This is a genomic window from Thermococcus sp. LS2 (genome assembly GCF_012027375.1).
Lineage (GTDB): Archaea > Methanobacteriota_B > Thermococci > Thermococcales > Thermococcaceae > Thermococcus_B.
Genome location: NZ_SNUI01000003.1, coordinates 1 through 109,417, shown reverse-complemented (window position 1 = coordinate 109,417; position 109,417 = coordinate 1). Strand labels below are relative to the sequence as shown.

General features: G+C 41.3%; 129 protein-coding genes and 7 pseudogenes (1 of these 136 cut by a window edge). 82 read left to right on the top strand and 54 right to left on the bottom strand.

The genetic code is table 11. The features are described 5' to 3' along the window. The 3 genes from E3E24_RS05215 to fba form a co-directional block, all read right to left on the bottom strand. Nucleotides 1-1,654, bottom strand: the 5' portion of a protein-coding gene (locus E3E24_RS05215; RefSeq protein ID WP_167885409.1) for a carbon starvation protein A. The gene continues 83 nt to the left of window position 1, outside the view; the window shows 1,654 of its 1,737 coding nt (coding positions 1-1,654); it begins with the start codon at nt 1,652-1,654; its stop codon lies off the left edge, out of view. A 210-nt stretch (nt 1,655-1,864) separates the two neighbouring features. Then, entirely contained in the window at nt 1,865-3,631 is a 1,767-nt protein-coding gene (gene oadA, locus E3E24_RS05210) for a sodium-extruding oxaloacetate decarboxylase subunit alpha (RefSeq protein WP_167885410.1), read from the bottom strand. A gap of 174 nt (nt 3,632-3,805) precedes the next feature. After that, a complete protein-coding gene (gene fba, locus E3E24_RS05205; RefSeq protein ID WP_167885411.1) occupies nt 3,806-4,651 on the bottom strand; it encodes a class I fructose-bisphosphate aldolase in 846 nt (281 codons plus the stop codon). A 96-nt stretch (nt 4,652-4,747) separates the two neighbouring features. Between fba and E3E24_RS05200 the strand changes: the two genes are divergently transcribed. The 4 genes from E3E24_RS05200 (at nt 4,748) to E3E24_RS05185 (ending at nt 9,183) form a co-directional block, all read left to right on the top strand. Next, nucleotides 4,748-5,494, top strand: coding sequence for a biotin--[acetyl-CoA-carboxylase] ligase (locus tag E3E24_RS05200; RefSeq protein WP_167885412.1), 747 nt, complete (start codon nt 4,748-4,750; stop codon nt 5,492-5,494). Nucleotides 5,495-5,622: 128 nt separating this feature from the next. Further along, nucleotides 5,623-6,909 (top strand): dicarboxylate/amino acid:cation symporter, encoded by a 1,287-nt coding sequence (locus E3E24_RS05195; protein ID WP_167885413.1) that lies wholly within the window; start codon nt 5,623-5,625, stop codon nt 6,907-6,909. A 111-nt stretch (nt 6,910-7,020) separates the two neighbouring features. Beyond that, nucleotides 7,021-8,457 carry an exodeoxyribonuclease VII small subunit gene (locus E3E24_RS05190; RefSeq protein WP_167885414.1) on the top strand — a complete coding sequence of 479 codons (1,437 nt, stop codon included), beginning with the start codon at nt 7,021-7,023 and terminating at the stop codon, nt 8,455-8,457. A gap of 81 nt (nt 8,458-8,538) precedes the next feature. Then, complete coding sequence (locus E3E24_RS05185) at nt 8,539-9,183, top strand: alanyl-tRNA editing protein (protein ID WP_167885415.1); 645 nt, start codon at nt 8,539-8,541, stop codon at nt 9,181-9,183. Here E3E24_RS05185 and E3E24_RS05180 read toward each other — a convergent pair. From E3E24_RS05180 to glyS, 3 genes are all read right to left on the bottom strand, one after another. Beyond that, a complete protein-coding gene (locus E3E24_RS05180; protein WP_167885416.1) occupies nt 9,180-9,458 on the bottom strand; it encodes a DUF167 family protein in 279 nt (92 codons plus the stop codon). The genes E3E24_RS05185 and E3E24_RS05180 overlap by 4 nt on opposite strands. Then, nucleotides 9,455-9,967, bottom strand: coding sequence for a DUF402 domain-containing protein (locus tag E3E24_RS05175; RefSeq protein WP_167885417.1), 513 nt, complete (start codon nt 9,965-9,967; stop codon nt 9,455-9,457). The genes E3E24_RS05180 and E3E24_RS05175 overlap by 4 nt, the downstream gene beginning before the upstream one ends. Before the next feature lie 132 nt (nt 9,968-10,099). Next, nucleotides 10,100-11,812 (bottom strand): glycine--tRNA ligase, encoded by a 1,713-nt coding sequence (gene glyS, locus E3E24_RS05170; RefSeq protein WP_167885418.1) that lies wholly within the window; start codon nt 11,810-11,812, stop codon nt 10,100-10,102. 182 nt (nt 11,813-11,994) lie between these two features. Here glyS and E3E24_RS05165 point away from each other — a divergent pair, with 182 nt between their 5' ends. From E3E24_RS05165 to E3E24_RS05150, 4 genes are all read left to right on the top strand, one after another. Next, the gene (locus E3E24_RS05165) at nt 11,995-12,225 is read left to right on the top strand and encodes an LSm family protein (RefSeq protein WP_167885419.1); all 231 of its coding nucleotides are present in this window, start codon (nt 11,995-11,997) and stop codon (nt 12,223-12,225) included. A gap of 11 nt (nt 12,226-12,236) precedes the next feature. After that, complete coding sequence (locus tag E3E24_RS05160; RefSeq protein WP_167885420.1) at nt 12,237-12,425, top strand: 50S ribosomal protein L37e; 189 nt, start codon at nt 12,237-12,239, stop codon at nt 12,423-12,425. Between the two features lie 80 nt (nt 12,426-12,505). Next, complete coding sequence (locus E3E24_RS05155) at nt 12,506-13,510, top strand: ABC transporter substrate-binding protein (protein WP_167885421.1); 1,005 nt, start codon at nt 12,506-12,508, stop codon at nt 13,508-13,510. A 46-nt stretch (nt 13,511-13,556) separates the two neighbouring features. Beyond that, nucleotides 13,557-14,921, top strand: coding sequence for an MATE family efflux transporter (locus tag E3E24_RS05150; RefSeq protein WP_167885422.1), 1,365 nt, complete (start codon nt 13,557-13,559; stop codon nt 14,919-14,921). A 2-nt stretch (nt 14,922-14,923) separates the two neighbouring features. Here the strand turns inward: E3E24_RS05150 and E3E24_RS05145 are convergent, their stop codons facing one another. From E3E24_RS05145 to E3E24_RS05135, 3 genes are read right to left on the bottom strand one after another with little or no spacing between them, the layout of a single operon-like run. Further along, a complete protein-coding gene (locus E3E24_RS05145; RefSeq protein WP_167885423.1) occupies nt 14,924-16,018 on the bottom strand; it encodes a VIT1/CCC1 transporter family protein in 1,095 nt (364 codons plus the stop codon). A 42-nt stretch (nt 16,019-16,060) separates the two neighbouring features. Continuing rightward, a complete protein-coding gene (locus E3E24_RS05140; protein ID WP_167885424.1) occupies nt 16,061-17,200 on the bottom strand; it encodes a tRNA (guanine(10)-N(2))-dimethyltransferase in 1,140 nt (379 codons plus the stop codon). Nucleotides 17,201-17,249: 49 nt separating this feature from the next. Continuing rightward, nucleotides 17,250-17,507 (bottom strand): 50S ribosomal protein L35ae, encoded by a 258-nt coding sequence (locus tag E3E24_RS05135; protein WP_042679753.1) that lies wholly within the window; start codon nt 17,505-17,507, stop codon nt 17,250-17,252. A 100-nt stretch (nt 17,508-17,607) separates the two neighbouring features. Here E3E24_RS05135 and pepQ point away from each other — a divergent pair, with 100 nt between their 5' ends. Together pepQ and E3E24_RS05125 are read left to right on the top strand one after the other, a co-directional pair. Then, nucleotides 17,608-18,651 carry a Xaa-Pro dipeptidase PepQ gene (gene pepQ, locus E3E24_RS05130; RefSeq protein WP_370520464.1) on the top strand — a complete coding sequence of 348 codons (1,044 nt, stop codon included), beginning with the start codon at nt 17,608-17,610 and terminating at the stop codon, nt 18,649-18,651. Between the two features lie 85 nt (nt 18,652-18,736). Next, a complete protein-coding gene (locus E3E24_RS05125; protein ID WP_167885426.1) occupies nt 18,737-19,807 on the top strand; it encodes an mRNA surveillance protein pelota in 1,071 nt (356 codons plus the stop codon). Here the strand turns inward: E3E24_RS05125 and E3E24_RS05120 are convergent, their stop codons facing one another. Genes E3E24_RS05120 through E3E24_RS05110 form a run of 3 tightly spaced genes read right to left on the bottom strand, consistent with a single transcriptional unit; the run spans nt 19,808 to nt 21,980 of the window. Further along, a complete protein-coding gene (locus tag E3E24_RS05120; RefSeq protein ID WP_167885427.1) occupies nt 19,808-20,794 on the bottom strand; it encodes an AIR synthase family protein in 987 nt (328 codons plus the stop codon). Continuing rightward, nucleotides 20,766-21,575 carry a 7-cyano-7-deazaguanine synthase gene (locus E3E24_RS05115; RefSeq protein WP_167885428.1) on the bottom strand — a complete coding sequence of 270 codons (810 nt, stop codon included), beginning with the start codon at nt 21,573-21,575 and terminating at the stop codon, nt 20,766-20,768. The genes E3E24_RS05120 and E3E24_RS05115 overlap by 29 nt, the downstream gene beginning before the upstream one ends. A gap of 36 nt (nt 21,576-21,611) precedes the next feature. Beyond that, the gene (locus E3E24_RS05110) at nt 21,612-21,980 is read right to left on the bottom strand and encodes a DUF4870 domain-containing protein (RefSeq protein WP_167885429.1); all 369 of its coding nucleotides are present in this window, start codon (nt 21,978-21,980) and stop codon (nt 21,612-21,614) included. A gap of 257 nt (nt 21,981-22,237) precedes the next feature. Here E3E24_RS05110 and E3E24_RS05105 point away from each other — a divergent pair, with 257 nt between their 5' ends. The 4 genes from E3E24_RS05105 to E3E24_RS05090 all read left to right on the top strand — a co-directional run bounded on the left by E3E24_RS05105 (nt 22,238) and on the right by E3E24_RS05090 (nt 26,106). Continuing rightward, nucleotides 22,238-22,480, top strand: coding sequence for a FeoA family protein (locus E3E24_RS05105; protein WP_240912538.1), 243 nt, complete (start codon nt 22,238-22,240; stop codon nt 22,478-22,480). Further along, on the top strand, nt 22,480-24,477 hold the full coding sequence (gene feoB / locus E3E24_RS05100; protein ID WP_167885431.1) for a ferrous iron transport protein B: 1,998 nt from the start codon (nt 22,480-22,482) through the stop codon (nt 24,475-24,477). Before E3E24_RS05105 ends, feoB begins: the two co-directional genes overlap by 1 nt. A gap of 21 nt (nt 24,478-24,498) precedes the next feature. After that, nucleotides 24,499-24,768, top strand: a complete 270-nt coding sequence (locus E3E24_RS05095) for a DNA-binding protein (RefSeq protein WP_167885432.1) — start codon at nt 24,499-24,501, stop codon at nt 24,766-24,768. A 96-nt stretch (nt 24,769-24,864) separates the two neighbouring features. Next, nucleotides 24,865-26,106: a sugar phosphate nucleotidyltransferase gene (locus E3E24_RS05090; protein WP_167885562.1), complete on the top strand. Its 1,242-nt coding sequence runs from the start codon at nt 24,865-24,867 to the stop codon at nt 26,104-26,106. A 22-nt stretch (nt 26,107-26,128) separates the two neighbouring features. Here the strand turns inward: E3E24_RS05090 and E3E24_RS05085 are convergent, their stop codons facing one another. Further along, nucleotides 26,129-26,935, bottom strand: a complete 807-nt coding sequence (locus E3E24_RS05085) for a diadenylate cyclase (protein WP_167885433.1) — start codon at nt 26,933-26,935, stop codon at nt 26,129-26,131. Nucleotides 26,936-27,085: 150 nt separating this feature from the next. On the opposite strand from E3E24_RS05085, the gene E3E24_RS05080 reads away from it, so the two are divergent. The 5 genes from E3E24_RS05080 to E3E24_RS05060 are packed head-to-tail and all read left to right on the top strand — an operon-like array spanning nt 27,086 to nt 30,050. Further along, entirely contained in the window at nt 27,086-27,619 is a 534-nt protein-coding gene (locus E3E24_RS05080; protein WP_167885434.1) for a UbiX family flavin prenyltransferase, read from the top strand. A 1-nt stretch (nt 27,620) separates the two neighbouring features. Beyond that, complete coding sequence (locus E3E24_RS05075; RefSeq protein WP_167885435.1) at nt 27,621-28,103, top strand: Lrp/AsnC family transcriptional regulator; 483 nt, start codon at nt 27,621-27,623, stop codon at nt 28,101-28,103. Further along, nucleotides 28,104-28,625: a class IV adenylate cyclase gene (cyaB, locus tag E3E24_RS05070; RefSeq protein WP_167885436.1), complete on the top strand. Its 522-nt coding sequence runs from the start codon at nt 28,104-28,106 to the stop codon at nt 28,623-28,625. It abuts the gene before it with no gap. A gap of 37 nt (nt 28,626-28,662) precedes the next feature. Continuing rightward, nucleotides 28,663-29,097, top strand: a complete 435-nt coding sequence (locus E3E24_RS05065) for a class III signal peptide-containing protein (protein ID WP_167885437.1) — start codon at nt 28,663-28,665, stop codon at nt 29,095-29,097. Nucleotides 29,098-29,108: 11 nt separating this feature from the next. Beyond that, nucleotides 29,109-30,050 (top strand): endo alpha-1,4 polygalactosaminidase, encoded by a 942-nt coding sequence (locus E3E24_RS05060; protein ID WP_167885438.1) that lies wholly within the window; start codon nt 29,109-29,111, stop codon nt 30,048-30,050. Here E3E24_RS05060 and E3E24_RS05055 read toward each other — a convergent pair. From E3E24_RS05055 to E3E24_RS05050, 3 genes are read right to left on the bottom strand one after another with little or no spacing between them, the layout of a single operon-like run. Then, nucleotides 30,037-31,230 (bottom strand): redox-regulated ATPase YchF, encoded by a 1,194-nt coding sequence (locus E3E24_RS05055; protein WP_167885439.1) that lies wholly within the window; start codon nt 31,228-31,230, stop codon nt 30,037-30,039. The two genes, E3E24_RS05060 and E3E24_RS05055, sit on opposite strands and share 14 nt — an antisense overlap. A gap of 48 nt (nt 31,231-31,278) precedes the next feature. Then, nucleotides 31,279-31,455, bottom strand: coding sequence for a hypothetical protein (locus tag E3E24_RS12855; protein WP_240912111.1), 177 nt, complete (start codon nt 31,453-31,455; stop codon nt 31,279-31,281). Continuing rightward, nucleotides 31,436-32,332 (bottom strand): aminopeptidase, encoded by an 897-nt coding sequence (locus E3E24_RS05050; RefSeq protein WP_240912112.1) that lies wholly within the window; start codon nt 32,330-32,332, stop codon nt 31,436-31,438. The genes E3E24_RS12855 and E3E24_RS05050 overlap by 20 nt, the downstream gene beginning before the upstream one ends. Nucleotides 32,333-32,431: 99 nt before the next feature. Here E3E24_RS05050 and E3E24_RS05045 point away from each other — a divergent pair, with 99 nt between their 5' ends. The 3 genes from E3E24_RS05045 to E3E24_RS12850 are packed head-to-tail and all read left to right on the top strand — an operon-like array spanning nt 32,432 to nt 34,238. Then, a complete protein-coding gene (locus E3E24_RS05045) occupies nt 32,432-33,259 on the top strand; it encodes an MBL fold metallo-hydrolase (RefSeq protein ID WP_167885440.1) in 828 nt (275 codons plus the stop codon). A gap of 9 nt (nt 33,260-33,268) precedes the next feature. Further along, the gene (locus tag E3E24_RS05040; RefSeq protein ID WP_240912537.1) at nt 33,269-33,970 is read left to right on the top strand and encodes a CorA family divalent cation transporter; all 702 of its coding nucleotides are present in this window, start codon (nt 33,269-33,271) and stop codon (nt 33,968-33,970) included. Next, entirely contained in the window at nt 33,945-34,238 is a 294-nt protein-coding gene (locus E3E24_RS12850; protein WP_240912536.1) for a CorA family divalent cation transporter, read from the top strand. Before E3E24_RS05040 ends, E3E24_RS12850 begins: the two co-directional genes overlap by 26 nt. On the opposite strand, the gene E3E24_RS05035 is transcribed toward E3E24_RS12850, so the two are convergent. Further along, a complete protein-coding gene (locus tag E3E24_RS05035; RefSeq protein ID WP_167885441.1) occupies nt 34,235-34,927 on the bottom strand; it encodes an aspartate/glutamate racemase family protein in 693 nt (230 codons plus the stop codon). The two genes, E3E24_RS12850 and E3E24_RS05035, sit on opposite strands and share 4 nt — an antisense overlap. Before the next feature lie 9 nt (nt 34,928-34,936). Next, nucleotides 34,937-35,458 carry a cob(I)yrinic acid a,c-diamide adenosyltransferase gene (locus tag E3E24_RS05030; RefSeq protein ID WP_167885442.1) on the bottom strand — a complete coding sequence of 174 codons (522 nt, stop codon included), beginning with the start codon at nt 35,456-35,458 and terminating at the stop codon, nt 34,937-34,939. Nucleotides 35,459-35,611: 153 nt separating this feature from the next. On the opposite strand from E3E24_RS05030, the gene E3E24_RS05025 reads away from it, so the two are divergent. The 4 genes from E3E24_RS05025 (at nt 35,612) to E3E24_RS05010 (ending at nt 41,102) form a co-directional block, all read left to right on the top strand. Further along, nucleotides 35,612-37,804: a DNRLRE domain-containing protein gene (locus tag E3E24_RS05025; protein WP_167915722.1), complete on the top strand. Its 2,193-nt coding sequence runs from the start codon at nt 35,612-35,614 to the stop codon at nt 37,802-37,804. An 18-nt stretch (nt 37,805-37,822) separates the two neighbouring features. Then, nucleotides 37,823-38,245, top strand: a complete 423-nt coding sequence (locus tag E3E24_RS05020; RefSeq protein ID WP_167915721.1) for a hypothetical protein — start codon at nt 37,823-37,825, stop codon at nt 38,243-38,245. Between the two features lie 108 nt (nt 38,246-38,353). Beyond that, entirely contained in the window at nt 38,354-39,772 is a 1,419-nt protein-coding gene (locus tag E3E24_RS05015; RefSeq protein ID WP_167885444.1) for a TldD/PmbA family protein, read from the top strand. Between the two features lie 4 nt (nt 39,773-39,776). Then, nucleotides 39,777-41,102: a TldD/PmbA family protein gene (locus tag E3E24_RS05010; RefSeq protein ID WP_167885445.1), complete on the top strand. Its 1,326-nt coding sequence runs from the start codon at nt 39,777-39,779 to the stop codon at nt 41,100-41,102. Between the two features lie 17 nt (nt 41,103-41,119). Here E3E24_RS05010 and E3E24_RS05005 read toward each other — a convergent pair whose 3' ends face one another. From E3E24_RS05005 to cobB, 4 genes are read right to left on the bottom strand one after another with little or no spacing between them, the layout of a single operon-like run. After that, nucleotides 41,120-41,662: an ASCH domain-containing protein gene (locus E3E24_RS05005; RefSeq protein ID WP_167885563.1), complete on the bottom strand. Its 543-nt coding sequence runs from the start codon at nt 41,660-41,662 to the stop codon at nt 41,120-41,122. After that, nucleotides 41,649-42,377, bottom strand: coding sequence for a TIGR02253 family HAD-type hydrolase (locus tag E3E24_RS05000; protein WP_167885446.1), 729 nt, complete (start codon nt 42,375-42,377; stop codon nt 41,649-41,651). Before E3E24_RS05000 ends, E3E24_RS05005 begins: the two co-directional genes overlap by 14 nt. Before the next feature lie 34 nt (nt 42,378-42,411). Next, complete coding sequence (locus E3E24_RS04995; RefSeq protein ID WP_167885447.1) at nt 42,412-42,807, bottom strand: DUF3783 domain-containing protein; 396 nt, start codon at nt 42,805-42,807, stop codon at nt 42,412-42,414. Next, entirely contained in the window at nt 42,804-43,559 is a 756-nt protein-coding gene (gene cobB, locus E3E24_RS04990; protein WP_167885448.1) for an NAD-dependent protein deacetylase, read from the bottom strand. Before cobB ends, E3E24_RS04995 begins: the two co-directional genes overlap by 4 nt. A 134-nt stretch (nt 43,560-43,693) precedes the next feature. Between cobB and glyA the strand changes: the two genes are divergently transcribed. The 7 genes from glyA to E3E24_RS04955 all read left to right on the top strand — a co-directional run bounded on the left by glyA (nt 43,694) and on the right by E3E24_RS04955 (nt 49,807). Continuing rightward, nucleotides 43,694-44,971 carry a serine hydroxymethyltransferase gene (glyA, locus tag E3E24_RS04985; protein WP_167885449.1) on the top strand — a complete coding sequence of 426 codons (1,278 nt, stop codon included), beginning with the start codon at nt 43,694-43,696 and terminating at the stop codon, nt 44,969-44,971. A 193-nt stretch (nt 44,972-45,164) separates the two neighbouring features. Further along, nucleotides 45,165-45,494: a transcription factor S gene (locus E3E24_RS04980; protein ID WP_167885450.1), complete on the top strand. Its 330-nt coding sequence runs from the start codon at nt 45,165-45,167 to the stop codon at nt 45,492-45,494. Continuing rightward, complete coding sequence (locus E3E24_RS04975; protein ID WP_167885026.1) at nt 45,491-45,667, top strand: hypothetical protein; 177 nt, start codon at nt 45,491-45,493, stop codon at nt 45,665-45,667. The genes E3E24_RS04980 and E3E24_RS04975 overlap by 4 nt, the downstream gene beginning before the upstream one ends. A gap of 2 nt (nt 45,668-45,669) precedes the next feature. After that, entirely contained in the window at nt 45,670-46,422 is a 753-nt protein-coding gene (locus E3E24_RS04970; protein WP_042679812.1) for a DNA polymerase sliding clamp, read from the top strand. Between the two features lie 33 nt (nt 46,423-46,455). Further along, nucleotides 46,456-47,028: a hypothetical protein gene (locus tag E3E24_RS04965; RefSeq protein ID WP_167885451.1), complete on the top strand. Its 573-nt coding sequence runs from the start codon at nt 46,456-46,458 to the stop codon at nt 47,026-47,028. A gap of 20 nt (nt 47,029-47,048) precedes the next feature. Then, nucleotides 47,049-48,941 carry a molybdopterin-dependent oxidoreductase gene (locus tag E3E24_RS04960; RefSeq protein ID WP_240912113.1) on the top strand — a complete coding sequence of 631 codons (1,893 nt, stop codon included), beginning with the start codon at nt 47,049-47,051 and terminating at the stop codon, nt 48,939-48,941. A gap of 209 nt (nt 48,942-49,150) precedes the next feature. After that, the gene (locus E3E24_RS04955; protein WP_167885564.1) at nt 49,151-49,807 is read left to right on the top strand and encodes a peroxiredoxin; all 657 of its coding nucleotides are present in this window, start codon (nt 49,151-49,153) and stop codon (nt 49,805-49,807) included. 58 nt (nt 49,808-49,865) lie between these two features. On the opposite strand, the gene E3E24_RS04950 is transcribed toward E3E24_RS04955, so the two are convergent. After that, nucleotides 49,866-50,390: a ferritin family protein gene (locus E3E24_RS04950; protein ID WP_167885453.1), complete on the bottom strand. Its 525-nt coding sequence runs from the start codon at nt 50,388-50,390 to the stop codon at nt 49,866-49,868. A gap of 137 nt (nt 50,391-50,527) precedes the next feature. Here E3E24_RS04950 and E3E24_RS04945 point away from each other — a divergent pair, with 137 nt between their 5' ends. From E3E24_RS04945 to E3E24_RS04910, 8 genes are all read left to right on the top strand, one after another. After that, nucleotides 50,528-50,707 (top strand): hypothetical protein, encoded by a 180-nt coding sequence (locus tag E3E24_RS04945; protein WP_167885454.1) that lies wholly within the window; start codon nt 50,528-50,530, stop codon nt 50,705-50,707. Nucleotides 50,708-50,945: 238 nt separating this feature from the next. After that, nucleotides 50,946-52,178, top strand: a complete 1,233-nt coding sequence (locus E3E24_RS04940; RefSeq protein ID WP_167885455.1) for an FprA family A-type flavoprotein — start codon at nt 50,946-50,948, stop codon at nt 52,176-52,178. Then, the gene (locus E3E24_RS04935) at nt 52,175-53,221 is read left to right on the top strand and encodes an NAD(P)/FAD-dependent oxidoreductase (protein WP_167885456.1); all 1,047 of its coding nucleotides are present in this window, start codon (nt 52,175-52,177) and stop codon (nt 53,219-53,221) included. The genes E3E24_RS04940 and E3E24_RS04935 overlap by 4 nt, the downstream gene beginning before the upstream one ends. A gap of 115 nt (nt 53,222-53,336) precedes the next feature. Continuing rightward, complete coding sequence (locus E3E24_RS04930; protein ID WP_167885457.1) at nt 53,337-53,852, top strand: rubrerythrin family protein; 516 nt, start codon at nt 53,337-53,339, stop codon at nt 53,850-53,852. An 82-nt stretch (nt 53,853-53,934) separates the two neighbouring features. Then, on the top strand, nt 53,935-54,096 hold the full coding sequence (gene rd, locus E3E24_RS04925; RefSeq protein ID WP_167885458.1) for a rubredoxin: 162 nt from the start codon (nt 53,935-53,937) through the stop codon (nt 54,094-54,096). Between the two features lie 10 nt (nt 54,097-54,106). Next, nucleotides 54,107-54,454 (top strand): class II SORL domain-containing protein, encoded by a 348-nt coding sequence (locus E3E24_RS04920; RefSeq protein ID WP_167885565.1) that lies wholly within the window; start codon nt 54,107-54,109, stop codon nt 54,452-54,454. Nucleotides 54,455-54,526: 72 nt separating this feature from the next. Next, a complete protein-coding gene (locus E3E24_RS04915) occupies nt 54,527-54,880 on the top strand; it encodes an iron-sulfur cluster assembly protein (protein ID WP_167885566.1) in 354 nt (117 codons plus the stop codon). Between the two features lie 3 nt (nt 54,881-54,883). Then, nucleotides 54,884-55,231, top strand: a complete 348-nt coding sequence (locus tag E3E24_RS04910; protein WP_167885459.1) for an iron-sulfur cluster assembly protein — start codon at nt 54,884-54,886, stop codon at nt 55,229-55,231. Nucleotides 55,232-55,412: 181 nt separating this feature from the next. On the opposite strand, the gene E3E24_RS04900 is transcribed toward E3E24_RS04910, so the two are convergent. Together E3E24_RS04900 and E3E24_RS04895 are read right to left on the bottom strand one after the other, a co-directional pair. Continuing rightward, a complete protein-coding gene (locus tag E3E24_RS04900) occupies nt 55,413-55,712 on the bottom strand; it encodes a ferritin family protein (RefSeq protein WP_167885460.1) in 300 nt (99 codons plus the stop codon). 46 nt (nt 55,713-55,758) lie between these two features. Beyond that, the gene (locus E3E24_RS04895) at nt 55,759-56,235 is read right to left on the bottom strand and encodes a ferritin family protein (protein ID WP_167885461.1); all 477 of its coding nucleotides are present in this window, start codon (nt 56,233-56,235) and stop codon (nt 55,759-55,761) included. Nucleotides 56,236-56,290: 55 nt separating this feature from the next. Here E3E24_RS04895 and E3E24_RS04890 point away from each other — a divergent pair, with 55 nt between their 5' ends. Continuing rightward, a complete protein-coding gene (locus E3E24_RS04890; RefSeq protein WP_167885462.1) occupies nt 56,291-56,815 on the top strand; it encodes a GNAT family N-acetyltransferase in 525 nt (174 codons plus the stop codon). Nucleotides 56,816-56,817: 2 nt separating this feature from the next. Here the strand turns inward: E3E24_RS04890 and E3E24_RS04885 are convergent, their stop codons facing one another. Then, nucleotides 56,818-57,168 (bottom strand): hypothetical protein, encoded by a 351-nt coding sequence (locus tag E3E24_RS04885; protein WP_167885463.1) that lies wholly within the window; start codon nt 57,166-57,168, stop codon nt 56,818-56,820. 112 nt (nt 57,169-57,280) lie between these two features. On the opposite strand from E3E24_RS04885, the gene E3E24_RS04880 reads away from it, so the two are divergent. Genes E3E24_RS04880 through E3E24_RS04865 form a run of 4 tightly spaced genes read left to right on the top strand, consistent with a single transcriptional unit; the run spans nt 57,281 to nt 59,252 of the window. Next, on the top strand, nt 57,281-58,189 hold the full coding sequence (locus E3E24_RS04880) for a cation diffusion facilitator family transporter (RefSeq protein ID WP_240912114.1): 909 nt from the start codon (nt 57,281-57,283) through the stop codon (nt 58,187-58,189). After that, nucleotides 58,186-58,434 (top strand): LysO family transporter, encoded by a 249-nt coding sequence (locus tag E3E24_RS04875; protein ID WP_167885464.1) that lies wholly within the window; start codon nt 58,186-58,188, stop codon nt 58,432-58,434. The genes E3E24_RS04880 and E3E24_RS04875 overlap by 4 nt, the downstream gene beginning before the upstream one ends. Beyond that, entirely contained in the window at nt 58,431-59,012 is a 582-nt protein-coding gene (locus E3E24_RS04870) for a lysine exporter LysO family protein (RefSeq protein ID WP_167885465.1), read from the top strand. The genes E3E24_RS04875 and E3E24_RS04870 overlap by 4 nt, the downstream gene beginning before the upstream one ends. Before the next feature lie 60 nt (nt 59,013-59,072). Next, on the top strand, nt 59,073-59,252 hold the full coding sequence (locus E3E24_RS04865) for a winged helix-turn-helix transcriptional regulator (RefSeq protein ID WP_167885466.1): 180 nt from the start codon (nt 59,073-59,075) through the stop codon (nt 59,250-59,252). Here E3E24_RS04865 and E3E24_RS04860 read toward each other — a convergent pair whose 3' ends face one another. After that, entirely contained in the window at nt 59,253-59,846 is a 594-nt protein-coding gene (locus E3E24_RS04860; protein ID WP_346766005.1) for a ferritin family protein, read from the bottom strand. Nucleotides 59,847-60,236: 390 nt separating this feature from the next. Here E3E24_RS04860 and E3E24_RS04855 point away from each other — a divergent pair, with 390 nt between their 5' ends. The 6 genes from E3E24_RS04855 to E3E24_RS04830 all read left to right on the top strand — a co-directional run bounded on the left by E3E24_RS04855 (nt 60,237) and on the right by E3E24_RS04830 (nt 63,907). Further along, on the top strand, nt 60,237-60,521 hold the full coding sequence (locus E3E24_RS04855; protein ID WP_013466648.1) for a 50S ribosomal protein L44e: 285 nt from the start codon (nt 60,237-60,239) through the stop codon (nt 60,519-60,521). A gap of 2 nt (nt 60,522-60,523) precedes the next feature. Further along, the gene (locus tag E3E24_RS04850; protein ID WP_167885467.1) at nt 60,524-60,721 is read left to right on the top strand and encodes a 30S ribosomal protein S27e; all 198 of its coding nucleotides are present in this window, start codon (nt 60,524-60,526) and stop codon (nt 60,719-60,721) included. 87 nt (nt 60,722-60,808) lie between these two features. Then, nucleotides 60,809-61,636 (top strand): translation initiation factor IF-2 subunit alpha, encoded by an 828-nt coding sequence (locus E3E24_RS04845; protein WP_167885468.1) that lies wholly within the window; start codon nt 60,809-60,811, stop codon nt 61,634-61,636. Beyond that, a complete protein-coding gene (locus E3E24_RS04840) occupies nt 61,633-61,815 on the top strand; it encodes an RNA-protein complex protein Nop10 (RefSeq protein ID WP_167885469.1) in 183 nt (60 codons plus the stop codon). The genes E3E24_RS04845 and E3E24_RS04840 overlap by 4 nt, the downstream gene beginning before the upstream one ends. Further along, nucleotides 61,812-62,603, top strand: coding sequence for a proteasome assembly chaperone family protein (locus E3E24_RS04835; protein ID WP_167885470.1), 792 nt, complete (start codon nt 61,812-61,814; stop codon nt 62,601-62,603). Before E3E24_RS04840 ends, E3E24_RS04835 begins: the two co-directional genes overlap by 4 nt. A 38-nt stretch (nt 62,604-62,641) precedes the next feature. Then, complete coding sequence (locus E3E24_RS04830; protein WP_167885471.1) at nt 62,642-63,907, top strand: TIGR00375 family protein; 1,266 nt, start codon at nt 62,642-62,644, stop codon at nt 63,905-63,907. An 11-nt stretch (nt 63,908-63,918) separates the two neighbouring features. Here E3E24_RS04830 and E3E24_RS04825 read toward each other — a convergent pair whose 3' ends face one another. Beyond that, complete coding sequence (locus E3E24_RS04825; protein ID WP_167885472.1) at nt 63,919-64,527, bottom strand: hypothetical protein; 609 nt, start codon at nt 64,525-64,527, stop codon at nt 63,919-63,921. A gap of 163 nt (nt 64,528-64,690) precedes the next feature. Between E3E24_RS04825 and E3E24_RS04820 the strand changes: the two genes are divergently transcribed. From E3E24_RS04820 to E3E24_RS04775, 10 genes and pseudogenes are all read left to right on the top strand, one after another. Next, nucleotides 64,691-65,629, top strand: a complete 939-nt coding sequence (locus tag E3E24_RS04820) for a thiamine-phosphate kinase (protein WP_167885473.1) — start codon at nt 64,691-64,693, stop codon at nt 65,627-65,629. A 115-nt stretch (nt 65,630-65,744) separates the two neighbouring features. Next, nucleotides 65,745-66,888, top strand: a pseudogene (locus E3E24_RS04815) (RNA-guided endonuclease InsQ/TnpB family protein). A gap of 47 nt (nt 66,889-66,935) precedes the next feature. Then, nucleotides 66,936-67,052, top strand: a pseudogene (locus E3E24_RS04810) (helix-turn-helix domain-containing protein); the annotation flags it as partial. A gap of 62 nt (nt 67,053-67,114) precedes the next feature. Continuing rightward, nucleotides 67,115-67,966: an ABC transporter ATP-binding protein gene (locus tag E3E24_RS04805; RefSeq protein ID WP_167885475.1), complete on the top strand. Its 852-nt coding sequence runs from the start codon at nt 67,115-67,117 to the stop codon at nt 67,964-67,966. Further along, on the top strand, nt 67,963-68,667 hold the full coding sequence (locus tag E3E24_RS04800) for an ABC transporter permease (RefSeq protein ID WP_167885476.1): 705 nt from the start codon (nt 67,963-67,965) through the stop codon (nt 68,665-68,667). Before E3E24_RS04805 ends, E3E24_RS04800 begins: the two co-directional genes overlap by 4 nt. Further along, nucleotides 68,664-69,368 (top strand): ABC transporter permease, encoded by a 705-nt coding sequence (locus E3E24_RS04795; RefSeq protein WP_167885477.1) that lies wholly within the window; start codon nt 68,664-68,666, stop codon nt 69,366-69,368. The genes E3E24_RS04800 and E3E24_RS04795 overlap by 4 nt, the downstream gene beginning before the upstream one ends. 60 nt (nt 69,369-69,428) lie before the next feature. Next, a complete protein-coding gene (gene amrS / locus E3E24_RS04790; protein WP_167885478.1) occupies nt 69,429-70,472 on the top strand; it encodes an AmmeMemoRadiSam system radical SAM enzyme in 1,044 nt (347 codons plus the stop codon). Between the two features lie 226 nt (nt 70,473-70,698). Continuing rightward, a complete protein-coding gene (locus tag E3E24_RS04785; protein ID WP_167885479.1) occupies nt 70,699-71,523 on the top strand; it encodes a hypothetical protein in 825 nt (274 codons plus the stop codon). A gap of 337 nt (nt 71,524-71,860) precedes the next feature. After that, on the top strand, nt 71,861-73,654 hold the full coding sequence (locus E3E24_RS04780) for an S-layer protein (protein WP_167915720.1): 1,794 nt from the start codon (nt 71,861-71,863) through the stop codon (nt 73,652-73,654). Nucleotides 73,655-73,697: 43 nt separating this feature from the next. Next, complete coding sequence (locus E3E24_RS04775; RefSeq protein ID WP_167885481.1) at nt 73,698-74,363, top strand: hypothetical protein; 666 nt, start codon at nt 73,698-73,700, stop codon at nt 74,361-74,363. On the opposite strand, the gene E3E24_RS04770 is transcribed toward E3E24_RS04775, so the two are convergent. From E3E24_RS04770 to E3E24_RS04745, 6 genes are all read right to left on the bottom strand, one after another. After that, nucleotides 74,356-76,101: a radical SAM protein gene (locus tag E3E24_RS04770; protein WP_167885482.1), complete on the bottom strand. Its 1,746-nt coding sequence runs from the start codon at nt 76,099-76,101 to the stop codon at nt 74,356-74,358. The two genes, E3E24_RS04775 and E3E24_RS04770, sit on opposite strands and share 8 nt — an antisense overlap. Nucleotides 76,102-76,171: 70 nt before the next feature. Next, nucleotides 76,172-76,996: a 16S rRNA (adenine(1518)-N(6)/adenine(1519)-N(6))-dimethyltransferase RsmA gene (gene rsmA, locus E3E24_RS04765; RefSeq protein WP_167915719.1), complete on the bottom strand. Its 825-nt coding sequence runs from the start codon at nt 76,994-76,996 to the stop codon at nt 76,172-76,174. A gap of 2 nt (nt 76,997-76,998) precedes the next feature. Next, nucleotides 76,999-77,622 carry a DUF655 domain-containing protein gene (locus tag E3E24_RS04760; RefSeq protein ID WP_167885484.1) on the bottom strand — a complete coding sequence of 208 codons (624 nt, stop codon included), beginning with the start codon at nt 77,620-77,622 and terminating at the stop codon, nt 76,999-77,001. 96 nt (nt 77,623-77,718) lie between these two features. After that, the gene (locus tag E3E24_RS04755; RefSeq protein ID WP_167915718.1) at nt 77,719-78,081 is read right to left on the bottom strand and encodes an RNA polymerase Rpb4 family protein; all 363 of its coding nucleotides are present in this window, start codon (nt 78,079-78,081) and stop codon (nt 77,719-77,721) included. A gap of 6 nt (nt 78,082-78,087) precedes the next feature. After that, the gene (locus E3E24_RS04750) at nt 78,088-78,381 is read right to left on the bottom strand and encodes a 50S ribosomal protein L21e (protein ID WP_042679869.1); all 294 of its coding nucleotides are present in this window, start codon (nt 78,379-78,381) and stop codon (nt 78,088-78,090) included. A 118-nt stretch (nt 78,382-78,499) separates the two neighbouring features. After that, nucleotides 78,500-79,684 carry a tRNA pseudouridine(54/55) synthase Pus10 gene (locus E3E24_RS04745; RefSeq protein ID WP_167915717.1) on the bottom strand — a complete coding sequence of 395 codons (1,185 nt, stop codon included), beginning with the start codon at nt 79,682-79,684 and terminating at the stop codon, nt 78,500-78,502. A gap of 109 nt (nt 79,685-79,793) precedes the next feature. Between E3E24_RS04745 and E3E24_RS04740 the strand changes: the two genes are divergently transcribed. From E3E24_RS04740 to E3E24_RS04710, 7 genes are all read left to right on the top strand, one after another. After that, nucleotides 79,794-80,087, top strand: a complete 294-nt coding sequence (locus tag E3E24_RS04740; RefSeq protein ID WP_167915739.1) for a transcriptional regulator — start codon at nt 79,794-79,796, stop codon at nt 80,085-80,087. Between the two features lie 4 nt (nt 80,088-80,091). Continuing rightward, the gene (gene gatD, locus E3E24_RS04735) at nt 80,092-81,411 is read left to right on the top strand and encodes a Glu-tRNA(Gln) amidotransferase subunit GatD (RefSeq protein WP_167915716.1); all 1,320 of its coding nucleotides are present in this window, start codon (nt 80,092-80,094) and stop codon (nt 81,409-81,411) included. Then, the gene (gatE, locus tag E3E24_RS04730; protein WP_167915715.1) at nt 81,411-83,300 is read left to right on the top strand and encodes a Glu-tRNA(Gln) amidotransferase subunit GatE; all 1,890 of its coding nucleotides are present in this window, start codon (nt 81,411-81,413) and stop codon (nt 83,298-83,300) included. Before gatD ends, gatE begins: the two co-directional genes overlap by 1 nt. A 72-nt stretch (nt 83,301-83,372) precedes the next feature. Further along, nucleotides 83,373-83,747 (top strand): hypothetical protein, encoded by a 375-nt coding sequence (locus E3E24_RS04725; RefSeq protein WP_167915714.1) that lies wholly within the window; start codon nt 83,373-83,375, stop codon nt 83,745-83,747. Beyond that, nucleotides 83,738-83,998, top strand: coding sequence for a hypothetical protein (locus tag E3E24_RS04720; protein WP_167915713.1), 261 nt, complete (start codon nt 83,738-83,740; stop codon nt 83,996-83,998). Before E3E24_RS04725 ends, E3E24_RS04720 begins: the two co-directional genes overlap by 10 nt. A gap of 152 nt (nt 83,999-84,150) precedes the next feature. Further along, nucleotides 84,151-84,381, top strand: coding sequence for a hypothetical protein (locus E3E24_RS04715; protein WP_167885490.1), 231 nt, complete (start codon nt 84,151-84,153; stop codon nt 84,379-84,381). A gap of 63 nt (nt 84,382-84,444) precedes the next feature. Beyond that, nucleotides 84,445-84,804, top strand: coding sequence for a hypothetical protein (locus E3E24_RS04710; RefSeq protein ID WP_167915712.1), 360 nt, complete (start codon nt 84,445-84,447; stop codon nt 84,802-84,804). On the opposite strand, the gene hmgA is transcribed toward E3E24_RS04710, so the two are convergent. From hmgA to E3E24_RS04695, 3 genes are all read right to left on the bottom strand, one after another. Continuing rightward, nucleotides 84,801-86,027, bottom strand: a complete 1,227-nt coding sequence (gene hmgA / locus E3E24_RS04705) for a hydroxymethylglutaryl-CoA reductase (NADPH) (protein ID WP_167885492.1) — start codon at nt 86,025-86,027, stop codon at nt 84,801-84,803. The genes E3E24_RS04710 and hmgA overlap by 4 nt on opposite strands. A gap of 19 nt (nt 86,028-86,046) precedes the next feature. Next, complete coding sequence (locus E3E24_RS04700) at nt 86,047-86,799, bottom strand: MinD/ParA family protein (protein ID WP_167915711.1); 753 nt, start codon at nt 86,797-86,799, stop codon at nt 86,047-86,049. 150 nt (nt 86,800-86,949) lie between these two features. Further along, entirely contained in the window at nt 86,950-87,192 is a 243-nt protein-coding gene (locus tag E3E24_RS04695; protein WP_167885494.1) for a TRAM domain-containing protein, read from the bottom strand. 295 nt (nt 87,193-87,487) lie between these two features. Between E3E24_RS04695 and tdh the strand changes: the two genes are divergently transcribed. The 5 genes from tdh (at nt 87,488) to truA (ending at nt 93,469) form a co-directional block, all read left to right on the top strand. Further along, nucleotides 87,488-88,540: an L-threonine 3-dehydrogenase gene (gene tdh / locus E3E24_RS04690; protein WP_167885495.1), complete on the top strand. Its 1,053-nt coding sequence runs from the start codon at nt 87,488-87,490 to the stop codon at nt 88,538-88,540. 77 nt (nt 88,541-88,617) lie between these two features. Then, nucleotides 88,618-90,129 carry a phenylalanine--tRNA ligase subunit alpha gene (locus E3E24_RS04685; protein ID WP_167885496.1) on the top strand — a complete coding sequence of 504 codons (1,512 nt, stop codon included), beginning with the start codon at nt 88,618-88,620 and terminating at the stop codon, nt 90,127-90,129. 10 nt (nt 90,130-90,139) lie between these two features. Then, nucleotides 90,140-91,819: a phenylalanine--tRNA ligase subunit beta gene (gene pheT, locus E3E24_RS04680; RefSeq protein ID WP_167885497.1), complete on the top strand. Its 1,680-nt coding sequence runs from the start codon at nt 90,140-90,142 to the stop codon at nt 91,817-91,819. Nucleotides 91,820-91,839: 20 nt separating this feature from the next. Continuing rightward, a complete protein-coding gene (locus tag E3E24_RS04675) occupies nt 91,840-92,259 on the top strand; it encodes a hypothetical protein (protein WP_167885498.1) in 420 nt (139 codons plus the stop codon). Nucleotides 92,260-92,668: 409 nt separating this feature from the next. After that, nucleotides 92,669-93,469: a tRNA pseudouridine(38-40) synthase TruA gene (gene truA, locus E3E24_RS04670; RefSeq protein ID WP_167885499.1), complete on the top strand. Its 801-nt coding sequence runs from the start codon at nt 92,669-92,671 to the stop codon at nt 93,467-93,469. Here truA and E3E24_RS04665 read toward each other — a convergent pair. Continuing rightward, nucleotides 93,464-94,828, bottom strand: a complete 1,365-nt coding sequence (locus tag E3E24_RS04665) for a DEAD/DEAH box helicase (RefSeq protein ID WP_167885570.1) — start codon at nt 94,826-94,828, stop codon at nt 93,464-93,466. The two genes, truA and E3E24_RS04665, sit on opposite strands and share 6 nt — an antisense overlap. A 111-nt stretch (nt 94,829-94,939) precedes the next feature. Here E3E24_RS04665 and E3E24_RS04660 point away from each other — a divergent pair, with 111 nt between their 5' ends. Next, nucleotides 94,940-96,208, top strand: a complete 1,269-nt coding sequence (locus E3E24_RS04660; protein ID WP_167885500.1) for a UbiD family decarboxylase — start codon at nt 94,940-94,942, stop codon at nt 96,206-96,208. An 18-nt stretch (nt 96,209-96,226) separates the two neighbouring features. Here E3E24_RS04660 and proC read toward each other — a convergent pair whose 3' ends face one another. Genes proC through E3E24_RS04635 form a run of 5 tightly spaced genes read right to left on the bottom strand, consistent with a single transcriptional unit; the run spans nt 96,227 to nt 101,087 of the window. Continuing rightward, complete coding sequence (proC, locus tag E3E24_RS04655) at nt 96,227-97,009, bottom strand: pyrroline-5-carboxylate reductase (RefSeq protein ID WP_167885501.1); 783 nt, start codon at nt 97,007-97,009, stop codon at nt 96,227-96,229. Beyond that, nucleotides 97,006-97,992, bottom strand: coding sequence for an aspartate-semialdehyde dehydrogenase (gene asd, locus E3E24_RS04650; RefSeq protein ID WP_167885502.1), 987 nt, complete (start codon nt 97,990-97,992; stop codon nt 97,006-97,008). The genes proC and asd overlap by 4 nt, the downstream gene beginning before the upstream one ends. Continuing rightward, the gene (gene thrC / locus E3E24_RS04645; RefSeq protein ID WP_167885503.1) at nt 97,992-99,167 is read right to left on the bottom strand and encodes a threonine synthase; all 1,176 of its coding nucleotides are present in this window, start codon (nt 99,165-99,167) and stop codon (nt 97,992-97,994) included. The genes asd and thrC overlap by 1 nt, the downstream gene beginning before the upstream one ends. After that, nucleotides 99,152-100,039, bottom strand: coding sequence for a homoserine kinase (locus E3E24_RS04640; RefSeq protein ID WP_167885504.1), 888 nt, complete (start codon nt 100,037-100,039; stop codon nt 99,152-99,154). The genes thrC and E3E24_RS04640 overlap by 16 nt, the downstream gene beginning before the upstream one ends. Further along, entirely contained in the window at nt 99,990-101,087 is a 1,098-nt protein-coding gene (locus E3E24_RS04635; RefSeq protein WP_167885505.1) for an aspartate kinase, read from the bottom strand. Before E3E24_RS04635 ends, E3E24_RS04640 begins: the two co-directional genes overlap by 50 nt. Before the next feature lie 257 nt (nt 101,088-101,344). Here E3E24_RS04635 and E3E24_RS04630 point away from each other — a divergent pair. From E3E24_RS04630 to E3E24_RS04615, 7 genes and pseudogenes are all read left to right on the top strand, one after another. Then, a pseudogene (locus E3E24_RS04630) lies at nt 101,345-101,646 on the top strand (hypothetical protein). After that, complete coding sequence (locus E3E24_RS04625; RefSeq protein WP_240912115.1) at nt 101,643-102,263, top strand: 1-deoxy-D-xylulose-5-phosphate synthase N-terminal domain-containing protein; 621 nt, start codon at nt 101,643-101,645, stop codon at nt 102,261-102,263. The pseudogene E3E24_RS04630 and the gene E3E24_RS04625 overlap by 4 nt, the downstream one beginning before the upstream one ends. Before the next feature lie 48 nt (nt 102,264-102,311). Further along, complete coding sequence (locus E3E24_RS12845; RefSeq protein ID WP_240912116.1) at nt 102,312-102,533, top strand: hypothetical protein; 222 nt, start codon at nt 102,312-102,314, stop codon at nt 102,531-102,533. 23 nt (nt 102,534-102,556) lie between these two features. After that, a complete protein-coding gene (locus tag E3E24_RS12840; RefSeq protein WP_240912117.1) occupies nt 102,557-102,691 on the top strand; it encodes a hypothetical protein in 135 nt (44 codons plus the stop codon). Then, complete coding sequence (locus E3E24_RS12835; RefSeq protein WP_240912118.1) at nt 102,688-102,861, top strand: hypothetical protein; 174 nt, start codon at nt 102,688-102,690, stop codon at nt 102,859-102,861. The genes E3E24_RS12840 and E3E24_RS12835 overlap by 4 nt, the downstream gene beginning before the upstream one ends. A 22-nt stretch (nt 102,862-102,883) precedes the next feature. After that, the gene (locus E3E24_RS12830) at nt 102,884-103,063 is read left to right on the top strand and encodes a transketolase C-terminal domain-containing protein (protein WP_240912119.1); all 180 of its coding nucleotides are present in this window, start codon (nt 102,884-102,886) and stop codon (nt 103,061-103,063) included. Nucleotides 103,064-103,241: 178 nt separating this feature from the next. Continuing rightward, a pseudogene (locus E3E24_RS04615) lies at nt 103,242-103,385 on the top strand (chorismate synthase); the annotation flags it as partial. A 170-nt stretch (nt 103,386-103,555) separates the two neighbouring features. Here E3E24_RS04615 and trpA read toward each other — a convergent pair. The 11 genes and pseudogenes from trpA to E3E24_RS04570 form a co-directional block, all read right to left on the bottom strand. After that, nucleotides 103,556-104,298 (bottom strand): annotated as a pseudogene (gene trpA, locus E3E24_RS04610) (tryptophan synthase subunit alpha). Next, nucleotides 104,291-104,722, bottom strand: a pseudogene (locus E3E24_RS04605) (pyridoxal-phosphate dependent enzyme); the annotation flags it as partial. The pseudogenes E3E24_RS04605 and trpA, both read right to left, overlap by 8 nt. Next, entirely contained in the window at nt 104,719-105,222 is a 504-nt protein-coding gene (locus E3E24_RS12825; RefSeq protein ID WP_240912535.1) for a hypothetical protein, read from the bottom strand. The gene E3E24_RS12825 and the pseudogene E3E24_RS04605, both read right to left, overlap by 4 nt. Continuing rightward, nucleotides 105,201-105,422: a hypothetical protein gene (locus E3E24_RS12820; RefSeq protein WP_240912122.1), complete on the bottom strand. Its 222-nt coding sequence runs from the start codon at nt 105,420-105,422 to the stop codon at nt 105,201-105,203. Before E3E24_RS12820 ends, E3E24_RS12825 begins: the two co-directional genes overlap by 22 nt. Before the next feature lie 11 nt (nt 105,423-105,433). Then, nucleotides 105,434-105,793 (bottom strand): hypothetical protein, encoded by a 360-nt coding sequence (locus E3E24_RS12815; protein ID WP_240912123.1) that lies wholly within the window; start codon nt 105,791-105,793, stop codon nt 105,434-105,436. Beyond that, nucleotides 105,754-105,924, bottom strand: a complete 171-nt coding sequence (locus E3E24_RS04595; RefSeq protein ID WP_167885027.1) for a hypothetical protein — start codon at nt 105,922-105,924, stop codon at nt 105,754-105,756. Before E3E24_RS04595 ends, E3E24_RS12815 begins: the two co-directional genes overlap by 40 nt. 237 nt (nt 105,925-106,161) lie before the next feature. Then, nucleotides 106,162-106,909 (bottom strand): annotated as a pseudogene (trpB, locus tag E3E24_RS04590) (tryptophan synthase subunit beta); the annotation flags it as partial. Beyond that, complete coding sequence (locus E3E24_RS04585) at nt 106,896-107,522, bottom strand: phosphoribosylanthranilate isomerase (protein WP_167885506.1); 627 nt, start codon at nt 107,520-107,522, stop codon at nt 106,896-106,898. The pseudogene trpB and the gene E3E24_RS04585, both read right to left, overlap by 14 nt. Beyond that, nucleotides 107,522-108,094, bottom strand: a complete 573-nt coding sequence (locus E3E24_RS04580) for an aminodeoxychorismate/anthranilate synthase component II (RefSeq protein WP_167885507.1) — start codon at nt 108,092-108,094, stop codon at nt 107,522-107,524. Before E3E24_RS04580 ends, E3E24_RS04585 begins: the two co-directional genes overlap by 1 nt. Further along, nucleotides 108,091-109,176: an anthranilate synthase component I gene (locus E3E24_RS04575; protein WP_167885508.1), complete on the bottom strand. Its 1,086-nt coding sequence runs from the start codon at nt 109,174-109,176 to the stop codon at nt 108,091-108,093. The genes E3E24_RS04580 and E3E24_RS04575 overlap by 4 nt, the downstream gene beginning before the upstream one ends. Nucleotides 109,177-109,274: 98 nt before the next feature. Beyond that, nucleotides 109,275-109,417 (bottom strand): NYN domain-containing protein (locus E3E24_RS04570; protein ID WP_167915709.1); only part of this gene is annotated, 143 nt, incomplete at its 5' end.

The window sequence follows — 109,417 nt, the reverse complement described above, 5'->3', positions numbered from 1 at the left end:
AGCCGACTAGTAGTGAACCTTTTGCACCAATTAAAGTTACACCTGACAGTGGAACGTAAATGATGTACCAAATGATACCTGCAGTAACTGTAATCCACAAGAAGAGTGCTGGAATTAGAACGGCATAGCTCCACTTTCCTGCTTTTTGTATTTTGTATGCCCAAAGTGCAGCTGTCATCATAGCAATTGAGGCTAATAACTGGTTCATACCAGCAAATGCTGGCCACAACACTTTATATCCTGCTCCCCATGCTAAGTAAACTCCAAGTGATGCAATTATGAATGAGGCAATCCACTTGTTTGTTATTGTCTTGTAGATTCCTTGGCTTGTATCAACGACCATTCCAAAGACCTCTTGCCATGCAAACCTTCCAAGCCTTGTGGCAGTGTCCAAAGATGTTAGTGCGAAGGCTGAAACCCAAAGTGTTGCGAAAGTTTTTCCTAATGTTACGTCTATTCCATAGAAATCAGCAAGTCCCTGGGCATATCCTGCAATGAATGTTCCTAGACCACCCTTTGTGATATATTGAGTTCCCCATGTTACCTTGTCTGGGCTTAGACCAGTTAGCTTAACACCGTAGACTGCTATAGCTGTAATAACGATTGTTGATAGGAATCCTTCTGTGAACATTCCACCGTATCCAACGAGCAATCCGTGAAGCTCATTGTCCAACTGTTTGGACGAGGTACCAGAGCCTACAATTGAGTGGAATCCGCTCAATGCACCACATGCAATGACCAATGGGATTGTTGGCCAGAATGGTGAGGGCTGCTTTCCAACAACGTTTGCTGACCACATTGTGAATCCTGGAACTTCAAAGGGCTTTGCTAGTGCAATGAAGGCGATACCACCAATCAGGAGTCCAAACCACAGAATGTATGCATTTAGGTAATCTCTTGGTTGCAGGAGTACCCACACTGGAAGTGAGGATGCTGCGATGATGTAAACCCAAAGTATGATGTTCCAGTAGTGGTAAGCTTTCAAGTAAGCTGCGCTTGCTGTATCAGTTTGACCTGGAACGAGGATAAGTGGGTGGTTTAATCCTAACCAAATTGCTATCACTAGTAGGATCAATCCAATCACTGTTGAGACGTAGAAGTTGAGCTTTACCTTGTACATGAGCCATCCGAGAATTACTGCAACGATCAGGAATAGCAACGTGGCGGTAGCTGCTTGTGGAGTAGTTGTAAGGAGTTTTGACACCACAGCAACGAATGCGGCAACGACCAGGAGAAGGGTGAACCATATGTAGACTTCAAATGCAATACCTGTTCTCTTGCTCATTATTTTACCTGCAATCCACTGGATTGACTTTCCATCGTATCTTACAGAAGCCATTAATGCCAGATAGTCGTGAACTGCACCAATGAAGACGTTTCCAAACCAGACCCAGAGCAGTGATGGAAGCCATCCCCAAGCCATTGCGATTGCTGGACCTACAATTGGCCCTGCACCAGCGATACTTGCAAAGTGGTGGCCATAGAGCACTAAGGGGTGTGCTGGAACGTAGTCAACACCATCATAGAGCTTGTGTGCTGGAGTTGGTCTGTTCCGGTCTGCTTTGACAATTTTGCTCTGTAGTGCTTTTCCATATGTAAAATAAAACGCAACATAAATTATAGCAGCCGCTAAGATTACAACTGCAGAGTTCATATTTGCACCCCCTTGAACCAGGCTTTCCATTTGCATACTTGTGAACATACGGTATATATGTTTTTCGAAAATAATATTATTAAATTGGAGAAATTTCGTTTAAATTAAGTTTGAATGCAGTTGCTATTCTTATACAAACAGTTGCCTTGTTCATATTTGTCAAAGTGTTTTGTTAGGAAGTGTTAAAAATAACAAAAGGGCAATAGGAACTCACCCTATTTCTATTAGTGGTTGTCCGGTGTCTACTGTGTCGCCTTCTTTTACGAGGATTTTCTTTACAACACCATCTTTTGGTGCTGGAATTTCATTCTCCATCTTCATTGCTTCTAGAACTAACAACCCTTGACCAACCTTTACCCGATCCCCTTCATTAACAAGAATCCTCAAAATCTTACCAGGCATCGGCGCAGTAACAACACCCTCACCCGCCCCCGGAGCCGCCGCTGGCGAAGGAACAGACGAAACCGGAACCGCTGGAGCCGGAGCCGGTGCTGCTATTGGTTGCATAACTTTTTCTTGTGCTGAGATTACTGGCATTACAAGATTTTCAAGCTTTACTCCCTCAATCCCAATTTCATACTCTCTTCCACCAATGTATATCTTAATAATTTTGCCTTTTGGCTTTTCTTCGACAGGTTTGAGTTCTCCTTTCTTCCTTAGCTCAAAGAACTCAAGAGCAACCTGTGGAAAGAGAGCGTAAGTTAATACGTCTTCTTCCTTCTCTAGGTATCCTTTTTTCTCGAGCTCTTTTCTGCACTTTTCAAGTATAGGTTCAAGTAAATCAGCAGGTCTAACTGTTATTGGTTCCGCATCTCCAAGGATAAGCTTCTTTATTTCCTCCTTTATTGGGATTGGTGGCTTTCCATACAATCCCTTGACATATTTCTTAGTTTCCTCAGTTATCATTTTGTACCGTCCGAATAGAACATTGAAAACTGCTTGAGTCCCAACTATCTGTGAAGTGGGAGTAACTAAAGGAGGATATCCAAGCTCTTCTCTGACTCTCGGCACTTCTTCAAGGACTTCATCTAGTTTGTCCAGCGCTTTGAGCTCGCTTAGTTGTTTTAGTAGGTTGGAATACATTCCTCCCGGAATTTGGTGAAGTAGAACATTTGGATCTCCGTGAAGAGCCCTTTTATTCATTAGGTGCTCATATTTTTCATCGAGAATTTTTCTTAGGTAGCGAGAAATCTGGAAGATAATCTTCATATCAATTTGAGGCTTATCCTTTTCCTTTAATGCATGATAGATTGTTTGGATTGCTGGCTGTGCTGTTCCATTGGCTAACGGATAGATTGCAGTGTCTATAAAATCTGCTCCAGCTTCTACAGCTTTTAGATAGGTAGCTGAAGCTAAACCGCTTGTTGCATGTGTGTGGACATTAACTTTGATGCCATAGCGTTCTTTAATCTCTTTCACGAGTTCATAAGCCATTTGAGGATCCAAAAGGGCGGCCATATCTTTGATTGTTATGTAATCCACATCAAGCTCTATTAGCTCATCAACCTTCTCTAGGTAGTAATCAAGCGTGAAAACTGGACCGGTAGTGTAAACTATAGCTCCCTGAACTTCTGCTCCTACCTCTTTGGCTTTTTTAATTGCTGTTCTCATGTTTCTAACGTCATTTAGAGCATCAAAAACTCTGAAAATGTCGATTCCATTTTTATAAGCTAACTCCACAAACTTTTCTACAACATCGTCGGGATAATGCCTGTATCCAACGACATTTTGACCTCTCAGAAGCATCTGAAGTTTTGTTTTCTTTATATGCTCTCTTAAGAGTCTCAGTCTTTCCCAAGGATCTTCCCTCAGAAATCTCAAGGCAGCATCAAAAGTTGCTCCTCCCCAGACTTCCATTGAGTAAAAACCTATCTTGTCCATCTTTTCAGCTATCGGGAGCATATCTTTTGTGCTCATTCTTGTTGCTATTAATGATTGGTGAGCATCTCTAAAGGTTGTATCTATTATCTCAACCATTTTTAACCACCCTATTTCTTTTATTCAAAAAGAACACAGGTAGGTATAAAACTCCTTTGAACAAAACTTTGTTTAAATTAAATCTGCTCAAAAATTTTCTTATCAGTTAAGAATTGGCCCATAACTTTTTACACTTTTTTGATCAAAATTGGGTAAAAGTAAAGAGAAGTGAAATCAGATTAATCCTTCAGCTTTTGCAGCCTCTTCGGGCTCTTCGTTGCGGTGAATTACTCTAAGCAAAGCTTTAATCATAGGTTCTGGATTTTCACGCTGGAATATGTTTCTGCCAACGACTGCTCCAGCTCCGCCGGCTTCAATGACATCATAAACGATCTTCAAGAATTCAAAAGGATTCTTAGCTTTTGCTCCTCCACTTAGAAGGACGGGAACACCGGCAGCTGCATCAACAACTTTAGCAAACGTCTCTTTTGAACCAGTCCAGTAAGTTTTAATCATATCTGCACCCATTTCTGCTGCTGCTCTTGCTCCATACATTACAACTCTATAGTCTTCTTTTTTGCCATATTTTTCATTGATGTAGGGTCCTCTTGGATAAGCGAACTGAACAACGGGCAGTCCAAAGTCATGAGCAATGCTCGCGATTTCAGCGAACTGCTTCATCATTATGTCCTCATAAGGTGAGCCCCAGTAAACTGTCGCCGCAACTGCATCAGCCCCGAGCTTAATGGCATCTTCAACAAAGCCGAGGGGGCTCTGCAAAAGCTGGTCTTCCTTTGGTCTTAAATTTGTCTTACTCGTGAGCTTGATCATCAAACCGGTATCTGGTTTCAACTCATCAGCAGCAATTCTTGCGATTCCTGGCAGCATCATAACGCCATCGATGCCCGCTCTAACGACCTTTCTTATGATTATCTTCGGCTTTATATGCTCCCAAACTTCTTCAAAATCCGTTGGACCATGCTCAAAGCCGTGATCCATAGCGAATATCAAAGCTCTGCCATCTCTTCTAAAGAACCTTTTGAGTCTTCGTTTAATTCCAACATTCTGAAATGCATCCACACTAATCACCCTGAGTGATATAACAATTTTTGTGAATTTAAGCTTTGCCGTTAAGTTAAATAGTTAAAATTTATGAAAACTTCCTTGGTGGCACTCATGCTAAACCTCAATACAAAAATCATAGGGAAAAAGGTCATATATCTTCAAGAGGTAGATTCCACGAACGAATTTGCCAAAAAGATAGCTCCCCAGGAAAAGGAGGGTACAGTGATTGTTGCGGATGTTCAGACAAGAGGAAAAGGGAGAAAGCTGAGAGCTTGGTCATCTCCAAGAGGCGGCTTGTGGATGAGTGTTATTCTAAAGCCAGATGTTCACCCACAACATATCACAAAGCTCGTGTTTATTTCAGCACTCGCTGTTGTTGAGACTTTAGCTGAATTTGGAATCAAAGGGAAAATAAAATGGCCGAACGATGTTCTTGTTAATGAAAAGAAAATCTGCGGAATTTTAAGTGAAGGAAAATACTTAGAGAGCAGAGTTGAATATGTGATTTTGGGCATTGGATTGAATGTCAACAACGAGCTTCCCAAGGAGCTGAAGAATACTGCAACATCTATGCGAGAAGTCCTCGGACATGATGTTTCTCTTGTTGAGGTCGTTAAAAATCTCTTTAATAAATTGGACAAGTGGTATCTCGAATTTCTAAAGGGAAATCATAACAAAATTTTAGACAGTTGGAGAATGCATAGCACTGTAATCGGCAAAAATGTTAGAATTATTACAGATGAGGGTGAAATAATTGGAGTTGTTGTTGATATTGACGAAGATGGTGCTCTAATCATCAAGCAGAATGGCATCCTAAGAAAGATCTACTACGGTGATGTGTCCCTCAGATTTGCCTGAGTTTGTTCATCATTTTTATAATCAATTGTCGATATGATATTAGACAAATAGAAAATTTAATATACCCAATGAACATAACTGTCAATTGCCGTCCATTGAAGGAGGCACTTAGATAGAGGTGGGCAACCATGGCACAGAAGGGGATTTTGAGGACTTATCTCGACATTCCAGTGCTTCAGAAGATTTTGGCTGGCTTGATTCTCGGTGCAATTTTTGGTTTGATTATGGGGCATCTAGGATATGCAGATGCCGTCAAGACCTACATTAAGCCCTTCGGTGACCTCTTTGTCAGACTGCTGAAGATGTTAGTTATGCCAATAGTCTTTGCATCGCTAGTAGTTGGTGCAGCAAGCATAAGCCCAGCTAGACTCGGAAGGGTTGGAATTAAGATCGTTGTCTATTATCTAATCACCTCAGCGTTTGCCGTTATGCTTGGTATAATAATGGCAAGAATCTTCAAACCAGGTCTTGGCTTGCAGCTTGCAACAGGTGCACAGTTCCAGCCAAAGGAAGCTCCCTCAATGGTTCAGACGCTCCTCAATATAATCCCAACAAATCCCTTCAGTGCTTTAGCAAACGGACAGGTTCTGCCAACTATATTCTTCGCAATTGTCCTCGGAATAGCAATCACATACCTAATGAACAGCAAGGATGAGCTCGTCAGAGACAGTGCTAACACGCTCTTCAAGGCAATAAACGGTCTCGCAGAGGCTATGTACAAGATCGTCGGCGGTGTTATGCAATATGCTCCAATAGGTGTCTTCGCATTGATTGCCTATGTTATGGCTGAGCAGGGAGTCAAAGTTGTTGGCCAATTAGCAAAGGTTGTTGTGGCAGTTTACCTTGGCTTAATCCTCCAGATAGTCCTCGTTTACTTTGTGCTTCTCAAGGTCTTTGGACTCGATCCAATCAAGTTCATCAAGAAGGCTAAAGATGCCATGATTACAGCATTCGTTACAAGAAGCTCAAGCGGTACTTTACCAGTTACAATGAGAGTTGCTGAGGAGGAAATGGGAATAAGCAAGGGCATCTACTCATTCACACTTCCACTCGGTGCAACAATTAACATGGATGGAACAGCTCTGTATCAAGGTGTCTGTACATTCTTCATCGCCCTTGCAATAGGCCAGCACCTCACCATTGGACAGCAGCTCACAATAGTTCTCACAGCAGTTCTTGCTTCAATCGGTACAGCAGGTGTTCCCGGAGCCGGTGCAATAATGCTTGCGATGGTTCTCCAGAGCGTTGGGCTTCCGCTAACAGAGCCAAGCGTTGCCGCAGCATATGCAATGATTCTCGGTATTGACGCTATCTTGGACATGGGTAGAACAATGGTCAACGTTACTGGTGATTTAACTGGTACCACAATCGTTGCAAAGACTGAGGGTGAGCTTGACTTGAGCAAGTGGCAGTGATTTCTTCTCTTCCCTTTTGTTACTTTTTCCGTTTTCTTGGAGTTTGGGGATAACGTTAAATACTCCAACATAACGCTATTCTTAGGACACTAGTAATGGAGGTAATGTGGAATGAGAAAGTTGGGTGTGCTGTTAATAGTCCTCCTTTTGGGCATCTCAATGGCTTATGCTCAAGAGGTTCCGTTCTATAAGGAGGAGTTTGTGTTCACAATTAAAGTTTTGGACAATGGGGATGCTCAAATAACCTTGAGGACTTCATGGCTTGAGCCTAAAGATGAAATACAAAAGCAGATTGAACAGATACTTAATCAAACTAATCTCACGAAGGAAGAGGCAATTAAGAAGTATAAGCAAGAACAACTTGAGAGATACATCGCAAGTCTTGCAAATTATGGAATAAAAACGACTAACCAAAGCTTGGAGATCTTGGGTCTTGATAAGGGTAACAACCTAACAGTGATCTTTACAGCTGTTGCAGAGAAGTTCGCAAAATACTATTCATATGATGGTTACTGGGAAATTATAGTTGACCCGACTAGAGGATATGGAACTGCTCCAATTCCAGACACTGGCTTACCTTATGAAGTTGAGCTTCACAATGTCTTCATAATTGAGCTTCCTCAAGATGCGAAGCTTTTGGAGTATCCGAGGCCCATAACAAGGGAATACAACCAGAGCAAGTTCTATGTTCGCTCAAAGGTTGAAGGTAACAAGATAATTGTAACCTCGGATATATACCTTGAACCGTTTCTCAAACCCGAAGGATTTAGAGCACTCTTTGGTGATTACAATACATTCTATGTTAGATACACAACACCTCAACCAGGAGAAGAGGAGCAGTATCAGAAAGTAGTTTCTGAGCAGTACTTGAGAGCTGAAATTCTACCAAATGGAACAACCAATTTGTTCATAAAAGACACGTACATCGAGCCAAAAGATCAAGTCCAGCTTATGAAACTCCAGATAAATCTGATGGGAGTTCAGAATGTTACTAATTTGATTCTCCAGAATAATATACAAGCGCTTGGAGGTCAAGGAATTAAAGTCAGCAAGGCAAATGTTCAAATTTTGGGACTAAACGAGACAGGACCTTTAATTATTGAAGCAAATTATGTTGTCCAGAACTTCACAAAAAGAGTGAACGGAACATATGAATACTCTTTTGACCCAACTCTGGGATATATGTTCTATAACATCGGATACAGAGCTCAGAATGAAATAAATCAAACTCTAAAGATTGAGTTTATCCTTCCAAAAGACGCTAAAATTGTTGAAGTTCCGCAGAACTTAACAAGGGAGTTTAAGGGCAATAAGTTCACTTTAACAACATTAGTTGATGGGAACAGAATCTTGGTAACCACAAATGTTTTCATTCGCTACGGTGCGCCTCAAGAGGATATCCAAAAACTCTTTGCAAATGTCAGCAGGGCATACATCAAATTCACACTCCCAGAAACTTCTCAAAGGTTCGGCTATAAACAGATAGGAGCTGCAGTTGGTGCAATCGTGCTTATAGGAGCAGCAATCTTCTTGATTATGAGAAGGTGACTCCCTTTCTTCTTTTAATGCTTTTTTAACGTTACGATAAGCATTTATACTCATACGCAAATTTTTCTTCAGGTGATAAACATGACAAGGAAGCTTTACTATGAAGATGCTTATTTGAAAGAAGCAAAAGCCAAAGTCGTTGAAATAAAGAACAATGCTCTGCTTTTGGACCAAACTATTTTCTATCCAACAGGTGGAGGACAACCCCATGATAGAGGAACAATAAACGATGTTCAAGTTTTGGACGTTTACAAAGACGAAGAAGGCAATGTTTGGCATGTCGTAGAAGAGCCAGAGAAGTTTAATGTGGGGGATGATGTTGAGCTTAAGATAGACTGGGACTACCGCTATAAGCTCATGCGCATTCACACAGCAATGCACCTTTTGGATCATGTGTTGAATGAAGTTCTCGGCAAGGGCAAATGGCAGCTTTACGGTAGCGGAATGAGTGTCGAAAAGGGGAGATATGACATTCTTTACCCAGAAAACGTTAACAAATACAAAGAGCAGATTATTGAGCTTTTCAATAAGTATGTGGACGAAGGCGGAGAAGTTAAGATTTGGTGGGAAGGCGAGAAAAGGCTCACACAAATCAGGGACTTTGAAATCCTCCCATGCGGTGGAACCCATGTAAAGGATATTAAGGAGATTGGGCATATTAAAAAGCTAAAGCGCTCAAGCATAGGGAAAGGCAAGCAGAGGCTGGAGATATGGCTTGAGGATTAAATCTCCAGCTTTTTCTTTACCTCCTCCATACTTGCTCCTTTAATCAGCAAGTCTTTTTCCCTTGAAGTTTCTCCACGTATTATAACAACCTCCTTTCCAAGGAGCTTTGAGAGGAACTTTATTAATTCTTTGTTGGCTTTCCCGCCAACTGGAGGAGCACTAACTTTTATTTTAATCCTTCCCTTCCACTTGTCAATTCCCTCAATGCTGTTCTTTTTTGCATTTGGCTGGACATGGACGAGGAGAATAACACCATCTTTTGTTTGCTTTATCATTCTCTCCCCTCCAGACTGTATTCCCAAACAATTTTTGGAGGAAACTTCTTTTCTTTTACAGCCCTCATTATTTCATCTGCAACTTTGTAGGCGAAATCAAAGGTCTCTTTGTCGATTAGACCATAATTGAGAGCCATTTCAAGCTCGTCCTCATCTAAAAGGAAAGCTTCGCCATTTGGGAAGATAAATATATCTAAAAATAGGTCGAGCATCTCTAAAGTGTCTCCATATCTCTTTGTGTAGGCTAAAACATCAACATAGAAACCTTTGAAGTTGCCCTCTTTATCATAGACCTTTAGGATATCATAATTTTGCCCGATAAAGGCGAAGTAAATCATTGTGTATTCATTTTCAATGACCTTAACTCCATTTACATAAAGGGGTGCAAGCATTCCATAAAATTTGGACTTGGCAACAATAATATCTCCTAGGTCATCTATCACTTCATCGTATCTTTCAAGAATTCTGTTCGGAATGCGCTTGTAGATGAGATGGATTTTTTGACTCATTGCATATTTAATTGCATTTTAGGTTTAAAAATCTCAGCTATACTAATGGTACTGAAACTTAATGGAATTATCTCTTTGGCTTCCTGAGTGGTGTTGTTCTTTTCACTGCGGCAAGAATAATTTGGAGAAAAGTCAAGAGGAGCCAAAGATAAGCTCCTTCAGCTTCTTTGGTAATTCATCAATCTTAACCCTAATTTGCTCCCTCGTATCTCTGTCTCTGATTGTTACGGTGTTGTCTTCCGGTGTTTGGTTGTCAATGGTTACACAGTATGGAGTTCCAATCTCATCGTATCTTGCGTATCTCCTTCCGATTGTGTCCTTCTCATCGTAAACTGCTATGAATCCCGCTTTCTGGAGCGTCCTAAAGACGTTGTAAGCTATCGTTGTTAGTGGTTCCTTTGCAACTAATGGCAGAACGGCAACCTCTATTGGAGCCATGTCCTTCTTTATCTTGAGGTAAATTCTTCCGTCCTCATCAATTGTTAGTGAGTTCTCAAGGAGGAGGTAGAACGGTCTGTCAATACCGAAACTTGGCTCTAAGACGTGAGGAACAATTTTTTCACCGGTTATCTTTTCTTCAACTTCTTTGATTATGAAGTCCTCCTTCTCAAGCTCATAACCCTCAATGCTGACTTTACATTTCTCTTCAAGTTCTTCAACAAGCTTTCTGAGCTCCTCCTCGCTCATCTCTTTGAGCTTGTCGTTGATTCTTTTTGCATCTTTCTTGAGCTTTGGACCTACTCTTTTCATATCTAGGCTCACTTTGAGCCTTTTTACAATCTTCGGCTCATCATAGTGGATCATAACTGTCAAATCGGCACCGCTCATCTTCATGTGTCTGCTTAAGTCGTAATCTCCTCTGTAAGCGATACCGACACATTCAATCCATCCGAATCTTTCGCTGTAAATTTCAACGTCCCAAGTATCTTTCGAATAGTGTGCTCTCTCCTCTGGAAGCTGCTGCCTGAATCTTATCGCCTTTTCTGGAATGCCGATATCAAGTAGAATTCTCTTCACCATAGCCATGTAATAAGCAAAGAACGTGTTCATGACATAGCCTTTCTTAACTGCTTCTTCAAGCGTTATTTCAATCTCGCCAAGGTTCTTGAGCTGATGCTCAATTGGATAGAGCCTAACAACCTCATCTTTGACCTCATCGAAGTGCGGATGCTCTGTCTCTTTTGGATTGAAGAATATCTCAGCCTCAGCTTGAGTGAACTCTCTAAGCCTAATCATCCCTTGCCTTGGTGAAATTTCATTTCTGTATGCCTTTCCAATCTGGAACACACCGAATGGGAGCTTGTTTCTCGCAAAAGCGTTGAGTCTCTTAAAGTTCACGAAAATACCTTGAGCGGTTTCCGGTCTTAAATAACCTTTCTTATCCTTGTAAGGACCTATATATGTCTCAAACATCAAGTTGAAATACCATACATCGCTCAATTCTCCACCACACTGGGGACACTTTATGCCGTTTTCCCTTATTATCTTGGTAAGCTCTTCAGCACTCAATCCTTCGACATCAATGTCCAAGTTCTCCTCAATAAGGTGGTCTGCCCTGTATCTTGCATGGCACTTGGTACACTCAACTAGTGGATCCACGAACTTTTCAACGTGTCCTGAGGCTATGAAAACTTCCTCAGGAGTTATGTCTGGAGTTTCAAGTTCAAAAAAGCCCTCTCTCTGGAAAGCCTCTCTGATTTTACGCTCAATCTTTCTCTTTATTGTTGCTCCAAGAGGACCGTAATCGTAGAAACCTCTCGCTCCCCCATAAATCTCAAAGCTCCCCCATGCAAAGCCCCTTCTTCTCATCAAATCTGAGAGGATTTCATACTTATCTATCTTCATGCACTCACCACCTTAAGGTGTGATGGCCCAAAATCCTAAAAACTTTGTGGAAACTCCTTTGGCATTTTATCAAAGTTGATGCTTAATAGAACATTATTAAGGCTGTGATACGAAAGAGTTATAAACCAATTTTCCCGTTATGAATGTGAGCTTTAGCTTTGATTATTTAGGAGGGAAGAGAAATGGCGGAAAGACCACTTGATGTTATACACAGGTCATTGGACAAGGATGTTTTGGTAATCCTTAAGAAGGGATTCGAGTTTAGAGGCAGGCTTATCGGTTATGACATTCACCTGAATGTTGTCCTTGCAGACGCTCAGCTTATTGAGGGCGGCGAGGTAACGAAAAAATATGGCAAGATCGTAATTAGAGGAGACAATGTGTTGGCTATTTCACCAGTAGAAACTGAGTGAGGTGATTCTCGGTGGGAAGCGGAACAGCACCCCATGGAAAGAGGAATAGGACTCCTACTCACATAAAGTGTAGAAGATGTGGAAGAAAAGCCTACAACATTAGAAAAGGCTACTGCGCTGCTTGTGGCTTTGGAAGGAGTAGAAGATTAAGGAAGTACAGCTGGTCAAAGAAGTGGAAGAAAGCTAAGAACGTCCACTGATTTCTTTTTTATTTTGCTTTTCTGCACTAGGTTAATTTGCTAGGGATAACTCTATAAATCTTTGCTTTGAATTCTAAACTATGAGTGCAAAAGATGACATTTTGAGCTATTTAAAATCAAAAGGACATGATGGTGCTTTGCAGAGTGAGCTGTATAATCTAGGCTATTCCCGCTCAACAATTGCTGAAGCCTTAGAAAGTCTTGAAGAAGAGAATCTTATTGTGAAAAAGAACATTGGGAAAAAAGCATACAGAATATGGATCATTGATGAGGCACCTTTTCCCGTTAAAGGCACTCTCCGACTTGGGCTTCTAAGAGCTGTTGAATATCCTCATGCTCTTCTGACAGCTCATGATTTAAAGGAAAAGTATAATGTTCGAGTCTTAATTTACGACTCAGCCCTTGAGCTTACAAATGCCCTGGCGATAGGAAAGGTCGATTTAGCATGTTCACCGCTAATTACTCAAATCCTTTATGCTTTGTTAATGAAAAGCATTAAAATTGTTTCTGGCTGTGGATTTGCTGGCAGTGGACTTGTTATGAGAGGAGAGCTCAAGGAAGGGAGAACCATTGCTTCTTCTGAGCTTTCTACGATGGAAACTATGCTGAAGCAGTTCCTTGAGAGAAAAGGCTTGGAGAATATCAAAGTAACGTATTTTAAGAATCCTGAGACTGCTGTGGAGTCCCTCCTTAGAGGCGAGACTGATGGGTTGAGTATTTGGGAGCCATATCTCAGCCTACTTAAAAAGAAGGGCTTCAATGTCTATCATTACTCTGATTATTTTGGAAAGTATCCCTGCTGCGCGTTGGGAGTTAATTTGAGCTTTTTAAATGTTAACAGGACTCTTTTCGATGAGTTTTTTGAAAAATTTAAGTACAACACTGAAAACTTAGAGAGAAGAAAGGAGGAAGCCATAAAGCTCATTGTTAAGATTATGGGCTTTAAAGAGGAGCTTGTAATGGAGAGCTTTGGAGGATTTATCTATGATTATAAACTCACAAAAAAGCAAGTTGAAGAGATGCTAAACAGATTTGGTCTCAAAGTGTTCAACCTTGAAAAGCTTTTCTTATCGCAAGATTTTTAACTTCTATTCTCTTTTTATCGCTTAGACATTCATCTAAGTGATCACTATGGACGGCGAATTAAGGAAGAAGCTGTGGGAGCTTGCATGGCCAGCAATATTAGCAAACATCTCCCAAACCCTAGTCAACTTAGTTGACATGATAATGGTAGGACAGCTAGGCTCTCTGGCAATTGCAAGTGTTGGCTTAGGTGGGCAGTTCGCATGGTTTATGATGCCTCTGATGTTTGCAGTTTCCGCTGGCGTCTTGGCCTTAGTTGCTCGATTTATCGGTGCCAAAAATTACGAAATGGCAAACTTGACACTGGAGCAGGGAATTTATCTTGCGTTTCTCATGGGAATACCGGTTATGCTGGTCGGCTTATTCTTTGGAGATGATGCACTTAGAATAATGGGAGCTAGTGAAGACGTAGTTAGGCTTGGTTATGAATATATTAGGATATACTTCTTATTTTACCCTATTAATTTCATGGGTTTTGCAGCTTTTTCGGCTTTGAGAGGGGCTGGTGATACAAAAACACCAATGAAGTTAAGCATTTTGATGAATGTGCTGAATGTGATTTTGAACTATCTTCTAATTTTTGGAAAATTCGGCTTTCCGAGATTAGAAGTCAAGGGAGCCGCATTGGCTTCTGGACTTTCAATTGCAGCAGCGTTTATCGTTGGTATGTTCCTCTTCTTAAGCGACAGGCTTGTTTTGAAGCTTAAACCTAGGCTTAGATTTGATATCAGCATGATTAGGAGAATCCTCAAAATTGGAATTCCAGCAACTATTGAGAGAATTATCTTCAGCTTTTACAACTTCATTTACATAAGCATTGTTACAAGATTTGGAACGATCGCTCTAGCTGCTCATCAGGTCGGCTTGAGGGTTGAGAGCATAGCCTATATGCCAGCTTTTGGCTTTAATGTTGCCACATCAGCTTTGGTTGGGCAGAGCTTAGGTGAAGGAAATCCAGAGAAAGCTGAGAAAGTTGTATACGAGTCGTTGAAGATGGTAACCGCTTTCATGAGCGTCATGGCTGTGGTTTTGATTGCTTTTCCAAAATACCTTGTTATGCCTTTCATAACAAAAAGCGACCCCAATTATTGGCAAGTCATTCACTTGGCTGCAATTTACCTCATGATTGTAGGTATAAGTGAAATCCCGTTAGGCTGGCTCTTTGTTCTCAGCGGAGCTTTGAGAGGTGCAGGAGATACGAGGAGTCCCATGTATGTAACTGCAGTTAGCAAATTGCTCTTTAGAATCCTCCCAGCTTATCTTTTGGGATTTGGATTTACAATAGGTTCATTCCGCTTTGAGGGGCTTGGCGTTATTGCCGCTTGGATCGCAATGAGCCTTGAAACGTTTACAAGTGCAGCAATGTTTTGGTGGATATTCAAGAGGGGGAAGTGGAAGTACATAAAAGTTTGAAATCAAAGCGTCGAAACGTGGAACAAGGCTTCCATAAGCCTTCCGAAGAGATAGCTCACAAATGCAGCTCCCAACCCAGTGGTGACCATCTCTGTGATTTTCTTTCTTATTGGAATTCCGGAAAGTATTGAGATGAAAGTTGCAACTACTGCCAGCGCTGTTCCAGCTAGTAGCACCGAGAAAGGCAGAGCAACTAGAGATGAGGACGCAAAGAAATAAGGCGTAACTGGGAACGCCACACCAATGAGGTAGAAAATTCCAGTGTATAGTGCTGCCCTTACCTCATTCTCGTCCTCTTCTTGAACGAGCAGCTTAATTATTGCATCGTGATTTGAGGAGAGCTTTTCAGCAACTTCCTTTGCAACTTCCTCAGGCATTCCGCTTTCTAGGAGCTTGTCTAAAAGTTCATCTTTCGCTCTATCCGGGGAAACTCTGAACAGGACTTCCATTCTCTGCCTAATGCTCTCGTTTACTTGTCTCTGAGAGCGGACTGATATGAAAGTTCCAATTGCCATTGAGAGTGCTCCAGCAACTCCAACGATGAGACCGCTGATTCCAACAAGCTTGGGATTGTAAACGTAAACTGCTGACAATCCAGTGACTGCACCAAGAATCTCTACGAGACCATCATTCATACCGAGAACCAGATCTCGGATGTTTTCAACGTGGAGCCGTCTCTTGCTCTCGTAGAAGAACTTCTCGTGTTCGAGCTCATCTAGGATGACTCCACTTAACTCTTTCCTATCTTCCTCATCGAGCTTCTCTTGATATGCCGTGAGGAATTTGAAGTACTTTTGGATTGCACTGTTCTCTCCCATCTCAAGGAGCGAAGCAACAGCACCAGGCCCTAAAATTTTCCTTAGGAGTTTTGTGCTATAAAGTGAAAGCTTGCTAACCTTTACTTTAGGTATTTTAACACCTCTTCTTGCTAAGAAATCGTGCCAGAACTTTGCATGCTTTGCCTCAATGTTTGAAAGTCTCAGAAATTCCTCCTTTAAAGTCTCGTCTTTCTCAATTTTAGCAAGCTGAGCGTAGAGAACTGAGTCTGAGTATTCATCTCTGTAGAATTGAAGTGCTGACTTTATCATCTCGTCCATCTTCCATCCCTTAAAAAGCTGAACAAAAAGAGTTAATTAAGGTTACTGTAATGATTTTAAAGCCTCAAGCACTTCCTCAAAAGGAGCATTTGTCTTTAGAGCCGTTGGTGAGAAGTGAGTTCTCGTTGCTTTGTAGCCCTCTTCTTCAAGAATCTCGATGATTTTGGCAACTTTTCTAGCCTCAAGATTGTTTCTCCTCGCTAATGCATGAGTGTCGTAGAAAAAGGGAACATCGAGTTCTTCCTTGACAATTCCTAAAAACTTCAGCACTTTCTTTTTCTCTGCAATCTCTTCTTTCTCTGCTAGCTTATGCATCTCTTCAACAATTTCTTGATTCTTAAGCTCCCCAAGCCATAAAGGTCCATAAGCTTTAGGTTTACTCGGCAAAAAGCTTCTCTCAATCTTAAACTTTCCGCTCTTTTCATCAAAATACAGATATCCGAGCTTTTCTAAAGTATCATCCCCTTTCTTTGCTCCATCTTTAAACCTTAAGAATGCCCTAAAGTAGTGGTCTTTGTAATACGCAAAAAGAACCTCAAAGCCCATGTCGTACTTTGCAACATATCTCGCAACGGTTCCTATTAAAATCCTCAGCCCAGCTTCATGGCAGAGCTCACCTCTTATTGGCACTGCGTTGTATTTTCTTAGACATGCCTTTGGATGAGCGCCGCAGAGGGGTGCTGTATCTGTTGCAGTGATTGCCAAAACTCCTTTCCGCTTTACACTCCTTAAAGCTGAGTCAAGGAATTCCATTGGAGAACCAAAGGGGTCTAAATCAATGAAGTCAAAGTACCTGAATTGCTCATTCATCAATCTGTTGGCATCCAAGTTTGTTGCGACTAAAACCTTGTTCCCTTTTAAAATTGCTTTCTTCTCATGTATCTCAATTTTACCGGAGAAGTTAAGCCCTAGATTTTTAATTATCAGCTTAAATGCGTCTGGATTTATGTCGTTCATCCAAACTTCAGTTGCTGGTGTCTCTAAAGCATACCTAATTCCCCTAATACCTGTGGCACTTAAAGCATCTAAAACTCTCTTCACTTCAATAACCTTGAGGAGAAGGACGCTCAAATCCCTATTCAGAGCCATCACTGGGTTGTAAAAAACTGGAGCATCATAAATACGTTCAGCTTTTGGAATAAGAACCCTTGCTTTTCCTTCACTTATTTCTATTAGCTCCATGATATCACCAATCTCTTTTACAAAAAGCTTAGGCTAGGAAGAAAAGAAATCAGAGAATTTCGACGTAATCCCCAAGAGCTTGTCCGGGTAAACCTTTCTCAAACCTTACTTTAACTTCGCCCCTAACTCCATGTGGCTTGACAATTTTGCCAGCAATGATTTTTCCGCTCGGGCTCTTCCAAATGACTTTCTTTCCTATGAGCTTTGCTGCCTCTTCTCTGCTCTCAATTCCGAGAGGCTTGATAATCATGTGGTGGTTGTGCTGATTTTCTTTACTCCTCATGTAGCTTAACACTATCCCCTTCATCGCTCTCACCGTTAATGCCTATTGAAGAGAGCTTTTAAATTTATTGATGGAAAGGGTTTTATTCTCTCTTAGCTATTCAGCTTTGGTGGTGATCATGAAAATGGAAAGAATAAAGAAGCTTCAAAAGTTTATAAACGAGAACTCAATTGATGTAGCGCTCATCTCTAAACGTGAAAACTTGTTCTACTTTTCTGGAGCTTCTCCGTTAGCTGGGGGGTATTTGGTTGTTACCCCTGATGAGGCTATAATTTATGTTCCCGAACTTGAATATGAAGCAACAAAGGAAGAAACTGAACTACCAGTTGAAAAGTTTAGGAGACTGCCAGAACTTTATGAAAAGCTCAAACCTTACAGTGTTTTGGGAATTGAAGGTTCAACAAGCTTTTCCTTCATGAATGGACTTAAAGAAAAAGCTGAGATAAAGGAGTTCAGGAGCATTGATGATGTTATAAAAGACCTTAGAATCGTAAAAACCAAAGAAGAAATCGAGATAATTAAAAGTGCGTGTGAATTAGCTGACATGGCTGTTATGGCAGCTATTGAAGAAATCAGCGAAGGGAAGAGAGAAAGGGAAATAGCAGCAAAAGTTGAGTATGTTATGAAGATGAACGGTGCTGAAAAGCCAGCCTTTGATACAATCATTGCCAGCGGCTATAGGTCAGCTCTCCCTCATGGGATTGCAAGCGATAAGAGGATTGAGAGAGGAGATTTGGTTGTCATAGACTTAGGTGCACTTTATAGGCACTACAATTCTGACATCACCAGAACCATAGTTGTTGGAAAACCCAATGAGAAGCAGAAGGAGATTTATGAGATAGTTCTTGAGGCTCAAAAGACAGCTGTTGAAAAAGCTAAGCCAGGAATGACTGCGAAAGAACTCGACAGCATAGCAAGGGACATCATAGCGGAATATGGTTATGGTGATTACTTTATCCACAGCCTTGGTCACGGAGTTGGGTTAGAAATTCATGAACCTCCGAGAATAAGCCAGTACGATGAGACTGTTCTCAAAGAGGGAATGGTCATAACGATTGAGCCAGGAATTTACATTCCAAAGCTTGGTGGCGTCAGAATTGAGGATACAGTTGTTATAACGAAGGATGAAGCAAAGAGGCTCACAAAGATGGAGAGAGAGCTTATCTGAGTTGGGCATTTCTTTCTCTATTCTTTTGTTACCATCCAACAGTATTTAAAAGCATTTTTCCAAATTCTCAAAGGGAGGTGAGAGAATGAAAATACTTGACCAGAATCCCAAGGAGGGCAAGATTAAAGTTAAAGCTGAAACTCTCGATGACCTCTGGCATCTCTATCACATCATTGAGGAGGGAGATGTAGTTTATGCAAAGACCCTCAGAAAGCAAAGTCAGAGAAGTGATTCCCTTAGACCAGAAAAGGTCCAAGCAATTCCAGTGTTTTTGGGTATTAGAGCTGAAAAAATCAACTTCCACAAGTTTGCAAATGCATTGAGGGTTATTGGTCCAATAGTTTATGCCTCAAGAGAGGAAGTTCCCCTTGGCAAGTATCACACAATAGCAGTTGAAGAGAACAGCGTTATCACTATTCAAAAGCCTAAATGGAAGGCTCACCAGTTGGAAAGGTTAAAGCAGGCCGTTGAAGCTTCTCAGAGAGCGAGAATTATGATTGTTGTTGTGGACGATGGTGAGGCTGATATTGCTCTCGTGAGAGAATATGGCGTTGATATAATTGCCAACATAAGACATAACCTTGGGGGAAAGAGATACACCACAAATAGAGAAGCTGAGGAAATGAAGTTCTTCCACGATTTAGCAAAGACAATGGTTGAAATTATGGAGAGAGAAAAGGTGGATAAAGCTATTGTTGCTGGTCCCGGCTTTGTGAAAGAGAACTTTTACAAGTTCCTTCAGGAGAATTATCCGGAGTTAGCAAAGCGTGTTGTAATTGAGGACACGAGTGTTACAGGAAGAACAGGGATTTATGAGGTCATTAGGAGAGGAACCGTTGACAAAGTTTACCATGAAAACAGAGTCGCAAAGGAAATTCAGCTCGTGGAGAAGGTCATAGAGGAGATTGCAAAGAATGGATTGGTGGCTTATGGTATAAAAGAGGTCGAAGAAGCAGCGAATTATGGAGCAATTGAGACTCTACTCGTTTTAGATGAGCTTTTGAAGGGGGGGATGAGAGAAAAGATTGAGCAGCTTATGGAGTTCGTCAGACAGATGAGGGGGGAGATAGTAATTGTTAGTTCGGAGCATGAGGGCGGTGAAAAGCTGAAAGCTTTGGGAGGAATTGCTGCACTGTTGAGATATAAGGTTAAGTGATTAGTAAATCTCGGCATAGGCATCGCTTTCAAATCTTGGGAACTCCTCCTCTTCGCTGTTCTTCACTAAAACTCTGTCTTTTTCTTCTGTAAATTTGCCAATGATGAAAGCTTTAATTCCATTGTTAGATAGCTCCTTGATTATTCTTGAGGAATTCTCCTTAGGAGAAATTATTATCAGCGTTCCGGTTGATGAGACAGTTAAAGGATTCACATCAAAAGCTTCAAGGACTTTTTTGACGAGAGGCGGGATGTAAATTCTATCATAACAGACTCTAAAGCCAACATCTGAATTGTCGGCTATCTCATGAAGGGCTGTTAAACCTCCTTCGGTTGCATCATGCATCCCTCTCACGAGCTTTCTTACAGCTAGGGCATCAGGGACGACAGTTTCAAGCTTGTACATCTCTCTAAGCTTGGTTATTTCACTAGGAGTTAGAATCCCCTTAATCTTCTCTTTTTTAAAGTAAGCCGCTCCAACGGCAAACTCTATCCCAACGCCCTTCGTTATTATTATATCATCCCCGGGTTTTGCTAACGGTAATCTCAGCTCTTCTTTCTTCACAAATCCAAGTGCCGTTGTGGTAGCAGTTGTTTCTTTAGTCGTGGTGTAAACTCCCGTATGCCCACCGATTACAGCTGTTCTGTATTTTCTGCACTCTTCATTGAGTTCCTCCATTATTTGAGCGAGCTCTTCTTTAGTGGAACCAGGGGGTAACAATAAGTCAACAACCAGCCATCTCGGCTCAGCGCCAAAAACTGCAACATCGCTTGCTGCGAAATGATATGTGAAGAATCCAAAATGTTCCTTTGGAACGCCTAGAACTGGATCAGTTGCTATGACCAGATAACTTTCATTGTCATATTCAAGAACTGCGGCATCAAAGCCCTCTCTCGGACCGATAAAAACTTTCGGATCTTCAATGTTAAGGTTATGCAAAATAATTTCATTTAGAACTTCACTTCTTATTTTCCCGAGCGGCAACATTTTTGAACCTCCTCACGATTTGCCCAGTTTCTTTCAAAATTTCCTCATTACATCCATGACAAAGCAATTCAAAACTCGGCACTCTCACGCTCATCCTAACCTTGTATCTTCTTGCAAGCTTACTTATTTCGTAGTTCACTTCATAAGCCAAATCGAGGTACTCTCGCTTAATGATTTCAAATTTGTCAATATACTGCAGGGGGCAGCCCTCTCTCCATTGCCTCCTTCTTCCATATTCATACATTCTGTAAGGTTTTATCCCCGCTTCTTCCGCAAGCTTTTCAACTTCTTCAGCAGTATACTTTATCAGAGGTCTGAATATCGGAATTCCAATTCTCGGAATTTCACTCAGCCTTATATCTCCCTTCCACTGATCGAGCAGAGCCCCGATTATTTTGTCATTTGCATTGTCTCCTTTTGCCAAAATATCAAAGCCGTTAATTTTTGCGAACCAGTAGGCATTCCTCATCATAACTTTTTTGCAGTGAATGCATATTGGACCCTTCTTTCCAATTGAATTCTTGAGGAGTCCTTCTGTTATGTCGACAAGATAATGCTTAACTCCAAGCTTTTTAGTGAAGTCTATTGCCCACAGCATAGGCTCTCTCCAGCTCCACTTATGGAAGAAAGTTAGGGCAGAAACATCTAAACCAGCTTTTTTCATAATATATAAAGCTAAACTGCTGTCTTTTCCTCCAGAAAACATGAGAAGTATTTTCTTTTCATAAAGTCTAGTGTTTTTTGCAAACTGCTCAATCTCTCTTATCACTTCTGAAAGCATGGTATAAAGTAAAAAGAGAGGCTTTAAAAATTTGCCTCAGCTGCTCATTTTTTTAACTTGGTTCTCTGCTATGCCTCCGACAATTGGGAACTTGTAATATTCTCCTTGGTATGCTTTAACTATGCCTAAGATCCATAGGACAAGGCCGACAAGGCTTAAAAGCATAGCTAGTATTCCACCTAGGAATGGAATAAATCTCAACAGTTGTTGTAGTATGAAAATTCCTAGGAACGTTATCGTTGACTGCATTGCGTGAAATCTGACGAATTCGCTTTCTTTTTCTAACAACAGGAATATTATACCTGTCAAAAACCCAAGCACATATGCTAAAGCTGCTTCAACGTTTTCTTCAAGTCCCAAAGAAGTTTCGCTCTTTTTTATAACACCACTTTCATCTTTTTCCATACTCCCACCTCACATGACAATATATCAAATTATTTTTAACTTTCTTAGTTAAATACTTTTCTAAAATTCCAAGAAAACACTAATTTATTTAAATTTTTTTGCAAGTATTTTTTTTATAATATGCAAGTTACTTTTCAAACCTCCATGGCTGAAAAATAATCCTTATTACTTCAAAGTTCAAACCTAATCCTTTTGTTAGGCTTACCAAAAGTTTTTAATCTTTCCTATAAAGGAAATATTAAAATTAGGTTAACCTAATGGTGATGTTCATGTATGTTCGTTTAAGTCAAATGAGGGAAGGAGAGCGAGGAGTTGTAGTGGATATTCAAGGAGGCGTGGGAGCGAGGCAGAGATTACTAGGCTTGGGGATTACTCCTGGGACTAGGATTTGGGTGATTAAGTCTTCTGCTCCAGGGCCAATAATCATAGCTGTTGGCTCTTCAAGAATAGCACTCGGCAGAGGAATAGCTGACAAAATCATCGTCAGGAGGGAGCGTTGATGCTAAAGGTTGTTGCTCTCGCTGGCAATCCAAATGTTGGCAAGACTACAATATTCAACGCTTTAACTGGATTGAGACAGCATGTTGGCAACTGGCCGGGAGTTACTGTGGAGAAGAAAGAAGGGATCATGAAGTATAAAGATAGGGAGTTTCTGGTTGTTGATCTGCCTGGAACATACTCTTTGACAGCTCATTCTATTGATGAGCTTATAGCGAGGAACTTCATTCTTGAAGGAAATGCCGATGTCATAGTTGACGTTATTGATTCTTCATGTTTGATGAGGAACCTTTTCTTAACAATGGAAATCCTTGAGATGGGCGTTAAAAACGTGATAATTGCTTTAAACAAGATTGATTTAGCGAAAAAGAAAGGTGCTGTCATTGATTTTAAGAAGATGGAGAAAGTTCTTGGCATTCCTGTCGTGCCGACGAATGCAAAGGAAGGTATTGGAATTGAGGAGCTTAAGAGAACGATTGTTGCTATGGCTGATGGAAAAATCACAACTAATCCCGTTGTTCCTGTTTATGATGAAATCATTGAAAGAGAAATCTCCCACATAAGCGAGATTCTGAAAGAAACCCCTCTGGCTGAAAAGTACAACGTAAGGTGGTTATCTATAAAGCTTCTCACGAGAGATGAAGAAGTAATAAAGCTTGTTTTGAAGCAGTTGGGACAAGGAAAGATGGACGAGATTCTGCAGCACATAAGCGAGCTTGAACAATATTACAAGCGCTCCCTTGACATAATCATTGCTAACCAGAAGTATGAGTTCATTGACAACTTAATTCATCAGTTCGTTACTCACTTTGCTGAGCAGAAAGAAACAATAAGTGATCAGCTTGATAAAATCCTAACTCACCCAATTTATGGTATGATCTCCCTCCTTATCATCTTCTACTTCCTCTTTAAGTTTGTTTTTACAATTGGAACACCCATGCAGGAAACTTTGGATTTACTCTTTGCATCTTTAGGGGATTTGGTCGGAAGTCATATAGCAAATGAAACCCTTAGAGGTTTGGTAGTTGATGGGATAATTGGTGGTGTTGGCTCAGTTTTAAGCTTCTTCCCACTAGTATTCTTGCTCTTCGTTGCCATGTCAATCCTTGAGGACTCCGGATACATGGCTAGAGCAGCTGTTGTCATGGAAAGGATAATGAGGAAGTTCGGCTTGCCCGGAAAGAGCTTTATCCCAATGGTTTTAGCCTTTGGGTGCAATGTCCCGGCTGTTATGGCTACCAGAGCTTTAGACGATGAAAGAGATAGGATTTTAACAATGCTAATTAATCCATTGGTTCCATGCAGTGCGAGGATGGTTGTCATAACATTTCTCGCTGGAGTTTTCTTTGAGGAGCACAAAGCATTAGTTGCCGTTAGCATTTATGCAATCTCTCTCGGATTGGCTCTGATTTCAGCGCTGATACTGGGTAGACTTGTTGTTAAGGGAGAAGAGAGTCCGTTCATAATTGAACTCCCTGACTATCTCATTCCTTCCTGGAAGAGTGTTGTAATACATTCGTGGGAGAGAAGTAAGGAGTTTTTAAGAAAAGCTGGAACAGTAATTCTTGCTGGAGCAGTGGCAATATGGTATCTGAGTAGCCATCCTGAGCCAGTTGGTACTTGTTTGAGCTATGTAGAAATGCTTGGCAGAGCATTTGAGCCTTTGGCGAAGCTTATGGGTTTGGATTGGAAGGCTGCAGTTAGCTTAATCTTTGGTATAATCGCTAAAGAAAATGTTATCGCAACATACGGTGTAATTTATGGAGTTGGTGAGAGCGAAGAGGCTCTAGCTGTCTTGATGAGACAGGCAATGACGCCACTGCAGGCATTTGTTTTGAGTCTGGTAACAACGCTCTACCTCCCTTGTATAGCAACTATTGCAGCAATAAGAGCCGAAGGAGGAACAAAGTGGGCACTTGTAGCTGTGATATATAACTTAATCCTTGCGACTGTGATGGGTATTCTGGTTTACAATTTGGGAATCCTGCTTAGTTTTTAATGTTTTTTGGGGGATTATGCAATGGGAAAGCTTGAAAGTGTGTTTGAGCTGATAAAAAAGGGAGTCAGTAATCCTAGAGAGATCGCGGAAAAGCTCAACTTAGATGTTGAGGAAGTTGAAGGGATAATCAAAATCCTTGAAAGTTTGGGATATGTGGAAAAGGTTGAGCTTGGAAGCTCTATATGTGAACGTTGTCCGCTAAAGAAGATATGTCCCGGAAGTTGCATCCGCTTCAAAGGGCAGATTTACCACGTTTCTGAGAAGAGCTTTAGAGTTGATTTAAGGGAATAGCATGCTTAGTTTTGTCTAATAGCTCTCTACTCAACATTCTCACCCGAGGAGCAAAATATATAAGAGGCTTTCTTTTAATTATTATCGGTGGTGTTAATGAAAGCTGTTATTCTTGCTGGAGGATTTGGAACAAGATTAAGGCCAATTTCATCAACGAGACCAAAGCCTATGGTTCCGGTTCTCGGAAAGCCGAACCTGCAGTACCTCTTAGAGAGCTTAGAGAAAGTTAAAGAGATTGACGAAATAATTCTCTCCGTTCATTATATGAGGGGAGAGATTAGAGAGTTTATAGAGGAAAAAATGAGCGATTATCCAAAGGACATAAGATTCGTTAATGATCCAATGCCCCTGGAGACAGGTGGAGCGCTTAAGAACGTTGAGGAATATGTCAGCGACGAGTTCTTAGTGATTTATGGAGATGTGTTCACGAACTTTAACTTTGCAGAGCTCATTGAAGCTCACAAAAAGAACGATGGTCTAATAACAGTAGCTCTGACAAAAGTGTATGACCCAGAGAAGTATGGTGTTGTGATAACTGATGAGGAAGGAAAGGTGATAGAGTTTGAAGAGAAGCCGAAGAGACCAAAGACAAACTTAATTGATGCTGGAATTTATGTTGTAGGTAAAGAGGTTTTGAAGGAAATTCCAAAGGGCAAGGAAGTTTACTTCGAGAGAGAAGTTCTTCCAAAGTTTGTAAGCCAAGGCTTGGTTTATGGCTATAAGATGTCAAAGGATAACTATTGGGTTGATTTAGGATCCCCAGAAGACTTGTTCTATGCCCACCAGATAGCTCTTGATGAAATTGCGAGGGAAGATGGATACTTTACGATAAAAGAGGATGCTGAAGTTCCGGAGGACGTTGAGATTCAAGGGCCAGTTTACATTGACAGCGGAGCAAAAGTAGGACATGGAGTAAAGATTAAGGCTTACACTTACATTGGACCGAACACAATAATCGAGGACAAGGCATACTTGAAGAGGTCAATTCTCATTGGAAGCGACATAATCAAGGAGAAAAGCGAAATTAAGGACTCAATCCTTGGAGAAGGGGTAGTGATAGGAAAGAACGTCATTCTTAAAGAGGGAGCAGTTGTTGGTGACTATGCAAAGATTTATGACAACTTAGTGATCTATGGAGCAAAGATTCTTCCATGGAAGAAGGTTGAAGAGTATGAAGCATACATCAAGATAAAACTCGACCCAACAAAAGTTAGACCAGAGCTTACTCCAGACAGATGTCCTCTCGGCCTGCCAGAGTGTATCTACAAGAAGTTCAAGGCAATTGCCGGCGAAAAGCCACCGTGTGATGAGTGTATTGAGAACCAATGGCTCTTCTGAGGCCTCTCTTCTTTATTTTGATTCAGTATCTCATTCTCGGATTATATTCAAGAATTATTTCGCCATTCTTGAAAACTCTAATCACCCCACTCTCTGAGAGTGTTATGGCCGTTGCTTTTGTTTTCTTTGAGATACTGGCAGCAGCTAGATGCCTGCTTCCTAATCCCGGTGGCAAATGGACATCAAGTTTTTTTGGATTAACATCTAGGTATCTGCCTGCTGCTAAGATTCTCCCAGTGCTGCTTATAATAAAGGCCCCATCGAGCATAGCAAATTCCTTGATTATCCCTTTTACATTTTTGTCCAAAACATTCAGTCTATGTTCTTTAAAAGGATTTGGAATAATCTGATGGGAATGTTTTAGGACATTTTTGGTGTCTCCAACTACAAATATTGTTCCCACCGGGTAGCCTTCTTTTCCTTCTAGGCTAAGCTCTACCGCTATCTCAAGTAGCCTTTGGAGAACTGTTTGGGCTTCCTCAAAGAAGCCTTTTATAGTAGCTATTCCTTTTTTAACTGTTCTTACTCCAAGAGTGTTTGGGGTAACGTAAACAAAGGTTTCTCCATCAGAAATGATGTTGTTTTCAATAAGAAACGCAGAAACAAGGTTTATAACGTTCTTTATTCCTAGAGAAAGGGGTAAAGGGATTTTTTTAATTCTAGGATTAGATACATCGAAATCTTTCCCGACTACTATTACTGGCACATCTAATTCAGGGAGTTCTCCTTCAAAGGAAGGTATTATTATGACCAGTGCTCTAGCATCGACTTCGTTAATAATCTCCAAGGCTTTATTGATGAGAAGTTTGGTATGCCTTCCTTTATCCATCTTTACACCTATTTATAGCATTTCTAGAGGATATTTATAAAGTTGTTTGTTTGAAAAATCATTTTGTGTCCTTATGGAAAACGTTTAATAGTTTGGATAACATACGAATTAGTAGAAGTGTGCTCTAAAAACACTACTCGTGGTGAGAGCATGAAAATCGTAGTTGCAATAACTGGGGCCAGCGGAGTAATTTATGGGCTTCGACTCATAGAAACGCTGAGGGAGTTGGGTCATGATGTTATTACAGTTGCGTCAAAAACGGGTTTGGCAGTAATTCGCCATGAAGTTGGGATTGACTTTAGGCCAGATTATGGGGAAAATGACCTTTTTGCACCAATTGCTTCTGGCTCATATAAGTTTGATGCCGTTGTAATTGCTCCATGTTCAATGAAAACATTAAGTGCTATAGCCAATGGTTACGCTGACAACTTGATAACTAGGGTTGCGGATGTGGCTTTAAAGGAGAGGAGAAAGCTAGTCTTGCTGGTTAGGGAGACTCCTTTGAATCTGATCCATATTGAAAACATGTTGAAAATTACCCAAGCAGGAGGCATTATCATGCCAGCATCTCCAGGATTTTATCATAATCCTAAAAATTTAGACGATATGATAAACTTTATAATTGGTAAAATCTTAGACATTTTGGGTATCAGTCATAACTTATACAAAAGGTGGGGGGGATAAAATGTTACAGCTTGATGATTTGGACAGGGCAATATTGAAACTTCTTAAAGAGGATGCTAGGTTGACTATTTCTGAGATCAGCGAAAGACTAAACAAGCCAGAGTCCACTATACACTTTAGGATTAAAAAACTTCAAGAGAGAGGAATAATAGAGAGATACACGATTATTCTTGGAGAAAGCCTTAGACCTAAACACGTTGCTTTCCTAATCTTAAGAGTTGAGAAGCCCGTTATCGAGGACTTCCTTGAGAGGTATCTCGAATATATAACAAAGACCCTTGCAATGTTGCCAAATGTTCTCATGGTTGCTAAGAGTGAAGAAGACAAGATTGTCGCCCTAGTCGGAGAAGAAACCCAAGAAAAGCTCGATAAGTTCATAGAGGACAACATAAGGAGCATACCGACTCTAAAAGAAGTGTTGGTATTCCCAATTAGGACATTCAAGAAGGGTGAGGAAATCATTGGATTTCTCGCGGGGATTTAAATGGAGATCGAGATAAAATTTAGGGTTAATCTAGATGAAATTAAAAAGAAAATTGAAGCTCTTGGAGCTGAATTTGTAGGAGAAGAGATTCAAGAAGATTTGTATTTCTCCCTCTCTCCAAAACGACTTTTAAGAATCAGACGGATTGTTAATCTAAATGAAGTCATTCTCGGATACAAAGATATTAAGGATGAGAAAAATGAGGAGTTCGATGAAATTGAAGTGAAAGTCGAAGATTTTGAAAAGATGAAGATCATTCTAAAGCGCTTAGGATTTAAGGAAGATGTGTGGGTTAAGAAACATCGGTATGTTTACAAACTCGGTGATGTGACTTTTGAGCTCAATCACGTTGAAGGACTTGGGGATTTTCTTGACATAGAGGTTATGAGCGATGATATTGAAAAAGCCAAGAAAAGGATTTGGGAAGTTGCAAAGCTGTTAGGATTAAGCAAAGAAGATGTAGAGCCAAGACTATATCAAGAGATGCTTAAAGAATTACCCAAATATGTACAGAAAGAGTAAAATATTTCTTCTTTGGAATTTTATATGGTGACAAGGCATGAGAATTAAGAAAGGCCAAGGCTCTCTTGAGTATCTTTTTGTTGTTGCTTTAGTGATTATTATTGTTGCTATTGGAGTTAGGTATCTTAAAGGAGCCGCTAAAGAGGTGCCTCATTATAATGAAATAACTCTAAATCCAGGGCTTTTTAACAACATAACTGCCGATTATGGAGATATAAAAGTTGAGGCTTATTTAGTAGATAATGGCGATGGAACATACAAAGTGGAGTACAAAATCTGGGCAATAACGACACCTATAAGAAAAGCCCAGTTGGCACTAATATGCATGAATAAACCACCTAATGTGGCAGGGTATCAGGTGATAACACATGAAGGTCTACTTACACCGGTAAATTATTGGGCTAATTATTGGACTCCCGTTCCAGAGGAGTATTTTCCTTGTGAGATAAGATTCTATATTTGGAAGGAGTAAAGTGATGCCAAATGAAAGGATACTTAACTTTTATGACCTTTGTTTTTATATCCCTTCAGACTCTTGTTTATGCAAGCTTTGCAGTTTATTATGGTGATGTATCCCCTTCCAATGTAAATGAACTCTCAAAGTTCAATCTCCTTATTCTTTCTCCTTTAGTGGAAGAAAACTATATCAAAGAGCTGAAAGCCAAAAACGTAACCGTTGTGGGTTATTTAAGCCTAGCAACTATCGGCGACTGGGAGCCTTGGGCTGAGGAAGTTCCTGATAGTATAATAATAGGACATTGGGAAACATGGGATGAGAAAGAAGTTGACTTTTCCTCTCCACAGTGGAGAGACATAGTTCTCAATAAAGCTGTCCCGTATATCCTCTCAAAAGGTTTTGATGGTGTCTTTTTGGACAATTTGGACTACGTTGATAAGTATCCCGAAAAGAGAGAAGCAATGGTCGAACTCATTAAAGCAATTCGTGAAAAATATCCTGATATAGTTATTGTAGCAAACAGAGGCTTTTCAATAACCAAAGAAATTGCTCCCTATGTTGATTACATCCTCTTTGAGGATTTCATAACTTATTATGATTTCAATGACAATAAATACAAGATTTATCAAGATGCCGACTTGCAGTGGGTTCTTGCTCAAGCCGAAATGCTGAAGAAGCTGAATGTTAAAGTCTTGGCTTTAAGCTATGTGGATTTAGACAATGAGAAGCAGGTAGAAGAATTTTCCAAAGTCGTTTGCAAATATGCAGATAAATACGGCTTTGAAGTTTATATGGCCGATATAACCCTTCAGAGAATTGGATTTAACCCGTGTGAGAACTTCACAAAAAGCCAAGTTGCTTCAAGTGAGACAAAAATTGAGGGAGAAAATAAAAATATCTGCGGGTCGGGAGCAATTTTGCTAGTAGTACTTCTTCCGCACTCACTTAGAGAACTCATCTTGCGGTAGCTACAATTTTTATAATGTCGTTGAATTGAAGCTCATAGTCTTCCCCTACTCTTCTGTGTGTTCTTGCATTTATTGCATAGAGAAATGTCTTCCCTAGATCGGTGTGCACTTTAAATGCTAAGTCCCTCGGCGTTGAGCCTTTCTTCATTAAGAACACGTGAGGCAAAACGTTTCCAAAGCTGTCAGTCATCTTATTCTCGTCCTCAACGGGATAAACTGGAATCAACTGCAGTAATTCAAAAACAGCTTTGTTGATGACCTCTTGAACTCCCGTTGAGCCAAATCTCTCGAGGACTTTCTCTTTGATAAGCTCCAACGCTTTCTGCTGCTTTGAGCTGAGGGGTTTTAAAATTTTGAAATCGCTTTGACCGGGGAGATAATCTATGTAGCCAGCTTTCGCTGCCTTTCTAAGCGTTAACTCAGCGACAGCTGAAGTTGGTACGACAATATAGCCTCTTTTCTTCCCTTCTTCGATAAGTCTCTTTATTTGTTCATCGCTTGCCGTATCTGCTTTGTTTGCCGCTATTATGATTGGCTTATTTATTCTCCTAAGTTCGCTGACAAAGTTATACAAATCTTCATCGCTCCATTTGGTTGGGTCATTGCTTAAGTTTGTTTTGTGCAAAGCTTCAAGGACATCTTCCTCACTGACCCCAATTCCAGTCAGTTGCTCTGCAATGGCTCTTGCGAGATTTAGATGTTGAAGTTTAACCCTTTTAGCAAATTTATCCCAATTCTTCTTTAAAATTCCATAGATCCAGTAGTTTATCTCTTTCTCCAGAAATTCAATATCTTCAACGGGATCATGGTAATCTGTGGGCTGTCCTTCAGCATCAGTCTTTCCGCTTGCATCAATGATATGAATCAACGCTGAGGCCATTCTTAGGTCATCTAAAAATTTGTTTCCTAGACCCCTTCCCTCATGTGCACCGGGTACAAGTCCAGCTACGTCAATCATCTTTATTGGAATCAAGGCTAACCGGTCTCTATACTCGTAGTTCTGTGGATTTGGAACACAGCCAAGCTCTTTGCATGGATGCTCTGCTATAACATGACTCACTCCAACGTTCGCCTCAATAGTAGTGAATGGATAATTGGCTATCTGAACATCTACTAAAGTTGCTGCAGAGAAAAAGGTTGATTTTCCCACATTTGGCTTTCCGACTACACCGATCTCCATTTTATCACCTACTTACTCTAAGCTGGTTCCAGCTTATAAAGTTGAGGATTAAAAGATAAGGAATTTTCCTTTCTCCATTATCTTCTCCCCGTCAACTTCAACCGTTGGATTAAGAATGAGACAATCAAAGTGGTTCAAAGCTGGAGCATCATTATCATAGTTTGCCCCAATTGCTATATGGACTGTATTTCTGAGCTTCTCATCCTCAAGGAGCTTTCCACTCAATTTTTGCTCTCGGATTTAGTCCTATACCGAGTTCTCCCAAGTGCCATGCATTCTTAGCCAGCTCTTCTTTTCCCATTTTAAGCGCTCTTTCCTCTGCTCTCCTTATGGCCTCTTCAAGCTTTTTAGCTTCTTCTTTACCTTCAATCTTTTGCACAAAACCTTCTTTAACGTATACTTTTACAGGATTTTTGGAGAGTATACTTTTTCCCCCTAAGCCCAGAGTTCCATCAAAAACTATCACTCCCTCACTTTTTCCAACTGCGGGAGAAATGAATACTTCTCCAGCGGGCAAGTTGCCACCTTTTCCAGGTTTTCTAAAATCACCATCGTCTCTGAATGCTTTTCTTCCTTTGATGTTAATCCACAAATCTGTTCCTTTTTCAGTTGCTACATGCACTTCTTTCCCTTTATCAAAAATTTCAGCTAAGACTTGTGCCTCATACCTAAGCCTCTCATAATCAATTGGAACAGCTCTCAGATACATGTCTACAGTGATTCCAGGGCTCCAGAAGGAGCGTATTTTTCTATCTCCCCGGAGGAGCTTTTCAAAAATGTGGGTATACTTTTGGTTGTCTCTTCCTACATATCCGATATTCAATCCAAATGCATCTTTCCCCAATTTTTTCTCAGTTATTGAGATTACTATGTCCGGTTCACTTTTTATGGCCTCAATTACACTTCGCTCTGCAAATTCAAGTGAAGTCTTTGGCTCTTGAATAATGATTGTAGGCTTAGCGTGAAATTCCCTAGCAGCATTGAAAAGGCTCAATGAAATGCCAAGAATCTCTCCGGGATTTGTTATTATCAGCACTTCTTCCCCTTTCTGAACATCTAGAACTTCACGCATGACTATCCTTGAGACCTCCTCGAGCTTCATAGAACCACCTAAAATTGGGATTCGTTTCTTCATTTAATAACAATTATGGAAGAGAAAAGCATAATTACTTTGGATTCTTAATTCCTTGGGTGGTTACTGATGACAAGAATCTACACCCTTGTTGAAGATTATTCTGGTTATGAAAGTCCTTTCTTAGGTCACCATGGCATAAGTTTTCTAATTGAACACAGAGAAAAGCGCATTCTTTTTGACGTCGGACAAAGCGAAAAGCCAATTTTATACAATATGGGCATATTAGGGTTAGAGCCAGAGAGCATTGACTACATATTTTTATCACACTGCCACTATGACCATACTGGTGGCTTATTGGGGATGCTTAAAGCCATCAAAAGGAGAATTCCAGTCATTGCACATCCTTTAATATTCAGAAGACATTTTATAACAGAGCCATATCTGAGGCATGTTGGAATTCCATTTTCAAGAGAAGAGATTGAAGAGTTAGCAGAGTTATACCTAGTGGATGAGCCGTTTCAAATCGTTGAAGATATCTATTCTACTGGGGAAATAAGGAAGAGAGAAGACTTTGAGAAAGCAACTTTGGGGCTTTATACAGTAGAAGATGGCAAACTTGTGAGGGATGAACTTTTAGATGACATGAGCTTGGTTATAAAAACCTCGCAAGGGCTGGTAGTCGTTAGCGGTTGCTCTCATGCTGGAATTGTGAGCATAATTAAGCGTGCCGTTGAAATTACAGGCATCAAGAAAGTGAGGGCAGTTATTGGGGGATTCCATCTCATTGATGCCAGCGGTGAGAGGATAAAGCAAACTGTCAAAGCTTTCCAAGAGCTTGGTGTCGAAGAAGTTTATACGGGACATTGTACTGGACTAAAAGCAGAAGCTGAATTTTTGAAAGCTTACGGAGATAGGTTCCATAAGCTTCATAGTGGCATGGTAATTGAATTTTAGGTGTTGAAAATGGGGAATCCACAGATTACGCTCTTTGCATATTCAAAGGATAAATTTACGGAAAAGAGGCTTGAGAACATTGAGGAAGCCCTTAATTACACGGAATATTCTGTGGTATGGATAAACATTGATGGTATTGCTTATCTGGATGAATTAAAGAAAACTTTTGGTCTTTATGACACCTCGATAAGGTCAATCCTCCGTTCAAAAAGCAGACCAAAAGTTGAAATTTTTGAGGATTATCTTTTTGTACTCCTCTATCAAGTCTATGAATCCTCTGGAGGATTAAAAAGGGAGAAAACTGCAATATTTCTGAAGGATAACTACGTGATAACTCTGCAGGAAGTAAAGGGTGATGTTTTCAACCCTATAAGAGAGAGTATTAGGAAGCGAGAAGGACTTGTTAGGGAGAAAAAAGCGGATTATTTGGTTTTTCTCCTCCTTGATGCGGTAATTAACAACTATATCCCAATTTTGGATAAGATAAATGCAAAAATGGAGGCGATAGAGGATAAGATACTCCGTAACAGCGACAGAGAAATGCTCAGGAAAATTCACACAATACGCAGAAGAATCCTCTTCATGAGGCGTGCAATTTTCCCTCTCCTTGAGGTCTTTAGGGAGCTGCAGCTTGAAGGTACAAGGTTCTTTGAAGAGGACACAAGGCCATATCTTAGAGAGCTTAATGCCCCACGTTCTGGAAGTTCTTGACCTAATAGAAAGCCAGCGTGAGATGGCGAATGGTCTCATAGATATTTACTACTCCACAATCTCAATGAGAATAAATGAGATCATGAGAGTACTAACAGTAATTTCGACAATTTTCATACCTCTGACGTTCATAACTGGACTATACGGTATGAACTTCCGCTACATGCCAGAGCTGACTTGGCGTTATGGATACCCTGCAGTTCTGCTTGTTATGTTGATGACATCACTTAGCATGCTCTATTATTTCAAAAGAAAAGGGTGGCTTTAGAGATTCAGAGCAAGCTTCACAGCTTTTTCAGCTATAATATCCATTGGATCAATTAGCGGAACCTCCAAATCCTCAGGTTTCAGCGCAACACTTACCTCAGTGCAGCCCGCAATGATGCCTTCGCTTTCCTTTTCAAGCTTTTTGGCTATCTCCAACAGGAGTTCTCTCCCAAGCTCGAACTTGTTAGCTTTGATTCCTTCGTAGATGCCTCTCATGACTTTCTCTTGCTCTTCCTCATTTGGTATTATCGCTTTTATCTCTCTCTTTTCCAGAGCTTTCTGATAAATTCCACTAGTTAATGTTCCCGTTGTTGCCAGCAGTCCAACTCGTTTAATCCCCAGCTGTTTAACATATTCGGCAGTTTCCTCAATCATGTTGATTAGTGGAATGTTTATTGCCTTCTGGATCTCATCGGCGAAGAAGTGTGCTGTGTTGCAGGGCATTATTATAAAATCTGCTCCCCAGCTTTCAAGCTTTTTTGCACTGTCAATGAGTTCTGGCAGGGGATTTTCACCTTTACCGAGAATGTAAGCTGTTCTATCGGGAATTTTTGGATTGTTGTAGATTATAATCCTTGGATGGTCCTGGTCTCTTTTTGCTGGGGTTTTCAGAACTATTCTTTTAAATAGCTCAACAGTTGCCATAGGGCCCATACCGCCAAGGATACCTATTATTTTTTCCTTCCCCATTTTAACCACTCAGCTTTTTGCATATTTGAGTTTGCCTTCTTTCCACTCAATATAACGCGCCATAATAAACAGCAAGTCACCTAGGCGGTTGAGATATTTTAGGGCATCTTCGCCAAATCCATATTCCAAAAGGAGCCTTGCAACTTTTCTTTCTGCCCTTCTCACAACAGCTCTGCAGACGTCAAGTTTTGCGCTCGCTATTGTTGAGCCAGGGATTACAAAAGATTTCAGCTGGACTTCCTCTTCGAATTTTTTAATTAACCCTTCTATCTCCTCTATCTCCCTCTCCCTAATCTTCTTGTATTTGCCTTTGCTTGCTATCTCTGCCATGAGAGAATACAGGTCAACTTGAATTTTCTCTACAATGGCTCTAAGCTCCTCATCCCCAATGTAGTGCTTTGCTTCTCCAAGAAAAGAGCTTGCTTCATCAATTGCCCCGTTGGCTTCAATAATCGGTGAGAACTTTGCCAGCCTTTCCCCAGTGAAAATTCCAGTTGTTCCCTTATCACCAGTTTTTGTTGTGATTGGCATATAATCACCAAGTTCAGTTAAAAGTGCTGGCCTTTTTATCCCTTTTGTTGCTTTTTTGTTGTCTAATGTCGATATCTATACATCACAGGTGATACAAAAGCACTAGGAAAAGCTATTTATACTTGAGAGCGTTTTTAGAATTTTGGTGATACTATGAAGAGGTGGGGTCTGTTTTTGATTATTGTAATGATTTTAAGTATGGTTCCAGCGTGGATGATTAAGCCGGTAACAGCTACGGACTCCATTCTAACGGCCATTGACGACGCATACAGCTATTATAAAGATGGGGAGACCTTTAACTGGAAAGACTATTACTATGACAGCTTTTATGGTGACTATGTCCTTTACGTTGGAAATTCGTCTAGTTATCAGAAAGAAAGGGCATATTTGAAATTCGATCTCTCAGAATTGCCCACGAATATACAGATAGAGTCTGCCAGCCTCTGCATTTACGTCACCTACGTGAAGAATGGTCCCTTTGACATCGGTCTTTACACGACCACTAATAATTGGGCTGGCTCAGAAACGCCAGATGCCATTCCGGAGCCTATTGAACTTGTTGCTACTGCAACTGCTAACAGCTACAACACCTGGTACTGCTTTGATGTTTCCGACTTCATGGCTAACCTTGACCTAACTGACAATCATGTTATCAGCTTCATCGTCAAGCTCGTTGATGAGTCACTTACTAATAACTACCTGAAGATATCATCCACAGATGCATCAGACAATAGGCCTTATTTGAACGTGGAGTACACTCTTCCCAAAAACGTTCAAATTACCAATGTTGAAGCTCCAAAAGTAGTTTGGAAAGGGGAAAAGACAAACATTAATGTAACCGTGCAGAACAATGATGAATTTGATTACTCAAACCTTAATCTAACGATATCCGTCAATGGAAAGGTCATTTACGAAAACACAACATTTTCAATTGGGAAGAATGAAGAGAAAACTGTGGGCATTCCATGGACTCCAGAGGGGTTAGGCACTCACGAGATTAGTGTCATACTCAAAGATGAGGACGGATCCCTGTTATCCCAAGAAACTGCTTATGTTGAGGTAGGTGTAGTGACGTCAATCCAAGAAATTCAGAGCAATACCGAGGATGGTGATGCTTCAGTTTATGAAGATATTCTCGTAAAGACCTATGGTGTAGTCACTTTTGTTACAGACTATGGATTCACAATTCAGAATGGTACTGGGCCATGGAGTGGAATCTGGGTCTACACTGGTAGCACTCCGCCAGTCAAGGTTGGTGACTATGTCAGCGTTCAGGCTCTTGTGGAGGAGCACTATCATTTCACTGAGCTCAACTACAAAGATACCCTGACCGACCAGAGAAACATAGAAGTTTTGGGTACTGCTGAAGTTCCTGATCCAGTGATTCTCCCAACGGGCGATGTTGCCCAAGAGCAGTGGGAAGGTGTTCTCGTGGAGGTCAGGGATGTTAAGGTTGTCAATCCTAACCTTAGCTACGGGGAGTGGTCGGTTGATGACGGTAGTGGCCCAGTTAGAATTGACGATAAGTTCTACGACTATACCCCGAGCTATACAAAATATGACTACATAAGAGGAATTGTGTGGTATCCCTATGGTAACTTTAAGATTGAACCAAGGTATGCAGAGGACATAAAGCCGCACATTCCAGATTTCAATGTTATTGCACATACTCTCGTTCTCTATTATGATAAAAAATACATGAAACATAAAGGAGAGCTTGACCAGCTTTATGAGCAGTTTACAGATATGATTGAAGAGCTCCAAGAGTATGGAGTTGACTTAACACCAATTCAGAGGGACATAGAGGCAATACAGGCAAATGTTGAAGAGATAAACAGCCTTCACCAGAAGTACGAGAGCCTTTCAGGCTACAAGGAAAAGGGCTACTACATCCCGCTCATGATACCACTCAGGAAGGCAACAGTCATCACCGAAGAAACCATTAAGATGCTTGAGCACATCAACCCAATACTAAACTCAACACTTGAGCAAGTCAAGGCGATGATTCAACAACAGAATATGACTAGCGAAAATGCAACAATAATTGAGAACATAACAATAAAAGTTCCAAAGCTCGTAAAAGTGCTTATCGATTCAGGTCATAATCAGTACTACAATGCTGACATGATGAGTGGTCTCATCAACAGGATTAAGAACGAACTTAACTGGACAGTTGATGTTAACTATGGAATGCTAACCTACGAGAAGCTCAAAGATTATGACATTCTCATCATTACTAATCCAGGGACGGATATCACAGATGAGGAAGCTCAAGCAATCAAGCAGTGGGTCAAAGAAGGTGGGGGCCTCTTCATTCTCGGAGACTGGCATAAGTACATTTACTAGTACATTTACTACAGAAGCTTGAATAAGATAACTGAAGAGTTTGGCATCAAGTTCAATGACGATGAGCTTATGGATGATGAAATAAACGATGGAAAGCCGTACTATCCGTTCGTTGGTGAATACAACTTTGAGCATCCAGCAATGAAATTCCTCAACGAAACATGGAAGATGTATTATGGCGGTGATACTTTGGATGTATCTGGAGATGCAGTTTGGCTTATCAGAGGTTATGAAAGCTCCTATGCTGTTGATCAGACAGGAAAGATTACAAAAGAGAAGGGATCAAAACCAATTGTCGCAGCAGCAGTTGAGGTTGGAGAAGGAAGAATCGTAGCCTATGGTTCAAGCAAAGCTATAAGCGACAAGTATTACGGAAACTACATAAGCACAAACTGGCCGTTCATTAAGGGAGTTCTCCTCTGGCTTGCAGGGGAAATCTGAACTTTCTCTTTAATTTTATCTTCGCTTCTCATTTCAACATCCATCGAAGCGAAACGATTTTATATTTAAGGATTGCACTCTTCTATGCATAGATGAGAGGTGGGAGTCATGCATGAACTTGTTGAGTTTGCTGTTGAAAAGGCTTTAGAGCTTGGAGCAAAATACGCGGAAGCAAGATTCGAGGAACATAGTGGAGTAAATATTGTCATGAAAAACGGCAATCCAGAAGGGCTAGGCATAAGAGCTGACAGAGGGATTGGAATTAGAGTTCTTGTAAATGGCGGAATGGGGTTTGCATCAACAAACGTTCTGACAAAGGAAAGTGTCAGCGAAGCTGTCAAGAAAGCTGTTAAGCTTGCAAAAGCTGCGGCAAAAGTTAGAAACAGACCAATAGAGTTCAGCGAGGGGAGGTTTCATGAAGTTTACTACGAAGTAAGAATGAAGAAAGACTTCAGAGACTATTCTGGAGAAGAAAAGATGGAGTATCTAAAGCTCATCGAAGAAGAAGTTCTGAACAGTGGAGTCAATGTTCCAATGAGATTTTTAAGCTATCAAGACTGGATTGCTCACAAGTATTTCGTCAACAATGAAGGAGCAAAAGTTGAGAGTGTCATTCCAAGGGTCTCAATAACATACAACTTGGTGGTTTTTGAGGAAGGTCAAGTTGAACAAGCTCCGTTTGTTCAGACAGCTTTCACTGGTGGTCTTGAGTTGATAGAGAAGGCAGAACCCTGGAAGAAAGCATTAAATGATGTTAAAGCCTTGCAGAGATTAATAAAGGAAGGAAAGAAGCCGCCAGAAGGAAAGGTAGATGTTGTTATAAGTCCAGAAGTTGCAGGAATAGCTGTTCACGAGAGCGTTGGACATCCTTATGAAGCTGATAGGATTTTTGGAAGGGAGGCAGCTCAAGCTGGAGAGAGCTTTGTCAAACCAGAGATGCTTGGACAAAAAATTGGGAGTGAAGTTGTTACTGTTATTGAAGACCCAACAATACCAAACAGCTGGGGTTTCTACCTGTATGATGATGAAGGCGTCAAAGCTCGTCCGAGGTACCTAATCAAAGATGGAATCATTACCGAGTTCTTGATGAATAGAGAATACGCCTATTACTTAGGCACTCACTCAAACGCCTCTGCTAGGGCGATAAACTACGACAGAGAGCCCATAGTGAGAATGGCCAACACATACTTGGCTCCGGGCGATTATTCCTTTGAGGAGCTGATTGAAGATGTGAAGCTTGGAGTTTACATGGTCAGCTTTAACGAATGGAACATTGACGATAGGAGGTACCAGCAGAGGTACATTGGTAGAGAGGCGTATTTAATCGAGAATGGTGAAATAAAGCATCCAGTAAGGAGACCTATCCTTGAGATTACAACAAAAGGTCTGTGGAGCAGTGTTGACGCAGTAGGAAAGGAGGTTGAATTTTACCCAGGAACATGTGGAAAAGGTGAACCCGGACAGGGAGTTCCAGTATGGATGGGAGGGGCGAGTGCAAGACTTAGGGACGTTGTATTGAGGAGGTGAGAAAATGTTTGATATTAATGAACTCATTTTAAAGAAGGCCAAAGAGATTGGCTTTGGAGATGTCGTTGTTTTATCATATGAGACACAGAGGAGACAAGTCAGATTTGCAAACAACGAGATTACTGTCGCTAAAAACTGGCACTATCAAAAATCTGTAATTTTTGCTGAATATGAAAAGAGGCTTGTCTCAACAGAGCTTACAGCACTTGATGAAAAAACAATCGAAGAGACATTAAAAATGCTTTTCAAGACAGCAAAGGCGATGGAGCCAAAGAAGGACTATTATGGCATAGCAGAGGGCCCATTTGAATATAGGGACATTCCAGAGACATTTGACAAGGCAATAGTTGAGCTTGATGAGCCGAATGAATACGTTGAGATTGCCATAAACTCAGCATTGGAAGAAGGGGCTAAGAGGGTTGCTGGAGTTCTCTATACGGACTACAACAAGCTCTACTTAACGACAAGCAACAATGTTGAGGCTTTTGACGAGGGAACCGGCATAGAAATCAGTGTTAGGGCTTTCGTTGATGACATAGCAAGCGGACATGGGACGAATTCAGTCAGAGTTTTGAAAAAGTTCGACCCAGAAAGCGCTGGAAGAAAGGCTGGAGAGATAGCGAAGCTTGCCGTTAATCCGGAAGAGGGAGATGCTGGCAAATACGACGTCATCTTTGACCCGTTAGCCTTCGCAAATCTGCTTTCATATATGAGCTTCATGGCATCAGCCTTTGCTGTTGAAGCAGGATTCAGCTTTTTAGTTGGCAAGCTTGGGCAGAAGGTTGCAAGTGAAGACCTCGTTTTGAAGGATGTAGGCAACATGCCAAATGCTTATGGAACGAGGAAATTTGACGATGAAGGTGTTCCAACTCAAGAAACAACGATAATTGAAAATGGAGTTTTGAAGACGTATCTTCTCAACACAAGCCTAGCTAGAAAATACAACACTAAAACAACAGCTAACGCAGGTCTAACAATGCCAAGAGCTTGGAACATCTACCTTGAAGCTGGAGATTACTCAAAAGAAGAGCTCTTCAGCGAGGTCAAGAGGGGAATTTACATAACAAACGTTTGGTACACAAGGTTCCAGAACTATGTTGCTGGTGATTTCTCGACGATTCCAAGGGATGGAGCGTTCTTAATTGAAAACGGTGAGATTGTTAAGCCGATAAGGAACATCCGCGTAAGCGATAACTTCCAGCGCATCTTGGAGAGCATAGCTGCTCTAGGAAAGGAACTCTATCACATCCACTGGTGGGAAGTCAGAACGCCAGTATTTACTCCTTATGTGTTGGTTAAAGATGTTGGCATAACGAAGGCTACAAAGTAACTTCTTTTTCCTTTTCCCTAAATTATTCCTTTAGCATAAAGTTCATGATAAGCCTTTAATAATGCATCTCTAACCCTCTTTGGTCCATATCTTTTCACTGCAGCTTTTAGTCCCTCCTCATGGACTTTTTTCACAATCAAATCAACATCTGGAGCAATTTTTAGGTTGTTTTCGACATAAAGCTTAGCTATCTCATAGGGGTCTCTGTAATTCAAGCCCTTGAGCCATTTTAGGGGTATTCCTTCTTTGAACTGTTTTATAACTTCAAACTCAATGATTGTGATTTCATCATCCCCATAAAGCTCTCCGTAAATTTTGTTCAAGGCTCTCAAAAGCTCTTTAACGTCTTTAAAACCATCTCTCTTTGCATCCTCATTGGTGAGCTCTTTGACCTTCTTTTTTATGACACTCTTTATCCTAGCTTTAGCTATTGCCGTATCGCTTGGAGTTATGACTATGTAAACCTCGCTTCCCGGTTTTGCTTCGTATTTTCCATATCTAATCGTTGTAACTTTCTTTCCCTTCAGAATACGCTCTTTGTATGCGTTATCTATCAGCATGAACTTCCTTATTTGAATCGTCTTTGCCACTGTTCAGCACCTCTATTATCTTCGGAACGTCAAGCAGATCGGTGATTTCATAGTCCGCATACTCCTTATATTCCTTTTCCCTGTTTGCATACTTTCCATAGCGGAACCAAACTGTATGCATACCAACCCTTTTTGCTCCATAAATGTCTGAATAAAGCCTATCTCCAACCATTACAGCTTCTTCAGCTTTAATTCCAAATGTTCTAAGTGCTTTCTGGAAAATTTTTGGATGCGGCTTCTTAACTCCCTCAAAGTCAGATATGACGACATGTTCAAAGAAGTCGTCTAAATCTAAGCGCAGAATTTTCTCCCACTGTTTTATTGGATCCCCATCTGTGATTATACCGAGCCTTAGGCCCATCTCACGAAGCTTAAGGAGAGTCCTCCTCACATGTCTTACCTCTCTCAGATAAGCAAATTTTGTATTATGGTAAGCAATTACTCCAGCAGCAACCCACTTTGGATTATACTTTAAGTCTAAACGTCTGAGAAGATAGTCAAAGTGCCTTGGAAAGTTGCTTCCATACTCATTGATAAGCTCCAAAAGCTCATTATAAGCGGTATCAAAATCAACGGGCATTCCATGGCGGATCATGTTTTCTATTGCGTTCTTTCTTGCCATTTCAGCTAACCTTGTTGTATCAGCTATCGTATCATCCAAATCAAAAAACACAACCTTTATCATACCCCTCCCCATTTTATCTTCGATAAAAACCTATTTAACCTTTCCCAATATCCAAATACAGCTTGCTTTGTTTTGTCCTCATTCTCTTCAATTCTTGGAAGTATTCGTCTTCACGAATCAGCTCTTCAAGCAAATCCTCAAGCTTCCATGTGAGTGAAGTTGGCGTCGTGGTTGCAAAGATTATCTTTCCGAGGTTTAGGGACTTTATTTTAGCTAAAACTTCCTTAATTTGGGAATTTTCAAGGTTGTGCATTAAAATGAACTTTTTGAGATGCCAGTCACATGAACCTTTCAGTTCTTCTGCTTTCTCAACTATGCTTTGCACAGCCCAATCCCTGCAGTATTGGGGAGCCTCATAAACTTTAAACTCACTAAGTGTTTCTCTGATTTTCTTAACTTCATTCTCGTTAAATCCAATTAAAAATATCATTCTCTCAGCTCCATGATTTTCTTCAAAAGCTCATCCATAACTTCCCCAGCTTTTCCCCTTATGAAGATGTCAGCTATCGGCGTGATGCCGCTTTCACTTGGATTGATTTCAATTACATAACCGCCGTTATCTCTGACCATGTAGGGTATGTATGCTGCCGGAAACACTTGTCCACTCGTCCCTATAACCAAACATACATCAGATTTTCTTGCTAAGTTGAATGCTTTGCTTAAAGCTCCCTCGGGCAAGGCTTCTCCAAACCAAACGACGTCTGGCCTTAAAAGAGAGCTGCACTTTGGACATTTAGGCAAATCTTCATCTTCAAGGAACTTTTCAAGTCTTCTGCTTTCTTTGAGATTCTCTCTGTAATCACAACGCGTGCATTTAACCCTAAAGATGTTGCCATGCAGCTCGATGATGTTTTTATTCCCAGCTTCTCTGTGCAGATCATCAACGTTCTGAGTTATTACGGCTTTAAGAATTCCCATTCTTTCAAGTTCAGCCAGAGCTAAGTGTGCTCTGTTTGGCTTGGCTTTTGATATGAGCTTCATTCTCCATTTGTAGAATTCCCACACAAGCTTTGGATTTCTGGCAAAAGCTTCTGGTGTGGCAAGTTCTTCTGGGCGGTACTGCTTCCATAGCCCGTTTTTTCCTCTAAAAGTTGGTATTCCACTCTCGGCACTTATTCCAGCTCCGGTGAAAGCTATTAGAAACTTTGAGCGAGCGATTAATTTCACTGCTTCTTCTATCATCTCACTCCCCAATATTTTTCGTCTTCTTGGCTTTAAAATCTTAACATATGTCATCTTTTTCGCTTAAGTATCTAAGCAACCTTTAAATTACATGGCAATGAAATATTTCATGCATAAATCTTTGGGGTGGTACTATGAGCTATGCAGAGTATAAGGATAAGGTTCTGGAGTTTATTGAGATGCACGAGAAGTGGAGGAGCTCAACAATTAATTTGATTGCAAGCGAAAACGTGACTTCTCCAAGTGTTACAAGAGCTGTTGCCTCTGGCTTTATGCATAAGTATGCTGAGGGGTGGCCAAAGCAGAGGTACTATCAAGGATGTAAATACGTTGATGAGGTTGAACTTATTGGTGTTGATCTCTTCTGCAAGCTCTTCAAGAGTGATTTCGCGGATTTAAGACCAATTTCAGGTACAAACGCGAACCAAGCTGTATTCTTCGGTCTCACACAGCCTGGAGATAACGTTATAGTCCTCCATACCTCTCACGGTGGACACATAAGCCACATGCCTTTTGGTGCAGCTGGTATGAGAGGTCTCAATGTCTTCACATGGCCGTTCGATAACGAAACCTTCAACATTGATGTTGACAAGGCAGCTCAGCTTATTAGAGAGAAGGAGCCAAAGCTCGTTGTCTTCGGTGGTTCACTGTTCCCATTCCCACACCCTGTCAAAGAGCTCGCTCCAGTAGCTAAAGAGGTTGGAGCTTATGTTATGTATGATGCAGCTCACGTTCTCGGATTGATTGCTGGGGGAGAATTCCAAGACCCACTTAGAGAGGGCGCTGACATAATCACATCTTCAACTCACAAGACATTCCCAGGTCCACAAGGCGGTGTAATCCTCTACAAGAACTTTGGTGAGGACGTTGCAAAGCTCCAGTGGGCAATCTTCCCAGGCGTCCTCAGCAACCACCACCTCCACCACATGGCTGGAAAAGTTATCACAGCAGCGGAGATGCTTGAGTACGGTGAAGCTTATGCAAAGCAGATTGTAAAGAACGCTAAGGCTTTAGCTGAGGCTTTAGCTGAAGAAGGATTCAATGTCATCGGCGAAGACCAAGGCTATACCAAGAGCCACCAGGTTATAGTTGATGTCAGCGACCTTCACGAAGCAGCTGGCGGATGGGCAGCACCGCTCCTCGAAGAGGCGGGCATAATCCTCAACAAGAATCTCTTACCTTGGGACCCACTTGAGAAGGTCAACACACCAAGTGGTCTCAGAATCGGTGTCCAAGAGATGACGAGAGTTGGAATGATGGAAGATGATATGAAAGAAATTGCAAGGTTTATGAGAAGAGTCCTCATCGACAAGGAGGATCCAAAGAAGGTCGAGAAGGAAGTCTTCGAGTTCAGAAAGCAGTTCCAGAAGGTCTACTACTCCTTCGACTATGGTCTACCAATGAAGGAGTGATTTCTTTTCTCTTTATCCGTGTAGTTTTCTTGCCTAGCATTGGTACTCTGTGAATTATAATCCCTCTAATTCTTTTTTGAGTTTTTCAATAGGTAGCACGATATAAGTAATGCGATATGAGGCATTTCCCCAGGTGGCAAAACTTTTTATCCTCTTCCAACATACCTAACCCTCAGCTAAAGGGGTGAGAAAAATGGTGAAGTTCTGCCCAAAGTGTGGAAGCATAATGCTCCCCGATAGGAAAAGAGAGGTCTTTGTTTGTAGGAAGTGCGGCTATGAGGAGCCTCTAAACCCAGAGGCTGCTAAGGCTTACCGTCTAACTCAAAAGGTTGAGCATAAAGTTGAGGACATACCAGTTATTGAGCAAGATGTAGCAACACTGCCAAAGGTGAAGATAACATGTCCGAAGTGCGGAAATGACGAAGCCTACTGGTGGGAGCTGCAAACGAGAGCTGGAGATGAACCTTCAACGATATTCTACAGATGTACAAAGTGCGGCTATACATGGAGGAGCTATGAGTGATAGATATGAAAGAGGAGATTGAGGTACTGAGGAGGCTTGCAGAAAAGGCTTTAAAGGAGTTGGATGAAGCTTATAAAAGGATACCCGATGTAAACAATGGAAAGGCTTATTTATGGAGAGGTAAAGAAAGAGTTAAATTGATGCTCAAAATTCTCAATGATATGGAGGTGTGAAGATGCCGTTCGAGATTGTTTTTGATGGAGCAAAGGATTTTGCAACTTTGATAGCAACAGCAAGCAATTTGATTGATGAGGCAGCCTTTAAGGTTACTGAAGATGGGATAAGCATGAGGGCAATGGATCCAAGCAGAGTTGTTCTCATTGACCTCAACCTGCCGGCTGGAATTTTCTCAAAATATGAAGTTGACGGAGAAGAGACAATTGGCGTTAATATGGATCACTTTAAGAAAATCCTCAAAAGAGGAAAGAGCAAAGACATTCTCATCTTGAAAAAAGGTGAAGAGAACTTCCTTGAAGTGACTCTGCAAGGAACAGCAACTAGAACATTCAGACTACCTCTCATCGAGGTCGAAGAGCTTGAACTTGAACTTCCAGAGCTACCTTTCACAGCAAAAGCAGTTGTTCTGGGGGAAGTTCTCAAAGAAGCTGTTAAGGATGCATCACTCGTCAGCGACAGCTTGAAGTTCATCGCAAGGGAGAACGAGTTCATAATGAAGGCTGAAGGAGAAACAAATGAGGTTGAGATAAAGCTCACACTTGAAGACGAAGGCTTGCTTGACCTTGAGGTTCAAGAAGAAACCAAGAGTGCCTATGGAATCAGCTACCTCGCTGATATGGTCAAGGGAATCGGAAAAGCTGATGAGGTAATTATTCAGTTCGGAAACGACATGCCCCTCCAGATGGACTACCCAGTAAGAGACGAAGGAAGATTAACGTTCCTCCTTGCACCAAGAGTAGAGGAGGAGTGATTTCCCCTTATTCTTTCTTTATAGGTGATCCCTTTGGACATTGTAAAACTAAGAGAGCTCCTTGAAAGAGAACTTTCATCTAATGAGCTTGCTCCTCTTGATGATGAGTTTTATAAAGAATTTGATAGCCTAGTTCGGGCGTTAAAGCTCAGAGCAGAAAGTTCAAAGGAAAGAGGAGAGACCGTTGAAGAGAGGCTTTATTTGGCTGAACTCAATATTGCAGAGCACTTGATGAAGGAAATAATCAAAATCAGACTTCACAAGATAGTTGATTTGGCTTTTGATGGAAGGCCTCAAAGTTTAGTAAGTGAGGAAAAGAAGATATTTGCAATTCTCATGGCGTTTATAAACCGCGAACCTCTACCTCTTTCTGGTGAAGTTGAATTTGAAGAAACTGCTGAAGAGGAGAGCGAGATTGAAATACCTGTTGGCAAACGTGCTATTTGGGAAGCTTATCTCATCAAAGTTGATATTCCCAAAGTTCTTGATGAAAAGCTTAGAGAATATGGACCATTTAAAGCTGGTGACCTTGTAACACTTCCAAAGAGCATTGGAAAAATCCTTGTGGAGAGAGATGCTGCGAAGCTCATAGACATAAATCCGTGATGAAAATGTTCTCTGTGTGCATGAGAGATTGCTATGACACTTGTTCAATTATAAGCGAGATTAAAAATGGCAGACTATTTGTTAGAGGAAATCCCAAACACCCGATAACTCGAGGCTTTTTGTGTCCTAAAGGAGCTCTGTTACCAAAGTGGTTCCACAGTGAGGAACGATTAAAGACTCCTCTCATAAGAGAAGGCGAAAGGGGGGCAGGAAAATTCAGAGAAGCAAGCTGGGAGGAGGCTATAAGCCTAGTTGCAGATAAGATTAAAGAAACAATCGAGAAGTATGGAAGCGAAAGCATATTAGTTTACAACTATGCTGGTGATAGGGGTGTTGTTAACTTCTACTTCCCAATGAGGCTCTTCCACTATTTGAATGCAAGCGTTTTGGACTATGGAATATGTGATAGAGCTGGACAAGAAGCTTTGAAAGATGTCTATGGAACAGCTGTGGGCTTAGACCCAGAAGAGCTGAAAAATCAAAAGCTGATTGTTTATTGGGGAATAAATGCTTTTTGGACAAATCTTCATGGCTTCATGCTCGCCAAAAAGTATGGCTTAGAGATTTGGGCAGTTGACGTTGTAAGAACTGAGACCGCAAAAAGAAGCGACAAATTCTTCCAAATAAAGCCCAATACTGATGTCCTCTTCGCGTTGGGAATTGCGAGAATCATAATCGAGAACGAGCTGTATGATGCAGATTTTGTTAGAGAAAATGTTTATGGATTTGATGAATTCAAGAATTATGTAAAAAAGATTGACTTGGACTTTGTTAGCAGGGAAACTGGAGTTGAGAAAGAGCAGATTGAAGAGTTTGCTTTTGAATATGCAGAAAAAAGAGGGGTTATCCACATAGGCTACGGCTTCCAGCGTTCTTTGGCTGGGGGAGAAGCAGTTAGGGCTATCTCCCTTCTGCCAGCTTTAGTTGGTCATGAGTTTGGCTTCATCTATGACATGAAAACTATTGACAAGAGCTATGCTGAAGGAGCTTTTCTGAGAACTAAGCCCGCAAGAAGAATCCCGCAGATAAAGTTGGCAGAATATATTGAAAGAGGAAAAATTAAGTTTCTCTACATTTATAATTCAAACCCCCTAGCTTCCCTCCCAAATCAGAATCGCCTAAGGAAGGCATTAAAAGAGAGTGACATCTTTGTTGTTGTTCATGATATTTTCTTGACTGATACAGCTATCTTTGCTGATGTTGTTTTACCAGCAAATACTTTCTTTGAGCGCTTGGATATGGCAGATTCCTACTATCACCGTTATGTTGCACTAAATGAGCCAGTTGCGAAGCTTTATGGAAAGAGCAATAGGGAAGTAACTGTAATGCTGGCGAAAGCTCTTGGAATTGATAATCCCTATCTTTATGAAACTGAGGAAGATATTATTAGAAAAATCCTTCAGCAAAATGATTTAAGCTGGGAGGAGCTTAGAAAGAAAGGATTTCTAAAAGTGCCTGAAAAGCCAAGAAAATATCTCACCCCAAGCGGAAAGATTGAGTTCTACTCCCAGAGAGCAGTTAAGAGAGGGCTTTCGCCATTCCCACAATACACGCCGCTCAAAGGGGACTATCCATTGCAGCTTCTCAGCCCAACATACAGAATGACAATAACAAGTCAGTACCATAACACCTACGGAATTATAGACCCCTATTTGTACATGAATCCCAGAGATGCCGAGGAAAGAGGAATTAAAAATGGTGATTTAGTGGAGGTTTACAACGAACATGGAAGAATAAAAACGACAGTCAAATTAACTGAAGACGTTCCTAAAGGAGTTGTTATGCTCTACAAAGCTTTTTGGATCTCAAAGCTTGGCTGGAATGTTAATGTATTGACGACTGATGAGACTATTGAAAAATATGGAAATGCATCAGCATATCACTCAACTTGGGTTGAAGTAAGGAAAATTTAGACAATATAAGCATTTTAATTTCTAAATTTCTGACAACATTTTTCAGTTAATCTTCTCAAACTGTCAACAATTTTGGATACTTTTTTAAAATAAAATCCCAAATCTTAAAAATTTGCTTTGGATGTTCGACAACATGAGTAATGTTAGACGAACCAAAAAATTTATATATTCGAACTATTTAGGTTATAATGAAAAAACAAATAAAGGTGATGGAAATGGTCGTGATAGGTGAAAAGTTCCCAGAAGTTGAGGTTAAGACAACCCATGGAGTGATAAAATTGCCCGACTACTTCACAGAAAAGGGCAAGTGGTTTGTTCTCTTCAGCCACCCAGCGGACTTTACACCAGTCTGTACAACTGAGTTCTATGCAATGCAACAGAGAGCTGAGGAGTTCAGAAAGTTAGGTGTTGAGCCCATTGGACTCAGTGTTGACCAAGTGTTTAGCCATATTAAGTGGATAGAGTGGATAAAGGAAAACCTTGGAGTTGAGATTGACTTTCCAATCATAGCCGACGACCGCGGTGAGCTCGCTGACAAGCTTGGTATGATTCCAAGCGGCGCAACAATCACAGCAAGAGCAGTCTTCATCGTTGACGACAAGGGAATCATAAGGGCAATCGTTTACTATCCAGCCGAAGTTGGAAGAGACTGGGACGAGATACTCAGATTAGTTAAGGCACTCAAGATAAGCACTGAGAAAGGCGTTGCGCTTCCACACAAGTGGCCAAACAACGAACTCATCGGTGACAAGGTTATCATCCCGCCAGCATCAACAATTGAAGAAAAGAAGCAGAGAGAAGAGGCAAAGGCCAAGGGAGAAATTGAGTGCTACGACTGGTGGTTCTGCTACAAGAAGCTTGAATGATTTCTCTACCCTTTTAGCTTTTCTTTTGGTTGTCTTTGATAAAACTAAGAAGAAAAAATCAGAAGTTGAAGTTTATGTCTTTCATCAGTTGGTCGTAGAATTCTTCTTTATAAATGTCTGGATAGCGCATTATATACTCATATTGCTTTTTGAGGATATTGTAGTGGTTGTTTTCCATATCCGCAAGCATTTCTAGGAGAAGTTTGGTCTTCTCGGTGGCAGCATATCTGGCAAGCTCTTTGTAGAGTTTTTCACTAACAAGTTCGGCTTGCATAGCAATTTCATAAACCTCATCGAGATTTACATCGGGCTTGGTTATAGCTTCAGCCATTTTCTCAGCTATAACCTTGAACTCTGCCATAACCTCTGTCTTTATCTTTTTAGGTTCAACATTTTCTCCCTTGAGCTTCTCAGCAATCTTCCCTATTATCTCTCTGTGCTTGTCCTCCTCTCTCGCCAAGAAGAGAAGCTCATCCTTTATGATATCGCTCTTCACAATGGAAGCGAGCTTCTCATAAGCCTTCTTGGCCCTAATTTCGGAGTTCATAGCTATTTCAAAAACTTCCTTGTCAGTTATCTCCATGGAAACCACCATAGTTAATTTCTCATCATGATTATTAACGTTTTCGGAACTGTTTGGATTGGAGACTGCATACTATATGCTGATCTCTGTCCGAAATGGTTATATTTTCTGGGAGGGCAATCTAGTAAGGTGGTTTTATGATAATAGACCAGAAAACGATTAGAGATTCGAGCAGAATTGCAAAGGTAAAGCAAAAAGAGTTTTTAGAGCAGAGTAAAGAGTTGAAAGATTTTTCAAAGCTTGAAACAGTTATAGTGCTAATTCTTGGGGCAATAGCCATGGGCTTCGTAATCTTTGTGCTGAAGAATTACTTATGATTGCTCATCTGCTTCCTAACTCACAAACATTATGGTGCCGAAAGTCGAACCTAAAGTGGGGGACTGCGCACTAATTAGCGGTGTTTCAAACACACCATCTAGGTAAAAGATCACGGCCATACAATAGGGAGAAGACATTTAAGAGAATTATTGGAAGTAATCCTTACTATTCTGAGATCCTTAACAGGTAGTATCTTTTATTAATCCTTATGACTATAACGTTAATTGGGTGAGTTAAATGCCAAGGGTCTGGATTGAAAAAATTATTGATGAACCTGAGCTTTATCTGCTAAGGGTTGACGACGACCAAATAAGATACTTCGAGGCAACTTGGGAAATTTCAGAAGGGATAACTTACAATGCTTACCTCTTAAAGCTAGATGGTGCTGTTGTGCTCTTTGATGGTTGGAAAAAGAACTATGCTAAAGAGTTTATAGAAGCACTTTCAAAGCTTGTTGATCCCAAAGAGATAACGCACATAATAGTTCATCACACTGAGCCTGATCACAGTGGTGCTCTTCCTGAAGTCCTTGAGCTTAATGGCTATAAAGCTCAGCTTATAGGTACGAGCTTTGCAAAGAGGCTTCTTGAGGCTTTTTATGGACCAAAAGTTGTTGAGAACTTTCATGCAGTCAAAGATGGCGAAGAAATGAAAATAGGTGGAAAAACCTTCCGCTTCATTACGGTTCCATGGCTTCACTGGCCTGATACAATGATTACGTATATAGTCGAGAATGGTTTGATGTTCAGCTGTGACGCTGGTGGTGGTTACTCTATCCCAGAAGCTATAGATGACAGCAATGAAGAAGTTGTTCAAAAGTACCTCCCCTACGTTACAAAGTACATAGTCACTGTCATCGGCCATTATCACAAGTACATTGTCCAAAACCTAGAGAAGATTAAGAAGCTTGGAATACTCGAAGAAACGAAAATGATTCTCCCAGGACATGGTCTCATATGGAGGAAGAATCCAAAAAGAATTTTTGAATACTATGAAGCCGTTGGAGCTGGAATTCCAAAGAAAGGCAAAATCCTTGTGATTTATGACTCAATGTATGGCTTTGTTGAGAGGGCTGTTGAAATAGCTTTAGATGAGCTGAAAAGGCATGGCTATAATCCAGTTGTGTATAAGTTCACTGATAAAGAAGCTCCAGCAGTCAGTGATATTCTCGGTGAGGTTCCAGATAGTGAGGCACTTATAATTGGGGCATCAACATATGAGGCAAACATCCATCCAAGAGTCCGCTACGTCCTCTATGAAATAGTTGATAAGGCAAACTACGAGAAGCCCGTGCTGATTCTGGGTGCATATGGCTGGGGAGGTGTCGCTGGGAGAGAAATTGAGACGATGATAATGAGGAGCAAGTTTGACCATGTTGACACAATTGAAGCTAGGGGAAGAACAACTAAGGAAGATGAGGAAAGGATTAGAGAGGGAGTCAGAAAGCTCCTTGAGAGGCTGAATAAATGAGGCTCATTATAGTCGGAAACGGTATTGCAGGAGTTACGCTTGCGAAAGAGCTCTCAAGGGAGTTTGACATAACCATAGTTGATAAGGAAAACCTCCCATACTACAGCAAGCCAATGCTGAGTCATTATATAGCTGGCTTCATTGACGAAAAGGCTCTTTTTCCATATTCTTTTGAGTGGTATGAGAAGAAGGGTATAGAACTTAAGCTTGGAGTTGAGGCTAGGGTAATAGACAGGGCAAGGAAAAGGCTGATAACCTCCGAAGGGGAGCTTGATTATGATATTTTGGTTCTTGCAATGGGAGCAAAGGCAAGAGAGCTTATGATGGAAGGCAAAGAGTACTTGAAGGTACTGAGAACGTTTGAAGACGCAAAAGCGATAAGAGAAGCTCTTGAGCTTGCAGGAAACCTTGCAAAGGCGGGCTATGATGTAGGACTCATTCATAGGAGAAATACAATTCTTGGCCTTGATGAGGAGCTGAGCAGAATATTAAAAGAGAGGCTTGAAGATGTCGGAATTAAGTTTCATCTCAATACAAATTTAGTAAAAGCTAATGAAAACGGCGTTTTTACAGATAAGGGTTACATTGAGGGGAAGCTTAAAGTGTGTGCTTTTGGTATAGTTCCAAACAAGGAAATTGCAATAAGGAGCGGAATACATGCTGGGGGAGGTATTCTGATTGATGAGCAGTTCAGAACCTCAGCAAGGGATGTATATGCAATTGGGGACTGCGCCGAGTATAATGGTATAATTTGTGGAACTGCCAGAGCTTCTATGGAACATGCAAGAGTCCTGGCAAATCTGCTTAGAGGAAAAGAGGACAGATATAATTTTGAGTTTCGCTCCTCAGTTTTTAGACTCGCTGATTTTTCAATTACAGTAATTGGAAAAATTAAAGGATTAGGGCGTTGGATAAATGAAAACATCAAAATATTCACCGCTCAAGGGAAAATCTTGGGTGCAGTAGTTTTTGATGACTTAAAAACTGCCATGAAACTTGAAAAATCCATCAAGACTGGAGCAAACCTTAATGAGCTCTTATAGGAATTATTTGGCTAATCTAACATAAATAGGCTTATAAAACAACCTATAGCTTGAGAAAACCTTTTATATTTCTTTTTTGAAAATGTATTGAAACGATTCGATGGAGGTGAACAATATGGTTGTGAAAAGGGAAATGACAAAGAAGTTTTTGAGCGAAGCTTATGCAGGTGAAAGCCAAGCCCATATGAAGTACCTCATTTTTGCAGAGGTTGCTGAAAAAGAAGGATTTCCAAACATCGCAAAGCTCTTCAGGGCTATAGCATTTGCTGAACTGGTTCATGCTAAGAACCATCTCAAGGCCCTTGGAAATGTGAAAGATACAGTTGAAAATCTCCAAATGGCTATAGATGGCGAAACCTTTGAAGTTGAGGAGATGTATCCAGCTTATAAGGCTGTTGCAGAATTGCAAGGAGAAAAGGAAGCTGTTAGGAGTACACACTATGCGTTAGAGGCAGAAAAGATTCATGCTGAACTCTACAAGAAAGCGAAAGAGCTTGCAGAGCAAAAGAAGGATATGGAAATTAAAAAGATCTACATATGCCCTGTCTGTGGTTACACAGCATTAGATGACGCTCCAGAAAAGTGTCCGGTTTGTGGTATAACAAAAGAAAAGTTTGTTGTCTTTGAGTGAGCTTTTCTTTTTCTTAACTTCTTAAGTTTGATACACAAACTTTATAAGGTTGATCTAACAATATTAGAGTGAGGTTTGTAAGATGGCAAAGTGGAAATGTATAGTTTGTGGATATATCTACGATGAGGAGGAAGGCGACTCAGACAATGGAATAGCTCCGGGAACAAAGTTTGAAGACTTGCCGGATGATTGGGTCTGCCCGCTCTGTGGAGCTGGAAAAGACATGTTTGAGAAAATAGAGTGAGGTGATGAGGATGTTGAGCAAAACTATAGCTTCTGGAGATTGGAAAGGAGAGAAGCACGTTCCAGTTATAGAGTACAAGAAGGATGGAGATTTGCTTGAGATTGAGGTTAGTGTTGGAAAAGAAATTCCACACCCAAACACACCAGAGCACCACATAGCTTGGATTGAGCTCTACTTCCACCCAGAGGGAGAGAAGTTCCCAATTATGATTGGCAGAGTAGCATTTACCAACCACAACGACCCACTCACTGAGCCAAGGGCAAAGTTCTACATCAGAACAAGCAAGAAGGGCAAGCTCTACGCTTTAAGCTACTGTAACATTCACGGCCTCTGGGAGAACAGTGTTGACGTTGAGTGATTTCTTTCCTTTATCCATTTTTGTCCAGGAATGTTTTTTAATTGATATGCTGATCGTAATTCGGTGAAGAAAATGAAGGTTTATAGTCCAGATAGAGAGTATCCGCAGGAGTATCGTGAAGTTCTCGAAGAGCTTAAGAAGATAATTGATCCAGTAACTGGAGGAGATATACTCGATTCAGGGGTTGTTGCCGGCTTAGAGGTAACTAAGGACACCTTGAAGATATGGCTGAGATTTGAAAGTCATGCGGAGTATAACATTATAGGTGAATCCCCAATAGCATATTCCAAGATAATTGGGGATATAATGGAGCGTTTTGCATTGGTTAAGTTTGATAATGTTTACGTCTATGATTTGGCTAACAACATAGTTGGGAAATTTGAAAATAGGGGAAGATATAAGCCAGAAGACTTGGGGGATGTCTAAGCAATGGGACTTTTTGACTTCTTAAAGCAGAAGAAACCAAAAGATGTGAAAAGGAAAGAGTTGCCTGAAGAGGTTAGGCGTGTTGTTGAAATCCTGAAAAAAGTCAAAGACCCTGAAACTGAGCTAAGCATTGTTGATGAAGGTTTAGTTTATGGTCTTACAGTCGAGGGCAGAAAGGTTCAAGTCTTTCTCCTTATGGCTCGCTCGACCCCAGAATGCCATTTCTGTCGGATGATAGCAATAAACGTGCAGAGAAAAATCTTGGATGGAATAATTTGCGTGCTTAAGGAGGAAGGATTTGATAGGGTTGAGGTGTATAATGAATTGGGGCTGCTTTTAGCGGAAGGATGAAAGAGGGTTCCAGAACTTGATGAGGAACTTCCCCTCGAAAGAATCAAGGATTTTCCTTTGAGGAACTTCTAGGAATGGCAATAAAATCTGAGATGAGGGCAAGGAAATTTTTATGAAAGTTTGGCTGTAAGAACATTGATATTGAAGCATTGAAGGAGAAAATAGATTACAGAAAAAAGAATCAAAGCTCGACCTTTATACCGGTTTCCTCTTCGACTTCCTCAAAGCCTTTCTTTATGTGCTTGCCCAGTTCAGGATCGAGTTTGAGGAGCAAAGCCAAAAACTCCCCCACGTGCTCTTTCTCTTCATTAGCAACATCAAGGAAGATGTGCTTTACAGCTTCGTCATCAATCAGCTCGGCAAACTGCTCATAGAAGTTGATAGCATCGAGCTCAGCTATAACAGCCCAGCGGAGAGCTTGTACGATTTCCTTTTTGGAGAGCTTTCCTTTGTTCATGGAAATTGGGTTCAATCCAAGCATGGTATCACCGCTTATATTTCGACCTTAGAGGCAATAAACGTTTTCATTAGTCAACCTCAAGGCTGAAGTCTTGATAATCCATCCATATTCCTGTCTTCATGACAGCATCGTATTGTGCTTTTAAAAGCTCGTAATGAGCTTTTTCCCTCTTAGCCAGCTCGCGGAATGTTCTTTTCACATTCTCATCCTCTGCTTTCTCAGCAGCTTTCTCGTAGAATTCCCACGTCAGCTTTTCTTGTTCTAGACCTATCTCGACGGCTTTAACTTCACTAAGCTCACCTTCGTATTTGGGCGTTAGTTTTTCAAGAATGTTTTTATCAACAGCTGGAAGTTCGCATTCCTTTACAAGCTTTTCAAAGAATTTTTCTTCAAATATATCCCAATGTTCAGCTTCCTCTCTTGCTAAAAACAGAAACATCTTTTTTGCTTTTTCATCTTTTGCTTTTATCGCCATTTCAAGATAAAACTTCAGCTCGGCTTTCTCAACTTCAAGTGCTAAAGCAAGTGCTTCGAGCTCGTTCATATTATCACCAAAATTTATTTAGAGCTCAGAGCTATAACTCTTTTGGGGAACAAAAATGGAGATCGTCAAAGTGGAAAATCCTCTATCACTTAAAGATGAACTGCTTAGCTTTGTTTTCAGAGTGTATCAAGGTACTAATGGAGCTTACCCAGCTCTTGAGTGGGTTGAGAACAAGCCAAGTCCAGAGGATTTTGAAGGCTTCAAAAGAGTATATGAGTCTTTTCTGGAATTCAGACTTGGAAAAGAGTTCGATGAGCTGTACACTTTAAAGGAAAATGGCAAGATAATCGGTGTTATCGCCCTCGTTTATACTTTTAATGGCAAAGATGTCTGGTGGGTACCAGAAGAACTGAAAAATGAAAAAACTGGCTTAATAGAGTTCTTTATGGTTGATCCAGCATATAGAGGAAGAGGTTATGGGTCAAAACTTTTAGAATTTGCAATTAGAAGGCTGAAGGAGCTTGGAAAAGAGCCTTATTTAATAACGTTCAAACATCTCGAGGCTTATGAGTATTATCTCAAAAAAGGATTTAAGGAGGTTATGGAGTATAAGGAGTTCGTGGTGCTGAAAAAAGAGTAAAGTCAAAGGAGGAAGTTGTAAACTGCCAGTAGGATTTGGAGGGTTAATAGAAGCACCGCGATCATAGCTAAACGCTTGTGCTGATCTCTTGTAATTTTTCTTGTTAAAAAAGCCCTGCCACTGAATATTGTGAGGAGAATATAGAAGTAAACGAAGAGTCCAAGCACTCCGTGTGGGGAAAGAGTTCTGATTATATAGAGCATGTACCCAATGCTGATAGTTAGAAGAATAACTGCAGTGTAGATGAAGGTGTGGTGCATCTTTAGGTTGTGGTTTTTTGCATAATGTATTCCAGTAAGGAAGCTCATCAATGCTAAGATCTGAATGACTGCATGTATCTGGAAGGGCTCCATTGAAAAACCCTCTGGCATGGCATTCAGGACACTGGTAATGGTTAGCTCCTATGTAACAATTATTTTAACGCTTAAATAAAATTTTTAAAGGTAAACAGGCAGATTTTCTACGATGACACACACTAATCATCCCCATGAGCACAACAGAAGAGCCATGAAGTTTAAGATGGTCTTCTCAATAGGTCTCAACTTTATCATAACATTAGCTGAGGTTATTGGTGGAATTCTTTCTGGAAGCTTGGCACTGTTGAGTGATGCTCTTCACAACTTCAGCGATGCCATGAGCTTGCTTTTGAGCTATATTGCTATTAGAATCGGGGAAAGAGAGAAAAATGAAAAATACACTTTTGGGTATAAGCGGGCTGAAATTTTAACGGCGTTTGTAAATTCAACAGTTTTGGTTGGAGTTTCACTTTTTCTGTTTACTGAGGCTTATAAAAGGTTCAAACATCCCAATCCCATAGACACTGGGCTAATGCTAATTGTTGCTATCATTGGTTTGATAGCTAATCTGATCTCAGTTCTACTTCTTCATGGACATTCACATGAGAGCATCAATGTCCGCTCGGCCTATCTGCATCTTTTAAGCGATACGCTGTCTTCGGTGGCAGTTATAATTGGGGGCTTTGCAATTAGATATTGGGGAATACTTTGGATTGACCCAGCAATAACAATCTTAATTTCTGCGTATATTCTCAAAGAAGGTTTTGAGGTACTAAAGCACTCTGTCGAAATTTTGATGGAGGCATCTCCAGAAGTTAACATTGAAGATGTCAAAAAAGAGCTCGAAAATATTGATGGGGTTAAAAATGTCCACCATATACATCTCTGGCGCATTGGGGAGAAAGATATTCACTTTGAATGCCACATTGAAGTTGAGGATATGAAAATAAGCGAAGCTCAAAGAATCATTGATGAAGCTGAGGAGCGACTCAAAAAGTTTGGGATAACCCATGTAACTGTACAACTTGAGATAAACAGATGCGAGGAGAAAGAGCTTGTGGGATGTGGTATGAAATGAACATATTTGTGCCTCTTATTATTGGTGTAATAGTCGGATACTTTATGAAAGATAAATTGAAAAGATTTGATTTAGATAAGCCCATGAGCGTAACTTTGCTCTTACTGATTTTCTTTATGGGTGTTGAGGCAGGCAGAGTCGAAATAAACGCTTTGAATCTGCTTATCGCATCTCTGACTTTTGCCGTCCTAACGATTGTAGGCAGCTTGTTCTTTGCTGTGCTTTTAGGAGGTAGGCTGAGATGAGCTTTCTTTACCTAGTTCTGGTATCTCTCTTTGCTGGGCTTTTGGTAGGGAAATACACAACCCTTCAGTTTGGCAACTTATATGAAGTAATGCTCTATCTGTTAATCTTCATCATTGGGGTTGATTTAGGGAAAAGTAGGGGAGTTGGGGAAATTAAGAAGCTTGGAGGGATTGCATTAGTTTTGCCACTTGCCACTGTAATAGGTTCTCTGCTGGGAGGACTCTTAGCGTCATTTTTGCTTAATATTCCCATAAGGTGGGCTTTGGGGATTTCGGCTGGATTTGGCTGGTATTCATTAACTGGACCTCTCTTGGCACAGTACTCAGCTGTTTATGGCGTAATTGGATTTTTGGCAAATCTCACGAGGGAGATATTGACGATTCTGTTTTATCCTCTAGCTATTAAGAAAATCCCTAAGGAGCTCGCAGTTTCAATGGGAGGAGCAACGACCATGGATTCCACACTACCAGTCATTGTAAAATTTGGGGGAAGCGAGATTACAATAATTGCATTTGTTCATGGATTTATCCTAACGGCAGTGGCTCCATTTTTGATTCCTTTCATACTTCAGCTTTGAACCATTAAATTTATAAGTTCGAACATATAAGTTCTATTTGCAAACTACGGAGGGATTTAGATGAGCAATGAGGAGGTTGTTTTGGAGATTATGAGAAAAGCTGGAAAGCCGCTCAAAAGTGCTGAGATCGCTGAAATGACAGGTATTCCAAAGAAGGAAGTCGATAAAATCATTAAAAAGCTGAAGAAGGAAGGAAAAATAATCTCACCAAAGCGCTGTTATTATGCCCCAGCTGAGTGATTACTCCTTTCTCTCTTTATCCTTCCCAAGCTCTTTGATGAGCTCTTGGAGTTCTTGTTCGGCTTTTACCTTTTCATAGAGTTCATATTCTTTTGACACAAACTCATAGTGATCACGTTCATCCTTTGCGAGTTCCAGAAATATCTTTTTGTGCTCTGGATTTTCAATATTTTTCTCGAGATACAAATATACCTCTTCCGCTAATCTTTCGGCTTCCATCGCAATCTCGAGAACATCTAAGTAATCTTTCACAGTCTTCAGCTTGTATTCCCGCTCTTCAAATATTTTCTTCCAGCTTTTAAAGGGAACATCTTTTGGCTCTTCATTTGGATATAACGTCTTAAAAATCTCCGTTACCTTTCTGTCATGAGATTTTTCAATCTCAACGAATTGCTTAAATCTTTCTTTAAGGTATGTGCTGGGAGCATTCTCATAGAGAAAGATGTAGGGAGCTGTTGCATCTTTTTCGCCTTTAATGACGTAACTAAGGATATCCTTTAGAGGCAGTTTGGTAATCTGCTTTAAAGTTTCCTTCACTTTCTCTTCAATTTCTGCTTTTTTCATGAAAACGTCTAATGGACTCTCCACAACCACTCCCTCTTGTTTATGTTCTTCTTTTATTTTTAAAAGCCTTTTCTCTGCTTTCATTTGAACTTTTGGGAAACTTCCAAATAATTAAATAAGTCAGTCAAAGGAAATTTTTAATGCCAACATATTCCGGTTCTTTCAGCTTCCTAATTCCCTTTCTTTTTCAGCTTTCTTCTTAATGTCTTTTCTTGTTTCAACAAGTTCAATGAGCCTTTCCATAATCTCCACTCCCATAACAGTTTAATAACATTTTGTATTTAAAAATCGTGGTGACCCTCTCTAAGCAAAAACATTTTAAAGGGTTTAAGCTTAAGGAGGCATGCAAGATAATGCCTCATGGCTCGGGGGTATCCGAAAAAGTAGGAACCTACCGGGCCTCTGTGAGGAGGTGGAAAAATGAAGTATCCAAAGCAGATAAGAACTTACTGCCCGTTCTGTAAGAAGCACACAATTCACAAGGTCGAGAAAGTGAAAAAGAGACCAAGAAGTGAGCTTAGTGCAGGTCAGAGAAGATTCAGGAGAATCCTTAAGGGTTACAAGGGTTTCCCAAGACCAAAGCCAGAGGGCAGAGAAAAGCCAGTTAAAAAGCTTGACTTGAGATTCAGATGTACCGTCTGTGGAAAGGCCCACACGAGAGGACAAGGCTTTAGAGTAAAGAAGTTTGAGCTTGTGGAGGTGTGAAGATGGCACTTCCAAAGGGCCTAATTCCAATGCCAAGATCAAGGTTCATTAGAGTTAAGTGCATTGACTGTGGCAACGAGCAGATTGTCTTCAGCAATCCAGCAACAAAAGTGAGATGCTTAGTCTGTGGGGCTACTCTCGTTGAGCCAACAGGCGGTAAGGGAATTATAAAGGCCAAAATATTAGAGGTTCTTGAGTGAACCTTTCTTTTCCTCTTTTCTCCGAAACTTTAAAAACCTCTTTTGCCAACAATCAAAGGGTAAAAACAATTTTAGGAGATGGTGAAAATGCCGAGGAGAGCAAGAGAATTTCCCGAAGAGGGAGAATTTGTAATCGCGACTGTCAAGAGCATCCATCCTTATGGAGCATTCCTTACACTTGACGAGTATCCCGGAAAAGAGGGATTCATGCACATAAGTGAAGTTGCATCAACTTGGGTGAAGAACATAAGGGATTACCTTAAGGAGGGTCAAAAGGTTGTTGCAAAGGTAATCAGAGTTGACCATGAGAAAGGGCATATTGACCTTAGCCTAAAGCGTGTAACCCAGCAGCAAAGGAAAGCGAAGATTCAGGAGTTCAAGAGAGCCCAAAAGGCTGAGAATCTCCTAAAGATGGCAGCTGAAAAGCTCGGTAAGGACTTTGAGACAGCATGGAGAGAAGTTTGGGTACCACTCGAAGAGGAGTACGGGGAAGTGTATGCGGCCTTTGAAGATGCAGCTCAAAATGGAGTTGAAGTTCTTGAGGGCTTAGTGCCAGATGAGTGGCTCCCAGTTCTGGAGGAGATAATTAAGAGCTATGTCGAAATTCCAACAGTTACAATTGATGCTGAATTTGAAATCACAGTTCCAAAGCCAAACGGTATTGACATCATTAAGGAAGCTTTGATTAGGGCTAGAGACAGGGTAAACAAGGAGAAGGACATTGAGGTTAAGTTTACATACCAAGGGGCTCCAAGATACAGGATTGACATCACCGCTCCTGATTATTATAAAGCTGAGGAAGTCCTCGAGGACATTGCTGAGGAGATTTTGAGGGTAATTAAGAAAGCGGGTGGAGAAGCAACGCTGATTAGGAAGGAGAAAAGGATCAAGAAGATTAAGAGGAGAGGCAAATGAGATTCCGCATAAGGAAATGTCCTAAATGCGGAAGGTACACCCTAAAGGAGACATGTCCAGTGTGTGGTGAAAAAACCAAAGTAGCTCACCCTCCGAGGTTTTCACCTGAAGACCCATATGGAGAATATAGGAGAAAGCTCAAGAGGGAGCTTTTAGGTATCGGGAGGCGTTCAGAATGAAAGAAACAATAATTGTTGTGTATGAGAGACCAGATATTTACAACCCCATCTTTATTGAAGGTCTGCCCGGAATAGGGTTGGTTGGAAAATTGGCAGCTGAGCATCTGATTCAAGAGCTTAACGCTAAGAAGTTTGCTGAGCTCTATTCCCCTCATTTCATGCATCAAGTTTTGATTAAGAAGGACTCAACCGTTGATTTGATGAAAAACGAGTTCTACTACTGGAAGAGTCCAGATGATGAGCACAGGGACTTGATCATAATCACTGGAGATACCCAAGTACCCCCAACAGACAGCTACGGCCACTTTGAAGTAGTGGGAAAGATGCTTGACTTCGTTGAGCAGTTTGGAACAAGGGAGATAATAACAATGGGCGGCTATCAGGTTCCAGAGCTTCAAGGTGAGCCGAGAGTTTTGGCCTCATTTACGGATTTGGAGACAAAAGAGAAGTATAAGAAAATCCTTGGGGATTCTGTGATTTTCAGGGAAGATGAAGGAGGAGCAATTGTCGGAGCGGCTGGACTTCTGCTTGGCATAGGGAAGCTTAGGGGAATGAAAGGAGCATGCTTCCTTGGAGAGAGCTTGGGGTATATAGTAGATGCAAAAGCAGCTAAGTCAGTATTAACGGTGGTAGCAAAGGTTCTCAACCTTGAGATTGACATGACTGCGCTCGATGAGAGGGCAAAAGAAACTGAAGAGATACTTAAAAAGGTGCAGGAAATGCAGAGGGCAATGTTTGAGCAACAATTACCCCAGCCTCATGAGGAGGAAGATAGAGGGTATCTATGAACTTTTTTGCTTTCCATTTCACATTTTCTGGTGATCCCATGCACATAGATGCCGATCTTCACATACACTCTCATTACTCAAAAGCAGTTTCAAAGCTCATGGTGTTTCCAATCTTAGCTGACTATGCCAAGCTCAAGGGACTTGGGATAGTAGGCACTGGGGACATTTTGAACCCTAAATGGGAAGAGGAGCTCTTGAAGTATGCAAGAAAAGTGGATGAAGGGACCTATGAGATTAAAGGCGCTAGGTTTCTACTAACGGCTGAAGTTGAAGACAGCAGAAGGGTTCACCATGTTCTAATTTTCCCGAGCATTGATTCGGTTAGAGAGATGCGAGAGCATTTGAGGAAGTATTCCCGAGACATAGATGCCGAAGGCAGACCCCACTTGAATTTAAACGGAGCGGAAATAGCGGATTTAGCTAATGAGCTTGATGTTTTGATTGGTCCGGCACATGCCTTTACTCCATGGACGGCTTTGTATAAAGAATACGACAGCTTAAAAGAATGCTATGGAGATGCTAAAATTTATTTTTTAGAGCTTGGGCTTTCAGCTGACTCTCAAATGGCAGACATGATAAAAGCCCACCACAAGCTGACTTATCTGTCTAATTCCGATGCCCACTCTCCTCAGCCCCACCGCTTGGGAAGGGAGTTCAACCGTTTTGAGGTTAAAGATGCAACTTTTGAAGAAATTAGAAGAGCTATCCTCAGGAGGGGTGGGAGAAAGATAGTCCTCAACGCGGGCTTGGATCCAAGATTAGGTAAGTATCACTTAACTGCTTGTTCCAAATGTTACACAAAATACAAGCTCGAAGATGCCAAGCGCTTAAATTGGAGATGTGAGCGCTGTGGGGGAGTTATAAAGAAAGGAGTGAAAGATAGAATTTTGGAGCTTGCTGACACGAAAGAAAGGCCCAAAGATAGACCTCTCTACCTTCATCTCGCTCCTCTGGCAGAGATAATTTCAATGGTAACTGGCAAAGGTGTTGAAACTAAAAGTGTAAAGGCAATTTGGGAGAGGCTTTTAAGGGAATTTGGCAGCGAGATTAGAGTTTTAGTTGATGTTCCAATTGAAAGCATAGCACAACTCATTGGTGAAGACATAGCCAAAGCTATCTGGGCTTTCCGCAATGAAAAACTGACTATCATTCCGGGCGGTGGGGGTAAATACGGTGAGATTAAGCTGCCAGATGAAATAAGAAACGCGAAAATCCAAGATTTGGACAGCATTGAGGTTAAACAAGAGGAAGTCTACTACAGACCAAAGCAAGCTTCAATTCTGAGCTTTTTAAAAAAGAAGTGAAAGTTCAAAAGTCATGTCAAAAATAGTGGCTTTATGAGAACAGCAACTACCGGCACAGCCACATTGTCATCTATCACTTTTTGATATTCTGCAAGCATTAAGATCACTGACCATGCGACTTTCATTAAGACATTTAGCTGTGGTAGGATTAGGAAGGCAATTATAATTGCACTTACAATGTAGCCTACACTCCCTATCCAGTGCTTTCTGAGCTTGACGTTAAAGCCATTCTTTCTGAAGTAATAGTATCTCAGAACACCAGTTATTCCATCGCTTACTGCCATCACAAGCATTATCGCTGATGCATAATTGACATCCATGAAGAGAGCCATTGCGCTGAACATTATGCAGTAGAACACCTCCCCGTAGTTGTTCTTTATTTGATACCATGAAAGCTCTTTATTCATAAGATGGGTGAGCAACTGTCCAACTGCAAAGAGCATAACTACTGCGGCGAGCTCTTTTCCAGTGACTAAGCCTTCCCTAAAGAACAGGATTGCAGGAACACTGCTGAAGTGAATTATCTTTCTGTTTATCCAAGCATATTCTTCTCCAAGATACTTTGTAAACAGAATTGCAAGGACTGGGAACATGACACCAATTACTAAATATTTTAGCATCTTATTCCCTCCAGCATTTTCTGAATTGTTGAATATTTTTCAAGTGGGCTTTATAAATTTTTCTGCAGTTGTTAAATATATTTTCGATAATTGTCGGCAATATGCAGAGTATTATCATGGCAATTCTAATAAACCCGTCTGAGCTAATACCCGGCTGATAGCCATGGAGCAAGAAATCATTGAAATGTTCATGAAACATCTTAGGTTCCAAGGAGATTTGCCGTTAGGAGACGATGCTGGAGCATTAAAGTTTGAGGATGGGTGGTTAGTTGCCACTAATGACATGCTTGTAAGGGCAACTGATGTGCCAGAGATAATGACGCCAGAACAAGTTGGATTTAAAGCCGTAACAATGAATGTAAGCGATTTAGCTGCCATGGGGGCTGAGCCGTTGGGCTTTCTTTTTTCCCTTGGCATTCCAAGGAATTTTGACATGGGATACTTGGAAGGAATTGCAAAAGGAATTGCGAGAGCATCTGAATTTTATAGAATCCCTATAATAAGCGCTGACACGAATGAAGCCTGTGACTTGATAATTGATGGTATTGCTTTAGGAAAAACCAAGAGGCTTCTATTGAGAAGCAATGCAAAAATTGGAGATTTGGTCTGCGTTACGGGTGATATTGGAAGAGCTTTGGCTGGGCTTAAAGTGTATTTTGAAAAGCTTGAGATTGAGGAAAGAATCCAAAAAGTCCTTTACGAGAAGCTCCTCGAGCCAAAGGCCAGAATTAGGGAAGGACAAGTTTTGAGCAAATACGCTAATGCAGCAATAGACATAAGCGACGGCATGAGCAAAGAGCTACACTTAATTGCAGAGATGAGCAATGTTAGGATTGTGATTGAGTCTGAAAAATTACCAATTAGAAGAGAAGTCTTTGAAGTTGCTGGGATTTTGGGATTAGATCCAATTGAGATTGCTTTAGCATCTGGAGAGGAGTTTGAACTAATCTTTACTATCCCAGAAGAGCATTTAAGCAAAATTAACTTTGATTTCACAGTGATTGGGAGGGTTGAAAAGGGAAAGGGGGTTTATTTAAAGAGGGATGGAAAGCTCGAGAGGATGCAGATTTTGGGATGGGAGCATCTGTCAAAAAGTACTTAACATTTTTCTTTTGAAAGCCTCGCCCTTTAGAGCTGGGATGTAGTAATTCTAAAACAAGCCCTTGAGTATGAAAGCGATACTCTTTTAAAACCTAAAAACTATACTATACATTGAGATGAAAAGGACAGTAACAGTCAAACTTCAAGCGTCAAAACAAGTTGAAAGAATTCTTTTCGAGTTAGCCGATATTGGAGCAAAAGTCTGGAATGAGGTTAATTATTTGAGGAGACAGCAATTTTTCAATCATGAAAAAGTGGACTTTAACAAGACTGAGAAAATCGTTTATGAAAAATACAAGGGTGAGATTGGTTCCGCTACAGTCCAACAAATCTGCAGGAAGAATGCTGAAAGCTGGAAGTCATTCTTCTTCCTCATAAAGAAGAAAAAACGAGGGGAACTACCAAAGTGGTTAAAACCAAAACCGCCAAACTATCAGAAAGAAGACGGTAAAAGAAAACCACTAATAGTTTTGAGAAACGACCAGTACATGATTGTGGGGAACAAACTAATTTTGAAGGGTCTTGGCAAATACAGGAAGTTAGAAGTTCAATTCAAGGGGCGGATCCACTGGAAGGGCAAACAAGGAAGATTAGAGATTATTTATGATGACGCGAGGAAAAAGTTCTATGCTCACATCACGTTTCACGTTGAGGAGAAATTGTCCAAAAACGGTTGGGTTAAAATTCCAAGACAACCAAAAGGAAACCTCACGGCAGGAATTGACCTTGGAGTGAATAATCTAATGGCCGTTTATGTCGAAAATGGTGAAAGTTTTCTCATAAACGGAAGACCACTAAAATCAATAGCCTTTTACTGGCAGAAAAAGATTTCAGAATACCAGTCTAAAATCAACAAATCTGGAGTCAAAAGAAGTAGAAAATTGAAGAGGATGCATGAAAAGGCAAAACTCCAAGCAAAACACTACATCAACACTGCAGTTAGACAGACCGTTGAAAGATTGTACAAGTTGGGAGTTTCAAAAATCGTGGTTGGCTATCCAAAAGAAATTGCGAGGAACTCCAATAAAGGGAGAAAGCAGAATTTCATACTCTCCCACGTCTGGCGTTTCAACACGGTGATTCAAAGGTTAAAAGAAGTCTCAGAAGATCTTGAAAAAGGTCGTGAAAACCATAACCCCGAGCCTGTCGGGTTTATCGGCAGGTAGGGGTAACGGGGGGAAGACCCTCCCCGAGGGGCTGAAAAGCCCAATTGGGTTTAATGAAGCCCCTCAAACCTCCCTGCCAATGGCGAGGGGTTAACTCGCTGGAACCCTCGCCCTTCAGGACGGGGAGGAGGTCAGTTTGATAATCCACGTAAGGTGACCCTCAAAGATTTGGCGGAAATGCTTGGACTGAGTGTATCAACTGTCAAGGAGCACTTGAGAAAGGCGCAGAAGAAGGTCTTGGAATATATTATTGAATAACCGCACATTTGCGGCATCAGTTATAAGTATACCAAGAGTTTATTTTTTGCTTGGGTGAAATTATGCCAGTTATTGAGGTTAAAAACCTCAAAAAGTATTACGGTGATGTCAGGGGTGTAGAAAACCTAAGCTTCGAAGTCGAGGAAGGAGAAATCTACGGATTTTTGGGTCCCAACGGGTCAGGAAAGACTACAACCGTGAAGATTTTAGTGAAGATTATTCGCGATTATGAAGGTACTGTCAGAGTTTTTGGCAAGGACTTAAGAGAGTGGGGCAAAGACTATTATCAGAAGATAGGTGTTTCCTTTGAGTTTCCTGCAGTATATTCAAAGCTCACTGCACTAGAAAACCTTGAATTCTTCGCCTCCTTCTACAAGAAGCATCTTGATCCCATGGACGTCCTCAAGATGGTGGGTCTTGATAAGGAAGCAGATCAACTTGTCTCAGGCTTTTCAAAAGGTATGAAGAAAAAACTTGATTTGGCTAGGGCTTTTCTCCCTGATCCAGAAATTCTCTTCCTCGATGAGCCTTTGGAAGGGCTTGATCCAGAGAGTGCAAGAAAGATTAAAGATTTGCTCCTTGAGATGCGCGAGAATGGAAAGACTATCTTCCTCACGACCCACAACATGTATGTAGCGGATGAGCTCTGTGATAGAGTAGGGTTCATAGTAGAGGGGGCTATACGATTAGTGGACAGTCCGAAGGAGCTCAAGGTCAAGATGGGCAAAAGAGTCGTTAAGGTCGAGTACGTGGCTAACGGTGACGTTGATATAAAGGAGTTCCCACTCGAAGGACTTGGTCAAAATGAAGAGTTCCTCAATATCCTCAGAAACTATGAAATTAGGAGAATAAACACGGAGGAGCCAACCTTGGAAGAGGTCTTCTTAAAGGTCACGGGGAGGAGGCTCGTATGACCTTTGTTCAGCTTATGAAAGTGGACCTCAAGGTCGGCGTGAGAAACTACTCCTACCCCATCTACCTGCTCGCGGCCTTAGCCTACGGATTGATGCTGAAGGCATTTCCCGAGAACTACCACACGTCTGTGGCACCGCTCCTCATCTTTATAGAGCCCGCACTCCTCGGCTTCATGTTCGTGGGGACGGCTATTTTCGCGGACAAGAAAGACGGGACGATTAGCGCATTATCGGTAACGCCGATGGAGTGGCGCTATTACTACCTCTCAAAGACCCTCATAATGGCGCTTCTTGGAGTCGTTGGGGCATTTCTTATAGTGTTCGTTGGGACAGGGGTAAGCGTCAACATGAGCTACGTCCTCACAGGGACGTTTCTGTGTTCGGTCGTTTATACGCTCCTCGGGATAGCGATTTCAGCGAAGTACCGCGACCTTGATGACTACTTCGTGTCCATTCTGGCAGTTATGGTGGTCTCGCTCCTCCCCTTCGCTCACTACCACGGCCTCATAAGAGGTTCATGGGCGAAAGTGCTCTATGCAATACCTAGCTATCCGGCGCTCTACTTCCTCCAAGCGGGCTTCGAGCCGGTGTCGAGGGATACCCTAATGTGGTCTGGTTTTGCCTTGATAATCTGGAGCGGCATAGTGTACCATCTTGCTAAACTCAGGTTTTACAGATACGCAGTGGAGGGATTGAGATGAGCTTTGTGAGAAGGTTTTTTGTCATCTACAGGACTGATATAAAGCTCCTCAGGAGAGACCCGATGCTCGTGTACAGCGTTGTCATTACGCTCGTCTTCCTTGGTGTGGTTCGCTACTTCCAGGAAAGGCTCGGGGAGCTATATCCCATAGTGGCACTCCTCGTGTTGATCTTCATCCCTCTGATCTTCGGCATGATCCCGGGCTTCATGATGGCCAACGAAAAGGAAGAGAAGACGATACAGGCCCTTCAGGTGATCCCAATATCGAGCGAGGCTTTTTTAACGTACAGGCTCCTCTGGGCATCGGCGATAACTGTAATCCTCACGGTTTTAGCACCAAAAATTCTCGACATAAATGTTCCGTGGAAAGGTCTTTTAGCGCTCATAGCACTTTTCATCATCGAAGTGCCTATCTATGCACTGTTGATAATTGACTTCTCAGAGACAAGGATGCAGGCTTTAACGGTTTCAAAAATCGCCGGCTGGCTGCTAATCCTACCAGCAGCTATAAAGTTCATCGTCGTTGCAAGACACCTCTCGACGGACTGGAGCAAGTTCACCGCGTTTTTACCGACATACTGGGTCTACAAGATCTTTGAATGGATTGCCTTCAATGATTACAGCGACTTTCCAATAGCTCTTGGAGTTCACTTGGCGTGGCTCTTTCTGCTGGTTTTATTGTTTAAGAGGAAGATTCTCTGATCTTTTCTTTTTAACCAAAAGCTTAAACTACTATGAGTCCTATTTTTTCATGGTGAGACTATGAGAGAAGCTATGTATTGGGAACCTTTAGAAGGTAACAAAGTGAGATGCCACTTATGTCCCCTGAACTGTATCATAGATGAGGGTAAGAGAGGCTCTTGTAGGGTGAGAGAGAACATTAGTGGAACACTCTACACACTTAACTATGGAAAAGTATCCTCTATGGCAGTAGACCCGATTGAGAAAAAGCCGCTGTTTCATTTTTACCCTGGTTCATGTGCATTCTCGATTGGAACCGTCGGCTGCAATATGCACTGTAAGTACTGCCAGAACTGGGAGATAAGTCAAGCCGATGAGAGATTTCCTTATCTTCAAGATGCCACGCCAGAGGCAATAGTCAGTTTAGCAAAGCACTACGAATGCGAGAGCATAGCATACACATATAATGAGCCAACGATATGGTACGAGTTCGTCCTTGACACTGCAAAGCTTGCTAAAAAAGCTGGGCTCAACAATGTTCTTGTCACAAACGGCTACATAAACGAGGAGCCCTTCCGTGAATTGGCACCATATATAGATGCAATGAACATCGACATTAAAGCCTTCGATGATATGTTTTACATGAAGATAGTTAGCGTACCAAGTGGAGAGCCGAGCAGGAGAATAGCTAAGATAGCAAAGAATGAGTTTGGAATTCATGTTGAGCTGACTTACTTGATAGTACCTACACTCAATGATAAGGAAGAAGAAATTCGAGCATTCGCAAGGTGGGTAGTTGAAGAGATGGGAGACGATACACCTGTGCACTTTTCAAGGTTCTTTCCGCATTATAAGCTTATCAACTTCCCTCCAACACCTGTCAAAACTATCGAAATGGCATATAGAGTTGCAAAAGAAGAAGGCTTAAAGTTTGTTTACATTGGGAATGTTCCCGGACATTCCGGGGAAAATACATACTGCCCAAGATGTGGAAAACCTTTAATAGTGAGGTGGGGCTTTACAATTGAGGAGTATCACATTAAAGATGGAAAGTGTGAATACTGCGGTGAACCAATTCCAATAGTTGGGGAATATAAGAAAAGGCATTACAGGGGAATGTGGTAGTGACGCTCCCTTGTGGAGGTTGCTCGGAGTTTGAGCTCCTAAACTCAATAGGGGTACCATTCCAGCTACGTGGGTCCTATAACTCACGATGCTCTTCCGACCTTCGGGGAGTAAACTCCCCATTGGACTACTGCCCGCATGGTTCCGTCAAATCGGGACTGAAACCTAAGGGTTGTTGAAACTGTATCTTCGTCCCAAAGGACAGGAAACTTTCGAGGTGGTAAAATTGGCTGAAATTGGTGCGATTTTTTATATTGAAGGCTTGGGAAATGATAAGAAAGCTTTAGAAAGAGCTGCAGAGCAAATTGTTAAAGAGCTTAAGAAAGAGAATGTTGTGAAGGTTAAGAAGGTTAACGTTGCAGATATCCTAGAAAATCCTGAAGAAGAGCTGCTGAAGTACTCAGTGATGATTGAAGCTGAGGTTGAGGGTTCTTTTGATGGCATTGTAAAGGCAGTCATGAAGTATTCACCCGTTGTTGTTGAGGTTTTAAAGCCTGGCAGGCTAGAAATTAATGCTAAAGATTTGATGAAGACCCTTGGGGAAGTGTCTCTCTTTATGGGTAAATTAATGGATCAGTTCGGAGGCTTGGCTGCCTATCCTCCTCTTGACAAACTTCCCAAACCTAGAATCGGTTACAGTGATGAGGAAATTGAAGAATTCATTGTTGACGAGAGGAACGTAAGGTATCAATTTGTAATTGAGACCTATGGAAAAGACAAGGGAACAATAGAAGAGACTATAATGAAGGCATTTTACCTTGAGGGTTGTAGAATTAACAAGTTTATCGTGCAAGTGCAAGAAGAAAAAGAGGATAAGGTTTATGCACTAGTTGCAGCTGAACTGTTGTCTTCTTTTGAAACCCTCACGCAGCTTACAGCAAAGTACGCTCCAGTCGCAATTTCGATCCTTGAGCCTGAGATCATTGATGTAACCGCATCGGAGCTTCAGAACGCGCTGACAGATTTAGCAGGGTTTGTGCATGAGCTTATTCACAGACCTCTAAAGAAAAAACTTATCGAGCAGGATACAATAAAATTTGGACTTTCTTGATAATTTGCTTCATTCTTCTACTGTTACTGTTTCAGTTTTTATATTCTTAAAACGGAAAGCTTTTTAAGTTTTGGATACCTCCTAATCTCCATATTTGGCTGGGATTATCCCAAGATTTCGACGTTTGAGGAAGAAATATTATCGTCAAAAGGCGAAAAGGCTGTAGGCATTTACTAAAGCTTCTTTCAATTTTTACGGCAATTAGCGAGCTTATTTAATCGTTAGAAAGCGTCTGAAACCGAAAAGTATATATACCCCAAACTTATAGTTATGTAGTGACAACACATTAGAAAACACTCTAGGGCTTTACAGCCCAAAAATATGGAGGTGTTGAAAAATGAAAGTTAGAAAGATTGCGGCCCTTGCAGTTGGTGCCGCAATGGTTGGAGCAACCATGGGCTTTGCAAGTGCTCAAGCAAACCTTCCAGGAAAGGACTTCTTCGTTAAGGACGGTGCCCCAAACGTTAAAATCGTCGTTGGTAGCCAGGCCGCTGCAATGGACGTTGCAAGCGCAGCCGACATTGCCGTTGCATTAGGAAGCTTACTCTACACTGAGAAGGAAGTTGAAGCGAGCGGTGTTAGCGTTCTTGTTAAGAAAGACATAACAGTTACTCCAGACCCAATACCTGTGTACAGCAACTACTACTCAGACTATAATGCTTCCCCAACTGCTGAAGACTGGACTCAGCTTCCACCAGACGCTTGGTACAACGGCGCAGCATACAACACAGACTATGCTGGGTGGAAGAGCTACATAGGAGGAGGCTATGCCTTTGAGATTGAAGACAGAGATTCAATTGGCAGTGACCAAATGATCGACTGGGACATCAAAATCACTGGAATAAAGTTCTACAAGGGAGACAGCGAATGGAGCCCCTCCTCAGACTATGGGCCTCTACCAAAAGATGCTGATGTGACACTGTATGTACCAGCAGGTGCTTTAAATGTTACCTTAAACTACGAACTCTACAATGCTACATACAAGTACTCAGATACAGACGACGTTTGGGGAACACCAATAACTGATACAAAGTATGTAATTGATGATGACACCCCTGCAACAATGGATTTTGATGGTAAGACATATACACTCAACACAACGGAAGTATACGAATATGGAATTGGTGCTAAGGACACATTCACAATATTTGGCAATGAATACTATGTCCTAAGTGTAAATGCTACAGCTAAGACATTAACCTATGGTCACGACCATGGACAAGTCTGGTTCCACGTTGGGGACGTCAAGGAGTTCGATGGCTATAAGATAAAGGCTGTTGACATCAGCGTTGGAGATACACCTAAGGCACTCTTTGAAATCACAGCTCCAGATGGAAGAAGCGATCTCATAATCATAAGCGTAAACGATGGAGAGGTTGACATCAGTACCAAGTCAGACAAATTCAGCGAAGGAGAAGTTGTCCTTAAGCTCGATGACACATTCGTTGGTATCGACGGCAACTTAATCGCACAGCTCGAAGTCAGAACAAATGTTGTCACAGTAGAAAGCGGAAAAGAAAACAACTTAATCAACGGGTGGACTGCTTATTTCACCTTCGGTAAAGACAAAGACAACAATAATGATGTTATAACAAGAATAAGCTTGGTTAACGCTGAAGCTAAGCAGGGTTCAACAATTGATATACTTGGAGTCTATAAGATGGACTACGTAGTTAAAGTACAGAAGAAAGACATTGATGATGACGACAAAGAGGAACTTGCAGTTAAGGCAGAGATAGACTTTGAACCTGTTAAGAGGGTCTATGACACCAAGGAGCTCAAGGTCGGCGACGAGCTTGAAGGATGGACAATTGACCAGATCAAGGGTGGCACCTACACCGAAGTCACAGTCATGCACCCAACAGAGCCAATCACATACCTCGACACTGAGATTGACCCAGAGAACATTGACAGCAACTTAATCCTCGTCGGTGGACCAGTTGCAAATGCAATCACCAAGTACCTCGTCGACAACGGCTACAGCACAGTCGACTGGTACAACAGCGCTGGCGACATCGAGTACATTGAGGACTACAACGGCTATGGAATCCTCATCGTTGCAGGTAAGGACAGGTACGCCACAAGAGATGCTGCCAAGCAGCTCATGGAGTACCTCGCAAACCTTGGTTGATTTCTCTCCTTCTTTTTAATTAACTTTTCTGGAGGTTTTTGGATTGAATAAGCGTCTTCTTGCTCTTGTGTTAGTACTAGTTTTAGTTGCAGCCCCCTTAGCTGTTGCTTTCTATGGATATAGCAGCTACACAAAAGCAGTTGAACCACAAAAGAAACCTTTAGCTGTGAAGCCTGTTGCTGTCCCTTTTAATGGAAGGACTTATCCAATTCTGCTTGAGAGTTATCTTACTGGAGATCCCTTAGTTGATATAAACATGACATTAAGGAGCCCCTATGAGAGAGCAACCATAATCTTGGGGGATCCAAGCTTTAAGAACTGTGAAGGTAGTGAAGCTTGTGTCTGGAGGGTTAGAACAGTATCAGAACTCGGGACTACTATAGGAGCCGTGTTTGGAGTTAAGTACTACATTGAGGAGCTGAAAAAGACCAAGAGCAACCAAAGTGCTAAATATAAAGCTTTTGAAGAAACCACCGAGAGGATTGACAAACGCTATTTGGCGTTTATGCCAAAAGTTGAGATAGGACTTGGTCTTATAGGAAACAAAAAGCATCTTTTGGTAGTATTAAAAGGCCCGAGAGAGGGTGCTGAGAAGAATAGAATTTACTGTCCAAAGCCAGGAGTTATAGTCCTCGAAGGAACGACTGAAGATACGCTCTTTGTTGAAGTGCTACTCATCAAAACAATAATTTCATCTCAAGTTAAGTGACCACTATCTTCTCATACATTTTTCTTGCCTCATTGTCCAGCAGTTTTAAAAATTCCTCTTTGCTTTTGAATGGTCTTTTTGCAAGGATTTTTGCAATTCTCTTCTTGCCGATTCCCGGCAAATAGCCAAGAACTTTTGAGCTCTCTCTATTGACATTGACGGGAATTGGAACCCCGGTTATGCTCCTAAATCCATGGTCGACAATTAGAACATCGTAGAATTTGTTGAGCTCAATCTGTTTGGGGATACCAACTATCAGCGGATAACTTCCAATTTGCCTTCCATAAGTTAGCCCATTATCATAAACTTCAGCTCTGACATCTCTTAATATTGTTCCGACGGGAACAACTCGCTTAAGCATGGGCAAGTCAATTTCGTGCCTAATTTTGTACTTGTAGTGCTTTATCAAATGCTTGTGCTTCTCTGTCTTGACTTTATCTTTCATGAACCATAGGGGGGTTCCTGGGAAAACTACAACTTGTCGGATGTTAATTCTTCTGACCATTAATCCATCGTCAACCAATCTCTTAAGAAACTGGAATGTAATTTCATAGCTTTTCTTTGTCTCACCTGGTAACCCGAAAATAATATTTATCCCCGGCAAAAGCCAAGGCATGCCATTAGGGCCTCTTTTAGCACCAACTTCATTGAGAATTTTTACAGCCTCATATGTTTCCTCAGCTGTAGCGTTGAGATTGTTTTTCTTAGCAACTTTTGGGTCAGCGGTTTCCAGTCCGAATGCAACTACATTTCCAGAGGTTCCATATTTTATCAGAGCTTTTGCAATTCTAATGCTTTTCTCTGGATAGTTTGCTATTACAGCGGGATTTGCATTATCGACGTGGAGCGTTTTTAGATTTGGAGCAGCTTCCCTAATCCCTTTGAAGAGCTTTTCAATTGCATCTGGATTTGGAATTGGAACTCTTCCATTGGGCTTTGCCATATATGAAAAGATACAGCTTTGTCTTCCTATACGGAAGTGCCTAACACCAAGCTTGTAAAGGAGTTCAATTTCTTCAATGATATCTTTGATAGGTCTGTTTTCAACTTTTCTGTATCTCACGGGCTCCGTACAAAAGCTGCATCCTCCAATTCCCATAGCTTTTGGGCAGCCTCTCTGAGTTTCTATCTCAACTATTACGAATTCAGGATAATCTGGAAACTGCTTAACAACTTCAGCACCGAGCAGAGCATAGTCTCTAAGCTCATTATAGGTTCTAAATCTAAATGGGTCGGCATCTTTAGGATTAGTTAAGAAATCATACAGAAAAGCCTCTAAATCTCCATAAACCACATAGTCAAAAATCTGATTTGCCAGCATCAGTTCACGGGAGCTTATTTTTGTCCCTCCTTGATGAGCAGAACCCATGAAAGCAGGTCCGCCTAGGATTTTCGTGCCATTAAACTGCTTCAAGAATCTAGCCACTTCCTCCACTTGTGAGGGGACTGCAGAGAGATATTTCCCAGGAGTGTGCAGACCACCAATGTAAATTATTAAATCTGCTTTTGAGAGTATTTCCCTAACCTTGAAGACATTGGGGGTTTTGTTTTTTGTTTTTATCCCCTGTTCCCCTTCAAAAGTGAAGCGCAAATCATCAATGGTAAGATAGAAGATTTGAGCATCCTTTCTAGCTTTCTTAATTGCCCCATATGCATAACGAGGGTAAATTCCCAGATATGGAGGAACTCCCAGACCAGCTGGCTCATCAGTGTATCCATCAACTATTGCAACTATCATGTTCGTGAGTTTAAGTGGAAGGTTTAAAAATTCACCGAAAGTTAAATACTATCCATGTATCGATCGTAGGTTAGCTTAAAATTCCTTCTTTCCTCAAGAATTCCTCAATGTCTCTTATCTCCTCAATTGAAAGCTGGAAAACTCTCTTTTCGGCATGAGGGATCTTATCAAAAATTTCTCTAATCTCTTTGAATTTTTCCTTCGTCAACCCTAGCATGTGATACGAGTCTTTCAGAGCTTTTGATGCTTTTTTTCTTCGGTGCTGGAATAATGCTTTAACCAACCTCTCGTCGAGCTTGATCTGCTCTTTCTTGGGCTTTGGCTCCAAGACTATCACTGCGGAATCAACTTTTGGCTTTGGATAGAACGCTCCTCTGCCGATTTTTTCAACAAGCTTAACATCTGCCTTTGCTTGAACCATAACTGATAGGCGGGAGTAGTTTTTGTCACCAGGTTTGGCAATCATCCTCTGAGCAAATTCGAGCTGATAGATTAGAACGGCCCTCTTAAAATCATACTTCAGAAATTTGAAAGTTATTGGAGAGGAGATCTGATACGGCAGATTTGAGACTATCTTATCAAATCGAGGAAATTCTACTTTAAGGGCATCTCCATAGATTATTTCGACATTCTTCCAGGAGTACTCTCGTTGGAGAATTTCAACAAGAAAAGAGTCTCTCTCAATGGCATAAACTTTCTTTGCGTGCTTACTTAATTCATCTGTTAAAAATCCCAATCCTGGCCCAATTTCAAGAACCGTCTCATTGGATTTTATTTCAGTCCTCTCAACTTCTCTCTTGATAATGTCATCAACTATCAGAAAATTCTGCCCTAAATCGGTGTTTATTCTCAAGTTGTATTTCGAAAGAAGATAAAAAAGGCGAGATTTAAGCATCTCTACTCCCTGAAGAGTCTATTGTGTCCAACAAAGAGCCTGTATCTGTCTTTTCCTTGGAGCTCATCAAGAACTCTCTTTGCTATCATTTTAACTGGATCCGGGAGACCTTTAACTCTATGCTTTAAGTCATCAAAGCTCTCAAATGGCTGTCTTTGTCTTTCTTCAATAATTTCCCACATGTGCTTCTTTCCAATTCCCGGTAAAAGCTCTAGGCTGTGCAGTCTGTTTGTTATGGGGGGTGCCATGTTAAAGAACTTTATAAATCTCTGCTCATTGTTCTTCACGATTTCTTCTACAACATAAGGCAATTCAGCTTTTGCAGTTGGGGTCAAATCTTCATATCTGAGCTTTCTGTTTATCATGAGGACTTTGTCTCTCTGTCCCTTTCCTATGAAAACTCTCTCATACAGCATTAAATCTGTCTTGGGGATAACTTCCAGAAGAGTGAAGGCTTTTTCTCCTATGACTTGAGCAATCGGCTTATTGTCCCTCTTCATTCTAAAGTGCTCCATGTCAATGTAACCAGTGGGTAGATAGTCTAATACATAGGCATACTCCTCATATTCTGTGTTTCTCTTCTTTTTTATGCTCTGCATATACGAATGTTTCCTATAATAATCCATATTTCTCTCCCCCAGAAGATATATTCACTTACGCTTTTTATACTTTTGTCTGCTTTCTCGTAGAAAAGTATGAACCAGAAAAAGAAATAGAAGAGATTACTCTCTGTATTCATCAAGTATCCTAATTATCTCCTCGGCCTCTTCTTTGGTCGGCATATAGTCTTCTTTTGCAAATATAACTCTGATATCCATGTAGTCTTCTGGCATTATGTCAATAATTTTTACTGCCAGTCTTTCGTCCATCCATTCAAATGCGGAGATGAGCTTGTCTTTGAGCTCCTTTGCTTGTTCTGGAGTGACTTTTGCAAATCTCTCTGCATGTTCGAGGCTTATCCTTGCTTCATAAAACATTGGCTCCTCTGGATTTTCCTCTGATCCTTCCTCTCTTCTTCTCAGTAGTATTTCCTTTGTTTCTGCAATTGTTAGATAGTGCTCTTCAAGCTTTTTTCTTCCTATCATTTTAGGTCACTTCTGAGGTCTTAAGTGAACTGGGTGGATAAAGAATGTCTTAACCTTCCCACCATCAGTTATCTGGACGATGTAAGCATCGCCTCTCTTGCCCACAACGGTTCCAGTTCTTCCGTGGAATCTTGGGTCTGGCATGCCTTTGTGATAGCTTGGCTCAATTACAATGTGAACTCTCTGCCCAACCTCAAATTCTTGGAGGAACCTCGTGAGTGGTGGAAGTCCTCTCCTCCTTGGGTGCTTGCTAAGCTTACCCCTTGTTTTCCTCCTAAAGCTGTGTGCTTTTTGAACCATATCAATCACCTCTTAGGGTTTTAATCAAATTTCGAGGATTTAGGAATTCACAATTTTAGGTTTACTTTTCAGCGAAAGGGTCTTTCCCCAAGTGTCATAAGCTCATTTACATAAGCGTTTATAAAGTTTTCACCTTATCATCTAAAATATTTAACACATCTAACTTTTCACACCATGCTTTCTTTCCTAGGATTTCTGAGACTGAGGGAGTTGTTCTGCCATTATCTCCAGATATAAGTTCCTTAATGTATAATCCACCATCTGTGATTAGTCTGAGCTTGAAGTGTTTATCATCGATAATTTCTGCTTTAACATCATAAACTTTTCTAACCCTTACAATGTCCGCTCTTCTTCTCAGAACTCTTCTTGGAGTCCTTTGGTAAATTGTGCAATTTTGGAGCTTTTCTACAACTTCCTTTATCTCCTCAGCTGTTATGCCTTCTTCAACATAAACAAGAGCTTCGTACTCTTTTTTGTGATTGCTCGTAAGTATCCTCTCCATTTCCTCTTTGCTAATGAATTTTAAATCTAAAACCTCAACCTTTTTGCTCTGATTAATCTCTTGGGCAATCTTTTCCAAGTTAATTTTCCTCTTTATGGGTTTCTTTATTTCTACAACAAAGGGTCTCCCATTGCCGAGCATTCTAACGTCAACATCCTCTCTCCCAGCTCCATGGAAGATGCACTTACCTTTTGTTGCTTTTGAAAATGGCTTGCAGATTATTGAAGCAACACTCTCTTTGAAACCCTTTAGTGGCGTCTGGGGAATGCCTCTTACAAGCTTTCTATACCTGCCATAAATGTATAATGGCTTTATCTGAAGTTCAATCCTCTCATTATAGGGGTCAATAATGAAAATAACATCTGGATTTTCTTTATCAACGGGCTTTTGGAAGAGAACTTCAAGGAACTTTCCTACTTCTCTGTTAAATTCTCTGTTAATTGGCTCAGCAAATTCTAACTCAAACTCTTCCCATAGCTGCTTTTCTTTATCCATAATTTCTTTTGGAAATCTTGAGCCGACAAGAAAGCTCTCAAACTCAATTCCGAGCTTTTGGGCTTTATCATAGCATAATCTCACAAGGTATTCAGTCTTCTTGAAGATATTTCCACAGAGCTCACACTTCTCGGGCTCTTCAAAAGAGGATAATCCCCTTGCTTCTCGCTCCATATTGAGTACTAGTCTAATTGATTTCCCTCTAATATAATTGGTGCTCTTTCCTAGCATGCCAAATAGCCTTCCAAGACAGTTGTTGCATAGGCTGTGCTTTTCCAGGATTTTTTCTGACTTTTCAAGTATCACTCCCATCACCTGTCAAATGTTCAATGGGAGAGGGCTTTTCACCTTTTAATATGCCATCTGTCCAACCTTAAGCTTTATATCCTAGTGCCATTAATTAGCTTTGATGCCAATGATGACTCGAAGGCAGAAGATAATAAATCTTTTGGAGGAAAGAGATTACAGTGTTAGTGAATTAGCTATGATGCTCGATATGAGGGGAAAAGGCAGTAAAAAGGCCATCCTTGAGGATTTGAAAGCTATTGCTAAGATATTAAAGCGTGAAGGAAAGGTTCTGCTAATTCAGCCCGCTGTATGCAGGAAATGCGGCTTTGTATTTAGGGCTGAAATAAATATCCCATCCAAATGTCCCCGATGCAGGTCACAATGGATTGAGGAGCCAAGGTTCAAGATAGAGGTGAGGTGATACTATGAAAAAAGTTGAAGTCTTCATGAAGGAGAAAGGGATAAACCCAGGAGATTACGTTGAGGTTGTTAAAAAAGAAAATGGAAATCACAACGTTTATAGAGGCCTGGTGATGCCTCCCTATGAGCTTTCAGAGGGAGAAACACTCACGTTAAAGCTTGACAATGGTTACAACATTGGAATTCTCATTGACCAAATAGTTGAAATTAAAGTCCTTGAGAAAGCCAAGCCGAGGGAAATGAGAGAATTCAAAGCTGTTTTACCTAAGAAGCCGAACTTGCCCAACGTTACAATCTTTGGAACCGGTGGAACAATTGCCTCAAAGATTGATTATAAAACTGGCGCCGTTCACCCAGCTTTCACCGCTGAGGAACTTGCTTTAGCTGTTCCGGAGATATTTGAGATAGCCAATATAACGCCAAAGCTCATTATGAACATTCTCAGTGAGGACATGACGCCGAAATACTGGGTTAAGATAGCTCATGAAGTTGCCAAGGCTTTGAATGAAGGCGAGGATGGAGTCATCATCGGACACGGAACGGACACGATGGGATACACTGCAGCAGCATTAAGCTTCATGCTGAGAGATTTAGGAAAGCCCGTCATCCTAGTTGGTGCACAGAGGAGCTCTGATAGGCCATCAAGTGATGCTGCAATGAATCTTATTTGCTCTGTCAGAATGGCTACCGCCGATTTCGGTGAAGTTGCTGTTGTTATGCACGGCGAGACCTCCGACACATACTGTTTAGCCCACAGAGGTACAAAGGTCAGGAAGATGCACACCTCGAGGAGAGATGCATTCAGAAGCATAAATGACATCCCAATAGCGAAGATTTGGAGCGATGGAAAGATTGAATTTTTGAGAGACGATTATAAAAGAAGAACGAAGAGTGAAGTGTGGGTGGATGACAAGATTGAGGAGAAAGTTGCTCTCATAAAGTCGTTCCCAGGAATGCAGAGTGAAATTATTGACTTCCTTGTTGATAAGGGATACAAGGGCATTGTTATTGAGGGAACGGGTTTGGGACACACTCCAACTCACATAATTCCAAGCATTGAGAGAGCAGTCCAAGAGGGAATTGCTGTCTGTATGACAAGCCAGTGCCTCTATGGAAGGGTCAATCTGAACGTCTATTCAACGGGCAGAAAGCTTCTCAAAGCTGGGGTTATCCCATGTGAAGACATGCTTCCAGAGACTGCCTACGTGAAGTTAATTTGGGTTCTTGGACACACTCAGAATCTTGAAGAAGTTAAGAGGATGATGCTGACGAACTACGCTGGTGAGATAACACCTTACACGAGGTTTGATACATACTTGAGGTGATGACGATGGAACTTAATTACAAAGAGCTTGGGCTTAAAGTGGGATTAGAGATTCACAGACAACTTGACACTAAAAAGCTGTTTTCACCTGTGCCGAGCGAGCTTCATGAAGAAGTTGACTTCACTTTCCAGAGAAGACTTAGACCGACGATGAGTGAGCTTGGCGAGATTGACCAAGCAGCTTTAGAGGAATTCAAAAAGGGGAGGACTTACGTTTACGAAGGAAACTACAAGTTCAGTGATTTGGTTTACATGGACGAAGAGCCACCACACATGCCGGATGAGGAGGCTTTAAGAGTTGCTCTTCAAATTGCGTACCTTCTCAACGCTACCCCCGTTGATGAGATCCACTTCATGCGTAAAATCGTTATTGATGGATCCAACGTTTCGGGCTTCCAGAGAACTGCAATAATAGCGATGAACGGAAAGGTTGATACTCCATGGGGAAGCGTTGGAATTCCAACAATCTGTCTGGAGGAAGATGCTGCAAGGATAATTGAGAGGGAAGACAGCAAAGTAATTTACAGGATTGACCGTTTAGGAATTCCGTTAGTTGAAATCTCAACAACCCCAGATATTCACCACCCAGAACAAGCAAAGGTAGTTGCCAAATACATTGGTGATGCTCTAAGAGCAACAAGAAAAGTCAAGCGAGGTCTGGGAACAATCAGACAGGACCTAAACGTCTCAATTAAAGGCGGTGCGAGAATTGAGATTAAAGGTGTCCAGGAGCTGGATATGATACCTATCATTATTGAGCGTGAAGTTTTGAGGCAACTAAACCTTCTCAAGATTCGTGATGAACTCAAAAAGAGAGGCGCAAATGAGGAAGAGCTGAAGGAAGAGTTTTATGACGTTACCGACATCTTCGAGAACACTCAATCAAAGATCATCGCAAAAACCATTAAGAAAGGTGGAAAGGTTTTGGCATTAAAGCTTCCAAAGTTTAGAGGGCTCATTGGTTATGAAATTCAGCCAGGAAGGAGATTAGGAACAGAAATGGCAGACAGGGCGAAGAAATACGTTAAAGGGATATTCCACATTGATGAATTACCTAATTATGGAATTACGCAAGAAGAAGTTAATGCAGTCATTGAGAGACTTGGCTTAGGAGAGCAAGACGCTTTTGTTTTAGTTGCGGCCGAGGAAGAAATAGCTAAGAAAGCTTTGAGAGAAGTTCTTCAGAGGGCTAGGGAAGCACTTCATGGAGTTCCAGAAGAAACAAGGAGAGCTCTGCCAGATGGGAACACCCAATACATGCGTCCACTGCCAGGTAAAGCGAGAATGTACCCAGAGACAGACATTCCGCCGATACTCATAACGAAAGAGATGAAGGAGGAAATCCTTGCTAACCTTCCGGAGCTTCCACAGGCTAAGGTTGAGCGCTATGTCAAGGAGTTCAAGATTGACAAGAGCTTAGCCAAAACACTGGTCGATGACGAAAGGGATGAGCTGTTTGAGGAGCTTATTGAGATGGGTGTTAAGCCTTCATTAGCTGCATCAATCCTTGTGGTTGTTCTCAAAGGTCTGAAGAAAGAAGTCCCAATCGAGAACATAACTGACGAACACATCAAGGAGGCATTTAAGCTTTACCTTGACAACAAGATTGCCAAAGAGGCGTTTGAAGAGATATTCAAGGAGTTGGCGTTACATCCAGAAAAGACAGCCCTTCAAGTTGCAGAGGAGAAGGGACTAACGCTTCTCAGCCTAGAAGAAGTTGAGAAAATTATTGACGAGATACTCCAACAGAACATTGATGTTATCAAAGCTAAGGGAATGGGAGCAATGGGTATGATAATGGGAAGAGCTATGGCAAAGCTTAGAGGCAAAGCTGATGGTAAGCTCGTCAGTCAATTAGTCAGGAAGAAGATTCAGGAGCTTAGCTCTTGATTTTTATCTTTTCAAGATTTTATTCTTCAATAAATTTTTAAGTACCAATTTCTAGAGTAATCTGGTGAGCAAATGCCAATAACAACTCCTCCAACAATTCCTATACCAAGAAAGCGATGGGAAAAGGCTCTTAGGGAATCCTCAAAGAAGAAAAAGCCGAAAAAAGAGGAGTTTAGATTAGTTTATATCAGAATTAAGACAAAGGGAGACAGAACTGTTGGTGAAGCTGCTAAAGAGCTTGAAATTCGATTTATAGACTTTTCTCCAGCAAGACTTATTGAGCCAGATGAAACTAACCTGCTCTTGGCAGTTGAGAAGTTCTTAAAAAATAATCCACCAAGGATTTATGTCGTTGAGCTAACAGATGGTATCAGCAGATGGTTTTATGTGTTTCCAAGTGTAGAGAAGGTAAAGTTTAGAAGAAGGACTTTTACCGTGTGTTTGTAGTTAAGAAAAAAGAAGCAATTGAAGAAATCCTTAAGCGAATTGCAAGTGGGGAATATTCTAAAAAGTTTAGATTGGGCTTTTTAACTGTCCTCCAAATCCTAATTGGGTTTGCTCCATTTATTCTGGCATATATACAAGGTGAAAACAAATCTGCAGAGGACTTGTTTAATTACCTGGTCTGGGCAGTTGCAGCCATTTCTGCGATTCAGGGAATTAAAAGGGGATACAAAGAGAAAAGCTGGGAAGAGTAGTCAGTGCATCGGCTCCTCATCACAGCTCAGAGTGAGGGAAAAAGTCATCATCCTAGAATGGATTTGGAGGGCAGACTTTTAAAGCTTCGGTTATAACTGTAAGGAATAAAAACTTTTATGCATGTATCGGGTAGTAAATACGGTGGTGAAAGGTGACTGGAAGAATCAGGAAAGCATTGAAATCAAAACTTTCTGGCGTTACGGTAATATATTACCGCCTTGAAGGCATTGCTCCAGAACAAGTCAGGGGAATGCTACCTTCCGCACTCGAGTTCAAGAATCCAACACCTGAAAGCTTCAAAATTCTTCTTGGAAAACTTGAAGGAAAGAACATAATTCCACTTAAGATCTTCGACGTTCGCTCTGAGGAGAGGGTTATATAGGTTTATGAAGCTCCTGAGAATGAATATCTTGCGATAAAGGGTGTTAAACCCAGAGTTTTCGGTATGATGAAGAGTGCCCTTGAAGACTTTCTCCAACTTCTTGCAGAAGATAAACTCGATGAGATACCTTATTACGGGCTCGATATCAGGAAAAAAGGTTGGAGGAGATTAGGAAAAGAACTCGCTGTCTATGCCCTATCGGGATTTATGATGATGGCAGTTGGTGAGGTAACCGAAAGCTATCTCCATAATCGCTGGATCGGATACCTTTTTGGAGCTGCTATCCTTGGTGCTCTTGGCTACTTTCTTATGCCGAGAAAAGTTAGAAAACCTATAAACGAAGTTCCTTATAAATACTGGGAAAAATCTGTTGAAAAGGCAGCTAAGAAGGGAAAGATTAGAATAAAATGGATAGAGCTTTAACGGCCAAGCTCCTTATGAGCTTTAGCCAAGTGCTTTGCAGCTATTGCCGCTAAGAGTGAAAGCTCTCCAGCTAAGACGGCTCCAGCCACTATCTCGGCGAACTTCTTTGCATTTATTCCGGGGGGATCTCCGCCTCCAGCAACACCCATAATGCTCAAGGCTTCTCTCTGCGTTGGGACCCTTGTTCCTCCGCCGACTGTTCCAATCTCTAAGCTTGGCATCGTTATGCTTATGTACAAATCTCCCTCTGGAGTTACCTCTGCTAACGTTATTCCATGAGCACCTTCTGTAATTTGTGCCTCATCTTGACCTGTTGCTAAGAAAATGGCACCAATGATGTTCGCAAAATGGGCATTGAAGCCGTAGCTTCCAGCCTGTGCGGAACCAACTAAGTTCTTTCTGTAATTAACCTCTGCTATTAGCTCTGGCGTCGTTTTAAGCTTTTTCTCAACGATTTCTCTTGGAATAACAGCCTCAGCTATGACAGTCTTTCCTCTGCCTAAAATGAAATTAATTGCGTTGGGCTTCTTATCGACACATAAGTTTCCAGATAACGCAAGATATCTAACATCTGAGAACTTTTCTTCAATGGCCTTCATTATTTCCTCGCTTGCTATCGTTACCATATTCATGCCCATAGCATCGCCTGTTTCAAATTCAAACCTTAGGTAAAGGTTGTTACCCACTATGAATGGCTTAACATCTCTGAGCTTTCCATGTCTTGTAACCTTTGAAACAGCTTTTTCCTGCAGATAGTCTATATTCTCTTTTACCCACTTTGCAACTTCTCTCGCTCTCCTTGCATCTGGGCACTTTAAGAGAGGTGCTCTCGTCATTTTGTCATCAATAATTGTCGTTTTTACTCCTCCAGCAGCCGTTAAAGCTGAGCATCCTCTATTCACTGAGGCAACCAATGCCCCCTCTGTTGTAGCTAATGGAATGTAAAATTCCCCTTTAGCGTATTCACCATTTATCTTAAGAGGTCCAGCAACACCCATTGGTATTTGAACGACGCCAATCATGTTCTCAATATTTTTTCCGATAACCTGATTTGGATCAATTGAATAATATCCTACATGTTCTAGAGTTATCCCAAGTTTTTTCTCAAGAGCCTTCCTTCTAATTTCTGTTGCAAGCTTTTTGTCACCGTTGGTGTATTTCTCAACTTGATGGAGTTTAATCTCTCCCCTTACAACTTTGTCGATAATTTCCTCAATGTTCATTAGAACACCTCCAAAATAGCTACTTAGTTCCTCCGAATATCCATTCTTCAATCAGCTGACCGCTTTCGTAAAAAGCGAGAGCAGCATCGCTTTTAGGCTTATACACTAAAATTGGGACTCCAACGTTTACAGACTCTGGAACATCTTCGTCAAAAGGAATCAAGCCAAGAACAGGCACGCCGATATCTCCTTCAACGGTCTCGACAATTTTATCAATGACGTCTTGTGACTCCCTTACCTTGTTCAAAATAACACCGACTCTGAGTCCATACTCTTCTCCAAGAGCTCTAAGCTTTTCAACTTCGTTTTCAACCATAGTTTCGAAGGAATAAATCGGGGAACGCTCAATTTCAACAACTATAAGCTGATAATTTGCAACTTCGAATGTCGGAAGAGTATCAAATGGGATTCCAGTCGGCGAATCAACAAAAACGAGACCGAATTTATATCTCATTTGATCAACGATGTCTCTCAATCTCCTTGCGGAAATTCCCAAGACATCTTGAAGATTTGTGCTACCTGGCATTACATAAACGCCAGTTTGAGAATGCTTGTAAATTGCCCATTCCGGGTCAAGATTGGGATTTTTTAGAATAGAGTGAAGGGTATATTTTACATTCTCCAATCCAAAGTGAAAGCCAAGGTTTGGCAGATATAGATCACCATCAATTGCGAGAACTCTATATTCCCTTTGAGCAAAATAAGTGCTTAGATTAGCGGTTGTCGTTGTTTTTCCGGCCCCCCCTCTCCCTGTAACTATTACAACAGCCATGGATTATGCACGCCCCGTAATTTGATTCTCAAGGAATCTAATAAATTAAATCACACTTTAATTTTTAATTTTACTGAAATATAAGGTTTTCTGAAGCTGACCTTAGCTAATACTTAAAAAGAGGATAAAGAAAGTTAAGCCTTGCAGATGTCATCCAATAACTTCTCCAAAAGCAAACTTCTGCTTTACGGAGTTTATAACAATCTCCACCTCGTCCCCAACTTTTGTCTTGGGAACAAACACGACAAATCCTCTAATTCTTGCTATGCCATCTCCACCCTTTCCAAGGGCTTCAATCTTGACTTTATATCTTTCTCCAACCTTAACAGGAGGTTGTCTAACTCTTGGCTTGCCTCTATCAAATCTCTTTCCACCAAACTTCCTGTTCTCCAACTCAGACACCACCACAGAGATGTGTGCACTTAAAGGCTTTCACTAGTGCTATTTAAACCTTTTGGTATTTCCTTTGTATTTTTCAAAACTTTTGTTGTTAAAATTCAGGACTCCCGTTATAACGCTTGAATTTTATTCATTATCATGCAGCAAAATCTTCGGAGGTCTTCTGTCTCTTATACAAGAGATGGGAAAATTATCGTCTATTACCGAAAACAATTTTGCTCTTTGCACAAAAAGTTTATATCGCGTCTCATTTAGATATTCATGTAAGCGTTTTATGGAGATGATAGAGATGGCTGATAAGATGGTTGCTATCATGAAAACTAAACCAGCTTACGGTGCAGAGCTTGTTGAGGTTGATGTTCCTAAGCCAAAAGAAGGGGAGATTCTCATTAAGGTTTTAGCGACCAGCATCTGTGGAACCGATTTGCATATCTATGAATGGAACGAGTGGGCTCAGACCAGAATTAAGCCGCCTCAAATTATGGGACATGAGGTTGCTGGAGAGGTTATAGAAGTTGGCCCAGGAGTCGAGGACATACAGGTTGGAGACTACATCTCAGCGGAAACTCACATAGTGTGCGGCAAGTGCTACCAATGTAAAACTGGAAACTATCACGTCTGCCAGAATACAAAGATTTTCGGTGTTGATACAGATGGTGTTTTTGCTGAATATGCGATAGTCCCAGCGCAAAATGCATGGAAAAATCCCAAGAATATTCCACCAGAATATGCAACCCTCCAAGAGCCACTAGGAAATGCAGTTGATACTGTTCTGGCAGAGCCTGTCGCTGGAAAAACTGTTCTTATAACGGGAGCTGGACCTCTTGGGTTACTTGGCATAACAGTTGCAAAAGCCGCAGGAGCTTCTCTCGTAATAGTGAGCGAGCCGAGCGACTTCAGAAGAGAATTAGCAAAGAAAGTTGGCGCTGATGTTGTTATTAATCCCTTTGAGGAGGATGTTGTCAAAGAAGTTATGGACTTAACAGACGGCAACGGTGTTGATGTATTCCTAGAATTCAGCGGTGCTCCAAAAGCCCTTGAACAGGGATTGCAGGCAGTAACTCCGGCGGGAAGAGTTTCTCTGCTTGGACTCTTCCCAAGGGATGTCTCACTTGACTTTAACAACTTAATAATCTTCAAGTCACTCACAGTTTATGGAATAACTGGAAGACATCTCTGGCAAACTTGGTACACTGTTTCAAGGCTCCTTCAGAGCGGAAAGCTCAATCTGGATCCAATAATTACCCACAAGTATAAAGGCTTTGACAAGTTTGAAGAGGCCTTTGAGCTTATGCGCGCAGGAAAGACCGGTAAAGTTGTATTCTTCCCACACAAAAAGTGAACTTCCTTTTCTCTGTTTATTTTTCTAACCGCAATTTTTAAGTAAATGCACACCAATTTTTTGCGGGAGGGGATATTATGGAACTAAGTTATCAGGAAAAATTAACTCTCATTAAGCTTAAGGACTTAAGAAGGGTAAAATTCGAGGACTTAGTTAAGGAAACAGGACTTGACCAAGTTGCAGTTATGAGGGCTGTCTTGTGGCTCCAAAGTAAAGGACTTGCAAAGCTTCATGAGAAGCAGAGGAAAATTGTGAAGCTCACGGATACAGGTAGAAGATATGCTGAAATCGAACTTCCAGAGAGGAGGGCTCTAAAGCTTCTCGCTGAGAGGGAAAAAGTAACGCTCGACGATTTAAAGGAAGTTCTCAGCGATGATGAGCTTAAGCCGATAGTCGGAATTCTAAGAAGAGAAGGCTGGGCTACAGTTAGAAAAGAAAACGAAAAGCTTGTTCTCGAGATTACAGAGAAAGGCAAAGCAGCCTTAAATGAAGACAGACCTATAGATAAAGTTCTTAAAATTCTTACTGAAAAAGGTGAAGTTGAGGCCAAAGAAATTGAAGGATTAATATCATTAAACGAGCTCAAGAGAAGAAAAATTGCAGAGGACGAGCTTAAAACGGAGAGAGAAGTTGAGATAACAGAAGAGGGGCTTAAGCTAGCAGAAAAAGGCTTGGAACTTAAAAAAGAAGTCTCAATCCTTACACCCGAGCTCATAAAGAGCGGCAATTGGAGGAGCGTTGAGTTCAAGCGCTTCAACATCAAGGCACCAGTTAAGAGAATTTATCCGGGTAAAAAGCAGCCTTATAGGGCTTTTCTTGATAAGATTAGAAGAAAGCTCATTGAGATGGGCTTTATTGAAATGACTGCTGAGAGCTTAATTGAAACCCAATTCTGGAACTTTGATGCTCTGTTCCAGCCTCAAAATCATCCGGCAAGAGACTGGACAGACACTTATCAGCTTAAGTATCCAAAGTATGGATTCTTGCCAGAGGAAGAGCTTGTTGAAAGGGTTAAAGCTGCTCATGAGCACGGCTGGACAACTGGCTCAAGAGGCTGGGGCTATAGATGGGATCCAAGGATGGCCATGATGCTGATGCCGAGAGCACATGGAACAGCATTAAGTGCTCGCCAGTTAGCTAAAGATATTCAAATTCCAGGAAAGTACTTTGCTATTCAGAGAGTCTTCAGACCAGATGTTTTAGATAGAACTCACTTGATAGAGTTCAACCAAGTTGAAGGATTCGTTATTGGGGAAGATTTGACCTTTAAACACCTCCTTGGAATACTCAAGCGCTTTGCTACTGAGGTTGCAGGAGCGAAGAAAGTGAAGTTCTTGCCCGATTATTATCCATTTACAGAGCCCAGTGTTCAGATGAGCGCTAAACATCCAGAGCTTGGTTGGGTTGAGTTTGGAGGAGCTGGGATTTTTAGAGAGGAAATGACAAAACCTCTCGGCATTGACGTTCCAGTGATTGCTTGGGGAATTGGAATTGACAGATTAGCGATGTTTAAGCTCGGAATTGACGACATAAGGTACCTCTTCAGCTATGACTTGAGGTGGCTCAGAGAGGCCAAAATAATTTGGTGAGGTGGGCAAAATGCCAAAGTTCGATGTTGCTAAAGCTGATTTGGAACGCTTGGTTGGAAAGAGCTTTACAGTTGAGGAGTGGGAAGACTTATTCCTTTACGCTAAATGCGAGCTCGATGATGTCTGGGAAGAGGATGGGAAAATTTACTTCAAAGCCGATGCAAAGGACACAAACAGACCGGACTTGTGGAGTGCCGAGGGAATTGCAAGGCAGATAAAATGGGCGCTTGGAATGAAAAAGGGTTTGCCGAAATACGAAGTTGAGAAAAGCGACATTGTTGTTTACGTTGATGAGAAGCTTAAGGATATTAGGCCTTATGGAGTTTATGCAGTAGTTGAGGACGTAAACCTCGATGAGGAGGCATTTAAACAGTTGATTCAGCTTCAAGAAAAAATTGCTCTGACTTTTGGAAGAAAGAGAAGGGAAGTTGCAATTGGGACTTTTGACTTTGATAAGCTTAAGCCCCCATTTTACTACAAAGCTGTTGAACCAGAGAAGATAAAATTCATTCCTCTGAACTGCGAGGAAGAGATGACAGCAAATGAGATACTTGAGAAACACGAGAAGGGAATTGAATACGGCCACCTTATTAAAGGAAAGCCATATTATCCCCTTTTGGTTGACAGCGAGGGCAACGTTCTTTCTATGCCCCCAGTTATAAACTCAGAGACCCATGGAAAAGTTACTGAGGAGACAAGAAACATTTTCATAGACATCACTGGATGGGACTTGAACAAGATAATGCTTGCTTTGAATGTTATTGTTACAGCTTTAGCAGAGCGCGGCGGAAAGATAAAGAGCGTAAAAGTTGTTTACAAAGACTTTGAAATTGAAACGCCTGATTTAACTCCAAAAGAGTTTGAGGTTGACCTCGGCTATATCAAAAAGCTTGCTGGAATCGAGCTGAGCGATGAGCAGATTAAAGAGCTCTTAGAGAGGATGTTCTACGAAGTAAAGCTTGAAAATGGAAAAGCCAAACTCAAATATCCTGCGTTTAGAGACGACATAATGCATGCTCGTGACGTTTTGGAGGATGTTCTCATTGCTTACGGCTATAACGAGATTGAACCAGAAGAACCAAAATTAGCCGTTCAGGGGAGAGGAGACGACTTTATCGAGTTTGAGAATGCCATTAGGGAATTAATGATTGGCTTTGGACTACAAGAAGTCATGACCTTTAATCTTACTAACAAGGAAGCCCAGTTCACCAAGATGAACATTCCTGAGGAAGATATAGTTGAAATTGAGAATCCAGTGAGTTTGAGATGGAGTGCATTGAGGAAGTGGCTTATCCCTTCACTGATGGAGTTCCTTAGCTTAAACACCCATGAAGAATATCCACAAAAAATCTTCGAAGTTGGAAAGGCTACCTTAATAGATGAAACAAAGGAAACAAAAACAGTAAGCGAGAGCAAATTAGCTGTTGCAATAGCCCATCCAAGAGTTACATTTACAGAGGTTAAGGAAATCCTTGACAGCGTCATGCACCATTTAGGCTTTGAATATGAGCTTGAAGAGACAGAGCATGGCTCATTCATTCCGGGCAGAGTTGGAAAGATAATTGTTGATGGGAAAGAAATTGGTATAATCGGTGAAATTCACCCGCAAGTTTTAGAGAACTGGGGCATTGAAATGCCCGTTGCAGCTTTTGAGATATTCTTAAAACCTCTTTACAAGCCCTCCTCTTAACTTAATTTTTGGTGAGTGTCATGAATTTAGGTTTGCTTTTTGCAATTATCCTTGGTCTCTTAATTGGATTATATGTACCAAAATTAATGGAAACTCACAAAGAATGGGGTAGATTTTTCCTTTTGATTATAATGGTTGGGCTTGTTTTGATGAACTGGAAAGCCGGAAAAGTTCGAGATGCTTATATTTACTTTGAAATAATTGTATGGCTTCTTTTTGGTTTGATTATTTATGTTGAAGAGTTTGGGATAAAAATTATGATGACGTTGCTCCTTATAGTCGTTGGAGTGTTGGGGTTAACTCTATATAAATTTGAAGCAACTATAACGGATATATTGGGGTTAACAATCAGCACAATTGTTGCTTTATATGGATTTGCATATTTGGGGGATCTAGTTAATCAGAGAAGAGCTAAAAAATCTAAAAATCCAAAGACTTGACCTTAGACTTTTTCTTTTGCTTTATTTTTCTCTCCAATCTCTTAATCAATTGAGTAAGCATTATCTCAAAGTTCTCAATGGCACTTAACACCTCGTTATCCCTTATACATTTATTTTCCATTCTTCCCACCTCCAATAATGATATCCATCAATGTGCATTTAAAGTTTGTCTCAGTTTTGTTGTCAATGTTTCGAAAAATTTGAGACATTTTAGCATACTTTTGAACATTTTCACTTTACGTTTATAAACATTTACATAATATAAAGACATCAATGTTTGGAGAAAAACTTGAATGTCTATTTATGCACGTCAATGTACGAAAATTTTAAATCAAAAAAGCTAGTGCGGAGTTTTATTTCCAAAAGTCTTTTATAATCAAAGCTTGTTACCCCATTATAGGCGGGGAGTATGAGAATTGCCTTAAAAATAGCATATGATGGCACTAAATTCAACGGATTTCAGCGACAACCTGAATTGAGAACGGTAGAAGGTGAGATAATTAGGGTTCTCCAGAAGCTTAATCTGATTGAATCTCCAGACAAAGCTAATTTCAAGGGAGCTTCAAGAACAGATAAAGGAGTTAGCGCATTTGGAAATGTGGTTGCATTCAATACTGAAAATCCAAAATTAGCTCAACCGCGGATTTTAAATCATCACTTAAGAGATGTTTGGGTTTTAGGAATTGCTCAAGTTCCAGATGATTTCCATCCAAGGTTCTGGGCAAGAAGTAAAATTTATCGGTATTACTTGGTTAATGAAGGATTTGATGTAGATGCAATGAGAGAATGTGGTGAGCTTTTCGTTGGCACTCATGATTTTTCTGCCTTTGCTAGGCTTGAAAAGTTTAAAGATCCTATAAGAGAGATTATTAGGCTTGAGATCGCACCAAAAGGAGACGTTATTGTAATCGAAATTGAAGGAAAAAGCTTTCTTTGGGAGATGGTCAGGAGAATTGTAACTGCATTAAAGCTATGTGGTCTTGGTGTTATCGGGACCGAAGATGTAAGAAAAATGCTGAATGGAAAAGCTAATAAAAAGCTCCCTCCAGCACCTCCAGAGAATCTTGTTCTGTGGGAGATAAAGTACGACAAAGTGAACTTCCAAATTGATGAATACTCGCTCAAAAAGATTAGACAGGAGTTTTTTGAAAGGTTTAGTTATGCAATGGTTAAATCCAGCATATTTAGGGATTGGCTGTTGTCTCTATGATTTCTGCTTGGCTTTATTGAAAAGATTGTTGTCATAGAACTTTCCATAATACTGCTTCAAGGCTTTCTCTCTTTCGATAAAGTGTGTAAATAATAACGGATCATCGTCTTGGACATCGACTATTACGGCTTCTCTTCCATCTTTCGGCCTTAGTGCTCTTCCAATTGTCTGTATTGTCATTATGTCACTCTTTCCACCACCAGCTAAAATTATGGCAGAAATCTCCGGTATGTCAACACCTTCTTTAAGCAGAGTCGAAACCAAGACTTGGATCTCTCCTCTCTTGAACTTTTCAAAGAGTTCCCATCTGTTGGGGCTTTGTGAACTCAAAAACTCAGCATTAACTCCTCTCTCCTTAAGCATCTTCACCAGGATTTCTCCATGGTCAATTCTTCTGACGTCAATCAAGACTCTGTGTCCTTCTTTCGCAAGCTCAATAGCTTTTTCAACAATAGCTTTATTTCTCTCTTCGTTTTCCATAATCATCTCTTCGTAAAGCTCCTTGTATCTCTCGGCTAAAGCTGGCATCTTTGATTTATATCTGATAATTTCAAATTTTGGCTTTGCTAAGAAACCTTCCTTAATTAGCTCATCTGCCTTGACTTCATAGATTATTGGCCCTATTGCTCCTTCAATCTTTATCTCTTCCCCTCTAATTCTTCTCCAAGGTGTAGCTGAGAGCCCAAAGCGATAGACTTGGGGTAGGGACATTCCAAGCTGGTAGAATTTTTCTGCCGCTGAAGTTCTATGACATTCATCAAAAACCACTATGGCATAGGGGAGCTTGAGTTTATCAGCACCCCTCGAGAGGAGTGTTTGGATCATAGCTACAGTCACAGGTTTTTCATTCCACTTATTGTCCCCAACGATACCAGCTTCAACTCCAAGAACTTCTTCAGCCTTTTCTTTCCACTGATAGAGAAGCTCTTTAGTATGGACAACTATGAGAGCAGAGAGGTCAAGCTCATGGACAATCCTCAAACCTACAACTGTTTTTCCGCTTCCAACAGGCAATGCAAGAACACCCATCTTTGCTTTTATTGCCTTTCTAACGGCTTTCTGCTGATATCTCCTTAGCTTGTACTTCTCATTCCACTCTGAATTCAGTTTGACACCCTCAACTTCACGTTCATCTATAATCCTCACACGATAACCCCTAGAATTCAAGAGCTTTTTAACTCTTGGAATCAACCCTACAGGAAAAGACTTCTCATATGGATCGTACAAGCTTTCAGGCTTTTCCCACTTACCAAAATCTCTCTTGTAGCTTAGAGCTTCATAAATCATGAAGTAGACCTTTGGTTCTGCTTTCTCGATGATGACCTTTGCACTTTTATTTGGAATTCGTAACGTTACCATGGACATCGTCAATCAAAAGACAGTTTTGGAGGAAACTCTTTATAGACTTTTTGGCTCAAATTTGTGCAGAAAGGATAAAAGTAAGTTAACATAGTTAGGGAGGGTGGTATTATGTTAAGGCAGATTATTGAAGAATTTATGGATGATGTTGTTACTATTGAAAAACCAGTCAACAAGAACCTTGAAGTGACGAGGTATCTGCTCAAATACAAGACCAAGCCCGTTCTTTTCAAAGATGTTGATGGATGGGAAGTTGCTGGCAACATCTGGAGCACGAGAGAGAGAATAGCAAAATACTTAGGCGTTAAAAAGGAGGAAATTCTGCACATTATGGAGTACGCAATGGATAATCTTCATGATTATAAGTTAATTGGGAAAGCTGAGTTTATGAAAAACAAAACCGCGGATTTCTCCCTTAAAGAGCTCCCGATTCCAAAGTATTATCCGAAGGATGGGGGAGAATATTTCACGTCTGCTATTGTTGTTGCAAAAGATGAAAATGGCTTTGTGAACATGTCTTTCCATAGAATGATGGTAATTGATGATAAGAGAGCAGCAATAAGAATTGTTCCCCGTCACTTGTATGCAATGTGGAAAGAGAAAGCAGAAAGAGGAGAAGAGCTTGATGTCAGAATAATTGTTGGTAATCCAATCTACGTTTTGCTTGCCGCTGCTACAAGCGTGGAATATGGCAAGAGCGAGCTTAACATTGCTTCTGCGATAAAGGAGAAAACCTTAGGATCACCCTTGGAGGTTGTTAATATCAGTGGCATTCCAGTTCCGGCAGAGAGTGAGTTTGTTTTTGAGGCAAAGATTCTACCAGAGCTGACTGATGAAGGTCCTTTTGTCGACATAACGGGAACTTACGACTACGTTAGAAAGCAACCTGTCGTAGTATTTGAAAAGATGTACCATGTTGACAACCCAATTTTCCATGCCCTTTTGCCTGGAGGTTATGAGCACTACATGCTCATGGGCCTCCCAAAAGAGCCCCAAATTTACAAGAGCGTGAAAAGAGTTGTTCCTAAAGTGCATGGAGTAAGACTTACGGAAGGTGGCTGCATGTGGCTTCATGCTGTCGTTTCAATTACAAAGCAGCACGATGGGGATGGAAAGAACGCTATATTGGCAGCATTTGCAGGGCATCCATCATTAAAGCACGTTGTAGTTGTTGATGAGGATGTAAACATCTATGATGACAGAGAAGTTGAATGGGCTATAGCGACAAGATTTCAAGCTGATAGGGATTTGGTGATAATTCCAAATGCAAGAGGCTCTTCGCTTGACCCCTCAGCTGAGAAAAGCCTAACAGCAAAGTGGGGAATTGATGCAACGAAGCCTTTGGATAAAAAGGAGGAGTTTGAAAGGGCCAAATTGTGACCTTTCTTTGTCAATTCTTTATCTATTAATCTCAAGCGATAAAATCTTCGACTTCTTCGTTGCGGCATCCACAGCTTTCATTATGGCTGTCCTTATTCGGCTATCTTCAAGCTCAAAAATTCCATCTATCGTTGTTCCTCCCGGGGTTATCACCATATCTCTAATTTGGGCTGGGTGTAAATTTGTCTCCAAGAGGAGCTTTGCTGTGCCTAGAAGAGTCTGAGCAGCTGCGAGTAGGGCAATATCCCCCGGCAGACCCACTTTCAAGCCTCCGTATATGAGAGATTCTAAAAAGACAGAGGCATAAGCTGGTCCTGAGCCGCTCAGCCCTGTTATTGCGTCCATGTATTCCTCTTCAATTTTAATGCACCTCCCAAAAGTTCTAAAAATCTCCTCGACAAGCTTTATTTCCTCGTCGCTCAGGTCATTTGTAGCATAAGCTGTGAACGACTCCCTCACAAGAATTGCTATGTTGGGCATAGCTCTAACAAACTTTGCATCAGCTGAGCTCTTGAGAACCTTTAAGGGAATACCAGCGGCAAATGAAATAACGATTTTTCCTTCAACGGCTTCTCTAATTTCTTCCAGAACTTTTCTAATTTTGTTTGGCTTCACGGTTAGTATTATTATATCCGCCATTTCTGCCGCGATTTTATTGTCTCTCAGCACTTCGACACCATGTTCTTTGAGCCATTTAATCTTCTCAATCTTTCTCCTTGTGGCTATAACTTCATATCTCTCAGACAACGCTTTAGCAACGGCACTTCCAACTGTTCCAGCTCCAATTACAGCTATCTTCATTTTATCACCCCTAACCTGTAAGCTAACTCTGCATTTAGAATTGAACCTCCAGCAGCTCCTCTAATAAGATTGTGTCCCAAAGTGACGTATTTGAACTTCTCTTTCTCAATCTTTTCTAGTCTTCCGACTGTGACGGTCATTCCATTGCCTAATTCCCTATGTAGTTTTGGCTGGGGGATTTCCCTATAGACAATTGGCTTTGCATATGAAGGGAGCTTAAGTTCTTTCAATGGATCAAAAGATTCAAAAGCTTTTCTAAGTTCTTCAACGCTGATGTCTTCATCAAGTTCAACAAAAACTGCCTCTGTGTGTCCATGAGATACTGGAACTCTTGTTGTAATAGCGGATATTTCAAAGTCAAAGCCAAGGATTTTTCTTGATTCGTTCTCGATTTTCCACTCTTCCTTTTCAATGTATGGAATTACGTTGTCAAAAATCTGCAGGGCTGATAAGCCTCTAAATCCGGCTCCGCTTATAGCCTGCATTGTTGCAACATTGACCTTTTTGAGCCCGAATTCTGAGAGAACTTTAAGTGAAAGCACCAGTATTGCAGTTGAGCAGTTTGGGTTCGTAACTATGAATCCTTCCCAGCATCTCCGCTCTTGCTGAAATTCAATAAGCTTTAACTGATCACCATTGACTTCCGGGACTAGAATAGGTACATCATTTTCATATCTATGGGATGAAGCGTTGCTGAACACGGGGATTTTCTCGGCAAGCTTTTCCTCCACTTTACCGGCTATTGAAGAAGGAAGAGCTGAGAAGACTAAATCCACGTCTGGATTCTTTAAGAAATCTTTCAAGCTCTCTACCTCTATATCTCCAATATCCTCACTGGCCCATTCTGCAATCTCTCTGTACTTCTTTCCTTTAGACCTCTCCGAAGCAACCAATCTTTCAATTTTGAACCAAGGATGATTTGTCAAAAGTCTCACAAAGGTCTGTCCAACTAAGCCTGTGGCGCCTAAAATTGCAACCTCCATCAAAGAACCTCCCTAAATGCTTCTAAATTTGGCTCTATAGGCTCTGGCAGTTTAAAGTTCTCAATTATTATGTTTGGATCTTTCAGTCCATGCCCCGTTGTAATTAAAACATAGCTCTCATCTGGCTCAATTAGGCTAAGCTCTTTCAGCTTAATTAGACCAGCCAAGGAAGATGCCGATGCTGGCTCGACAAAAATTCCCTCTTTTGATGCGAGCAGTTTTTGAGCCTTGAGAATCTCTTCATCGCTCACACTCTCAAACAATCCGCTCGATTCTTCAACAGCTCTCCAAGCTTTCTTCCAGTTGGCTGGATTCCCAATCCTAATTGCTGTTGCTACAGTCTCAGGCTTTTCTTCAGGCTCAAATGGCTTTCTTTTCTTGAAAGCTTTAGCTAGTGGAGATGCTCCTTCTGCTTGAATGCCAATCATCCTTGGCAACTTATCAATAAAGCCGGCTTCATAAAGCTCCTTAAACCCTTTCCAGATAGCTGAAATGTTACCAGCATTTCCTACGGGCAGAATTATGTTATCTGGAACAAAGCCAAGCTGGTCAAATATCTCAAAAGCTATTGTCTTCTGCCCCTCTAAACGGAAAGGATTGATTGAGTTAAGCATGTAGACTCCCAGTTCTCTACTCGCTTCAACCACTACTCTCAGAGCATCGTCAAAGTTCCCTCTAACTGGGATAACTTTCGCACCATATACTATAGCCTGAGCAAGCTTTCCTAATGCTATCTTTCCGCTTGGAACGAGAACATAACTTTTTATCCCTGCTTTTGCCGAATAAGCGGCTAAAGATGCCGATGTATTTCCTGTTGAAGCACATATAACTTTGTCCATGCCCAGTTCAATTGCCTTTGAAACACCAACTGTCATTCCTCTATCCTTGAAAGAACCTGTTGGGTTTGCACCTTCATTTTTGACGTAAAGCTCTTTCATCTCAAGTTCTCTCTGAAGGTTTTCCAGACGATACAGAGGTGTTCCTCCTTCGTTGAGAGAAACTCTCTTTTCAACGGGAATAAAGCTCTTATACTTCCACAGTGTTATGTTTTTTCCATCAAAAACGTTTTCAACTTTGTCCAAATCGATGACTACCTCCAGCAGACCGCCGCAATCACACCTATACCTCACTTCGTCTTCTGAATACTCCCCACCACACTCTATACACCTAAGCATCTTGCTCCACCTCCAACTTTAGTGATGAAATATTCTGCTCTAATTCCCTCATTCTCAAAGGCTTCAACCATAGCCTTTCCGATATTTCTCAAATCCTCTCCCAAAGCAAACATGCTGGGCCCTGAACCAGACAGAGAAACACCATAAGCTCCACTTTCTAATGCAGCTTTTCTGACCTTATCAAACCAAGGCATGAGCAGTTTTCTATAAGGAATAGCTAAGTAGTCATCCAAAAGCTTTCCAGCTTTTTTCAAATCTCCTTCCTTCAAAGCCGATATTAAAGCACTTGCAAGGGCCAAATTTCTAACGGCATCGCTTAGAGGCACATATCTTGGCAAAATGGCCCTTGCTTTTTTTGTGCTGACCTCAACTTCTGGGAGAACAATGACAAGCTTAAAGTTTACATCAAGCTTAAACACTTCAAGGGGGGAAAGAGATTTTAGTATCGTGAATCCACCAAAGAGGGAGGGAACAACGTTGTCTCCATGAGCACTTCCTGATGCTATTCTCTCTCCTTCTAGAGCTGCTTTTATTATGAGTTCCTTATCTTCAATCCCAAGGAGTTTTGCCATTGCCAATGCTCCACCCAAAGCTGAAGCTCCTGAACTTCCAAGCCCGCTTTTGGGTCTTATTCCCTTTTTAACCTTCATCTTAAAGCCTATCTCTGCTTTAAGCATCTTCAAGAGTGCAAGAGCAGATACTGAGGCAACATTTTTCTCAGGTTCTTCTGGCACATTAAATCCATCGACTTCTACTATAACTTCGTCGCTTTCTTTGACCTCAATGATGTCTTTCGGTTCATCAAGACACAAACCAAAGACATCAAATCCTGGCCCAAAGTTCGCTATTGTTGCTGGAGCTGATACTTTCATTTAAAACCACCTCATGAATTTCATTCAAGGCTTCCTTAAGCTCAATCTTATCGACGAAGAAACATACGTAGCTATCGCCTTGCTCAGCAATTGGATACTGCACATCAACGCGAGAAGCTCCGACTACTCCTATCTTTGCCTTATCTCCGAGAATCTTGTAAGTGATTATTGGCATTTTAAAGCTAATATCTGAAACTAATGTCCCTAATTTCCATTCACTTGTTTTTCCAAGAATTAATGGAACTTTATCTCTTATTGGTTCAATGGTTCTCTCATGTAAGGCTTTCAGTCCGAGTCTTGAGGCAATTAAAGCCTCATCATAAGAGATAAATGGGATAATTCTGGCATCTTTGACTATCCTTGGGTCAGCAGTATAAATTCCCTTGACATCACTCATAATTAAAACTGCTCTGGCACTCAAGAGGTATCCCAAAACTGAAGCCGTGTAATCGCTTCCTCCCCTCCCCAGTGTAGTCCTGAAGCCGTTGAAATTCCCGAGAAATCCTGTGACAACGGGAACTTTGTCTGTCTTTAGTAGCGCCTCTATCATCCAAATCTTGTCCCTTGTTTTTTCTAGGTCGACCTTAGCATTACCAAAGTTTCCATCTGTTTCTATTAGATAAAAAGCATCAACTGGGGCACTTTTGAGCCCTTCGTCCTCCAAAGCTTTGGAGAAAAGTTTTACTGATAATCTCTCTCCGAATGACAGGACATGATCTATGTACGCTTCTCTATTTGGAAACATTTTTTCATTTTCTAGGACAAATTTAAGCTCTTTGATTTCATTTTCAATGTTCAAATCAATTCCAAGCTTCTCAATTGCTCTCAGATGTATCTCCTCGAACTTTTCAAGAATCTCTGGACTTCTGCTTTCTGCTAACTTCAATAGTAAGTCTGTAACACCCTTTAATGCGGATAGAACAACTACAACTTCGTTCCCATCATGGAGCTTCTTGACAAGCTCTAAAGCTTCGCTAAAAGAGTCTCTAACTGAGCTTCCTCCAAATTTAATAACTACCCTTGACTTAGCGGAGAGTTTGTAAATCACCCATTTAAACCACCTCTTTTGAAAGCTTTTCTTATCAAATATAAGATTTTCCGAAAATTTTTTGAACTTCTGATGGCTTTTACTGGAATCTACGCTCTGATGTTGTCACTTTGAACAATCAAAACAAATTTTTAGTTAAAATGACAATCTTCATCATGTTTAAGAGTTTGAAATGTCAGTTTGGACAGCTTATCTTAGCCAAAAATTTAAATACTAAAAGTCAATCTTCAAACTTCGGTGATGGTGATGCCCTGCCAATGGATGATGCCCTGCCAATATTGAGTGATGGGACAGAGATTCTTAGAAATCTCCTTCTGAGGGCCTTGAATGAAAACCAGCTCCTTATATTAAAGAGTGTCAACAGTGAACACAGTTCCCTAAATGCCCTTCTTGAAGAACTCAGCAGGAAAAAGAATAAGCCAATATCGACGTTAAAGCTTAACGCAAAAATTCTGAAAGAGCTTGTCTTATAGATTACGGAACAAAAAAGAACCCTAGGCCCGTTAAATTAACTGAACATGGTAAGTTTGTTCTGAAGATCTTGGGGGTGATGGAATGAGCGAAAGCATGCAGTATCTGCTCCTACACCTAAAGCTTCGGGAAATGCTTAAGCCTGTGAACTACTTCCACATGAACTCGTCAATTACATCCCTAGAAATCCTGAGAGCAATAATGGAAATTAAGAGAAACAACGACGTTGTAATCCTGAGTAAGGGACATTCAGCACCTGCATTCTACGTTATCCTTTCGGAACTTGGACTCTTAAGCGATGAAGAATTAAAGAGCTTTGCTGATATTGGTGGGTTGCCAAGTCACTTGGTCAAAGGATTGCCATTTGTTGAGGTTTCAAGTGGCTCTTTGGGTCAAGGACTTTCTGTAGCTAACGGAATTGCACTTACAGCCAAACTTGAAGGAGAAGACAGGAAAGTATACGTGATACTGGGCAATGGAGAGTTGGATGAAGGTCAAGTTTGGGAAGCAGCAATGACGGCCTCACATTACAGGCTGGACAATGTCGTTGCGGTAATTGACAGGAACTTCAGACAATTAACTGGGGAAACCGAGGAAACGCTCAAAAAAAGAACCTCTGGCAGAGAAGTGGAGGGCCTTTGGCTGGGAGGCTTTGGAAGTAGAAAACAACGCCAAGGAAATCCAAAGAGCAGTAAAGGAACTTGAGAGCATCAAGGATAAGCCAAAGATCATCATCGCGAGGTGGTCAGAGAGATGAGAATAGAACGCTTCAGGGAAGCCTTTGGAAGAGCTTTAGTTGATATAGGGAGAAGGAACGAACGGGTTGTTGTCCTAGATGCCGACGTTAAAAGTTCAACCAAAGCCATATATTTTGAGAAGAGCTTTCCAAACAGATCCATCCAAATTAAGGATAAGCGAGCAGGATATGATCTCTACAGCTACAGGACTCGCGATAGCTGGAAAAAATTCCAGTAGCCTCAGCCTTTGCGGTTTTCATTATGAGAGCATGGGAGCAGATAAGGAACACCGTAGCTGGGGACAATTTAAACGTCAAAATAGTGGCCACTCATTCGGGATTTTCAGACTTTATGGATGGTTCATCGCATCAATGCTTAGAAGACCAGCTCTCATGAGAGTATTGGCAAACATAAGGGTTATTGCTCCTGCCGATGCTTACTCCACCAAGACACTCCTAGAGCAGATTGTAGAGGAAGAAGGACTATTTTACATAAGAATTGGTAGGGATTACACGTTAAAAGTTTACGATAGAGAAGAACTCCGAATAGGGAAAGCAGGGATTTAAAGGACAGGAAGATGTCTTCATATTGGCCCACGGTTTTATGGTTCCAGTTGCCCTTCAAGTTGCAGAGAAACTCAAAGACATCAGCATTAGCATTGCCGATTTTCATGCCATAAAGCCACTGGACGAGAGGATCCTCCTTAAAATCGCTAAGAAAGCAAATCTTATAGTAACGCTCGAAGAACACAGTATATATGGGGTTTGAGAGGAGCAGTCGCTGAGGTTCTCTCTGAGAAGATGCCCAAGAAGATCATAAGGATTGGAACAACCGAATTCGGGGGAGCTCCTAAGACTATATAGATTATATCACGCTTTATGATTATTTAGGGAGGTGACCTAATGCTGCTCAAATACAGTAAGGGCCCATTAATCTACTCCCCTAGAAAACAGTTGATCTGATGGAAGAAGTGGAAATTAAGCTCAGGGGAGGGTTTGACTCGTGCATAGTTCCCAAGGCACTTCCAGTTGTTGAGGGGATGATATCCTTCGTGCTGGCCGATCACCTCTTGAGACGCCTTAGCTGGTAGGCCTTTATTAGCTTGAGGGGGATGATAAGATTGACAACCTGACTCTTTAAGGGGAGAAGAGCTCTAAAGGGATACACCACAAGAAAAAATGGTAAGGGACGTGCATAATATCCAGTAAGCTACATAACCAAGAGGAGCTACTACATTGAGATTCTATACTCATTAGGGATCTAAACTATCAACGACTCAATCTTTTCCTTTAAGTGTTCTCCTGCATCTTCTCCATATTTCCCGATTATCTCAACTAGAGCACTTCCCACAACAACGCCATCCGCTCCCCCCTCAAAAGCCTCTCAATGTGCTCCCTTCTAGATACTCCAAAACCAACAGCTAGTTTATTCCTGCAGATCTTTCTTGCCCTTCTGAGTAGGTTGAATGCTGTCTCGGGGATCCTATCTCTGGCTCCAGTAGTTCCGTAGAGGGATATTAAATAAACGAAGCCTGTTGATGCCCTATCTATCTCCCTCAGCCTTTCATCTGATGTATTCGGTGCGGCCAAGAAAACCGTTTTTATTCCTTCCTCCTTGCAAACATCTAAATATTCTGCTGCCTCGTTTACGGGCAGATCCACAACAAGAAGGCCATCAACCCCGCTTGACTTAGCCCTCTCAATGAAATTTTTCAAGACCACCCTGTAGATTGGGTTATAGTAAGTCATAAGAACTATCGGAGTAGCAGAAACCTGCCTAAATTCCCTAATTACAGAGAAAACATCCTTCAGCCTCGTGCCAGCCTTAAGTGCCCTGTAGTGAGACATCTGAATTGTTCTCCCATCAGCTATAGGATCGCTGAAAGGTATACCCAACTCTATGAGGTCCGCATACTCATCTAAAATCTGAAGAAACTTAATTGTAGCCTGAGGGCTTGGATCGCCAGCCGTTATGTAGGAAATGAAGGCCCCATGCTTAAACATCTCCACCACCCATTGCACCCATAACTATTCCAAGATCCTTGTCTCCCCTACCCGAGAGGTTCACAACTATGATCTCGTCCTTCTCCATCTCTGGAGCGATCTTCATTGCATATGCAACGGCGTGTGCGGATTCAAGAGCGGGTATTATTCCTTCCACTTTAGAAAGCTCGAGAAACGCTCTAAGCGCTTCTTCATCCGTTACCGTAACGTATTCTGCCCTTCCAGTTTTCTTTAAGTAGGCGTGCTCGGGGCCTACGCTAGGATAATCCAAACCTGCTGCAATGCTGTGAGTTTCTTTAATCTGCCCCTCTTCATCTTGAAGGAAGTATGATAGCATGCCATGAAAAACTCCCTTTTCGCCAGCATTTAGAGATGCGGAATGCTTTCCGCTGTTAAGATCCCTTCCCCCAGCTTCAACGCCTACCTAAACTGCTCCTCTTTTTGCGAGTGTTTGTGAGTTTTCAAGTAATTTAACCCCAATAAACCAATGACGAACGCTGATGAAGAGTGAATGTCAAGGTCCAACCCGCGAGATAATTCTCTCCCCAACTTAGAAGACCCAGTGGGATTAACCAAAAACACTTCAAAACCCCTCTTCAATGCCATAGTAATACCATGTTCAAGAAGTTCTTTCTTAGCGAAATTTGACGCCTTCCTATTCCCTTTCTTCGACCTTACAACCTTCCCACCCTTTCTTTTAATCATACTCAAATCCTCGAAGAAGACAACGGAAACACCGTGATAATACGCATAATCCAATAGTCTTGAGAGTGCCTTTAATCTTAAGTCCTTCGCCTTGCTCTTTGGAAAACCGGGAGAATTAACTTCTGGAAAATGTTCCACCCGAACGTCTCGAATAATCCCATCTCCATCGAGAATGGCCATATTCACCCTATCTGAGTTCAAATCAAAACCGGCATACAACCTCCCTTTGCCCTTTTTCCGAAGTGCCTTAGATAGACCTCAAATGGAACCTGGACGTGGAGATAAACTTTCCCATTCCTCAGAATGACTTGTGCCCCGTATTTGAACTTTTGAGCATCAAGGAGAATGGGGATAAACTTTTCGTTCGTTCTAAGTTTAAAGTTCAGCCACTCCCCGTTCGAGCGTATTTTAACCTTCAACCCTTCCATTCTCACGTTTCTGTTTCCTTTTTCATTCTCCTTTGGTTTGCTGATGAGGAACTTGGATTTCGGGTGAATATGTTCGGATATTCCCCGTTAGTTTTCGCTCCCTTAAGGAGCATCTTTGCATAGTCCCATGCACTATCGGAATACCACCAGTTGTTGAGGATTAGCCGTGATATTTCTTTCACTCCTTCGCTCTTCTTGAAACCTTTTAGTTGAAGTCGTATTGCAAGTTCGACTGCCTTCTTGAACCTCTCTGTGAGAAGGGCAAGTTTTAAGTAGTCTTCTTGTGATTTAGATTCTATCCTTGTCTTTATTGTGATGTAGTTTACTTCTGCTCGTCGGATTTTTCGTGTTTTTCCAGCCATAGTTCAATCGCCTCACTTATTGCCTTTCCAAGTACTCCTTTTTTGACGCCATAAACGTCGAGGATTTTCTTTCGGAACCTCACTTCGAGGTCGTCGGGTATTTTCACGGTTATGACTCCCATTGTATTCACCAAAATACTTAAATACGTATGTTCTTAAATAGTTTTTGGTTGTGATGCCAGTCTGATGAAGTCGATGAGCGAGGTGAGGTGGAGGACTGGCTGAACCCGGTGGGTGTTCGGGCGACCCGTTCTGCCGTAGTGAGGCGTTGGAGAGAAGGAGAGTGGGCAGGACGGTCTAAGTCTGGGCACCCACCGTAAATCGGGGAATGAATCTTCACGTGAGTTTTCGTGAACTCACGTGAAGAAGACCCCGACTAATCTAACATTTTCGTCTATGAAGGGGTAGAATATTCCAATAGCGTTACTTCCTCCTCCAACGCAGGCAACTATTACATCGGGCAAAGTCCCCTCGAGCTCGAATATCTGCTCCTTGGTTTCTTTTCCAATGACTGACTGAAAATCCCTGACGATTGTCGGATAAGGATGAGGCCCAACGACGGAGCCTATCAGGTAGTGAGAGTATTCAAAAGTTGCAACCCAATCCCTTAATGCCTCGTTTATTGCATCCTTAAGGGTTTTAGTTCCACTTTCAACGGGAATAACATTTGCCCCAAGTAGTCTCATTCTGAAAACGTTCATCTTCTGCCTCTCAACGTCCTTGGCTCCCATATACACATCAACCTTCATCCCAAGGAGCGCTCCGGCCATGGCAGTTGCAACACCATGTTGTCCAGCTCCTGTTTCGGCTATAAGACGAGTCTTTTCCATGAATTTGGCCAGTAATGCTTGTCCTATAGCGTTGTTCGTTTTATGCGCCCCTCCATGCAGTAAATCTTCCCTCTTGAGGTATATTTTGGCCCCTTCAAGTTTTTTTGTTAGTCTTTCAGCATAGTATAAAGGAGTAGGCCTTCCTGCCCAAGCCCTAAGGTAGTAGTCGAGCTGGGCATTGAATTCTTCATCAGTCTTTAAGTTTGTTATACGCCCTTTCAAGCTCCTTCAGTGGGGCCATTAATGTTTCGGGAACATATTGACCGCCAAATTCACCAAACTTCATCTTTAACCCTCCTAACAAACATTTCAATTAACTCGGGATCTTTCCTACCATTCTTCTCAACACCGCTAGAGACATCAACACCAAACGGCCTGACGGCTTTTATCACGTCGGAAACGTTATTTGGGGTTAGTCCACCGGCAATAACAACTGGAAATTTCCTTGCTATTATCGAGCTCACCCTGTAGTCGTGAAGCTCTCCAGTGCCGGCTCCGGTGTCTAGGAGTATTCTGTCAACATCATACTCCTGAATCTCTAAGATCAGCTTTTCAGCATCTGCTTCAGGATTGTTGCTGAATTGAGGCACTTTGAAGGCCTTCATTATAAAAACTCCAAACTCCAGCTTCAGCCTTTCAACGACATCCGGAGTGGCTCGTGAGTGAATCTGGATATGAGTGGCCTCTGTGGCCTCTATTACCCTAGACCACGAATTAAAGTCCTCAAGAGTGGAAACTAGAAACACCGAGATTTTTGACTCCTCAATTATTTCGTGAGCAAGGGATAAAGGTACTTTTCTCCTCGATGGACTTTCAACTACAACTCCAGTGGCATCTGCGTATCTTTCAACGATCCTGAGCTCTTCAATGCTCTTAATTCCGCAAATTTTCACGAACATTACCTCGTCATCTCCACGAAGTTTTTGATTATTCTAAGCCCCTCTCCTCGCTCATATTCCGTTAGAACGCTTTCTGGATGAAACTGCACGCCCTCTATAGGCTTCCTCTTGTGCCTTATCCCCATTATAATGCCATCATCTAGAGAGACTGCTGAAACTTCAAAGCCTTTGGGAACCTCTAAAACTGCCAAAGAGTGATAACGACCGCCTATCAGAGGATTCTTTATTCCTCTGAATATCGTTCTACCATCATGCCTTATTGGACTGGCTTTCCCATGTCTCGGAAATACTCTCCCAACTCTTCCGCCGAAAGCATGGGCGATTATCTGGTGACCGAGGCACACACCAAGGACCGGAACCTCAGCCTCTAACACTATCTCTGGAGAATTGCCAACGTCTCTTCTCCTATCTGGAGATCCGGGCCCAGGAGAGATTATTATTCCATCCGGATCAATTCTCCTGACTTCACTTAGCGTTATAGTGTTGGGAACTACCTCAACCTCATCGAAGAGTGATGCATATTCTACAAGGTTCCAAACGAAGGAATCCCTGTTGTCCACTATCACTATCATTCCCTCGCCCCCAAGGCCTTTAAAACAGCCTTCATCTTGTTCTCAGTCTCAATGAACTCCTTTTCTGGAATTGAATCGGCAACTATTCCAGCACCTGCCCTAACTCTTGCTATCTTTCCTTCCATTTCCACCATCCTGATGGCTATGGCAAAGTCGGCCCATCCTGTTACGGAGAAGTAACCAACGGCTCCCCCATAAACGCGCCTGGGAGACTTTTCAAGCTCGTCAATTATTTCTATTGCCCTTATTTTAGGCGCGCCTGTCAGCGTTCCAGCTGGAAATGCTGCCTCAATAGCATCAAACATCGTCTTATCTTCCGCAAGCTCCCCAACAACTTCGCTCTCTATGTGCATCACGTGGCTGTACCTTACAACGTCGAAGAACCTGACAAGCCTAACGCTGCCCGGCTTTGAAACCCGTCTAACATCGTTCCTTGCCAGATCAACCAACATGACGTGCTCTGCCCTCTCCTTTTCATCATTCAATAGCTTCCTCTCGATTTCCAAATCTTCCTGCTTGTTCTTGCCTCGAGGAGCAGTCCCAGCAATGGGATTTATCTTCACAGTTTTTCCTTCAACCGAGGCCATCGTTTCAGGAGATGCTCCTACAAGGATCTTCTCTTGGAACTCAAGCAGGAACATGTAAGGGCTTGGATTTATCTTTCGCAGATTCATGTAAATGGAAAGTGGATCCATGTCAGTATTTATGGTGTATTCCCTGGATAGAACGACTTGGAAAACATCTCCGGCGAATATGTACTCTTTGCCCTTCTGAACTATCTCAATGAACTCATCCTCTTTAGCATCACAGCCTATAAGATCAGATGATTTATTACTAAGCTCATACTGGATCCTCTTGGCCCTGCTCACTATTGTATCAGGATTGAGCTCTGAGTGATCGTCTAAGGAGAAGAAGTAGAACTCATTGGTAAGATGGTCATATATGAAACCGTGCCTATAGAAGCCGAAAACCGAGGGCTCTACAATATTACCTTCTATGTAGTTGTGAACTGCATCGTAGGCTATATAGCCAACCAATCCTCCAAAAAATCGATCCTTCTTAATAGTTTTCTCCGGTTTCATTATTTCCTTTTAGAGATTTCTCTTTCTTTATCATGAAATTCGTCCAGCTTGCTAATGTCTTCAACTTCAATCTCAAAGCGCGGAATTGGTACTTAGATCTATTGTTTTTCCTCCAAACTCCTTCCCAAGATTATAACGTAATCTGCAGCGTTCTGTAAGGCCTTACTGAACCCCGGCTCAGCCCCGATTACTACAGTTTCTTTCCCCTTGCTTTTCGCTTCATTCACTACAGGCAGGAAGT

Bases quoted from the DNA above. Each gene is read 5' to 3' on its own strand.
- E3E24_RS04865 (WP_167885466.1), top strand. From the start codon at position 59,073: ATGAGCAATGAGGAGGTTGTTTTGGAGATTATGAGAAAAGCTGGAAAG.
- E3E24_RS05175 (WP_167885417.1), bottom strand. From the start codon at position 9,967: ATGAGTCAAAAAATCCATCTCATCTACAAGCGCATTCCGAACAGAATT.
- E3E24_RS04940 (WP_167885455.1), top strand. From the start codon at position 50,946: ATGCCAAGGGTCTGGATTGAAAAAATTATTGATGAACCTGAGCTTTAT.
- E3E24_RS04930 (WP_167885457.1), top strand. From the start codon at position 53,337: ATGGTTGTGAAAAGGGAAATGACAAAGAAGTTTTTGAGCGAAGCTTAT.
- E3E24_RS04835 (WP_167885470.1), top strand. From the start codon at position 61,812: ATGAAAGAAACAATAATTGTTGTGTATGAGAGACCAGATATTTACAAC.
- E3E24_RS04795 (WP_167885477.1), top strand. From the start codon at position 68,664: ATGAGCTTTGTGAGAAGGTTTTTTGTCATCTACAGGACTGATATAAAG.
- E3E24_RS05140 (WP_167885424.1), bottom strand. From the start codon at position 17,200: ATGGAGCTAATAGAAATAAGTGAAGGAAAAGCAAGGGTTCTTATTCCA.
- E3E24_RS05025 (WP_167915722.1), top strand. From the start codon at position 35,612: ATGAAGAGGTGGGGTCTGTTTTTGATTATTGTAATGATTTTAAGTATG.
- E3E24_RS04955 (WP_167885564.1), top strand. From the start codon at position 49,151: ATGGAAATGGTCGTGATAGGTGAAAAGTTCCCAGAAGTTGAGGTTAAG.
- E3E24_RS04685 (WP_167885496.1), top strand. From the start codon at position 88,618: ATGGAACTAAGTTATCAGGAAAAATTAACTCTCATTAAGCTTAAGGAC.
- E3E24_RS04885 (WP_167885463.1), bottom strand. From the start codon at position 57,168: ATGGAGCCCTTCCAGATACATGCAGTCATTCAGATCTTAGCATTGATG.
- E3E24_RS04700 (WP_167915711.1), bottom strand. From the start codon at position 86,799: ATGGCTGTTGTAATAGTTACAGGGAGAGGGGGGGCCGGAAAAACAACG.
- E3E24_RS05060 (WP_167885438.1), top strand. From the start codon at position 29,109: ATGAAAGGATACTTAACTTTTATGACCTTTGTTTTTATATCCCTTCAG.
- E3E24_RS04875 (WP_167885464.1), top strand. From the start codon at position 58,186: ATGAACATATTTGTGCCTCTTATTATTGGTGTAATAGTCGGATACTTT.
- E3E24_RS12845 (WP_240912116.1), top strand. From the start codon at position 102,312: ATGAGAATAGAACGCTTCAGGGAAGCCTTTGGAAGAGCTTTAGTTGAT.
- glyS (WP_167885418.1), bottom strand. From the start codon at position 11,812: ATGAAGATAGATAAGTATGAAATCCTCTCAGATTTGATGAGAAGAAGG.
- E3E24_RS04660 (WP_167885500.1), top strand. From the start codon at position 94,940: ATGTTAAGGCAGATTATTGAAGAATTTATGGATGATGTTGTTACTATT.
- E3E24_RS05065 (WP_167885437.1), top strand. From the start codon at position 28,663: ATGAGAATTAAGAAAGGCCAAGGCTCTCTTGAGTATCTTTTTGTTGTT.
- E3E24_RS12850 (WP_240912536.1), top strand. From the start codon at position 33,945: ATGCCCCACGTTCTGGAAGTTCTTGACCTAATAGAAAGCCAGCGTGAG.
- E3E24_RS04755 (WP_167915718.1), bottom strand. From the start codon at position 78,081: ATGATAGGAAGAAAAAAGCTTGAAGAGCACTATCTAACAATTGCAGAA.
- pheT (WP_167885497.1), top strand. From the start codon at position 90,140: ATGCCAAAGTTCGATGTTGCTAAAGCTGATTTGGAACGCTTGGTTGGA.
- E3E24_RS05165 (WP_167885419.1), top strand. From the start codon at position 11,995: ATGGCGGAAAGACCACTTGATGTTATACACAGGTCATTGGACAAGGAT.
- E3E24_RS04880 (WP_240912114.1), top strand. From the start codon at position 57,281: ATGACACACACTAATCATCCCCATGAGCACAACAGAAGAGCCATGAAG.
- E3E24_RS05000 (WP_167885446.1), bottom strand. From the start codon at position 42,377: ATGATAAAGGTTGTGTTTTTTGATTTGGATGATACGATAGCTGATACA.
- E3E24_RS04970 (WP_042679812.1), top strand. From the start codon at position 45,670: ATGCCGTTCGAGATTGTTTTTGATGGAGCAAAGGATTTTGCAACTTTG.
- cobB (WP_167885448.1), bottom strand. From the start codon at position 43,559: ATGATAGAAGAAGCAGTGAAATTAATCGCTCGCTCAAAGTTTCTAATA.
- E3E24_RS05150 (WP_167885422.1), top strand. From the start codon at position 13,557: ATGGACGGCGAATTAAGGAAGAAGCTGTGGGAGCTTGCATGGCCAGCA.
- amrS (WP_167885478.1), top strand. From the start codon at position 69,429: ATGAGAGAAGCTATGTATTGGGAACCTTTAGAAGGTAACAAAGTGAGA.
- E3E24_RS05005 (WP_167885563.1), bottom strand. From the start codon at position 41,662: ATGCTGATAGATAACGCATACAAAGAGCGTATTCTGAAGGGAAAGAAA.
- E3E24_RS05085 (WP_167885433.1), bottom strand. From the start codon at position 26,935: ATGGATAAAGGAAGGCATACCAAACTTCTCATCAATAAAGCCTTGGAG.
- E3E24_RS04910 (WP_167885459.1), top strand. From the start codon at position 54,884: ATGGGACTTTTTGACTTCTTAAAGCAGAAGAAACCAAAAGATGTGAAA.
- E3E24_RS04895 (WP_167885461.1), bottom strand. From the start codon at position 56,235: ATGAACGAGCTCGAAGCACTTGCTTTAGCACTTGAAGTTGAGAAAGCC.
- E3E24_RS04580 (WP_167885507.1), bottom strand. From the start codon at position 108,094: ATGATAGTGATAGTGGACAACAGGGATTCCTTCGTTTGGAACCTTGTA.
- E3E24_RS04665 (WP_167885570.1), bottom strand. From the start codon at position 94,828: ATGGTAACGTTACGAATTCCAAATAAAAGTGCAAAGGTCATCATCGAG.
- E3E24_RS05010 (WP_167885445.1), top strand. From the start codon at position 39,777: ATGTTTGATATTAATGAACTCATTTTAAAGAAGGCCAAAGAGATTGGC.
- E3E24_RS05080 (WP_167885434.1), top strand. From the start codon at position 27,086: ATGAAAATCGTAGTTGCAATAACTGGGGCCAGCGGAGTAATTTATGGG.
- E3E24_RS05190 (WP_167885414.1), top strand. From the start codon at position 7,021: ATGAGAAAGTTGGGTGTGCTGTTAATAGTCCTCCTTTTGGGCATCTCA.
- E3E24_RS05105 (WP_240912538.1), top strand. From the start codon at position 22,238: ATGGTGATGTTCATGTATGTTCGTTTAAGTCAAATGAGGGAAGGAGAG.
- E3E24_RS04710 (WP_167915712.1), top strand. From the start codon at position 84,445: ATGATGAAGAGTGCCCTTGAAGACTTTCTCCAACTTCTTGCAGAAGAT.
- gatD (WP_167915716.1), top strand. From the start codon at position 80,092: ATGAAAAAAGTTGAAGTCTTCATGAAGGAGAAAGGGATAAACCCAGGA.
- E3E24_RS04980 (WP_167885450.1), top strand. From the start codon at position 45,165: ATGGTGAAGTTCTGCCCAAAGTGTGGAAGCATAATGCTCCCCGATAGG.
- E3E24_RS12815 (WP_240912123.1), bottom strand. From the start codon at position 105,793: ATGGCTGGAAAAACACGAAAAATCCGACGAGCAGAAGTAAACTACATC.
- oadA (WP_167885410.1), bottom strand. From the start codon at position 3,631: ATGGTTGAGATAATAGATACAACCTTTAGAGATGCTCACCAATCATTA.
- E3E24_RS04915 (WP_167885566.1), top strand. From the start codon at position 54,527: ATGAAGGTTTATAGTCCAGATAGAGAGTATCCGCAGGAGTATCGTGAA.
- E3E24_RS04800 (WP_167885476.1), top strand. From the start codon at position 67,963: ATGACCTTTGTTCAGCTTATGAAAGTGGACCTCAAGGTCGGCGTGAGA.
- pepQ (WP_370520464.1), top strand. From the start codon at position 17,608: ATGGAAAGAATAAAGAAGCTTCAAAAGTTTATAAACGAGAACTCAATT.
- asd (WP_167885502.1), bottom strand. From the start codon at position 97,992: ATGGAGGTTGCAATTTTAGGCGCCACAGGCTTAGTTGGACAGACCTTT.
- E3E24_RS05030 (WP_167885442.1), bottom strand. From the start codon at position 35,458: ATGCCAATCACAACAAAAACTGGTGATAAGGGAACAACTGGAATTTTC.
- truA (WP_167885499.1), top strand. From the start codon at position 92,669: ATGAGAATTGCCTTAAAAATAGCATATGATGGCACTAAATTCAACGGA.
- E3E24_RS04855 (WP_013466648.1), top strand. From the start codon at position 60,237: ATGAAGTATCCAAAGCAGATAAGAACTTACTGCCCGTTCTGTAAGAAG.
- E3E24_RS04750 (WP_042679869.1), bottom strand. From the start codon at position 78,381: ATGGTTCAAAAAGCACACAGCTTTAGGAGGAAAACAAGGGGTAAGCTT.
- feoB (WP_167885431.1), top strand. From the start codon at position 22,480: ATGCTAAAGGTTGTTGCTCTCGCTGGCAATCCAAATGTTGGCAAGACT.
- E3E24_RS04845 (WP_167885468.1), top strand. From the start codon at position 60,809: ATGCCGAGGAGAGCAAGAGAATTTCCCGAAGAGGGAGAATTTGTAATC.
- E3E24_RS05050 (WP_240912112.1), bottom strand. From the start codon at position 32,332: ATGAAGCTCGAGGAGGTCTCAAGGATAGTCATGCGTGAAGTTCTAGAT.
- proC (WP_167885501.1), bottom strand. From the start codon at position 97,009: ATGAAGATAGCTGTAATTGGAGCTGGAACAGTTGGAAGTGCCGTTGCT.
- glyA (WP_167885449.1), top strand. From the start codon at position 43,694: ATGAGCTATGCAGAGTATAAGGATAAGGTTCTGGAGTTTATTGAGATG.
- E3E24_RS05115 (WP_167885428.1), bottom strand. From the start codon at position 21,575: ATGCTTTCAGAAGTGATAAGAGAGATTGAGCAGTTTGCAAAAAACACT.
- E3E24_RS04585 (WP_167885506.1), bottom strand. From the start codon at position 107,522: ATGTTCGTGAAAATTTGCGGAATTAAGAGCATTGAAGAGCTCAGGATC.
- E3E24_RS04625 (WP_240912115.1), top strand. From the start codon at position 101,643: ATGAGCGAAAGCATGCAGTATCTGCTCCTACACCTAAAGCTTCGGGAA.
- E3E24_RS05185 (WP_167885415.1), top strand. From the start codon at position 8,539: ATGACAAGGAAGCTTTACTATGAAGATGCTTATTTGAAAGAAGCAAAA.
- gatE (WP_167915715.1), top strand. From the start codon at position 81,411: ATGACGATGGAACTTAATTACAAAGAGCTTGGGCTTAAAGTGGGATTA.
- E3E24_RS04945 (WP_167885454.1), top strand. From the start codon at position 50,528: ATGATAATAGACCAGAAAACGATTAGAGATTCGAGCAGAATTGCAAAG.
- E3E24_RS04870 (WP_167885465.1), top strand. From the start codon at position 58,431: ATGAGCTTTCTTTACCTAGTTCTGGTATCTCTCTTTGCTGGGCTTTTG.
- E3E24_RS05045 (WP_167885440.1), top strand. From the start codon at position 32,432: ATGACAAGAATCTACACCCTTGTTGAAGATTATTCTGGTTATGAAAGT.
- E3E24_RS04935 (WP_167885456.1), top strand. From the start codon at position 52,175: ATGAGGCTCATTATAGTCGGAAACGGTATTGCAGGAGTTACGCTTGCG.
- E3E24_RS05040 (WP_240912537.1), top strand. From the start codon at position 33,269: ATGGGGAATCCACAGATTACGCTCTTTGCATATTCAAAGGATAAATTT.
- E3E24_RS04760 (WP_167885484.1), bottom strand. From the start codon at position 77,622: ATGGATTATTATAGGAAACATTCGTATATGCAGAGCATAAAAAAGAAG.
- E3E24_RS04850 (WP_167885467.1), top strand. From the start codon at position 60,524: ATGGCACTTCCAAAGGGCCTAATTCCAATGCCAAGATCAAGGTTCATT.
- E3E24_RS05075 (WP_167885435.1), top strand. From the start codon at position 27,621: ATGTTACAGCTTGATGATTTGGACAGGGCAATATTGAAACTTCTTAAA.
- E3E24_RS04770 (WP_167885482.1), bottom strand. From the start codon at position 76,101: ATGATAGTTGCAATAGTTGATGGATACACTGATGAGCCAGCTGGTCTG.
- tdh (WP_167885495.1), top strand. From the start codon at position 87,488: ATGGCTGATAAGATGGTTGCTATCATGAAAACTAAACCAGCTTACGGT.
- E3E24_RS04900 (WP_167885460.1), bottom strand. From the start codon at position 55,712: ATGCTTGGATTGAACCCAATTTCCATGAACAAAGGAAAGCTCTCCAAA.
- E3E24_RS04830 (WP_167885471.1), top strand. From the start codon at position 62,642: ATGCACATAGATGCCGATCTTCACATACACTCTCATTACTCAAAAGCA.
- E3E24_RS04575 (WP_167885508.1), bottom strand. From the start codon at position 109,176: ATGAAACCGGAGAAAACTATTAAGAAGGATCGATTTTTTGGAGGATTG.
- E3E24_RS04960 (WP_240912113.1), top strand. From the start codon at position 47,049: ATGAGAGATTGCTATGACACTTGTTCAATTATAAGCGAGATTAAAAAT.
- E3E24_RS04825 (WP_167885472.1), bottom strand. From the start codon at position 64,527: ATGCTAAAATATTTAGTAATTGGTGTCATGTTCCCAGTCCTTGCAATT.
- E3E24_RS05135 (WP_042679753.1), bottom strand. From the start codon at position 17,507: ATGAAGGGGATAGTGTTAAGCTACATGAGGAGTAAAGAAAATCAGCAC.
- E3E24_RS04675 (WP_167885498.1), top strand. From the start codon at position 91,840: ATGAATTTAGGTTTGCTTTTTGCAATTATCCTTGGTCTCTTAATTGGA.
- cyaB (WP_167885436.1), top strand. From the start codon at position 28,104: ATGGAGATCGAGATAAAATTTAGGGTTAATCTAGATGAAATTAAAAAG.
- E3E24_RS12835 (WP_240912118.1), top strand. From the start codon at position 102,688: ATGAGAGTATTGGCAAACATAAGGGTTATTGCTCCTGCCGATGCTTAC.
- E3E24_RS04640 (WP_167885504.1), bottom strand. From the start codon at position 100,039: ATGAAAGTATCAGCTCCAGCAACAATAGCGAACTTTGGGCCAGGATTT.
- E3E24_RS05095 (WP_167885432.1), top strand. From the start codon at position 24,499: ATGGGAAAGCTTGAAAGTGTGTTTGAGCTGATAAAAAAGGGAGTCAGT.
- E3E24_RS04920 (WP_167885565.1), top strand. From the start codon at position 54,107: ATGTTGAGCAAAACTATAGCTTCTGGAGATTGGAAAGGAGAGAAGCAC.
- thrC (WP_167885503.1), bottom strand. From the start codon at position 99,167: ATGCTTAGGTGTATAGAGTGTGGTGGGGAGTATTCAGAAGACGAAGTG.
- E3E24_RS04820 (WP_167885473.1), top strand. From the start codon at position 64,691: ATGGAGCAAGAAATCATTGAAATGTTCATGAAACATCTTAGGTTCCAA.
- E3E24_RS05145 (WP_167885423.1), bottom strand. From the start codon at position 16,018: ATGGACGAGATGATAAAGTCAGCACTTCAATTCTACAGAGATGAATAC.
- hmgA (WP_167885492.1), bottom strand. From the start codon at position 86,027: ATGAACATTGAGGAAATTATCGACAAAGTTGTAAGGGGAGAGATTAAA.
- E3E24_RS05200 (WP_167885412.1), top strand. From the start codon at position 4,748: ATGCTAAACCTCAATACAAAAATCATAGGGAAAAAGGTCATATATCTT.
- E3E24_RS04805 (WP_167885475.1), top strand. From the start codon at position 67,115: ATGCCAGTTATTGAGGTTAAAAACCTCAAAAAGTATTACGGTGATGTC.
- E3E24_RS05125 (WP_167885426.1), top strand. From the start codon at position 18,737: ATGAAAATACTTGACCAGAATCCCAAGGAGGGCAAGATTAAAGTTAAA.
- E3E24_RS12840 (WP_240912117.1), top strand. From the start codon at position 102,557: ATGAGAGCATGGGAGCAGATAAGGAACACCGTAGCTGGGGACAATTTA.
- rsmA (WP_167915719.1), bottom strand. From the start codon at position 76,996: ATGCTTAAATCTCGCCTTTTTTATCTTCTTTCGAAATACAACTTGAGA.
- E3E24_RS04890 (WP_167885462.1), top strand. From the start codon at position 56,291: ATGGAGATCGTCAAAGTGGAAAATCCTCTATCACTTAAAGATGAACTG.
- E3E24_RS05055 (WP_167885439.1), bottom strand. From the start codon at position 31,230: ATGGAGATCGGTGTAGTCGGAAAGCCAAATGTGGGAAAATCAACCTTT.
- E3E24_RS05120 (WP_167885427.1), bottom strand. From the start codon at position 20,794: ATGTTGCCGCTCGGGAAAATAAGAAGTGAAGTTCTAAATGAAATTATT.
- E3E24_RS04950 (WP_167885453.1), bottom strand. From the start codon at position 50,390: ATGGAGATAACTGACAAGGAAGTTTTTGAAATAGCTATGAACTCCGAA.
- E3E24_RS05180 (WP_167885416.1), bottom strand. From the start codon at position 9,458: ATGATAAAGCAAACAAAAGATGGTGTTATTCTCCTCGTCCATGTCCAG.
- E3E24_RS04780 (WP_167915720.1), top strand. From the start codon at position 71,861: ATGAAAGTTAGAAAGATTGCGGCCCTTGCAGTTGGTGCCGCAATGGTT.
- rd (WP_167885458.1), top strand. From the start codon at position 53,935: ATGGCAAAGTGGAAATGTATAGTTTGTGGATATATCTACGATGAGGAG.
- E3E24_RS05090 (WP_167885562.1), top strand. From the start codon at position 24,865: ATGAAAGCTGTTATTCTTGCTGGAGGATTTGGAACAAGATTAAGGCCA.
- E3E24_RS04725 (WP_167915714.1), top strand. From the start codon at position 83,373: ATGCCAATAACAACTCCTCCAACAATTCCTATACCAAGAAAGCGATGG.
- E3E24_RS04740 (WP_167915739.1), top strand. From the start codon at position 79,794: ATGATGACTCGAAGGCAGAAGATAATAAATCTTTTGGAGGAAAGAGAT.
- E3E24_RS05035 (WP_167885441.1), bottom strand. From the start codon at position 34,927: ATGGGGAAGGAAAAAATAATAGGTATCCTTGGCGGTATGGGCCCTATG.
- E3E24_RS04840 (WP_167885469.1), top strand. From the start codon at position 61,633: ATGAGATTCCGCATAAGGAAATGTCCTAAATGCGGAAGGTACACCCTA.
- E3E24_RS05110 (WP_167885429.1), bottom strand. From the start codon at position 21,980: ATGGAAAAAGATGAAAGTGGTGTTATAAAAAAGAGCGAAACTTCTTTG.
- E3E24_RS05195 (WP_167885413.1), top strand. From the start codon at position 5,623: ATGGCACAGAAGGGGATTTTGAGGACTTATCTCGACATTCCAGTGCTT.
- E3E24_RS05015 (WP_167885444.1), top strand. From the start codon at position 38,354: ATGCATGAACTTGTTGAGTTTGCTGTTGAAAAGGCTTTAGAGCTTGGA.
- E3E24_RS05155 (WP_167885421.1), top strand. From the start codon at position 12,506: ATGAGTGCAAAAGATGACATTTTGAGCTATTTAAAATCAAAAGGACAT.
- E3E24_RS04995 (WP_167885447.1), bottom strand. From the start codon at position 42,807: ATGATATTTTTAATTGGATTTAACGAGAATGAAGTTAAGAAAATCAGA.